This is a genomic window from Kocuria carniphila (genome assembly GCF_004136555.1).
Classification (GTDB): domain Bacteria; phylum Actinomycetota; class Actinomycetes; order Actinomycetales; family Micrococcaceae; genus Kocuria; species Kocuria carniphila.
Genome location: NZ_NOIT01000005.1, coordinates 1 through 115343, shown reverse-complemented (window position 1 = coordinate 115343; position 115343 = coordinate 1). Strand labels below are relative to the sequence as shown.

At 62.9% G+C, this 115343-nt stretch carries 105 protein-coding genes and 2 tRNA genes (1 of these 107 running past the window's edge); 52 read left to right on the top strand and 55 right to left on the bottom strand.

Annotation, left to right across the window (positions count from 1 at the left end; translation table 11 throughout):
- Positions 1–728, top strand: the final stretch of a protein-coding gene (locus tag EWV37_RS05185; protein WP_238663073.1) for an LTA synthase family protein. 826 nt of this gene lie to the left of the window's left edge; 728 of the gene's 1554 nt are visible here — the last part of the coding sequence; its start codon lies off the left edge, out of view; its stop codon occupies positions 726–728.
- 109 nt (positions 729–837) lie between these two features.
- Here the strand turns inward: EWV37_RS05185 and recQ are convergent, their stop codons facing one another.
- The 7 genes from recQ to EWV37_RS05150 form a co-directional block, all read right to left on the bottom strand.
- Entirely contained in the window at positions 838–2703 is a 1866-nt protein-coding gene (gene recQ / locus EWV37_RS05180) for a DNA helicase RecQ (protein ID WP_129700239.1), read from the bottom strand.
- Positions 2704–2737: 34 nt separating this feature from the next.
- Entirely contained in the window at positions 2738–3529 is a 792-nt protein-coding gene (locus EWV37_RS05175) for a hypothetical protein (RefSeq protein WP_129700237.1), read from the bottom strand.
- Between the two features lie 6 nt (positions 3530–3535).
- Positions 3536–4054, bottom strand: coding sequence for a hypothetical protein (locus EWV37_RS05170; RefSeq protein WP_129700235.1), 519 nt, complete (start codon positions 4052–4054; stop codon positions 3536–3538).
- 572 nt (positions 4055–4626) lie between these two features.
- On the bottom strand, positions 4627–6180 hold the full coding sequence (locus EWV37_RS05165) for a sensor histidine kinase (RefSeq protein ID WP_095797165.1): 1554 nt from the start codon (positions 6178–6180) through the stop codon (positions 4627–4629).
- Positions 6177–7622 (bottom strand): glycosyltransferase family 2 protein, encoded by a 1446-nt coding sequence (locus EWV37_RS05160; RefSeq protein WP_129700233.1) that lies wholly within the window; start codon positions 7620–7622, stop codon positions 6177–6179. Before EWV37_RS05160 ends, EWV37_RS05165 begins: the two co-directional genes overlap by 4 nt.
- The gene (locus EWV37_RS05155; RefSeq protein WP_129700231.1) at positions 7609–8706 is read right to left on the bottom strand and encodes a HEAT repeat domain-containing protein; all 1098 of its coding nucleotides are present in this window, start codon (positions 8704–8706) and stop codon (positions 7609–7611) included. The genes EWV37_RS05160 and EWV37_RS05155 overlap by 14 nt, the downstream gene beginning before the upstream one ends.
- Before the next feature lie 7 nt (positions 8707–8713).
- Entirely contained in the window at positions 8714–9097 is a 384-nt protein-coding gene (locus EWV37_RS05150) for a response regulator transcription factor (RefSeq protein ID WP_095797168.1), read from the bottom strand.
- Positions 9098–9335: 238 nt separating this feature from the next.
- Between EWV37_RS05150 and EWV37_RS05145 the strand changes: the two genes are divergently transcribed.
- Complete coding sequence (locus EWV37_RS05145) at positions 9336–9599, top strand: hypothetical protein (protein WP_095797169.1); 264 nt, start codon at positions 9336–9338, stop codon at positions 9597–9599.
- Positions 9600–9724: 125 nt separating this feature from the next.
- Here EWV37_RS05145 and EWV37_RS05140 read toward each other — a convergent pair whose 3' ends face one another.
- Both EWV37_RS05140 and EWV37_RS05135 read right to left on the bottom strand, forming a co-directional pair.
- Entirely contained in the window at positions 9725–11092 is a 1368-nt protein-coding gene (locus EWV37_RS05140) for an acyltransferase family protein (RefSeq protein ID WP_129700229.1), read from the bottom strand.
- A 126-nt stretch (positions 11093–11218) separates the two neighbouring features.
- A complete protein-coding gene (locus tag EWV37_RS05135; protein WP_129700227.1) occupies positions 11219–11920 on the bottom strand; it encodes a response regulator in 702 nt (233 codons plus the stop codon).
- Between the two features lie 100 nt (positions 11921–12020).
- Between EWV37_RS05135 and EWV37_RS05130 the strand changes: the two genes are divergently transcribed.
- The 3 genes from EWV37_RS05130 to EWV37_RS05120 all read left to right on the top strand — a co-directional run bounded on the left by EWV37_RS05130 (position 12021) and on the right by EWV37_RS05120 (position 15900).
- On the top strand, positions 12021–13115 hold the full coding sequence (locus EWV37_RS05130; protein WP_129700225.1) for a DMT family transporter: 1095 nt from the start codon (positions 12021–12023) through the stop codon (positions 13113–13115).
- Positions 13115–15088 (top strand): sensor histidine kinase, encoded by a 1974-nt coding sequence (locus EWV37_RS05125; protein WP_129700223.1) that lies wholly within the window; start codon positions 13115–13117, stop codon positions 15086–15088. The genes EWV37_RS05130 and EWV37_RS05125 overlap by 1 nt, the downstream gene beginning before the upstream one ends.
- 308 nt (positions 15089–15396) lie before the next feature.
- The gene (locus tag EWV37_RS05120) at positions 15397–15900 is read left to right on the top strand and encodes an FBP domain-containing protein (RefSeq protein WP_129700221.1); all 504 of its coding nucleotides are present in this window, start codon (positions 15397–15399) and stop codon (positions 15898–15900) included.
- 24 nt (positions 15901–15924) lie between these two features.
- Here EWV37_RS05120 and EWV37_RS05115 read toward each other — a convergent pair whose 3' ends face one another.
- The gene (locus EWV37_RS05115) at positions 15925–17274 is read right to left on the bottom strand and encodes a threonine/serine exporter family protein (RefSeq protein WP_165189256.1); all 1350 of its coding nucleotides are present in this window, start codon (positions 17272–17274) and stop codon (positions 15925–15927) included.
- A gap of 205 nt (positions 17275–17479) precedes the next feature.
- Here EWV37_RS05115 and EWV37_RS05110 point away from each other — a divergent pair, with 205 nt between their 5' ends.
- Positions 17480–18286 (top strand): hypothetical protein, encoded by an 807-nt coding sequence (locus EWV37_RS05110; protein WP_129700219.1) that lies wholly within the window; start codon positions 17480–17482, stop codon positions 18284–18286.
- Positions 18287–18304: 18 nt separating this feature from the next.
- On the opposite strand, the gene EWV37_RS05105 is transcribed toward EWV37_RS05110, so the two are convergent.
- Positions 18305–19717, bottom strand: a complete 1413-nt coding sequence (locus EWV37_RS05105) for an aminotransferase-like domain-containing protein (protein ID WP_129700217.1) — start codon at positions 19715–19717, stop codon at positions 18305–18307.
- On the opposite strand from EWV37_RS05105, the gene EWV37_RS05100 reads away from it, so the two are divergent.
- The 5 genes from EWV37_RS05100 to EWV37_RS05080 all read left to right on the top strand — a co-directional run bounded on the left by EWV37_RS05100 (position 19716) and on the right by EWV37_RS05080 (position 23595).
- A complete protein-coding gene (locus tag EWV37_RS05100) occupies positions 19716–20654 on the top strand; it encodes a DMT family transporter (protein ID WP_129700215.1) in 939 nt (312 codons plus the stop codon). The two genes, EWV37_RS05105 and EWV37_RS05100, sit on opposite strands and share 2 nt — an antisense overlap.
- 190 nt (positions 20655–20844) lie before the next feature.
- On the top strand, positions 20845–21240 hold the full coding sequence (locus EWV37_RS15560) for an AraC family ligand binding domain-containing protein (RefSeq protein ID WP_202976187.1): 396 nt from the start codon (positions 20845–20847) through the stop codon (positions 21238–21240).
- Positions 21126–22291, top strand: a protein-coding gene (locus EWV37_RS05090) for an IS3 family transposase (protein ID WP_238663072.1) whose coding sequence is annotated in 2 segments (ribosomal slippage) — positions 21126–21410 and positions 21413–22291 — 1164 coding nt in all. Because the reading frame shifts where the segments join, the coding sequence is not laid out codon by codon here. The genes EWV37_RS15560 and EWV37_RS05090 overlap by 115 nt, the downstream gene beginning before the upstream one ends.
- Before the next feature lie 65 nt (positions 22292–22356).
- Positions 22357–22902: a helix-turn-helix transcriptional regulator gene (locus EWV37_RS05085; protein ID WP_129700213.1), complete on the top strand. Its 546-nt coding sequence runs from the start codon at positions 22357–22359 to the stop codon at positions 22900–22902.
- Positions 22903–22977: 75 nt separating this feature from the next.
- On the top strand, positions 22978–23595 hold the full coding sequence (locus EWV37_RS05080; RefSeq protein WP_129700211.1) for a LysE family translocator: 618 nt from the start codon (positions 22978–22980) through the stop codon (positions 23593–23595).
- A gap of 89 nt (positions 23596–23684) precedes the next feature.
- Here EWV37_RS05080 and EWV37_RS05075 read toward each other — a convergent pair whose 3' ends face one another.
- The 4 genes from EWV37_RS05075 to dnaB all read right to left on the bottom strand — a co-directional run bounded on the left by EWV37_RS05075 (position 23685) and on the right by dnaB (position 28626).
- Complete coding sequence (locus tag EWV37_RS05075; protein WP_129700210.1) at positions 23685–24095, bottom strand: VOC family protein; 411 nt, start codon at positions 24093–24095, stop codon at positions 23685–23687.
- Positions 24096–24099: 4 nt separating this feature from the next.
- Positions 24100–24888, bottom strand: coding sequence for a helix-turn-helix domain-containing protein (locus EWV37_RS05070; protein WP_165189253.1), 789 nt, complete (start codon positions 24886–24888; stop codon positions 24100–24102).
- Between the two features lie 50 nt (positions 24889–24938).
- Positions 24939–26081: a Fic family protein gene (locus EWV37_RS05065; RefSeq protein ID WP_129700206.1), complete on the bottom strand. Its 1143-nt coding sequence runs from the start codon at positions 26079–26081 to the stop codon at positions 24939–24941.
- 145 nt (positions 26082–26226) lie between these two features.
- Complete coding sequence (gene dnaB, locus EWV37_RS05060) at positions 26227–28626, bottom strand: replicative DNA helicase (protein WP_095797181.1); 2400 nt, start codon at positions 28624–28626, stop codon at positions 26227–26229.
- Between the two features lie 253 nt (positions 28627–28879).
- Here dnaB and EWV37_RS05055 point away from each other — a divergent pair, with 253 nt between their 5' ends.
- A complete protein-coding gene (locus EWV37_RS05055; RefSeq protein WP_095797299.1) occupies positions 28880–30316 on the top strand; it encodes a hemolysin family protein in 1437 nt (478 codons plus the stop codon).
- Positions 30313–31359 carry a hemolysin family protein gene (locus tag EWV37_RS05050; RefSeq protein WP_129700204.1) on the top strand — a complete coding sequence of 349 codons (1047 nt, stop codon included), beginning with the start codon at positions 30313–30315 and terminating at the stop codon, positions 31357–31359. The genes EWV37_RS05055 and EWV37_RS05050 overlap by 4 nt, the downstream gene beginning before the upstream one ends.
- A gap of 97 nt (positions 31360–31456) precedes the next feature.
- Here the strand turns inward: EWV37_RS05050 and EWV37_RS05045 are convergent, their stop codons facing one another.
- The 9 genes from EWV37_RS05045 to EWV37_RS05005 all read right to left on the bottom strand — a co-directional run bounded on the left by EWV37_RS05045 (position 31457) and on the right by EWV37_RS05005 (position 38536).
- On the bottom strand, positions 31457–31768 hold the full coding sequence (locus EWV37_RS05045; protein WP_238663071.1) for a hypothetical protein: 312 nt from the start codon (positions 31766–31768) through the stop codon (positions 31457–31459).
- A gap of 174 nt (positions 31769–31942) precedes the next feature.
- A complete protein-coding gene (rplI, locus tag EWV37_RS05040; protein ID WP_095797184.1) occupies positions 31943–32392 on the bottom strand; it encodes a 50S ribosomal protein L9 in 450 nt (149 codons plus the stop codon).
- A 20-nt stretch (positions 32393–32412) separates the two neighbouring features.
- A complete protein-coding gene (rpsR, locus tag EWV37_RS05035) occupies positions 32413–32649 on the bottom strand; it encodes a 30S ribosomal protein S18 (protein ID WP_016998183.1) in 237 nt (78 codons plus the stop codon).
- Between the two features lie 65 nt (positions 32650–32714).
- Positions 32715–33392, bottom strand: a complete 678-nt coding sequence (locus EWV37_RS05030) for a single-stranded DNA-binding protein (protein WP_095797185.1) — start codon at positions 33390–33392, stop codon at positions 32715–32717.
- A 128-nt stretch (positions 33393–33520) separates the two neighbouring features.
- A complete protein-coding gene (gene rpsF / locus EWV37_RS05025) occupies positions 33521–33826 on the bottom strand; it encodes a 30S ribosomal protein S6 (protein ID WP_095797186.1) in 306 nt (101 codons plus the stop codon).
- A gap of 127 nt (positions 33827–33953) precedes the next feature.
- Positions 33954–34385, bottom strand: coding sequence for a TM2 domain-containing protein (locus EWV37_RS05020; protein WP_095797187.1), 432 nt, complete (start codon positions 34383–34385; stop codon positions 33954–33956).
- A gap of 28 nt (positions 34386–34413) precedes the next feature.
- The gene (locus EWV37_RS05015; protein ID WP_129700200.1) at positions 34414–35550 is read right to left on the bottom strand and encodes a hypothetical protein; all 1137 of its coding nucleotides are present in this window, start codon (positions 35548–35550) and stop codon (positions 34414–34416) included.
- A gap of 102 nt (positions 35551–35652) precedes the next feature.
- Positions 35653–36912, bottom strand: coding sequence for a glycosyltransferase 87 family protein (locus EWV37_RS05010; protein ID WP_095797189.1), 1260 nt, complete (start codon positions 36910–36912; stop codon positions 35653–35655).
- 199 nt (positions 36913–37111) lie between these two features.
- A complete protein-coding gene (locus tag EWV37_RS05005) occupies positions 37112–38536 on the bottom strand; it encodes a CCA tRNA nucleotidyltransferase (RefSeq protein ID WP_129700198.1) in 1425 nt (474 codons plus the stop codon).
- Between the two features lie 93 nt (positions 38537–38629).
- On the opposite strand from EWV37_RS05005, the gene EWV37_RS05000 reads away from it, so the two are divergent.
- The 6 genes from EWV37_RS05000 to EWV37_RS04975 all read left to right on the top strand — a co-directional run bounded on the left by EWV37_RS05000 (position 38630) and on the right by EWV37_RS04975 (position 45559).
- On the top strand, positions 38630–39130 hold the full coding sequence (locus EWV37_RS05000; RefSeq protein WP_129700196.1) for an NUDIX hydrolase: 501 nt from the start codon (positions 38630–38632) through the stop codon (positions 39128–39130).
- Between the two features lie 64 nt (positions 39131–39194).
- The gene (gene murJ, locus EWV37_RS04995; protein ID WP_095797192.1) at positions 39195–40847 is read left to right on the top strand and encodes a murein biosynthesis integral membrane protein MurJ; all 1653 of its coding nucleotides are present in this window, start codon (positions 39195–39197) and stop codon (positions 40845–40847) included.
- Between the two features lie 66 nt (positions 40848–40913).
- Positions 40914–42752, top strand: a complete 1839-nt coding sequence (locus EWV37_RS15475; RefSeq protein WP_165189250.1) for a hypothetical protein — start codon at positions 40914–40916, stop codon at positions 42750–42752.
- Between the two features lie 87 nt (positions 42753–42839).
- Positions 42840–43874: a thioredoxin-disulfide reductase gene (trxB, locus tag EWV37_RS04985; protein WP_129700194.1), complete on the top strand. Its 1035-nt coding sequence runs from the start codon at positions 42840–42842 to the stop codon at positions 43872–43874.
- A gap of 90 nt (positions 43875–43964) precedes the next feature.
- Positions 43965–44300 (top strand): thioredoxin, encoded by a 336-nt coding sequence (gene trxA / locus EWV37_RS04980; protein WP_095797195.1) that lies wholly within the window; start codon positions 43965–43967, stop codon positions 44298–44300.
- A 95-nt stretch (positions 44301–44395) separates the two neighbouring features.
- Entirely contained in the window at positions 44396–45559 is a 1164-nt protein-coding gene (locus tag EWV37_RS04975; protein ID WP_095797196.1) for an N-acetylmuramoyl-L-alanine amidase, read from the top strand.
- A gap of 104 nt (positions 45560–45663) precedes the next feature.
- Here EWV37_RS04975 and EWV37_RS15635 read toward each other — a convergent pair whose 3' ends face one another.
- The 8 genes from EWV37_RS15635 to rpmH form a co-directional block, all read right to left on the bottom strand.
- On the bottom strand, positions 45664–46941 hold the full coding sequence (locus EWV37_RS15635) for a ParB/RepB/Spo0J family partition protein (RefSeq protein WP_420843749.1): 1278 nt from the start codon (positions 46939–46941) through the stop codon (positions 45664–45666).
- A gap of 922 nt (positions 46942–47863) precedes the next feature.
- Positions 47864–48718, bottom strand: coding sequence for a ParA family protein (locus EWV37_RS04965; protein WP_095797198.1), 855 nt, complete (start codon positions 48716–48718; stop codon positions 47864–47866).
- A 269-nt stretch (positions 48719–48987) separates the two neighbouring features.
- Positions 48988–49611 carry a 16S rRNA (guanine(527)-N(7))-methyltransferase RsmG gene (gene rsmG, locus EWV37_RS04960; RefSeq protein ID WP_129700313.1) on the bottom strand — a complete coding sequence of 208 codons (624 nt, stop codon included), beginning with the start codon at positions 49609–49611 and terminating at the stop codon, positions 48988–48990.
- A 106-nt stretch (positions 49612–49717) separates the two neighbouring features.
- Positions 49718–50260 carry a Jag family protein gene (locus EWV37_RS04955; protein WP_129700184.1) on the bottom strand — a complete coding sequence of 181 codons (543 nt, stop codon included), beginning with the start codon at positions 50258–50260 and terminating at the stop codon, positions 49718–49720.
- Between the two features lie 13 nt (positions 50261–50273).
- Positions 50274–51263, bottom strand: coding sequence for a membrane protein insertase YidC (yidC, locus tag EWV37_RS04950; protein WP_129700177.1), 990 nt, complete (start codon positions 51261–51263; stop codon positions 50274–50276).
- Positions 51260–51697 carry a membrane protein insertion efficiency factor YidD gene (yidD, locus tag EWV37_RS04945; RefSeq protein ID WP_095797202.1) on the bottom strand — a complete coding sequence of 146 codons (438 nt, stop codon included), beginning with the start codon at positions 51695–51697 and terminating at the stop codon, positions 51260–51262. The genes yidC and yidD overlap by 4 nt, the downstream gene beginning before the upstream one ends.
- 71 nt (positions 51698–51768) lie before the next feature.
- Positions 51769–52113 carry a ribonuclease P protein component gene (rnpA, locus tag EWV37_RS04940; protein ID WP_095797203.1) on the bottom strand — a complete coding sequence of 115 codons (345 nt, stop codon included), beginning with the start codon at positions 52111–52113 and terminating at the stop codon, positions 51769–51771.
- Positions 52114–52132: 19 nt separating this feature from the next.
- The gene (gene rpmH / locus EWV37_RS04935; RefSeq protein ID WP_095797204.1) at positions 52133–52270 is read right to left on the bottom strand and encodes a 50S ribosomal protein L34; all 138 of its coding nucleotides are present in this window, start codon (positions 52268–52270) and stop codon (positions 52133–52135) included.
- Between the two features lie 427 nt (positions 52271–52697).
- Here rpmH and dnaA point away from each other — a divergent pair, with 427 nt between their 5' ends.
- The 11 genes from dnaA (at position 52698) to EWV37_RS04885 (ending at position 65643) form a co-directional block, all read left to right on the top strand.
- The gene (gene dnaA, locus EWV37_RS04930; protein ID WP_129700175.1) at positions 52698–54326 is read left to right on the top strand and encodes a chromosomal replication initiator protein DnaA; all 1629 of its coding nucleotides are present in this window, start codon (positions 52698–52700) and stop codon (positions 54324–54326) included.
- A 567-nt stretch (positions 54327–54893) separates the two neighbouring features.
- Positions 54894–56018 carry a DNA polymerase III subunit beta gene (dnaN, locus tag EWV37_RS04925; RefSeq protein ID WP_095797206.1) on the top strand — a complete coding sequence of 375 codons (1125 nt, stop codon included), beginning with the start codon at positions 54894–54896 and terminating at the stop codon, positions 56016–56018.
- A 4-nt stretch (positions 56019–56022) separates the two neighbouring features.
- A complete protein-coding gene (recF, locus tag EWV37_RS04920; RefSeq protein ID WP_238663070.1) occupies positions 56023–57354 on the top strand; it encodes a DNA replication/repair protein RecF in 1332 nt (443 codons plus the stop codon).
- Complete coding sequence (locus EWV37_RS04915; RefSeq protein WP_095797207.1) at positions 57347–57940, top strand: DciA family protein; 594 nt, start codon at positions 57347–57349, stop codon at positions 57938–57940. Before recF ends, EWV37_RS04915 begins: the two co-directional genes overlap by 8 nt.
- Before the next feature lie 247 nt (positions 57941–58187).
- Positions 58188–60263 (top strand): DNA topoisomerase (ATP-hydrolyzing) subunit B, encoded by a 2076-nt coding sequence (gene gyrB, locus EWV37_RS04910; protein WP_095797208.1) that lies wholly within the window; start codon positions 58188–58190, stop codon positions 60261–60263.
- Positions 60264–60341: 78 nt separating this feature from the next.
- Complete coding sequence (gyrA, locus tag EWV37_RS04905; protein WP_129700173.1) at positions 60342–63020, top strand: DNA gyrase subunit A; 2679 nt, start codon at positions 60342–60344, stop codon at positions 63018–63020.
- Entirely contained in the window at positions 63017–63544 is a 528-nt protein-coding gene (locus tag EWV37_RS04900) for a DUF3566 domain-containing protein (RefSeq protein WP_095797210.1), read from the top strand. The genes gyrA and EWV37_RS04900 overlap by 4 nt, the downstream gene beginning before the upstream one ends.
- Before the next feature lie 88 nt (positions 63545–63632).
- Positions 63633–63706 (top strand) — tRNA-Ile (locus EWV37_RS04895).
- Between the two features lie 39 nt (positions 63707–63745).
- Positions 63746–63868 (top strand): hypothetical protein, encoded by a 123-nt coding sequence (locus EWV37_RS15755; protein WP_259914116.1) that lies wholly within the window; start codon positions 63746–63748, stop codon positions 63866–63868.
- 47 nt (positions 63869–63915) lie between these two features.
- A tRNA-Ala gene (locus tag EWV37_RS04890) sits at positions 63916–63988 on the top strand.
- A gap of 359 nt (positions 63989–64347) precedes the next feature.
- A complete protein-coding gene (locus tag EWV37_RS04885; RefSeq protein ID WP_095797211.1) occupies positions 64348–65643 on the top strand; it encodes an Nramp family divalent metal transporter in 1296 nt (431 codons plus the stop codon).
- A gap of 106 nt (positions 65644–65749) precedes the next feature.
- On the opposite strand, the gene EWV37_RS04880 is transcribed toward EWV37_RS04885, so the two are convergent.
- Entirely contained in the window at positions 65750–66613 is an 864-nt protein-coding gene (locus tag EWV37_RS04880) for a hypothetical protein (protein WP_129700171.1), read from the bottom strand.
- Between the two features lie 165 nt (positions 66614–66778).
- Between EWV37_RS04880 and EWV37_RS04875 the strand changes: the two genes are divergently transcribed.
- A complete protein-coding gene (locus EWV37_RS04875; RefSeq protein WP_095797213.1) occupies positions 66779–67321 on the top strand; it encodes a peptidylprolyl isomerase in 543 nt (180 codons plus the stop codon).
- A gap of 87 nt (positions 67322–67408) precedes the next feature.
- Complete coding sequence (locus EWV37_RS04870) at positions 67409–68170, top strand: rhomboid family intramembrane serine protease (protein ID WP_238663069.1); 762 nt, start codon at positions 67409–67411, stop codon at positions 68168–68170.
- A gap of 194 nt (positions 68171–68364) precedes the next feature.
- On the opposite strand, the gene EWV37_RS15845 is transcribed toward EWV37_RS04870, so the two are convergent.
- Complete coding sequence (locus EWV37_RS15845; RefSeq protein WP_369066531.1) at positions 68365–68475, bottom strand: hypothetical protein; 111 nt, start codon at positions 68473–68475, stop codon at positions 68365–68367.
- Positions 68426–69199, bottom strand: coding sequence for an SDR family NAD(P)-dependent oxidoreductase (locus tag EWV37_RS04865; protein WP_202976186.1), 774 nt, complete (start codon positions 69197–69199; stop codon positions 68426–68428). The genes EWV37_RS15845 and EWV37_RS04865 overlap by 50 nt, the downstream gene beginning before the upstream one ends.
- A 245-nt stretch (positions 69200–69444) precedes the next feature.
- Here EWV37_RS04865 and EWV37_RS04860 point away from each other — a divergent pair, with 245 nt between their 5' ends.
- Positions 69445–70722 carry an MFS transporter gene (locus EWV37_RS04860; protein WP_129700169.1) on the top strand — a complete coding sequence of 426 codons (1278 nt, stop codon included), beginning with the start codon at positions 69445–69447 and terminating at the stop codon, positions 70720–70722.
- Here the strand turns inward: EWV37_RS04860 and EWV37_RS04855 are convergent.
- Both EWV37_RS04855 and EWV37_RS04850 read right to left on the bottom strand, forming a co-directional pair.
- A complete protein-coding gene (locus tag EWV37_RS04855; protein WP_095797216.1) occupies positions 70673–71374 on the bottom strand; it encodes a hypothetical protein in 702 nt (233 codons plus the stop codon). The genes EWV37_RS04860 and EWV37_RS04855 overlap by 50 nt on opposite strands.
- A gap of 75 nt (positions 71375–71449) precedes the next feature.
- A complete protein-coding gene (locus EWV37_RS04850; protein WP_129700167.1) occupies positions 71450–73513 on the bottom strand; it encodes an APC family permease in 2064 nt (687 codons plus the stop codon).
- A gap of 178 nt (positions 73514–73691) precedes the next feature.
- On the opposite strand from EWV37_RS04850, the gene EWV37_RS04845 reads away from it, so the two are divergent.
- On the top strand, positions 73692–74669 hold the full coding sequence (locus EWV37_RS04845; RefSeq protein WP_095797218.1) for an alpha/beta hydrolase family protein: 978 nt from the start codon (positions 73692–73694) through the stop codon (positions 74667–74669).
- Here the strand turns inward: EWV37_RS04845 and EWV37_RS04840 are convergent.
- Positions 74664–75782 carry an alpha/beta hydrolase gene (locus EWV37_RS04840; protein WP_238663068.1) on the bottom strand — a complete coding sequence of 373 codons (1119 nt, stop codon included), beginning with the start codon at positions 75780–75782 and terminating at the stop codon, positions 74664–74666. The genes EWV37_RS04845 and EWV37_RS04840 overlap by 6 nt on opposite strands.
- Before the next feature lie 155 nt (positions 75783–75937).
- Between EWV37_RS04840 and lysX the strand changes: the two genes are divergently transcribed.
- From lysX to EWV37_RS04825, 3 genes are all read left to right on the top strand, one after another.
- A complete protein-coding gene (gene lysX / locus EWV37_RS04835) occupies positions 75938–79300 on the top strand; it encodes a bifunctional lysylphosphatidylglycerol synthetase/lysine--tRNA ligase LysX (protein ID WP_129700165.1) in 3363 nt (1120 codons plus the stop codon).
- Between the two features lie 131 nt (positions 79301–79431).
- On the top strand, positions 79432–80115 hold the full coding sequence (locus EWV37_RS04830; protein ID WP_129700163.1) for a response regulator transcription factor: 684 nt from the start codon (positions 79432–79434) through the stop codon (positions 80113–80115).
- Complete coding sequence (locus EWV37_RS04825) at positions 80112–81536, top strand: sensor histidine kinase (protein ID WP_129700161.1); 1425 nt, start codon at positions 80112–80114, stop codon at positions 81534–81536. Before EWV37_RS04830 ends, EWV37_RS04825 begins: the two co-directional genes overlap by 4 nt.
- Here EWV37_RS04825 and EWV37_RS04820 read toward each other — a convergent pair.
- Positions 81499–81807 (bottom strand): hypothetical protein, encoded by a 309-nt coding sequence (locus EWV37_RS04820; RefSeq protein WP_095797223.1) that lies wholly within the window; start codon positions 81805–81807, stop codon positions 81499–81501. The genes EWV37_RS04825 and EWV37_RS04820 overlap by 38 nt on opposite strands.
- A gap of 192 nt (positions 81808–81999) precedes the next feature.
- Complete coding sequence (locus EWV37_RS04815; protein ID WP_095797224.1) at positions 82000–83001, bottom strand: zinc-binding dehydrogenase; 1002 nt, start codon at positions 82999–83001, stop codon at positions 82000–82002.
- A 127-nt stretch (positions 83002–83128) separates the two neighbouring features.
- Here EWV37_RS04815 and EWV37_RS04810 point away from each other — a divergent pair, with 127 nt between their 5' ends.
- Positions 83129–84394: an MFS transporter gene (locus EWV37_RS04810; RefSeq protein ID WP_095797225.1), complete on the top strand. Its 1266-nt coding sequence runs from the start codon at positions 83129–83131 to the stop codon at positions 84392–84394.
- Positions 84395–84494: 100 nt separating this feature from the next.
- On the opposite strand, the gene EWV37_RS04805 is transcribed toward EWV37_RS04810, so the two are convergent.
- The 5 genes from EWV37_RS04805 to EWV37_RS04785 form a co-directional block, all read right to left on the bottom strand.
- Positions 84495–86159, bottom strand: coding sequence for a thiamine pyrophosphate-dependent enzyme (locus tag EWV37_RS04805; protein ID WP_095797226.1), 1665 nt, complete (start codon positions 86157–86159; stop codon positions 84495–84497).
- A gap of 247 nt (positions 86160–86406) precedes the next feature.
- Positions 86407–87837 carry a sugar porter family MFS transporter gene (locus tag EWV37_RS04800; RefSeq protein WP_129700159.1) on the bottom strand — a complete coding sequence of 477 codons (1431 nt, stop codon included), beginning with the start codon at positions 87835–87837 and terminating at the stop codon, positions 86407–86409.
- A gap of 158 nt (positions 87838–87995) precedes the next feature.
- Complete coding sequence (locus EWV37_RS04795; protein ID WP_095797228.1) at positions 87996–89180, bottom strand: ROK family transcriptional regulator; 1185 nt, start codon at positions 89178–89180, stop codon at positions 87996–87998.
- A gap of 245 nt (positions 89181–89425) precedes the next feature.
- Positions 89426–89758, bottom strand: coding sequence for a carboxymuconolactone decarboxylase family protein (locus EWV37_RS04790; protein ID WP_095797229.1), 333 nt, complete (start codon positions 89756–89758; stop codon positions 89426–89428).
- Between the two features lie 39 nt (positions 89759–89797).
- Positions 89798–90124, bottom strand: a complete 327-nt coding sequence (locus EWV37_RS04785; RefSeq protein WP_095797230.1) for a glutaredoxin domain-containing protein — start codon at positions 90122–90124, stop codon at positions 89798–89800.
- A gap of 228 nt (positions 90125–90352) precedes the next feature.
- On the opposite strand from EWV37_RS04785, the gene EWV37_RS04780 reads away from it, so the two are divergent.
- Positions 90353–91228, top strand: coding sequence for a phosphatase PAP2 family protein (locus EWV37_RS04780; RefSeq protein ID WP_095797231.1), 876 nt, complete (start codon positions 90353–90355; stop codon positions 91226–91228).
- Positions 91229–91243: 15 nt separating this feature from the next.
- On the opposite strand, the gene EWV37_RS04775 is transcribed toward EWV37_RS04780, so the two are convergent.
- The 5 genes from EWV37_RS04775 to EWV37_RS04755 all read right to left on the bottom strand — a co-directional run bounded on the left by EWV37_RS04775 (position 91244) and on the right by EWV37_RS04755 (position 97825).
- Positions 91244–91657 carry a universal stress protein gene (locus tag EWV37_RS04775; RefSeq protein WP_095797232.1) on the bottom strand — a complete coding sequence of 138 codons (414 nt, stop codon included), beginning with the start codon at positions 91655–91657 and terminating at the stop codon, positions 91244–91246.
- Positions 91658–91690: 33 nt separating this feature from the next.
- Positions 91691–93175, bottom strand: a complete 1485-nt coding sequence (locus EWV37_RS04770; protein ID WP_095797233.1) for an APC family permease — start codon at positions 93173–93175, stop codon at positions 91691–91693.
- 208 nt (positions 93176–93383) lie between these two features.
- A complete protein-coding gene (locus tag EWV37_RS04765) occupies positions 93384–94892 on the bottom strand; it encodes a peptide MFS transporter (protein WP_129700157.1) in 1509 nt (502 codons plus the stop codon).
- A 262-nt stretch (positions 94893–95154) separates the two neighbouring features.
- On the bottom strand, positions 95155–96663 hold the full coding sequence (locus tag EWV37_RS04760; protein ID WP_095797235.1) for a peptide MFS transporter: 1509 nt from the start codon (positions 96661–96663) through the stop codon (positions 95155–95157).
- Between the two features lie 331 nt (positions 96664–96994).
- A complete protein-coding gene (locus EWV37_RS04755) occupies positions 96995–97825 on the bottom strand; it encodes an aldo/keto reductase (RefSeq protein ID WP_095797236.1) in 831 nt (276 codons plus the stop codon).
- Positions 97826–97951: 126 nt separating this feature from the next.
- Between EWV37_RS04755 and EWV37_RS04750 the strand changes: the two genes are divergently transcribed.
- Positions 97952–98383, top strand: coding sequence for a hypothetical protein (locus tag EWV37_RS04750; protein WP_129700155.1), 432 nt, complete (start codon positions 97952–97954; stop codon positions 98381–98383).
- A gap of 97 nt (positions 98384–98480) precedes the next feature.
- On the opposite strand, the gene EWV37_RS04745 is transcribed toward EWV37_RS04750, so the two are convergent.
- The gene (locus EWV37_RS04745) at positions 98481–99224 is read right to left on the bottom strand and encodes a hypothetical protein (RefSeq protein ID WP_095797301.1); all 744 of its coding nucleotides are present in this window, start codon (positions 99222–99224) and stop codon (positions 98481–98483) included.
- A 45-nt stretch (positions 99225–99269) separates the two neighbouring features.
- On the opposite strand from EWV37_RS04745, the gene EWV37_RS04740 reads away from it, so the two are divergent.
- Positions 99270–100520, top strand: a complete 1251-nt coding sequence (locus EWV37_RS04740) for a CynX/NimT family MFS transporter (RefSeq protein WP_095797238.1) — start codon at positions 99270–99272, stop codon at positions 100518–100520.
- Between the two features lie 33 nt (positions 100521–100553).
- On the opposite strand, the gene EWV37_RS04735 is transcribed toward EWV37_RS04740, so the two are convergent.
- Complete coding sequence (locus EWV37_RS04735) at positions 100554–101411, bottom strand: dioxygenase family protein (protein ID WP_129700153.1); 858 nt, start codon at positions 101409–101411, stop codon at positions 100554–100556.
- A 91-nt stretch (positions 101412–101502) separates the two neighbouring features.
- Between EWV37_RS04735 and EWV37_RS04730 the strand changes: the two genes are divergently transcribed.
- The 3 genes from EWV37_RS04730 to EWV37_RS04720 all read left to right on the top strand — a co-directional run bounded on the left by EWV37_RS04730 (position 101503) and on the right by EWV37_RS04720 (position 104657).
- Positions 101503–101988: a MarR family winged helix-turn-helix transcriptional regulator gene (locus EWV37_RS04730; protein WP_095797240.1), complete on the top strand. Its 486-nt coding sequence runs from the start codon at positions 101503–101505 to the stop codon at positions 101986–101988.
- Positions 101989–102157: 169 nt separating this feature from the next.
- Entirely contained in the window at positions 102158–104020 is a 1863-nt protein-coding gene (locus tag EWV37_RS04725) for an ABC transporter ATP-binding protein (RefSeq protein WP_129700307.1), read from the top strand.
- Positions 104021–104045: 25 nt separating this feature from the next.
- Positions 104046–104657, top strand: coding sequence for a DUF421 domain-containing protein (locus EWV37_RS04720; RefSeq protein WP_095797242.1), 612 nt, complete (start codon positions 104046–104048; stop codon positions 104655–104657).
- Positions 104658–104670: 13 nt separating this feature from the next.
- Here EWV37_RS04720 and ykgO read toward each other — a convergent pair whose 3' ends face one another.
- A complete protein-coding gene (gene ykgO, locus EWV37_RS04715) occupies positions 104671–104793 on the bottom strand; it encodes a type B 50S ribosomal protein L36 (protein WP_095797243.1) in 123 nt (40 codons plus the stop codon).
- On the bottom strand, positions 104790–106040 hold the full coding sequence (locus EWV37_RS04710) for a CobW C-terminal domain-containing protein (RefSeq protein WP_129700151.1): 1251 nt from the start codon (positions 106038–106040) through the stop codon (positions 104790–104792). The genes ykgO and EWV37_RS04710 overlap by 4 nt, the downstream gene beginning before the upstream one ends.
- Before the next feature lie 122 nt (positions 106041–106162).
- Here EWV37_RS04710 and EWV37_RS04705 point away from each other — a divergent pair, with 122 nt between their 5' ends.
- The 7 genes from EWV37_RS04705 to EWV37_RS04675 all read left to right on the top strand — a co-directional run bounded on the left by EWV37_RS04705 (position 106163) and on the right by EWV37_RS04675 (position 113693).
- A complete protein-coding gene (locus EWV37_RS04705) occupies positions 106163–107395 on the top strand; it encodes an ABC transporter ATP-binding protein (RefSeq protein WP_095797302.1) in 1233 nt (410 codons plus the stop codon).
- A complete protein-coding gene (locus EWV37_RS04700) occupies positions 107392–108174 on the top strand; it encodes an ABC transporter permease (protein WP_129700149.1) in 783 nt (260 codons plus the stop codon). Before EWV37_RS04705 ends, EWV37_RS04700 begins: the two co-directional genes overlap by 4 nt.
- On the top strand, positions 108171–108848 hold the full coding sequence (locus EWV37_RS04695) for an ABC transporter permease (RefSeq protein ID WP_129700147.1): 678 nt from the start codon (positions 108171–108173) through the stop codon (positions 108846–108848). Before EWV37_RS04700 ends, EWV37_RS04695 begins: the two co-directional genes overlap by 4 nt.
- Positions 108845–109795, top strand: a complete 951-nt coding sequence (locus EWV37_RS04690) for an ABC transporter substrate-binding protein (RefSeq protein ID WP_095797247.1) — start codon at positions 108845–108847, stop codon at positions 109793–109795. The genes EWV37_RS04695 and EWV37_RS04690 overlap by 4 nt, the downstream gene beginning before the upstream one ends.
- A gap of 334 nt (positions 109796–110129) precedes the next feature.
- Positions 110130–112136 (top strand): amylosucrase, encoded by a 2007-nt coding sequence (locus EWV37_RS04685; protein ID WP_095797248.1) that lies wholly within the window; start codon positions 110130–110132, stop codon positions 112134–112136.
- Positions 112137–112577: 441 nt separating this feature from the next.
- A complete protein-coding gene (locus EWV37_RS04680; protein ID WP_095797249.1) occupies positions 112578–113087 on the top strand; it encodes a hypothetical protein in 510 nt (169 codons plus the stop codon).
- A 93-nt stretch (positions 113088–113180) separates the two neighbouring features.
- On the top strand, positions 113181–113693 hold the full coding sequence (locus tag EWV37_RS04675) for an SRPBCC family protein (protein WP_129700145.1): 513 nt from the start codon (positions 113181–113183) through the stop codon (positions 113691–113693).
- An 18-nt stretch (positions 113694–113711) separates the two neighbouring features.
- Here the strand turns inward: EWV37_RS04675 and EWV37_RS04670 are convergent, their stop codons facing one another.
- Positions 113712–114266: a GNAT family N-acetyltransferase gene (locus EWV37_RS04670; protein ID WP_238663066.1), complete on the bottom strand. Its 555-nt coding sequence runs from the start codon at positions 114264–114266 to the stop codon at positions 113712–113714.
- 145 nt (positions 114267–114411) lie between these two features.
- Between EWV37_RS04670 and EWV37_RS04665 the strand changes: the two genes are divergently transcribed.
- A complete protein-coding gene (locus tag EWV37_RS04665) occupies positions 114412–115032 on the top strand; it encodes a superoxide dismutase (RefSeq protein WP_095797251.1) in 621 nt (206 codons plus the stop codon).
- The last annotated feature ends 311 nt before the right edge of the window (positions 115033–115343 follow it).

Genomic DNA, 115343 nt, shown 5'->3' with positions numbered 1-115343 from the left:
GCGGCGCCAACCCGTCCTTTGCCGCGAAGGGCACGTTCCTGGCAAACCACGGGTACACCAAGGACGTGGGTCTCGACGACTGGCGGGCCGCCGGGGAGCCCGAAGAGAGCTTTCGCAGCGACTGGGGCCTGAGCGACGAACGCCTGATGGCCAACGCCAAGAACGAGATCGACCAGCTCCACGCCACCGCGCAGCAGACCGGTCAGCCGTTCAACCTGTCCATGCTCACGCTGGACACCCACGAGCCGGTCCACATCTACGACTACTGCACCGTGGACACCGAGAGCGAAGTGACCTCCGCGTTCTTCTGCTCCATGACCCAGGTTGCGGACTTCGTGGAATATATGAACCAAATGGGATATCTCGAGGACACCTCCGTGGTCATCATGGGTGACCACCTCAAGCACATGAGTGCCGGCGACGCGTTCCACGAGCAGCTGGGCGGACACACCAACCGCACGATCTTCAACCGGATCTGGGTTCCGGGCGAGACCGGCACTCCCGAGACCCGCTCCGACGCCGATCAGCTCAACATGTTCCCCACCCTGATCGAGGCCGCCGGGCTGACGCTAGAGAATCGCGAGGCCGGCCTGGGCGTCTCCGCTTTCTCCCCGGACATCCCCGGGGATTCCGCGCAGAGTTTCGAACCTGATCCGTACAAGGACCTCTTGGAGTCCCGCTCGGAGCAGTTCTACTCCGAGGCCTGGGCGGCCCGCACCGCGCCGTAACGCGGTCCGTTCGGGATCCGCCGACGACGCCGCTCGCGTCCGACGGCGTTAAGGCGCCGTTGACGCCGGGCACAGTCCCACCCGGTGGCAATGCCGCTCGCGCCCTTGGTCAGGCGTCCGCGCCGAGCGCCTCCAGCACAGCGTCCCCGTACTCCACGAGTTTCTTCGCGCCGACGCCGCTCACGGCACCCAACGCGCGCACAGTCTCCGGCTTCGCTTCCACGATGCCCACCAGGGTGGCATCCGAGAACACCATGTAGGGCGGGATCTGCTTCTCCTTGGCGACTGAGGTGCGCCATGTCCGCAATGACTCGAACGCTACGCGATCCGCGGTCTCCAGACCCTCGGCGGCCGATGCGCGAGCGCCCCCGGCGGAACGAGCGCGACCGCGAGCGGGCGACGTCGGCGCCCTGTCCACCGCCAAGTCCAGGGTGACCTCGCCGCGCAGAACGGGACCGGCGTTCGGGCCGGGCACCAGCACGCCGTAGTCGCCCACGGCCTCCACGATCCCGCGCGCGAGGAGTTGCCGCAGCACCGAACGCCACTCCCGCTCGGTGAGCTCCGTGCCGATCCCCCACACGCTGAGCTCGTGGTGGCGCGATTCGACGGAGCGTTCGTTCTCGCGACCGAGCAGAATGTCGAAGACCTTGCCCGAACCGAACTGCTGGCTGCGCTCGCGCTGCAGCCGGATGAGCGTGGACAGCAGCTTCTGCGCGGGCACCGTGGCGTCCCACATCTTGGGTGGTTTGAGGCATGTATCGCAGTTGCCGCACGGCTCCGACTCCTGCCCGAAATACCGCAGCAGCTGCACGCGCCGGCACGAAACGGTCTCGCACAGGGCGAGCATCGCGTCCAGGTGCGAGCGGGCGTTGCGCATGTGCAGTTCGCTGCCTTCGCCGCGGTCGATCAGGCGGCGCTGATTGACGACGTCGCCCAGGCCGTACGCCATCCACGCGGTCGACGGAAGTCCGTCGCGTCCCGCGCGGCCCGTCTCCTGGTAGTAGCCCTCGATGCTCTTGGGGAGGTCCAGGTGGGCGACGAAGCGCACGTCCGGTTTGTCGATGCCCATGCCGAATGCGATGGTCGCGACGATGACGATGCCCTCTTCACGCAGGAACCGTTCTTGGTGGTCGTGCCGGACGGACGCGTCGAGCCCCGCGTGGTACGGCAGGGCCGCGATCCCGTGCTTCTCCAACCACTCCGCGGTGGTCTCAACGCTTTTGCGGGAGAGGCAGTAGACGATGCCGGCGTCGCCGTCGTGCTCGGAGGTGATGAATTTCAGGAGCTGATCGCGGCCGCGGTCCTTGGGTTCGATCCGGTACTGGATGTTGGGGCGATCGAAGTTGGAGACGAAGTGCTCGGCGTTCTCCATGCGCAGGCGCTCGGTGATCTCGCGGTGCGTGCTGCGGGTGGCCGTGGCCGTCAATGCAATCCGAGGGACGTTCGGGAACGCGTCCGCCAGCACAGACAGACCCAGATAATCGGGGCGGAAATCGTGGCCCCACTGGGCGACGCAGTGTGCCTCATCGATTGCGAAAAGGGCGATCTGAGCCCGGCGCAGCAGGTCGAGGGTGCGCGGCAGGATCAAACGCTCGGGCGCCATGTAGAGCAGGTCGATCTCACCGGCGAGCAGTTGCTGTTCGACCGCCTGCGCTTCCTGGAAATCCAGGGATGAGTTGAGGAACGCCGCGCGGATGCCGACCGCTTCAAGCGCTGCCACCTGGTCGGACATCAGCGCGATCAGTGGTGAGACGACGATGCCGGTGCCTTCACGCAGGATCGAGGGGATCTGATAGCACAGCGACTTACCGCCACCGGTGGGCATGAGGACCACGGCTTCTCCCCCGCTCATCACCTGGTCGATGATGGCGGCCTGCTCACCGCGGAACTCGTCGTAGCCAAAAACATCGGAGAGGACGCTCAGGGGTGTGGGGGCGGCGTCGACGGTCTGCGTAGCGGTGTGGTGGTCCTGCATGGTCTCCACACTATGTCCGGCGGGGAGGTCCTCGTTACGGTGCGCCGATATGCTCTTGGATCAGCGCAGCAAAGCGCACGCGACTGACGTTGTTGGGCAGCTCGATGGGGCTGCGCCGCCGTGTGATCTGCTTCCCCAGCGGTCGAAGAATTCTTGCTGTGTCCAAGCGGCGTCCAATGAGCGGTCGGGAGTCAAGTCGCCAAGAGAGCTCCGGATGCTCTTCTCGGATTTCCAGCAGTGTGTTGAGGTCCGCAAGATCCTTTGTCGAATGCCTGCTACTCCAGCTGTGAGCCTTGAGAATCGCTGCCACCTCCACAGACGGCACACGTGTTTGATATTCAATAATCTCTCCTCCCAGCAGACGTGCCTCAACATCGATGACTACCGCCGGAGAGTTCAACGCAAATGAGAGCTCTGAAAGAGTGTCCACCTGGCCAACACTTTGAACATTGATGGACTTGATACCAGTCTTGTAATCGTCACGCGGGAGAAGAAAGTTAATCTCCACATCCTGGTCAGGGGCCACAGTCTTCTTGAGGACATTGCCTCCTACCTTGATGAAACCATCCTCCTGCAGCTGTCGGGTTACGACGCCTATGACTTCAACATCCCCAAGCGCTGTATCGGCATCCACGGTTGACCGTGGCACAGCCCTCTCGCTGGGATAAACGTGCAGCAGTAGTCTCACCATGTGTCCGCCAATGAGACGATAATCGCTGCGTCCCGATACTGTTTGAGATACTGCCAATTGCCCCCGATAACCCAAGTCATCCGCGACACTCAGAGCGTGCACTCGAATGTGTGACGGATCGGTCTCGTTGTCCACAGTGCTTTACCCCGTAATGTTCCGCGCTAGTTTCTGAGCAGCCTCCAGACTGTCCACGTCTTCTCCATGGAGGACGTCCCAATAGACGATTACCGGGTCGGCAAGAGGTACGTCTGAACTTGTCATTCCGTGTGCGACATCCACCAACTTCCATATCGTTGGATCCTGAGGAACACAGGTGACGAGGGTAGCCTCAACCAGCGGGGCCGGTACGAATCCGTCTCCAGCAAGATCAATCGGGTTCTTCACGTAGATTCTGCCCACACTCGGCAGCTTCCATGGGGCCGTCTTATCGGCGGCCACGTCTCCAGTGATGAGCGGATCAACGTCATACAAGGCAGCGACTTTAACCGCTTGTTCCGTCTGCTCGACCACAGGATTCAAGCTGTACCATCCGAATCCTTGCCCGTTGGGCCCCTCATAGTCGATTAACCATTCTTGAAGCAGCGCCTGCTTGTCGTCGGCAAGGAACCCAGCTTCTGTCTCGTGGACCAAGCCGGCAAGTTGCTTAATCGCGAGGGACACGGCCTGTTGGCTACTACCCAAAACCGCGGCGATCTCGGATTGCCGCAGCGGGCCTGACGCGAGCAGGAGACACCGCATCGTTGCCCATCGAATCCAGGCGCGCCTACCGCGGCGCGGTCTTGGGAGTACATCGAGTGGGCGAGAGGCTACCTCGTGAGCGTCGTCGGAATACACGCGACCGCGAACAATCAGCTGCAGTGGTCGCTCGGTAATGACATCCAACTCACCCCTACTGGCGCGTTCCAGCATGTTCGTAGTGATCGTTCTACCAACGAGTAGTGGACGCACACGCCGGGTTTCAGATGAACCCGTGAAGAAGCGCGCGGCTTCGGATGTGATCCTGTCCATGGCTGGAAGAGGCTTGCACGGGTACCGACCCCCATCTGGTGCCCGTAGTAGCCAAGACCCCATGTCCCACGGGTCTATTTCGAAGTTGAGCTCGCGAAGCAGGTCCACGACATCTACCATCGCTAGTCCTCCAACAAGCTAAACCAGAAAAATTCGATATTACTTGTTGGACATTAGAACACACCTTCGTGTAGAAGCGTGGCCCTAATCCGAGCTACTCCGCCCTATCGAGGGGTTGCGGGTCCCTCCGCCGGAGCCAGGGGCACGTCGATGGTGACCGTGGTGCCTTCTCCCTCGATCGATCGCAGTTCCACGGTCCCGCCGTGTTGCTCCACGATCGTGCGTACGATGACAAGCCCCAATCCCGTACCGGGGATCTGCTGGTCCGCGGCGTTCGAGGCACGGGTGAAGCTCGTGAACAATGAATCGATCTCCTTGGCGGGGATCCCCATTCCTGTGTCTTCGCAGCTCAAGCGGACTCCGTGGCCGTCGGCCGTCCGGGACAGAGAGAGGGTGACCGTGCCACCCGGCGGAGTGAACTTCACCGCATTGCCCACCACATTGGTGATGGCCCGTTCCAACCGGTCCCTGTCCCCCAGCACCGGCCACGCTCCTGCGATCTCGCCCCGGAGGGAAACCTGGCCACTCGTGGCCTGCGGAACAAGATTCGTCATCACCCGGGACAAGCATTCGGCGAGATCCAACACCCGGTCGTGCTTGGAGTGCCCCTCCTGTTCCTGGTCAAGGCGATTGATGAGCAGGAGGTCTTCAATGAGCAGTTGTAGCCGGTTGGTGTTGCGCTGTACTACTCCCAGCACGCGATCCTGCTCCGGGGTGATTTTGCCGTAGTCCCCGTCCTGCAGCATTTCCACATACCCGCTGATGGAGGTGAGCGGGGTGCGCAGCTCGTGGTTCGTGGTGGATACGAAAATGGATTTCTGCCGGTTCAACTCGTGCAGTTGCTCGACCGTCCGCTCGCGTTGAGCCGCCACTTCCCGGGCCTCCCGGGTGAACGAGTTGAAGGACTTCGCGAGGTCCACGACCTCCAAAGCACCCCGTGAGGTATCCGCGACGGCGTCGGGTTCACCGTGCCGCTGTCGGCTCACGATGCGCTGCAAGCTCAGCAGGGGAGCCGCCAAGAGGTGATCCACCCGGCGTAACGCAACCAGAATGACGATCGAGGACAACAGAGCAGCCATGATCAGCGCCACGTTGGCCACCGTCATGGACCGGTTCAGTTCCGCTTGACTCTGCGCTCGAAGATCGGCGACGTCGTCGCTGAGACTCCGCAGCTCGGCCAGGGCCTCGTTCATTGCCGCTGAGGTCTGCCGCAGGTCGAGCTGCGGGCGCGGGGAGGTACTGTTCGGCTGGCGGGTGAGGTCCAGCCATTCGTCCACTACCTCGTTCATGTGTTGGATCTGCGGCAGGCGGCCGGCGGCGAGAGTTTCGAGCCGTTCACGCGCGTCAGACAGGTCCGCCACTGCTTCCACGTAATCCTGGGCGAAGACCGAATCTTGGGTGACCACGTACCCCCGCGCGGCGGTCTGGGCACGCAGCAGCGTCCCCTGCATTTCGTGGGCCGCGTCCACGAGGGGTGTGATGGTGGCCCGGGTGGTCTCCACGTGCTCCCGCACGGTTGCGAGTCCCCACCCGGCCGTGACTCCCGTGATGAGCAGTGCAACGAACCACAGGGCCACCAAGCGCTGCAGGATGACGCGTACCTTACGGTTGCCCGCCTTACCGGCCCCTGTGCGTACGTGGGAAGCTACGGAGCTCATGAGTCGACCTCGGTGAAACCCGAACGCGTCATGGTGCCCCACTTCTGCTCGCGTCGAGTGAGCGCGGCGAACCAGCCCTCCAGCCGCCACCACGCGGTGAGTTGCCGGTATCCCAGGTTCTCGAGCACCGCGGCCACCAGGGTGATCCCCAGATCCCGCCAGCGGGGGTACTTGTGGAAGCTCAGTTCTTCCACGGTCACGGCGGCGAGGGTCACGATGATGGCGTAGGCGTAGGCCACGAGCATGAACAGCAGGAAGTACTGCCAGGGCACCAGCCCCAGCGCGAAGCCGAGGGCGATGAGCACGAGTCCCACGAGTTCCAACAGCGGGGCGATCAGCTCGAAAATCCAGTAGTAGGGCACCGCCACGAGACCCAGTCGACCGTAGCGGGGGTTGAACAGCATGCCCCGGTAGGCCCACAGCGTTTCCCATAGACCCCGATGCCACCGGGTCCGTTGTCTACGGAGCACGGGAACGGTGCTGGGCACCTCGGTCCAGCAGATCGGCTCGGTCAGGAACGTGACCCGGCAGGGCTTGCGCTGTTTCCTCAAGGTCCTGTGCAACCGCATGACCAGCTCGAAATCCTCACCGATGCTATTGGCATCCAAACCGCCCACCGAGGTCAGCGCGTCACGGCGGAAGACGCCGAAAGCCCCGCTGATCAGCAACAGCGCATTGATGCGGGACCACCCGGCTCGCCCCAGGTGGAAAGCGCGAAGGTATTCCAGGACCTGAATGTCTGCCAGAGGGCTTCCGGGCATGCGGACCTCCAGGACGCGCCCGCCCTTCACCCGGCACCCGTTGACGGCGCGAATCACCCCGCCCGCTGCAACCATGGTGACCGGGTCCTCGATGAACGGCCGGGACACCGCAAGCAGTGCCCCAGGATCCAAGATGGAGTCCGAGTCAACGAACAGCACCAGATCCTCGCGGGCGAGGTTCACGCCCACGTTGATCGAATCGGAGCGGCCCGAGTTGGCTTTACCCACCACCGTCAACCGGGTCCGCCCGTCACGGGGCACGTGGATACTCGTGGGCGCTTCCCGCACAGCCACATCCTGGGGCATCCGGCGGGTCACCGGGACCAGGTCGAAGGCCTTACGCAGCACTTCGAAGCCGTTATCGGTGCTGCCGTCGTCCACCACGATGACCTCGTGACGGGGATGTTGCAGGGAGAGAAACGATTCCACGGCCACGCGGATCCCCATCTCCTCGTTGTGCATGGCGGTCACCACGCTGATTCCCGGCATGGTCCGGGACCGCATGAGTTCCTCGCGACCAGCAAACGGGATCCGCCGACGGTGCGATACGAAGTCCACCGTCGCGAGCCCGATCATCACCAGGTAGGACGTGTTGATCACCAGGAAGTAGATGAGCACGGGCCACGCCACGAACGCGAGGACGGCAGCGACCGCAGTGCGCAACAGCTCAATCCAGTCCACGGGTGGCACTCCTCATGGCGGTCAGTTGCAGGGCGTAGGTGGCGGGCAGCTCAGCGGGGCCGGGTGCGTTCGCGAACGCCAGCAGCCGCTCACGACCCTGAGGTCCCAGCTCCGTGAGGGCCACGGCCGCGCGTTCGGACAGCCTCGGACGGGAGTCCGCCACGAGCGGGGCCAACGCTTCCACCGAGGAGTGCAGCCCGATCCCTTCGAGAGCGTCCACGGCGGCGAGCGCCACGGTCTCGTCCGGGTGCTGTGCGAAGCGGGACAGTACCGGTAGATCGGTCGCGCCCCCGATCCTGCCGAGTGCAGCCACGAGCGATGCGAGGGTTCGGGGGTCTTCTTCCACACCGAGCCGTTCCCGGACCATCGGGGCTGCTCGCGGCAACGGGCGGGTGCCGATGACCGTGGCCGCGACGTGGCGTACGGACGGTCGCGGGTGCGCCGTCGCCTCCAGGACCACGGTGGTCACCGACTCGTCGAAGGCGCACAGGCACTCGACGGCCACCCAGCTGGGAAGGCCGCGCGGACGACGTCGCGGAGCCACCGCGCGCACGACGGCCCGGGCCGCTTTACTGTCGCCGATGAGCGTGAGGGCGCGCGCGGCGGCGACCACCACGTCGATGGAACGATCCTGGAGCAGCGGGATGATCTTCGACCCCGATTCGCGCTCCCGCATCAGCCCGAGGGTCCACGCCGCGTAGGCGCGCCGGATCGATCTCTTGGAGTTCAGCCCCCGCAACGCCCAACTCGAGCGGCCGTGCGAGCGCAGCACCTGAGCCAAGGCGCGCGCGGGTTCACCCTTGACCTTGGAAAGCATGGCGGAGACCGCGTGATCCACCACGCGTGCCCGCCGACGGGTCACCGTGGTCAGTTGGCTCAATGCGGCGGAATCCTCGTCCTCCCCGGAGGCCACGGCGAGCATAGCGGGCCTCAGCTCGCCGATGAGCTGGCGATCCCTGCGTTCGCGCCAAAGCCGGCCGGCCCGCGATCCGAGGATCAGGGCAAGCAGGAAGATGGTGGCCCACACCAGGACCCACAACACCACGGACAGCAGTTGCGCGGCTACCACTGTCTGCGTTGCCACGGGTATCTCACCGCCCCCGACCGAGGAGCGTGTTGACCCGGTGCAGCAGTTCCCTCGGGCTGAAGGGCTTGGTCACGTAGTCGTCCGCGCCGGTGGTGTAGCCGTCATCCACGTCCGTATCCCGGGCGCGCGCGGTCAGCAGGAGCACTTTGACCGTCTCGAGACGTTGCTCCGCCCGAATTTGTCGCAGGACGTCCAGTCCGCTGAGCCCCGGCATCATGACGTCCAGCACCACCAGGTCCGGCGTACTGTCCGTGAGCACCTCGAGAGCTGCGTTCCCGTCCGCGACTGAGTGAACGTCGAATCCGGCTTGTTCGAGTTTGAAGACCACGAGCTCTCGGATGTCGGGATCGTCATCCGCCACAAGGATCGAAGGCTGGGCAGGGGTCACGAGGGAACTCCGTGTGCTGGGGGGTGAACACGCTCCGCGGGGGCAGGGGGCGAGGAGCTACCGCTAAGAATATGTGAGTTCATAGGAAAGGCCGGGATTCCCGTGGCTGGCCGTTGCGCGATCGGCGTGCGCCGGGACTCGCACTCGGGGGCGGTTCAGAACACTGGCCGTTTGGCCACTGCGCTCCGTGTGGAGTGTCGGTAGCGTGAGGGGACGGAAGGAATGAGGTGCATCGACAGTGAACAGGATCATCGACTTCTTGGGTTTGAGAAGTGACTCCCCCGAGGACAGCTTTTGGTACGGCTTCGACCGCAAGCTCAAGGCCAAGCTCATTGCCATGTCCCTGATACTGGCGGTCGCAGTATTTGCGGTGGCCCACTTCTTGTTCCGAGGGATCGACATGTTCCCCGTGATTTTGCCGTGGGCTCTGGCGCTACTGGCGTTCACCTGGTCGCTGTCCGTGGCGAAGAACAAGCACAGGGGCTCCAACGGCCAGGTCTGACGTGAGGAAAACGCAGCACCGGAGTCTCATGGGAGGCAACAGCACGGATCCGGCGGCTAAACGGCATCTTCCTCACATGAGACTCGAGCGCTGCAGTTCCTTCACACAGAATTTCCCCGCTGCACTTAACTCACATGAGGCTCACTGAAGGGATGGCTCGGAACTCGGTCCAGCATCCTGCCCACCAGGACGCTGCCGGCCAGGAACCCGACCGACAGGAACGCCGTCGGCACGAGCGGTAGTGCCTGCGTCAGCATCAACGCCACACCAATGATCGCCATGACCACCACGAGCACAGCACCGGAGTCCAGGGCGAACCGGGACGACGTACGCACCCCAACGACTTTCCGCGCAGCCACCACGGAAACGAGCCGCCGCTCAACCCGGTCCAACGTGGGAACTACGACCAACAACACCGCAGCTACCGCCAGGAGCCACGGAAGCCTGGTGGCCCACCACGACCCGGAGTGAGGTTCCGGTAGCGGGAAACCCAGAGTCCACAGCACGAATACGAGACCCAGCACCACTGGCATGTGCCAGAGGTAAATGGTCATCGCACGGGCACTGATGGTCGCGCCAATGGACGCGGCGACCCGGGACGCGTCCAACCTCGGCTTGAGCAGCCGCAGCGCGAAGAACTGCGCGGAACCCAGCAGCACGATCGCGGCGGTGGGCGGATTGAGGTTCACCAGCATGTCAGCCGAGTACGGACCCCAGGTCACCACCGCGAACAGCGTCAGCAGAGACACCGCAAGGCCGACATACAGACGGCCGCGCGGCCAACGAGCGGCGGCGCCGTCGTGGAACAGGAAGCCAAGCTGCTGCATCAGCAACCAAACCAGGGCGAGGTTGAAGAGACCCAGGGCGGGAGTGTCCAGGACGAACCGTGCGGCGTCGACGGCCACGACGCCGAGGCCCAGGGCAGCGACGGTGCCGCCAGGTCGTTTCTCGTGCCAGCGTGCCATGAACGGCACGAGCGCCGTGACGCCCAGGTAGACGGCCAGGAACCACAGGGGCTGCCCGACACGCAGCCGCACTTCCGCCACAAGCCCCGCATCGAGTCCGGAACCGCCCGCCATGACAAGCACCACGCCGACGACGCCGAACAGTACCACCGCGGGCACGGCCAGTCGCTGCGTCCTACTGATCACGTAGTGCTGCCAGGACGCTCCGCGAGCGCGCATCCGCCGCCATTGAGTCAGGGAGGCGAAGCCGCCGGCAATGAAGAACAAGGGCATGACCTGAATGAACCAGCTAACTGGGACGAACCAGTCGGTGCCTGCCAGGGCCACGCTGGTGAGCAGGCCACCGTCCGAGGTTCGTTCGACGCCCGCCATCATGGTGTGCAGTGCGACGACCACCAGGAGACACAGTGCGCGGATGAGATCCACGGTGGAATCCCGGCCGGTCTTCGTCGGAACGCTCGGTTTTCCCGGACGGGATGACAGGCCCAGACAAAGCGGCGGGGATGGGGTGCGCAGTTGGACTGACATCGTGACTCCTCGTATCAATGCGTATCGATTACGAGGAAGCTATGGCGCAGGTTCGCCCCGTTTCATCACTCTGGGGAGCGGTTCCACACCCCTACGCGAGAGGTAGCCACCGCGGTGCCAGAGGCGTCAGCGCTCGGTGCTCACCAGACCCGATTCATAGGCTGCCACCACGATCTGCGTGCGATCACGCAGCCCCAACTTGCTGAGGATCCGCGAGACGTGGGACTTCACGGTCTGTTCAGCCACGAACAGTTCCTCTGCGATCTCCGCATTCGATTTGCCGGTGGCCACGAGCTTCATGACCCCGAGCTCCCGTTCGGTCAGCGGGGACAGCGCCGCCGTATCGCGCCGCGTGCTGGGCCGGCGGGCGTAATCGGCAATGAGTTTGCTGGTGATCGACGGCGCCAGCAGCGACTCCCCCGCGGCCACGATCCGCACCGCGGACACCAGGTCCTCCGCCGTGGCGTCCTTCAGCAAGAAGCCGCTAGCCCCGGCGCGCAACGCGGAGAACACGTACTCATCCGCGTCGAAGGTGGTCAGCATGATGATCCGCGGATGCTCCAGACCGGGCATCGCCTTCACCGCTCGCGCGGCATCCAGGCCGTTGAGCTTGGGCATGCGGATGTCCATCAGGATCACATCAGGGCGAGACCGGCGGACCAGTTCGACCACCTCGCTGCCATCGGCGGCGCTGCCGACCACGATGATGTCACGCTGCGCATCGAGTAACGCCCCGAAGCCCTGACGCACCATCGCCTGGTCATCCACGATGATCACCCGAATCGCGGGATCATCGTGGTGCGCCGGCGGCATCTGGTTCTGGGCCATGCCTTGAGGCTAGCCCCGGTGCACCGCGCCCGCATTATGTCTCGGGCGGGTCGCCACGAATATCCCTCTCAGGTATCAGCACGGATCACTCTGCAGGGTGATGACCGGACCGCGAGCGCAGCCCCACGATCAGGGCATGTTCACCTTCGCCATTGGTATCGCCCTTGTCGCGGCTCTCTGCCTGGCCCTCGGAACGCATCTGCAGCACCGGGTGGTCACGGGTCGCTCTGCCGACGCCGCCGCTCCGGCAAGCCCGACGACGCCGCGTGCCCATGTTGTCCGCCGCATCTTCCGCAGCCCCCTGTGGCTAGTGGGACTGGCACTGCTCGTGCTTGAAACGGTGCTCAACGTGATTGCCCTGGGGCTCGCTCCCGTGGCGCTCATTCAACCGTTGGGAACGCTCTCCCTGGTGGCCGCCGTGATTCTCAGCCTGCGAGCGGCACGTTCCAAAGGAACCGATCAGGTTAAGACCCAGATGTCCAAGGGCGTCATGGCGGGGATCGTGATCACGATCGTGTCCGTGGGTCTGTTCGTGGCTGTTTCAGCGAAATGGTCGATCGACCCCGAGGCCTCACCCGGTCGCCTGCTCACGCTCGGCTGTCTGCTCGTGGTGTTCTCCGCCGTGGGTGCCGCCGTGGCCAACAGCTCAACCGGTCACCTGGCTCGCATTGCGTGCGCCGGTGTCTTGTTCGGGACGGTGGCCGCGAGCACCCATGTCCTTCTGTTCACGCTCCTGCAGGCGTTCGACGGCGCTGTGCTCGGTCCCGATCTCCTGCCCGTCATCTTCGGGGCACTATCAGCGGTGCACTGGTTCTTGATCACAGGATTGATCCTCGGTTCGATCACCGGAATGTGGGTCGTACAGACCGCCTACCTCAGCGGCCCACCGGAAACCGTGCTGGCGGGGCTCACCGTGATCGACCCGCTCACCGCAGTGGGAATCGGGGCGCTGCTGCTCGGTGAGTATGCGCCCATGCCGACCCCCGTCCTGATGACCTTGGCCGTCGTTGCTGTGTTCGCCGTACTCGGCGTCCTTTTGTTGGTGCGAGCGCACCCTTCGGTACTGCGACCCGCGCGGGCACCCCACGAAGCCTCAGTCGGCCGGCCGGCCCGAGCGCCGTCGACCCTCGCCTCGTACAGATCTACTCCGGCGCGCCATGGTGCCGCCGTCACTAATGAGAGAAGCTGGTCCTGATGTCATCATCATCCGCCACACGGGCCCCGTTGTGGGTTCGGCTCCCGCGGCAGCTCGGCCGCGACTACGCCTATGTGCTGCCGGGATTCTTCATCTCGGTGTTCGCTTTCGTACTCCTCATCCCCATGTTGTCCGTGTCGCTGGGCACGTTCATCGTCTGGGTGGGCGCGCTGCTGCTGCCCCTCACCCTGGTGCTTGCCGGGGCCTTCGCTCGACTCTCCCGCTCGCGATTGCGCCACTGGGGAGTCGATCTGCCGCGGGCGCGGTACCGCACCAAACAGCCGGGGATGTTCGGGTGGATGAAAACCATGGCGGATCCGCGGTTGTGGCTCGACTTGGTCTTCGAAACCCTCATTGCTTTTCCGCTGCGCACGTTGACCTTCTCGGTCGCGGTGTCCTGGACGGCCACCGCCCTGGGTGGAGTGACATATTTCTTTTGGGGCATGTTTCTCCCAGAGGACAATAACGGCCTGGTCGAACTCGTTCTCGACGCGACGTCGAACGGCGCGATCCCGTCATCGATCTCCGGCAGCTTTGCGCTAGAGGCCGCATTCAATTTCGTGACGGGCTTTGTCTTCCTCGTCTCGTTGCCAGCCGTCCTGCACGGCCTCGCCAGCCTCGACGCCCTGGTCACCAAGGCTGCGCTGGGAAACGGCGGCGGCCCCGCCTCCCGCGAGGTGCAACCCGGTCAGCCCGACCTTCCGCCCTGGGCCTCTCACCAAGGCCCGCGCACGGACAGCATTGCCAACCGAGCCACACGAGAAACCGAGCACTCCGAACCCCACCTCGCACGTTTCGCCTCTGCGGACGGCTGGGCATGGCTCACCACCGCCTTTGCCGCCGTCGTGTTACTGGCGATCTCCTGGCCCCTGTTCGGAGTCCTCTACGCCGTGCCCGTTGTCCTGGCGATGGTGGTCGCGATCGTTCACAGCGCGTCCTTGGTGGCCGCCGTGAGGTGGCCCGTGGTCGGGATGGTGGGGAACGCCGTCGCCGTCCTTGCTACCGCCGCGGTTACTGCCTCCACGCTGGGCCCACCCTGGCCGTGGCCGGTAACCACGCTGATGGTGCATGGTTTCGTCCTGCTGCTGGTGGCGCTCCGCCGACCCTGGCCCTACGCCGTGGTTGGCTGGCTGGTGGCCAGCACTGCGCCCCTCCCCGCGGTGTTCCTGTTGCGGACGGACGTCTCGGGCGGGGCGCTCTCCAGCTTGATCGTCGCGGCGTCGGTCTCGGCCGGTGTCCTCGCCCTGGGTATTCTCGTGCGGCAGCAGCTGCTGGGCCGTTCGGCGCTTCAGGCGGCGCGGCGAGCAAGTGCGGAGGAGAGCGCTCAACGGCGTGAGCTTCAGGAACGCAACCGGATCGCCCAGGAACTGCATGACGTGGTCGCCCACAGCATGTCAGTGATCAGTGTGCAGGCCACGACTGCGGAGTACCGACTCCCGGGGATGGACGAGCGAACTGCTGGCGAGTTCACCTCGATTGCTCAGTCCTCCCGACGCGCGCTCACGGAGATGCGCGGGCTGCTCACCATTCTGCGAGGCTCCGCGGACGCGCAACTGGTCCCGCAACCCACGCTCGCGGACGTCCCGGCGCTCATTGAATCCACTCGGCAGTCTGGCGCGCGGATCGAATTCGACGTGCGGTCCGGACGCGATTCACTGGACACCGACGTACCCGCGGCGACCGCTCTCACCGCGTACCGGGTGCTGCAGGAGGCGCTCAGTAACGCCGTGCGGCACTCCCCGGGCTCCGCAATCACCGCGGGGGTGGACGTTTCCGACCGCGGGATCGTCATGGACGTGGTCAACGGCCCCGCCGACGACGCCGCCTCGGGTTCAGCCGTTCCCGCTGCCCCGGGTGCCGGGCTGGGTCTTGCGGGAATCCGCGAACGGGTCGAGGCATTGGGTGGTTCGGTGCATGCCGGACCCACTGGCGATGGTGGGTTCAGGGTGCGCGCAGAGCTGCCTGTGGGCTGACTCGCCTCGTGGGGAGTTGACGTCGGGTATACGATTCCCACGTACATCTTCGGCATCCACTTCGGTGGTGAGTGAGCCTTCGGGCGTCAGGGGGTTGTCGGCTTGTCAGATGCCGGCACTAGATAGAGCTGCGTGACTGCGACGCCCGTGTGAATTTCATCCACGGTCGCAATCCTTTATGCCCTTTGAGGCATTCGTTCTGTCATCCCATTTTTCTGCCTGCCTTCCGTGACACCAAGGTCCGGGTCCTTAAACGTGCCTTCTCAGTGGTGAGGCGCGCGGGCAGAGTAAACCGAAAGCTTTCAACCATGCATTCACACACCGAATCCGAGATCCGCAAGAGCTTCATCAATTGCTCCAAGGGCGCTTCACAGCGCATCAACATTCCGCAGGACCTGTTCAGCATCGACTGGGAATCCCAGATCTTCCTCAGCTGGATCGACCCGAAATCCCCACGCACTGGATATGTAGTTGCCGAGACCGAGAATGGTTTGCGCGGGTTGGTCCTGGAGAAAAACCCTCATAAGGGCAAAGGTGGCGCACGCATGTGCCAGATCTGCCTGACCCTGCACCCCGGTAGCGGAGTCTCCCTGGTATCGATCCAGCGCTCGAAATCCGCCAAGGATCGCTACAACACTGTGGGGACCTACCTCTGTTCCGACCTTGCATGCAGCGACTACACGCGCGGAAAAAGGAAGCCCGAGGGCATCCGTCAGATGGAGGAGACCATGTCGCTCGACGATCGCGTGGACAGGACTCTCACCAATATCAGGGGTCTGATCCAGCGCGTGGGCGACGGCATGGGGAAGTAACCCCAGCCGTCGGTGCCGCTGGAGTTACTGGGTGAACGGCTTGGAGAAGATCGGGACCATGATGTCGCTGAAATTCTCCTCGTCGGCCATCTCCTTGCGGAAGGCGCGGTCCGGGTGCTTGTGGGTGAACTGCTTACGGCGGCTCGCCCACAGCGCCTCGGAGGCGAGGTACTGACCCAAGATGCCGCCCATGGACAGGCAGAACGCGGTAATGGTGGCTTCCAACAACGAATCATTAGCGCCGTCCATACCGAAGATCGTGCCCAGCACGCCCTGGTAGACCAACATGCCAGGGAACAACGGTAAGAGGACGACCATCAGTGAAGCGTTGGAGGCCATGTTGAGCGCACGCGTGAGCACCACACACACGGCACCCGCTGCGATTGACGCGACCAAGATTGCTGCGAAGGAACTGATGCCCGCGGTAGAAAGGGAAAGCATAAGGAGCATCACCACCCCGCCGAACAGGCCCAAGGCACCGAGCTTCCACCCGCGACCACCGGAGGCGAGCGCGAAGCCAGCCGATACCAACGTGGCGCCGAGCACTGAGAGGCCCCAGCGGGTGTCATCCATCTCGAGCGTCTCGATGAAGTTCATGTCCTCACCGAAGATCGGCTGCATCAAGTGGATACCCAGAGTCACACCGGCGACCAGGCCGGCGGTACTGGTGAGCACGTCAAGGATCCGGCCCGAGGCCGAGAGGTACCAGCCGGTGATGACATCGTGCACCGCGCCGTAGGCGGCGATGCCCGCCAACCAGGCAGCAAGGGAGGCAACGATGCAGACCGCAGGCTGGGACGTCGAAAAGAAAAGTCCGGAAATGCACGCGCCGATAACCGCGGTGAAACCGCCCGCGGCGAGGCTGAAGATCATGGGTGCCTGAGTGCGTACAACCAAGGCGTAGACGGTGTACACGGCCGCCGCGATGAAGGCGGCGCTGATGGTGGTGACCAGTCCGCCGCCCAGGATCAAGGAGAAGCCGACGCCGAACATCGCGAAGCCCGTGGCAGTCAGCCGGTGCCCGACGACACGCGACTTGGCCGTGACTTCTTCCATCTCGCGGATGGCTTCCTCGATGGTGAGCTGATTGAGCACGAACGCTTCGAGGACCTCACCGGTCTCGGTGCGCAGGCCGATATCCAGCGTGCCCGGTTCGGATTCGAGGATCCGGGTGCTGGGAGCGTCGTCGGGCTCTTCCTGGTGACTGATGGTGACCTGGCCCAAGCTGACGCTGACCGTCACGTTGGGCATCTCGGTTTTCTGGAAGATCGACAAGAGGGACTTGGTGGTACTGGCTGATCCCGAGCCGCTTCGGATCAAAGCGTCGGCTATCAAAAAGGCGAGTTTATAAGCCGCCTGTTCAGTTGAAAGCATCCGCTCACCCTAACCCCGTTACTAGGTGGTACACCAGTGGCGCTAGTCGCGGCGGGGGAGTGTAATCCGCGTCATGGCGGAGTTTTCGGTCTGCCAGAATCTGCTGACGGACAAGTAGGCAAGCGCTATGGGCGGTCTCCAGCGGCACGCAATGTACTGTGAGGCCAGTCACTACCTACAAATTATCAAAGGAGGCGACGGACAAATGACTCAAGATGACTCCGCTCGGAACCATGAGACAATTTTTCCCCTCGAAAATAAGGAGATTTTTGAAGATGGTTTTGCAGGAATATTCAAGGACGCAAAGCGAGGACTTCGTGATGCGCTGGATTTGATCTTAATTCATAATGAACACGAGGTGCGCGGAAAGCAGCCAAGATCAACCCTTAACCCACTGACACTCTTGCTTTCCATAGCAGCCTGGGAAAGATTCATTAGTGACTGTGGGTCGCTATTGGAAAGCTTGACACGGGAAAATTCGAATTCTAAAATCAAGTATTTTGCTGGCCCTGGATTACATAGCACCCCTCAGGGTTCAGCCTACCTCGCGCACGACAGGAAAACTACTGTGCCAAGATCGGTAGATACTTTACGAAATCTGACCGACGGAAGACTACCCGGCGGTTTTCGCATTCGAGGGTTTATGAGTTGGACGGGTAAATACCCTACGAATCCAGTAGTTTACAGGGGCCTCGAGGTCGCTGAGCCCCTCGGGGAGGCGATCAGATATCGCAATGGGGTTGCCCATCGAGCTTTACCCCAACTACCTGCGATTTCCGACGCCGAGAACTCTACAACGATTCAAGCTGGCTACGCACGAGCGGTTTTCGCTCTCACCATGCAGCTAATCAACCAGTCCAGCATTATAATATCTGAGACCAATGGATTTAGAAGCATCCACCGTCTTGATTCGGAGTGGTTCCATGGGCACCCAAGCCTGCTTCGTGGATACGAGAATCCAGGAACTCTTTGGCCCAAGGACTTATTTGAAGAAACATCAAATTTGGCATGATTAACATTGCACGCCCGACTAACCGCGCCTATTGTCGAGTATCTGACCAAGTATTCGCGCACCCTCGGGAAAAGCCGCAGGATTTGGACCCGCGTAGTTCAGTCGAATAAACGGAGCGGTGGGCTCCGCCGGAAACCACTCGGCGCCCGAAGCGACGATGACACCGGCGGTTTCGCAGCGTCTGACAACCCGGTCCAAATCAGTGCCCTCAGGTAGCTGCGCCCATAGGTTCAACCCCCCGGTCGGTACGTGCTCCACATGAGCTTGGGGTGCGTGTTCTCGCAAGCTGGTGAGAAGGAGATCTCGTCGTGACTGGAGTTGCTGCCTCAATCCTCTGAGATGGGTTCGCCAACCCGGTTGGGTAACGACATCCAGTGTGGCCGTTTGCAGTAGGCCGCTGACATACATCGTCTCGGCCGCTCGGTCGGCCAGGATCCGATCTCGGGCCGGCCCCCTCGCGATGACAGCACCAACCCTAAGCGCCGGTGAAACACTCTTAGTCAGCGATCGAAGATATATGACATGTCCGGAGTCATCGCCCGCAGCCAGTGGACGTGGTTCAGTTTCTATCCCGAAGTCATGAGCCCAATCGTCTTCAATTAGGAATGCTCCGTGCCTTCGAACCACGTCTACCACCTCCCTACCTCGTTGACCAGACCACTGAGCACCGGTGGGGTTGGCGTAATTCGGCTGAGAATAGAACACCCTGGAACCGCTTTCCGTAAAGGCACGTTCAAGCTGAGAAGGGTCTGGCCCCTGCACTCCTGTGGGCACCGGGATGATGTGCACGCCACTTTGGTGGGCGGCTAGAATCGCTCCCCAATACGTTGGAGATTCCATGAGAACCGGTTGCCCCGCCCCCGCCAATGCGCGGAACAACGAACTGAGTCCGCTCTGGGTGCCTGGAAGTACGATCACGTCCCGAGCCGACAGGGCATTTTCATTAGCCGGGACGCTAGCAGCGAGTTCCTGCGCGAACCATTGCTGCAGCTCCGGTAGCCCGGCGACGGGCGGTTGTGACAGGACCGTTTCCGTGCGGCCAACCCGGCCGACGGCGCTCCTCACCAATCGTTCGGGCAAAAGTTCTCGACAGGGATAGCCGGAGTGGAATGCAATGACATCGTTAGGCGCGCTTCGGAGGGCCGTGGAGACTGTCTGCGGATTGGTCATAGGTGACCGCAACGCAGCAGTCTGCCAACCATAGTCGGCGGGGCGAGAGGTCCGTACTAGACGCACAAAAGTTCCCACACCTGGTCGGGTTTCAATCAGACCCTGAGTGACCAGAACTCGTAACGCCTTCTGAACGGTCAGCGGGCTTACTCGGTATTGGTCGACCAGCGCCCTGCTGGATGGCAACTGCGCCCCGGGTGCGGCGTCAGCAATCCACCGGCGCAGCTGAGTAACAATCCTGGAGCTGTTATCGTTGTTCATGGAATATAAAGATAGCGTTATCGTTTCCGATCAACCAGTGATATCTGCTGTCCCGCGCAGTGGCTTGCTATGGGGATTCCTTGGTGTCTTGTCATTCTCTTTCACCGTCCCATTTACCCGGGTTGCCGTCGAGACCCTGGACCCGTTATTCGTCGGCGCGGGCCGCGCCGTCGTCGCAGCTGCTTTGGCTGCATCCGCACTGATCGCGACTCGGCAGCACCTCCCGCGAGATGGCCAGTGGTTTCGACTAGCCATAGTTGCTGGGGGTGTCGTTGCCGGGTTCCCTCTTCTCACTTCCTTTGCGATGACCTCCACCGCTGCTAGTCACGGGGCGGTCGTCATCGCTTTGCTGCCTGCCACGACGGCCGTTATGGCAGTGCTACGTGGCCGCGAGCGACCGGTGAAGAGCTTCTGGCTCCTGACGGTCCTGGGTGCCCTGGTTGCCGTTACATTCGCAGCCATTCAAGCTGGCGGTTTCGGCTCGCTAACCAGCACTGACCTGTTGTTATTCGGCGCGGTCATTGCCGCAGCGGTTGGTTATACCGAAGGTGGTCTCATGGCTAGGGAAATCGGTGCATGGCAAACCATTTCCTGGGCGTTGGTTCTAGCATCGCCCGTGATGCTGGCTCTCACCATTTACTCCATGAACCAGCACCCGCTCAACGGAGGACCAGCACAATGGGCGTCTTTCGCCTACCTCGGTATCGTCAGCATGTACTTGGGCTTCTTCGCCTGGTATCGAGGGCTCGGTATCGGCCCTATGGCTCAAGTGAGTCAGATTCAACTAACCCAGCCGGTGATGAGCCTCCTATGGGCGGTCCTTCTGCTAGGTGAACACCTCACCCTTGCCACGTTATTGGGTGGCATCGGAGTCTTTGTGTTCGCTGGTCTGGCTGTGCGGGTCAAACAGCGTTCGCCTATCCGACTGGGCCGGTGATCGGAATACAGGTCGCTGAGCGAAGGCATCTGGAAGATCTACAGAGCCACCTCTAAGCCGTACCAGCGCGTCTGGCGTAGCCCTTGGAACGGACGACGGTATACCCCGAGGCAGAAAGGGAGAGCGACGTAAGCTCGTAAACAGTACGACATTAGTGCCACGTGACGAATTGGACGGAGGATGCAACGGGATGGAGTTCTGTCGAAGCACTGCACTCCCTCACCTCGAGGGTCGACGGTCATGCCAAGAAAACACCTGTTACCGGCCGCACTCTCACGATGTTTTATCGATCGGCGTGATTGATGCGGGAAGCTCCGTCTTGACCACTCCCGCCAGCGACCCGGTCAACCTGGAAACCGGCAACGTGATTGTCATTCCTGCCAATCAGGTTCACGCATGCAAGGGACTGCTGCACGGTGAGGTGACATCTGATCTGGCTTGCCCGTTGGGCGGCCTGGAAGGATGTGCACCATGCCCGCTCCATATCCCCGAGAGTTCCGCGAAGACGTCGTTCGTGTGGCGCGCGCCCGCGAGGATGGCATCACGCTCGCGCAGATCGCTCGTGACTTCGGCGTTCACGAGATGACTCTCCACAAGTGGCTACGCCAAGCCGATATCGAGGACGGCAACCGTGCCGGAAGAACCCGCGAGGAGTCCTCAGAGCTGCGCGACGCGCGCAGGAGGATTCGTCTTCTTGAGCAGGAGAACGAGGTCCTGCGCCGCGCGGCTGCGTACCTGTCCCAGGCGAACCTGCCGTCAAAAGGCTCTACCCGCTCGTGAGAGAGCTCGCCGTCAACGGGATTCCCGTCGCGGTGTCCTTGCGGGTTTTGAAGCTCTCCCGTCAGCCCTACTACCGGTGGCTGAAACACCAGGTCACCGCCTCGGAACTGGTCGAGGCATACCGCGCGAACGCCTTATTCGATGCCCACCGCGATGACCCCGAGTTCGGATCCCGGTTCCTGGTCGCAGAAGCCCACGCGGCCGGGGAGGCGATGTGTGAGCGGACCGCGTGGCGGATCTGCCGAGACAACCAGTGGTGGTCGGTCTTCGGGAAGAAACGAGGGAAGAACGGCAAGCGCCCCGGCCCTCCCGTTCACGAGGACCTCGTGAAGCGAGACTTCACCGCAGATGACCTCAACGAGCTCTGGTTCACCGACATCACGGAGCACTGGACTGATGAGGGAAAGCTCTATCTCTGCGCGATCAAGGACGCGTTCTCCGGGCGGATCGTGGGCTACTCCATGGACTCCCGGATGAAGGCCCGCCTCGCGGTGAACGCACTGGTCAATGCGGCCACGCGGCGCGGTGACGTGGCCGGTTGCATTGTCCATTCCGATCGGGGCTCCCAGTTCCGGGCCAGGTCATTCGTGCACGCACTGAACGAGCACCACCTGCTCGGGTCGATGGGCCAGGTCGGTGCCGCCGGTGACAACGCGGCGATGGAATCCTTCTTCGCGTTGCTGCAGAAGAACGTCCTCGACCGCCATCGCTGGCGGACACGTGACGAGCTGCGGATCGCGATTATCACCTGGATCGAACGGACCTACCACCGGCGCCGTCGACAGGTTCGCCTGGGCCGTTTGACCCCGATGGAGTGCGAGACCATCATGAATCCAGCCGTGGACCTCGCGGCTTGACACTACAACTGTCACCTCACCGTGCAGCAGTCCCCAATCCGCGCGAGGGTCGATGGCTATATCAAATGATCCACATGGATCAAGGGTGGGCCGCTTCACTTGCCCCGAGGCGAGAAGCCAGCCATCTGCTCGCTGAAATCAACGTGTTCAATCACCCCGACTTGCACCGCCGAGTCAACACGTTGAATACAGCTATCCACAAGAATGAAACCAGCGAAAAAATCGAATCCCAGGTCAAGAACCTATTTAAAGTACTCGATGTCGCCTCCTGCACTACCCTCAGATCGAGCGAAGCCGACCCTGAGCTGCGGGCCCTCCTCGCCCCAGTCTTGATCAGGCTAGGGGACGACGAGTCGAACCCGGCATTGGATGATCTAGCAGAATCGGTCGGCATGACGAAGTATCAGCTGGTCCGTGCAGTACGGCGTGCCACCGGACTTCCACCACTGGCATGGCGGCAAAACGCCCGCATAACTCAGGCCCGCCGAAAGCTCCGCGAAGGTTTGCCCATTACGGAAACCGCTCATGATCTGGGGTTCACTGATCAAAGTCACTTCCATCGAGTCTTCCGCGCTCATGTCGCCGCTTCGCCGGGCACCTACCAAGGCTGACTGCAAGAACATACAAGACCCGGCGCGCCCAAACCTCAATGCTTGTCAGGATCACCGTCATGCATGAGGAGAGACATGGAACAGTTCCCCGCTGTGGCAATCGCGCACTTCTTGGCGCTGCTGATTCCTGGGGTCGATTTCTTCCTTATCGTCCGAACCGCGCTGACCAATGGCTGGCGAAACGCCACCGGAGCTTGCCTGGGTATAGCCATCGCGAACGGGGTCTTCATCACGGCCGCATTCGCCGGTATCGCACTGATTTCGAACCCGGTATTACTCGATACCATCCAAGTGGCAGGCGGCGTATTCCTAGTTTTCATCGGCATCGCTTTCCTCAGGTCAAACCCCCAGATCGACGCCGACAGAGGTACTGGTGTGAAATCCAGAACTTGGCTCCGGAACTTTGGTCTCGGCGTCGCCTCCGGACTGTTGAACCCGAAGAATGCACTGTTCTACGTCAGTCTCGCCGCCGCACTTTCAACTGCGGTACCTCTTTCATTGGTGCTTTACGGCACCTGGATGTTCGCTGTCGTCCTTGTCTGGGATATTTTTGTAGCTATCGTCCTCGGCTCTCGGCATGCCCTCGGCTATATGCAACGCATCATCCCCTGGATCAGTAGATTCGCGGGCGTATTCCTCGTCCTATTCGGCAGCAGCATGATCGTCGGCCTCGCCGTTCGATTCTTCGGTTAGCCGGCATGGCCCGGGGACCGGTCTCTACACGAGATAAAAACGTGAAGAGCCCAACTGAGTGAGACGCCGCTAAGCGCAGAGGCCAGCCGTCACTCCCCCGGATACGACCCCACGCTCCATTGGTTACCTTCTGGATCGGCGATGGTTGCCGAACGGCCTCCGTAGTCCTGGTCCGTGGGCTCGGCGATGACGGTGCCGTGTGCGGCGAGCGCACGGTGGAACACGTCATCGACCTCGGAATCGGTGCCCACCACCAAGTAGCACTTGGCTTGTCCGACCATCTCGGCTTGGGCATGTGGGTTGTTTTCGCGCACCGATCCGAACATCACGCCGCCGTTGTCGCGCCATTGGTATTGGGCGTGCTCGACGACGCTCGGATCGTTCTCGTTGGTATCCAAGGAGACCTCCTGGAACCCCAAGGTCCGCAGGAATTCCGCGCCCCGGACGGCGTCGGCGAAAGTCAGTGAATGGAACAGCTGTGGTTTCGTGTTGTGTGTCATGACTTCATGCTGCCGTGCCTGGGTACTGCAGGTCTTGAAGAAATGGGAACTCCACCTCTTTACTGGGTGACTGCCCAGCGAGCGCGTGCCACTCCCGCGACAAATGTGATTGATCGGCGAAACCAGCGGTATAGGCGGCGTCGGCGAGACTGACGCCTTGTCCGACCATCGTGCGAGCCCGCGAGAAACGGGCGAGGCGACTGAGTTGCTTGGGTGAAATGCCGATCTCGTTGTGCAGACGGGTGTTGAGATACCTGCGCGACCACCCGACATCGGCGGCGGTCTGGGCGACTCCACAGCCGTGACACAACAATCGCCAGGCGCGGCGGATGTCCGCGGGCATCGAGAATTCCTCGAGGCGGTCCAGAAGCAGCGATTCAAGAACCGCGAAGCGCTGAGGCCACTCGGTTTGCGCGGCGATCCGGGCGTATTCACTCTCCGTGAGTCCGCGTGGCAACTCGATCAGATCCACGCTGTGGCCAGCCAATTCGGCCAACGGCGCCCCGAACAGGGAGCGGCAACCCAACGGCGTCAGCTGCAGTTGGATCCCGCGCTGCAATCCGTGGGTGCGGATCAGTGCGGGAAATAGGTGCAGCCCGGAGACTGATGCCCACAGCTTCTGCGACTCACGCTCGCCGAACCACCCGACGTCGAGCGGGTCATCCAGGGCAATGATCAGCGTGGCCGTGGCACTGGGTACCCCGAGATGCACCTGATCTGCGTTGAGGGAGATGTCATAGCCGACCATCGGTCCGGCGAGGTAGTCCCGCAAGACCGGATGCGGCTGATGCATCGCCCCAGTCATGCGGCAAAGCTAGCACGGGGGTGGTGCCTCGGGGCCGGTCAGTCCTTTAGAATCGATGGCAGCATTCCCAACTCATCCAAACGGTGCACCACGTAAATGGTCAGCTGGTTTTGCCACAGACTGATGCCGTATCCAGCGGGATCCCGCACTTTCAAGAGAAGATTAGCTTCCACCAGCTTCTTCAACTTGTGGCTGCGGGACGATGGAGATCCGGGAAGGACATCGCTGAGGTCACCAGGTTTGCACTTCCCGCGCCTTGCAACCTCGTAGAGAACGTTCGCATCGCTCTCTCTCACCTCACCCCCAGCCACCGCGGCGTTTAGAGCCGGGGCGAACACTTCATCAGCCACGAACAGACGATCGGATAGCTGAGTCACCGAGAAGAGGTCATCCCGAAGGCCTCGGATCATGTAGCTGCACCACGCGAGTGTGCCATCTTCCGACAAACTGTCCGCCAATGCCAGGTTGTCGTAATAGGCCTGTCGGTCCGCCCCGAAAACCGCTGTGGGGTTCAACGGCCGGGCATCACTGGGTGATGTATAGCCCCGGTTGGTAAGCATGGCGTAGGTCAAGAGCCGGGAGACCCGTCCATTGCCATTAGCGAATGGGTGGATCCAGACGAATCGATGATGAACCAGCGCCACCTGAATCAACTGCTGTTGGGGTAGAACAACTTGATTAGCGAAATCGATCAACTGATCCATATCCGCTTGAACCGTCGCCGGGTCCGGCGGAGTATGCAGTGCCCCTGATATGGCAACCTGAGTCGACCTGTAGCTTCCCGGATGAGGGTCCCCCTCTCGCTGCAATCCGTTCACGGATAGCTGGTGCAAATCTCGGATCAACTTGTGCGAGATCCGGAGAGTTCCCTCCTCGACCAGCTGATCGATGTACTTGGTAGCTTCCTCGAGCTGAAGAATCTCTCGAACGGCATCCTGGGCGTCTTCTCCGGTGCTCTTTGCTCGTCGTGTTTCCGCGATCACATCAGCCACAGTGGTGCGGTTACCTTCAATGCGGGCTGACATGATGCTGGTCAACCCCTGGAACAGTCGCCGGAGCTCTAGAGTCAGCGGATCCGCCAGACGCTCAGTGCGAAAGTCCACCCTGACGCGTTCTAGATCGAAGAGCGCCGACGCCAGGGAACCATCGAACGGGATGTGTGGGAACACGATGGGCTGCATGCCAGAATTTTACCTTGGGGTGGAAGAGAATTTGAACTCCTGTCAGTAACAACCCTGTATTAGTAGGGTATTTGAGGGCACCTCACGAACCTCAAATTTGAACATATGCCCGTTCAGAAGTTGAATTTTCGATCCCTGAGCGGACCTAGAACCCCTCCAACGCCATATTCGCGAACCGCGAGTAGTGGCCCTGGAACGCCACCACGATCGTCTTGGTGGGACCGTTACGGTGCTTCGCCACGATCACGTCCGCCTCACCGGCACGCGGTGACTCCTTGTCGTACACGTCCTCACGGTGCAGCAGAATGACCATGTCCGCGTCCTGCTCGATCGAGTTGTGAACGGTCACGCCATTGGCCACGAAATTGTGCGCGCCAACCACGGTGGCATCGAAGACTTCCTCGACACCGTCCTCCTCGATGGACACGATGCGATCCCAATACAGATCGTTCATCGCCATCATGTCCAGGTCGTGGGTGTCGAGCGCTGATATGACCTCTTCAAGCCGAGATTGCGGCGGTCGAGTCATCGTCACCGTCCCGCCGTTAGCCACAGCGGATAAAGAGGAATCATCGCCCACCGATACGCGGTTTTCCAGAAGACCACGGACTTCATCCCACGCGTTGTACATCCCGCTGGAGCCAGGCGCGGCTTTCTCGGCCTTCGCCGCCCGCAAAGCAGAGCGCAGCTGCGCCGCTGCCACAGCAGACTCGCCATTTACAGGAATCTGCTCGAGGAACATCAGCTGATCCTCGAACTCGTCGATCGACACGGCAGAAGAGGCAGCAGCAGAATCGTTGGAACAGGAAACAGCCCCCACGATCCCGAAACGCAACAACAGGCGAGCCACGGCGTTGGCCGCCGCGCGCGACGTCGTCGTCGTCAATGAAATCTCGCCGCACTCTGCGGAACCCGCCTCCGAAACCGAACCGGAAGAAGACCATGCCGAGCTCAGCAGCAACCGCACCTGATCCTTGGGCAGCCCGAACACGGACGCCGGCACAGTCGACAGCCCAGCCAACCGAGCACCCAGGGCAGACACCTCAGCATCACCCATGGCCATAGAAGAAGTAGGCGCTCCCACATGCCGCGGAATACCCAAGCGATCCCCCACGCCCAGATCGCCGAGAGCCCTCCAGCCCGAATAGGTGAAGAACTTGTGGTTCGCCGTCGCCCGCACCTCGCGACCGGAGGCCAAACGCAAGCGGTAGACAGGCTTCACACCCGTCGAGAACACATGTGTCATGGGCCGCTGCACGTAGCGCAGGTCGTCCGCGAGCGCCCACACCGGAACGTCCTTCTCACCCGACTCGTACAGGTCACGCATGGTCGTCTCCGCGCCAGTGTCCGCGCGCAGAATCCGAGTGTCACCGGTCAGGCAACCGGACTCACGCAGATCACTCACCTGCGGCTTCTTGTCCGTGCGCTGCTCGGAGCCACGGTTCAGCTGGGACAGCGCGATGACCGGAACCTCGAGCTCCTTGGCGAGCAGCTTGAGTGCACGGGAGAACTCGGAGACCTCTTGCTGACGGGACTCGACCTTCTTGCCGGAGCTCATGAGCTGCAGGTAGTCGAGCACCACAAGCTTCAGGTCGTGCTTCTGCTTCAACCGCCGGCACTTCGCGCGGATCTCCATGAGCGACATATTGGGCGAATCGTCAATGAACAGCGGCGCTGAATCCATCTTGCCCATGATCTGCGCGATCTTGGCCCACTGCTCGTCCTGCAAGGTGCCCGCGCGCAAGTCCTGCATCTGCAGTGTGCCCTCTGCGGACAGCAGACGCATCGCGATCTCGTTGCGGCTCATTTCCAACGAGAAGATCACGGACGTCATGTTGTGCTTGATCGAGGCAGAACGCGCGATATCCAGCGCAAACGTCGACTTACCCATTGCAGGTCGCGCCGCGATCACTATCATCTGGCCGCCCTGGAAACCGTGCGTCAGCTCGTCCAGTTCGATGAAGCCGGTGGGCACGCCCTGCATGCCCTCCCGGTTACCGGCCGCCTCGATCTCGTCCACGGCGGATTCCATGACCTCGCTGAGCACCACGTAGTCCTCGGACGTGCGCCGCTCGGCGACCTGATAGATCTCGCCCTGGGCCTCGTTGACGATGTCATCGACTTCGCCGTCCTGCGAGTAGCCCAGCTGCGCGATCTTGGTGCCGGCCTCGACCAGGCGCCGCAGCACCGCACGTTCGCGCACGATCTCCGCATAGAAACCCGCGTTGGCCGCGGTCGGCACAGACGCGATCAGCGAGTGCAGGTACGCCACGCCACCGATGCGCTCGATCTCACCGCGCTTCGTGAGCTCGTCGCCCACGGTGATCGCATCGGCAGGTTCGCCGCGCCCGTAAAGGGAGATCACGGCGTCGTAAACGGATTCGTGCGCCGGCTTGTAGAAATCCACGCCGCGGAGCACTTCCACCACGTCCGCAATGGCGTCCTTGGAGAGCAGCATGCCGCCCAGCACCGACTGCTCCGCCACGTTGTCGTGCGGCAGCGAGCGCCCGTACTCCTCGCGCGATCCGGACGTGTATTCCGACACCCTCACTCACTTCCATTCCTCAAAGACTGCGTTCCATTGTCGCACTGAGCCACGACACGGATAACACGCGTTCGCCCTTGGGGAGTACGACGCCGCTCACCCCCTGGAAACTCACGGGTTCCGCCTGTAGATTTGTTCCGTTTTATACCTCGCGGCACACCGAGCGCCGCTCGCACCAAGATACGGAGACCATGAGCGCCCCTAGCGACGCCCCCTGTAAAAGACCCGGTTTTCTGAGTTGTAGCCAGGGGTGGTGGAGCTAGTGGAAGTCGTCTCCATCATCATCGGACTCGTGCTGATCGCAGCGTGTGGCGCCTTTGTCGCCGCCGAGTTCTCCCTCATCACCGTCAATCGCAATGACGTAGAAGCCGCCGCCAAGACCGGCGACCGCCGCTCCCAAGGCGTGCTGAAGGGCATGAAGACCCTGTCCACGCAGCTCTCCGGAGCGCAGCTGGGCATTACGGTGACCAACCTGGGCATTGGCTTCCTCGCAGAACCCGCCATTGCCGCCCTCATCGTGGGGCCGCTCACCGACGCCGGCCTCTCACCCGTCGCGGCCCGGTCCACCTCCATCACGCTGGCCCTGGTGCTGGCGACCGGCTTGACCATGATCTTCGGCGAGCTGGTTCCCAAGAACCTCGCGATCGCCAAACCGCTGGCCACCGCGAAGGCAGTGGTCGGATTCCAGCGTGGTTTCACCAAGGTGCTGGGTTGGCCCATCCGGTTGTTCAACAACAACGCGAACAAGATCGTACGCGCGTTGGGTGTGGAACCTCAGGAGGAACTGGCTTCGACCCGCTCTCCCGAAGAGCTCGCCGGACTGGTCCGGCACTCCGCCAATCAGGGTGCACTGGCCTCCCAGACCGCGGAACTCGTCGAGCGTTCATTCGCGTTCGGTGACCGCCGCGCGCATGACGCCATGACCCCGCGCGGTCAAATGGTCACCCTGTCCCCGGACAGCACCGTGCGCGATCTGCTGCGCGAATCCAAGGCCACCGGCTTCTCCCGTTTCCCTGTGCTGCACGAGGACAAGGAGCACGTTCTGGGTCAGGTGCACGTGCGTCAGGCACTGGCTGTGCCCTACGCCCAGCGTGAATCCGTCACCGTGGATCAGATCATGGGCGAGGCGCGCTTTGTCCCGGACACCGTGGAACTCGACGACCTCATGGACGTCCTGCGCACCGGTGCCCTGCAGATGACCTTGCTCGTGGACGAGTTCGGCGACATCGCCGGCCTGGTCACCCTGGAGGACCTCGTGGAGGAACTCGTGGGCGAAGTCCGCGACGAGCACGATCCCCAGGACGAACCACACGCCGAACAGCACGACGACCTCTGGACCTTCTCCGCCGCCCTGCGACCGGACGAGGCCAGCGAACACCTGGGTGTCACCGTCCCCGAACACGAGGACTACGAGACCCTGGCCGGCCTCATCACCCTGGATCTGGGCCGCCTGGCCGAGGTCGGTGACACCGTCACGGTCGAGTCCGATCCGGATCCCGGTGAGGATCCCTCGCTCATCACTTTTGAGGTCATTGCCCTGGACGAGCACCGCATCACCGAGCTGACCGCCCGCGTGAGCGAGGTGCCGTCCGAGGATGAAGCCGAGCACGAGAGCCGGGAGCACGAAACAAGGGCCACCGACCACCACGAGGCCCCAAGCGGCGTCGTCGACCAGGAGGAGAACCGATGAGCGACCTCGCCGGACTGCTGCTCACCGTGGTGCTGCTGGCAGGCAACGCATTCTTCGTGGGTGCGGAATTCGCCCTGATTTCCGCACGCCGCACCGTGATCGAACCCAAGGCACTCGAGGGGAAGTGGGCCGCCAAGGTCACCCTCAAGGCCATGGAGAACGTCTCCCTCATGATGGCCGGCGCGCAGCTGGGCATCACCATCTGCACCCTGGCGCTCGGCGCGATCAGTGAACCGGCCATCGCGCACCTGCTCGAGGTTCCTTTCGCCGCGATCGGCGTACCCGAGGCCCTACAGCACCCGATTGCGTTCGCGATCGCGCTGTCCATGGTGACCTATTTGCACGTGGTGATCGGCGAGATGGTTCCCAAGAACATCGCACTGGCGACCCCCGAGCGCAGCGCGCTGGTGCTCGGTCCCATCCTGGTGGGCGTGGTCACCGTGCTGCGCCCGCTGCTGTGGGCCATGAACGGAATCGGCAACCTCATCCTGCGCATGATGCGCGTGCAGCCCAAGAACGAGGTCACCTCGGTCTTCACCCGCGACGAAGTGGCCGCCCTGGTCGCCGAATCGCGCCACGGCGGGCTGCTCGAAGCTAACGACGAGCGTCTGCTCCTGGGCGCCCTGACCTTCGAGGAACGCAGCGTCAACGGCATCTTGATCCCCATGAGCAAGGTGACGTGCCTGCCTTCGGGCGTCACCACCGCCCAGGCCGAGATCATCGCCGCGGACAGCTACTCACGCTTCCCGATGCTCGCCCGCGACGGATCGCTGGCCGGTTACGTCCACATCAAGGACCTGATCGAAGAGGACGACGCCGCTCGCGACCTTCCCATCGAGGCCTCCCAGGTGCGGGCACTGCCCCGCATCAATGCGGACATGCCGCTGCGGCAAGCGCTGACCATCATGCAGAACTCGGGTGCCCACCTGGGCGCCGTGATTTCCGCGGACGGTCACGTGGACGGCATCGTGACGCTGGAGGACATGCTCGAGGAACTCGTGGGACAGATTCGCGACGACAGCCGCATGATCCGTCAGGCTTAACGACACACGCTGTCCACGGATTGTGGAAAACCTGTGGACAGCGTGTGGAACACGCCGTGCGAACTTGTGCACGGATTGTGGACGGATCTGTGGATAACTAGAGCACGGTGGCCATCAACCCAAGCCAAAGCAGGGGCGAGAACACCAGCGACAGTACCAATAGAATGATGAATCTCCCTCTGAGCAGGGGGAAAGCAACCAGCCCGGCGATGCTCAATACCGCGGCAATTATGGACGCGATAATGCTGATGACCAGCCCGATCACCAGCACGAACACGGCCCCCTGAGGGTCCAGGGAATTGCCCATGGCAAAACTCCCGGCAAAGGCGGCCACGGCCAGGCCAAGGCAGCCCAGTCCAACCCAATAGAGCTGGGACCCGGTGAGTCCCCTGTGTGCCTTGATCTCCATACCGAGAATCATCACACGTAACCCCCTGGCTCGTCCGGTCGTGACACTTGGGAAAGTCATAAGTGCTGGTCAGAGCGTGCAAACGCACAGAAAGGAACCCCGCAGGTCAGCGACCTGCGGGGTTCTTCTCAATCACATTCCACGGACATCTCGAAGGATGTCCAGGGGATGAAATCAGGCGGGGACAACCTCGAACTCGACGTTCGCGTTGACCTCTTCGTGCAGACGAACCACGGCCTGGTACACGCCGGTGGTCTTGATGCGCTGGGTGAGCTCGACACGACGCTTGTCGATGGAGCCCAGACCCGAGGCCTCAACAGCCTTGGCAACGTCGTCAGCGCGCACGGTGCCGAACAAGCGGCCCTCAGCACCGGACTTGACCGGAACGGTCAAGGTGGTGGAGGTCAGCTTGGCAGCCAGAGCCTGAGCGTCCTCGAGGGAAGCCAGGTCACGAGCGGCACGTGCGTTCTTGATGGATTCGATCTGCTTTTCAGCGCCACGGCTCCAGGGGGTTGCAAAACCGCGCGGGAAGAGGAAGTTACGGGCGTAGCCGTTCTTCACGTCAACCACGTCACCGGCTGAACCCAGCCCGGAAACTTCGTGGGTCAGAATGATCTTTGCCATAGATTCTCAGTCCTCTCAGATCAGCGGCCGGCGCCGGAGTAGGGCAGCAAAGCAACTTCACGAGCGTTCTTGATCGCCAAAGCGATCTTGCGCTGCTCCTGAACGGACACGCCGGTCACGCGGCGTGCACGGATCTTGCCGCGGTCGGAGATGAACTTGCGAAGCAGAGCGACGTCTTTGTAATCGATCTCGGTGACGCCTGCCGCCTTGAGCGGGTTCTGCTTTGGTTTCGGCTTGCGAATTTCAGCCTTGGCCATCGTGGTGCTCCTTTTCGGATGCGGAGCCCGCAGGCATTCCTGCGGGATGGGTTGGATAAGTGTGTTTAGAAGGGGGGCTCGTCTTCGGAATCGGTACCCCAGTCGTAATTACCACCGGAGGACTGACCCCAAGGATCGTTGCCCTGTTGCGGACGCTGCTGCTGACCACCACCGCGGCTGGCGTTGGGGTTACCCCCGCTGAAACCGCTTTGCTGGTTGCCGCCACCGGCGCCACCAAAGTTGCCGCCCTGGTTTCCACCAAAGCCGCCGCCCTGCTGGCCGCCACCGAATCCGGAGTCGCCTCCGAATCCGCCACCGCCGCCGGAGTTACCGAAGCTCTGGTTGCCGCCGTAGGAGTTGCCTCCCTGGCCGCCACCGCGCGAGTTCCGGTTGACCTTGGCGGTTGCGTACCGCATGGAAGGGCCGATCTCGTCGACTTCCAGTTCTTGGCTGGTGCGACGCTCCCCTTCCTTGGTCTCGTAAGAGCGTGCCTTGAGCCGACCTTGAACGATCACACGAGTGCCCTTGGTCAGGGACTCGGCCACGTTCTCCGCGGCTTCACGCCACACCGAGCAGCGCAGGAACAGGGTTTCCTGATCCTTCCACTCGTTGGACTGCCGATCGAAGGCACGCGGGGTGGACGCAATCGTGAAATTGGCCACCGCGGCTCCGGACGGAGTGAAGCGCAGTTCGGGGTCGGCGGTCAGATTGCCGATCACTGTAATGACGGTATCGCCAGCCATGTGAACCTCCGGTATCTGTGGACGCTGGATGCGAGACGTAGTGGGTTGTTCTGAAGCATCTCACGGGGGTGACCCGTCAGGGCCGTGGTGAGACGCCCTGTGCAGTCCGGGTGGACCGCACAGTCAACTCACTTGGCTTCGATCTTCTGTTCTTCAGGACGGATGATCTTGGTGCGCATCACGGCTTCGTTCAGGCCCAGGACACGGTCCAGTTCCTGAGCGGTGTGCGGCTCAGCGGTGAAGTTCACAACGGCGTAGATGCCTTCGGCCTTCTTCTGGATCTCGTAGGCCAAGCGACGACGGCCCCAGATGTCGACGTTGTCGACGGTGCCGTTCTCCTTGGTGACTACCTCGAGGAACTTCTTGAGGGTCGGCTCAACGGCGCGCTCCTCGACCTCGGGGTTGAGGATCACCATCAATTCGTATTCACGCATGTAAAGAACCCACCTCCTTCGGGCTAAGCGGCTGCGGTCCTTCCGCAGCAGGAGGTTCTGTGCGTTTGTCGGTACCGATCGCGTATCGAACGGCACACAGACTTGCCGAGTTTACTACAACTGCGGCTCAGTAGCCATTGACGCGGCGGGCCAGCCGCGCATTGAGCTGGGCGACCCGCAACGGAATGAGGAACAGGTCGATGATCATGAGCAGTCCCCACAGGCCCAGGATGAACCAGCCGATGATGATCGGGGTGGTGAACCAACCAATCGCCCACAGGAGAACGTAGAAAATTCCCTGGAACGGCTGCTGCAGGTAGAACTTGTGCACGCCCAACCAGCCCAGGAAGAACCACAACACGTAGGACAACAGGGCGGACTTGCCGCCCACCACGTTGACCACGGCCGGGCCCTGGCGGGGTTGACCCCACTGGGACGCTCCGGGGTTCTGTTGGAAACCGCCCTGGCGATATCCGCCGTTGGGTTGGTGCCCACCGGCGCGAGCGCCGTCGCGCGGGGGCAGCGGTTGAGGTTTGTAGTATTCCGGCTCTTGGGCCACGGTGACTCCCTCTTCGACTACCTCAAGTTTACGAGGCGTCGAAGGCCCGTTCGGTGTCGGTCAGCGCTCGGCGCAATTGCACATCGGTGGTGATGTTGTTCCCGGTCGATCGCGTGGTGACATCCAAACCGAACTCCACACGTTCCGTCTTGGTGCGGCCGTCTTCTCGGAAGGTCACCTTGGCCACGGCGGGGCGGTAGCGCTGGGCGTGGAACGTCAGGGGATCGTTGTCCTCCGGTTGCAGCACCAGCGCGGGCCTCCTCTCCAGCTCCCACTTCACGTCGGTCACACCGTCCGGCAGGGCATCCGGCTGCGCGGTTTCCGATCCCGACGCCGCGCCCTTGGCCCATGAGCTCGGCGCAGGGCACTTCTCGAGATCCAGACGACGCCCACTTTCGCAATCACCGAGCACCACGCCGATTTCCCGGTCCACGGTCTCCCACATGCGCGGGGACGGCCCGAAGCTCAGCTCGAGCGCCAGCGCCTGCGGGTCACTGATATTGATGCCCCCCACGGCATGTTTACTGGCCACCAGGTAGGAGTCATCCGGCATAGCCACGTTGTAGCTGCCGGGTAAGCCTTCGAACTGCCACGTGCGGGCGGCGGTGTCATCGGCGGCGCGCAACGCGGCGGCGTCGGGCCGGACGGTCTGACCGTTGACGGACAGCGCGTCCACGGCAGCGGGGAGTTTCACGGCCACCATCACGTCGTCCACGTCATTGAGCTGCCACGTGTCGTTGAGGAATCCTGTGGAGACCAACTGGTCCACCGTGTAGGTCACGCGGTGGGTCTGCCCGTCGCCCATGCGCACGTCCACCTCCACGTCCGCCTGGGTCCCGTGTTCGGACACGGAAACAACCTCGTGGCCCACCGGTCGGTCGTGAGAATTCCGATACACGGAGTTGGGCAGGATCTGCACCGTGGGGTCGCTGGTGGCGATGCTGAGCGGGGCGAGCACCTGCCGGGCACTACCGCGTTCCAACTGACCGAGGTACGCCTCCACGGGGGATTGCGGATCGCGCGAGACCAGGAAGAAGTTGATCACCGTGCTCCATAGCAGCACTACGATCACCACGCCCGCAAGGATCAGCAGCAGCGGCTTGCGCAGTGATCGCCAGGTCGGCGGCTGCCAATTGGCCACCGACTGGATTGAGGGCTTGTTCATAACTCTTTCCGACGGACAGTAATAAACAGGTTTACTTTATAATCCCACGGAACGCGCGGGTCACTTGCGAGCCGCCATCTCGGCAGGGTCACGCGAGTTCGTTCATTTGAGCGCCGAGACCCCGAGGGCCAGCGCCTTGCGTCCGCGGAACATGTCGATCACCACGGCCACCACGAAGTAGATGAGGAACAGGTAGCGGATGACCCCCAGGATGTCCTGGGGTGCCCAGCCGAACTGTTCGACCCACGGCAGGGTGGGCCAGGCGTCGGCCGGCAACACCACGGTCGCCCAGTAGAGGACTTCGACCGCTTGCCACAGGCCGAACTCGATCCAGTTGCGACGGCACAGGATCACCAGCGGCACCAACCACACGACATAGTTGAGCGAGTAGTCCTTGGCGAGCAGCACGTAGAGGGCCAGCAGCAGGAACATCACCTGCACCACGGATGGTTCCCGGCGGCTCAACAGCGAGATGAGCAGCACGAACACGAGACCGAGCACCATGGTCAGCAGCACGTACTGACCCACGTTTCCGCCGTCCAGGGCCACCCCGGTGCGCGGTTCGATGTTGTTGTTCCATACGTTCCAGAACGAGGACTGCTCTGTATCGGAATCCACGATGGTGTTGAACTGCGCCCGCCATTGATCCCACGCGGTGAGCATGTAGGTGCCGTTGATCAGGATCCACGCGATGGCGGCGCAGATGAGCGCGCTGATGAAGTCCTTGATGAACCGGTGACGCGCGGCCATGATCAGGATGGCCAGCAGCACGACCACGGGGAAGAACGCCACGGACGCGCCGAAGCCCACCATGAATCCCGCGAGCGCCGGGTTACCGCGCACGTAGCCGAGCAGGGCGAGCATCATGAAGAGCACGGCCCACAGGTCCCAGGTCTGGAAGCCCACGAGCACCACCACGGGTGCCAGCGCCATGACCAAGGCGTCGGATTTCCGGGAGCCGCTGAGCGAGGACACCACGGCCACGATCGCGAGCCACACGAGCGCCAAGAGAATGAGGGAGAGGTCCAGGTAAATGCCCTGGTCCACGTCGATGCCCAACAGGGAGGAGAGGTTGGAGGCGAACCATCCGATGATGGTGGTGATCATGCCCACCAGAACGGGCTGATCCCCGGTGGGCCCGCCGGTGAAGAAGCCGTTGGCCACGTCCGTGGAACGCACGCCCATGTCGCCGGTGCCGATCACCGTGGCGCACAGTTCGGGAACGTCCTCCGCGAGGTTCCAGTTGGGCACTCGGCACGGCACGCGCAGCAGGTACGCCATCATGACCGTGTAGAGGCCCAGGCCGAGCAACAGCAGGCCGGAATTACCGCCGCCGCGCTTCTTGGCGCCTTCCATGCTCATGCACGCACTCCTCCGGTGGACACAGGGACGGCATTAGTCTTCCACGGCCCCGCCCGGTTCGGCGCTTGTGGCGCGATCCGGCCCCACAATTTACGACGCCGCTCGCGGACCTCTCGCACGCCTCGTCCGGCCCTCGGGACAGACCTGCACAGCTTGGCAACACCGAACCAGTTCAGTGGCTACCCGGCAGGTAGTGCGGTCAGACCGTGCCGATGCCCTTGGACTTGGCCCACTCGATGAGCCGTTCGCGAGCGACGTCCTCACCCACGGCACCTTCATCCAGGCGCATTTCGAGCAGGAACTTGTACGCCCTACCCACCTCGGGGCCCGGGCCGATGCCCAGGATCTCCATGATCTGCTGACCGTCCAGTTCGGGACGCACGGCCTCGAGCTGTTCCTGTTCGCGCAGTTCGGCGATCCGCCGTTCGAGGTCGTCATAGGCATTGGCCAGGCGCGTGGCCTTGCGCTTATTGCGAGTGGTCACGTCCGAACGGGTCAGTCGGTGGAGGCGTTCCAGCTGATCCCCGGCGTCGCGCACGTAGCGACGCACGGCGGAGTCGGTCCAGCCCGCCTCGCCATATCCGTAGAAACGCATATGTAGTTCGACCAGGCGCGTGACCTTCTTAATGGTGTCGTTGTCGAAGCGCAGGGCCTTCATCCGTTTGCGCGTGAGCTTGGCGCCCACCAGTTCGTGGTGGCGGAAGCTCACGGCACCGCTGGGTTCGAACCGGCGCGTGGCCGGCTTGCCCACATCGTGCATGAGCGCGGCGAAGCGCAGGGCGAAGTCCGGACCGGGCACTGGACCGTCCGCATCCGATTCCTTCTCCGCGGCCTGTTCCATTACCGTGAGGGAATGCTGGTAGACGTCCTTGTGGTGGTGCGCCTCGTCCGTCTCGAGCTTGAGCGCGGGAACCTCCGGGAGCACGATCTGTGCCAGACCGGTGTCCGTCATCAGTTCTATGCCACGACGGGGATATGCACCGCACACGAGCTTGACCAGTTCTTCGCGCACCCGCTCCGCAGAGACGATCTCGATCCGCTCCGCCATGTCCGTCATGGCCTCGCGCACAGGTTCGGCCACCTCCAGCCCCAACTGCGAGCTGAAGCGGGCGGCACGCATCATGCGCAGAGGATCGTCCGTGAAGGAGTCCTCGGGTGTGCCCGGGGTGCGCAGCACACCGGCATGCAGATCTTTGATGCCCCCGAACGGATCCACGAGCTCCAGATCCGGCAACCGCAGGGCCATCGCGTTGACGGTGAAGTCGCGGCGTCGTAAATCCTCGGTGAGGTCTTCCCCGAACGCGACCACGGGCTTGCGGGAATCCGGATCGTAGGCCTCGGCACGGTAAGTGGTGACCTCGAGCTGGAGGCCGGCCTTGCGCATGCCGATCGTTCCGAAGTCCCGTCCGATCTCCCAGTGCGCATCCGCCCACTTCTTGATGACCGCGAGTGTCTGGTCCGGGGTCGCGTTGGTGGTGAAGTCCAGGTCCAGGGCGTCCCGGTCCAGGAACAGATCCCGTACGGGCCCGCCCACCAGAGACAACTCGTATCCGGCGTCGGCAAAAAGCCGCCCCAGCTCGAGGGAGACGGGGTGGAGAGAAGAGGTATCGAACAGCTGCGTCATGATGGGCGTAATTGTCTCATTTCTTCCACCGCTCCCTGGCCCAGCGAATCCCGGGTCAGGGAGTGCTCGGGGAATGTGGCTAAGGTAGTAGGCATGGCTTTTCCCGTCCCTAGCGCGCCCAAGAGGCGACCGAACCAACCGGTCTCCGCGCTGCCCACGGTGGAAGAAGTCTCGGCCGGCGGCATTGTGGTGAACCTCGAAGATCCCACGCATCCGGTGGCCATCATCGCTCGAATCAATCGCGGTGGTCGCCTGGAATGGTGCCTCCCCAAGGGTCACCCTGAAGGCAATGAGACCAACCAAGAAGCAGCTGTCCGCGAGATCGAGGAAGAAACCGGCATCATGGGCCGCGTACTCTCTCCGCTGGGCAGTATCGACTACTGGTTCACCGTCTCCGGGCACCGCGTTCACAAGACCGTGCACCATTTCTTATTGGAAGCCATCGGCGGCTTCCTGACCACGGAAAACGACCCGGATCACGAGGCCGTGGATGTCGCGTGGTCCGGCATCGACGATCTTGGCCGTAAGCTGTCCTTCCCCAACGAGCGGCGCATTGCTGACATCGCTCGGGAATACATCATTCATCAGTTGTAATCGCGCCCGCGGATCCGTTCCGCGGTGACTGCCGTTCCATTCCCCGTGCAGGAAGGCCTGTTTCATGCAGAGATCCGGTGCGCGTTCCAGCGCCATCATGGCGTCAGGAACCCTGATCTCCCGGGTTCTCGGTTTCGCCAAGGCGCTGCTGATCACGGTGGCCATCGGCTCCCTGACCACCATGGCGGACGTCTTCGAACTCGCCAACAACCTGCCCAACCTTATCTATGTGCTGATCGCCGGCGGTGTGTTCAACGCCGTGCTGGTTCCGCAGATCATCAAGGCCTCCAAGAACCCCGACGCCGGCGCGGACTACATCTCACGGCTCATCACCCTGGCCGTACTCGCACTGCTCGGGGTGACCGCCGTGGTGGTCGCGTGCGCGATCCCCATCATCCGCATCATGGGCCCGGGCTGGTCCGAAGGCCAGTTGACCATGGCCATCACGTTCGCCCTGATCACGTTCCCGCAGATCTTCTTCTACGGCCTCTACACCGTGGTGGGTCAGGTGCTCAACGCCAAGGGTGCCTTCGGTGCGTACATGTGGGCTCCCGTGCTCAACAACATTATTGCGATTGCAGGCCTGGTGGTGTTCATCTACCAGTTCGGTCCGTTCGCGCGCACGCCCCACACCCTGGAGAACTGGACCTCGGCCCAGACCTTCTGGCTCGTGGGCATGTCCACGGTGGGCGTGATCGCCCAGGCTCTCATCCTCTTCTGGCCGCTCAAGCGCCTGGGCCTGGGGCTGCGCCCCAAGTTCGGTTGGCGCGGCATCGGCCTCTCCACCGCCGCCAAGCTGGGCGGCTGGACGCTGGCCACCGGCGTCATCGCCAACCTCGCGTTCCTTGCCCTCACCCGGACCGCCGCGATCCCCACCGGTGCTCGTAACGTAGACCCCTCCGGCGGGGTGTCCGAGCAGATTGCCGGTGTCACCGCCCTCAACCAGGCCTCTCTCCTCTACTCGCTGCCCCACGGCGTGATCGGCTTGTCCATCGCCACGGTCCTGTTCAACCGGATGGCCGCCGCCGCGGACGCCAAGGACCGCGACAGCCTGGTCTCCTCGCTGTCCTCCAGCATGCGCATCACGAGCGTGGCCACGGTCTTCTGCATGGTCGCACTCATCGTGTACGCGGGCCCGCTGGGCATGATGTTCTCCGGTGGCATCGCCCCGGCCGGCGCCGTAATCGGCCAGGTCATCACGGTCATCGCGATCGGCGCACCGTTCATGTCCACCGCGTTCATGCTCGGCCGCGCCTTCTACGCACAAGAGGACGCCCGCACGCCGTTCATCGTGCAGGTCATCGTCTCAATCTTTACGGTCATCGCGGCCGTGGCCATTGCGCGCGCCCTGCCGCCCGAATACATGGTCTTCGCCGTGGCCGGTTGCTACGCCGCCCAGAACATCCTGGCCACACTCCTCTATCACTTCGCGCTCAAGCGCCGCATCGGGGATTACGACGTCGCTCGCATCCTGGGTGCCCACGCGCGGATCCTGGCGGCCTCGCTGGTAGCCGGCCTGGGCGGCGTCGTCGCCCTGTGGCTCATGGGCGGCTACGACACGGGCGGATTCCCGTGGCAGAACCAGGTCACCGCGTTCCTCTCCGTCATGGTGGGCGGTGTGGCTATGGGCCTGGTGTATCTGCTGGCCATGAAGGTGTTCCGGGTCGAGGAGTTCGGATCGTTGATCGGCCCGTTGAAGGCTCGCCTGGGCCGGTAGACTGCGCAACAGTTTGTCGTCGTGCCCGCCAACCGTGCCGGGCGCCGTAACTCGAGGGAGTTCGCTGTGTCCCAGCCCATTGCGCTCGGAACTGTTCTGGGAGGCCGCTACCAGGTCACCGCGTCGCTGCTGACCAGCGCCGATGATGATCACGTCCTGCAGGGTGAGGACCAGATCCTGCGGCGCCGGGTGTCCATCCTGGTGCCCGGTGACCACCACGAACAGCTCATGGTGGCCAATGCGCGCTCCCTTGCCTCGGGCTCGGGCAGTGACCGCTTCCAGATCCTCGATCTCGGACAGACCCACGACACCACCTATGTGGTGACCTCCTACGCGCCCGCCGCTGATCTACTGGACACCCTGCTCGTGGCGGAGAACGAGCTCGAGGACGAATCCCTGTCGGACGACATCTTCGGCGATTCCCGCACCGCGCCGGCTTCCCCCTACGTTTACGAGGAACCGGACCCCACGCAGCCGCACCAGGCCGTGCCCGCCGCAGGAACCGGTGCGAACGCATCCAACGATGCCACTGGGCCGCGCGACGACGCCCAGGCCGCGCGGAAGCCCGCCGTGACCAAGTGGAGCGACGACGAGTACGAGGCCTACGAGAACGCTCCCGCCGCGCCCTCGGTGCGCAACAAGCTGGGCCGGGCACGCAAGGTGGACCCCGAGTCCACCCGTTCCACTCTCTTCGATCGCGCCGCAGCCGGAGGAAGCGGTGCCGCTGTGGGTGCCTCCGCAGCCGCCGCAGGCAAGATCGACCCCACCTATGACGGCGACAACCGCTACGAAAGCTTCGAAGCCAACGAGGGGAAACCCGAACGACTCACCGGCTACCCGGTGATCGAGGACGAGACCCCCGGTCAGAGCCACTCCGGTGCCGCGACCCCCGCGGGGGTCGCCGCAACGGACGAAGCCATCGAGCGCGGGGAAGAGCCCGTCGATGAGTACTCCGACGACCACAAGGGCCACCGCGATGACCACCGTAAGGACGGATCCGCTCGCTCGGGCGGTGGCTCGGCCGCGGCCGGTGCGGGTGCCGTGGGCGCGGCAGGTGCTGCGGGAGCGGTTGGTGCGGCCGGAGCCACGAATGCCTCTGGAACCGGTACCTCTTCTCGGGGCGACGCCACAGGCGCCGGACACGCAACCTCCGACTCCGCTGACGCCGACTACCCGGAGGCCGCGGCCGGAGCCGCTGGTGGTTCAGGTGCCGGTCACGGTGCCGAGGCCACCGCCGACCCCGAGTCGCCCGGCAAGAAGCGCAACGGCCCCCTGCGGGCCCTGTTGTTGCTCCTGCTGATCCTGGTCCTGTTGGCCGCGGTGGTCTTCGGCTTCCGGGCGCTGGGGTCGTTGACGGGACAGTTCGGCGGCGATGACTCGGACCCGGCTCCGCAGGGCGAGCAAACGACGTCGGCGCCCCAGGAAAGCGAACCGGCCGATGATCAAGTAGAACCCCAGGCCCAGGACGTCACGCGCGTGACCTCGGATCCCAACTTCATGGCAGACACGGACGCGACCCTGAGTCAAGCCATCGACGACAATCCGTCCACCTACTGGCTCAGCTACGGCTTCTCCAACGCCGCCTTCGGCAACCTGATCGACTACGTGGGCCTGGCCGTGGAACTCGAGGAACCCGCGCCGCTGTCCGAGATCACGATCGACCAGTCCAGCGGAACGGGTGGCAACTTCACCGTGTACGTCTCGGACACTCCCTCCATGGACGGCGCGCAGCAGGTGGGCACCGGTTCGTTCACGGGCCCGCAGATCACCGTGCCCCTCGACCAGGCCGCGCAGGACGGCGAGCATCAGTATGTTCTGGTCGTGTGGGATCAGTTGCCGCAGCTCACCAATCCCATTGGTGGCTATCAGTACGGCCTGCGCATCGGCGAAGTAACGGTGCAGTAAGCACCCGGAATATTCACACCGTACCGGCACGTTCTTCCAGTAGTTTCCAGCCGCGCACGCGGCAATCCTCAGAAAGGTCTACTACACGTGAGCAATGATCTCGGCCCCTCCTTCGCGAACGCCGTGAACTTGAACCTGACGCCGGCCGCGGCGCAGGAGACCACCCCGGGCACCTCCGACACCTCCGACGACGCCGTTCACGACGTGGTCATCGTCGGTTCCGGTCCCGCCGGCTACACCGCCGCTATTTATGCGGCTCGCGCGGACCTCAAGCCCATCGTGATCGCGGGCTCCGTGACCGCCGGTGGCGAGCTCATGAACACGACCGACGTGGAGAACTACCCCGGTTTCATCGAGGGCATCATGGGCCCGGACCTCATGACCAACATGCAGCAGCAGGCCGAACGCTTCGGGGCGGACATTCGCTTCGAGGACGTCACCTCCGTGGAACTCGACGGTGAGATCAAGACCGTTACCGTGGAGGACGGTACCGTGCTGCGCACCCGCACCGTGATCATGTCTACGGGTTCCGCTTACCGCAAGCTGGGCTTGCCCAACGAGGAACGGCTGTCCGGCCACGGCGTCTCGTGGTGCGCCACGTGCGACGGCTTCTTCTTCAAGGAACAGAACATTGCCGTGGTGGGTGGCGGTGACTCCGCGATCGAGGAGGCCACCTTCCTGACCAAGTTCGCGTCCAAGGTCACCCTGATCCACCGCCGTGACTCGTTCCGCGCCTCGGAGATCATGCAGCAGCGCGCGTTCGACGATCCAAAGATCGAGATCCTGTGGAACAAGGCCGTCAAAGACATTCACGGAGACACCAAGGTGGAGTCCCTGACCCTGGAGGACACCGTGACCGGTGAAACTTCAGAGCTGGACATCACCGGCTTGTTCGTGGCCATCGGCTCCGACCCCCGCGTGGATCTGGTCAAGGATCAGTTGGATCTGACCGTTGACGGCACTATTGCCGTGGACGGCCGCTCCTCGACCACGTCCCTCCCCGGTGTCTTCGCTGCCGGTGATGTGGTGGATGCCACCTACCGCCAGGCAATCACCGCCGCGGGCTCGGGATGTGTTGCCGCGATCGACGTGGAGCACTACTTGGCCGCCCTGGACAGCTGATCACAGGGGACTTTGTCATAATCGATCTCAACCATTGGTGAACCGGCCGTTGAGGCCGGTCAACCACCCGTTTGAAAGGAACTACTCGACATGAGTGCAGCCAAGGATGTCACCGACGCCAACTTCCAGGCCGAGGTGCTGGAGAACTCCAAGCCCACCATCGTGGACTTCTGGGCCGAATGGTGCGGACCCTGCCGTCAGCTGGGACCCGTGCTGGACGCCATTGCCGCTGAATACGCGGACAACGTGGACGTCGTGAAGGTGAACGTGGACGACAACCCCGCCATCGCCTCCAAGTACGGCATCACTTCCATTCCTGCCGTCTACTTGTTCGCCAATGGTGAGCTGGCCAAGACCTCCATCGGCGCCAAGCCCAAGTCGGCGCTGGAGAAAGAATTCGCGGACTACCTGACCCCGTCGGCCTGAGCGCGCAGCACACCGCTCACGCACGTCACATTTCACAACCGTCAGGGGGAAGACCAGTGACACCCGAGCCAAACACGCCCAACCTTCGCTTGGGAATGACCGATAGGCGTGTGGTGGGGCTTCGTGATCGCCTGATCCGCGCCTGCGAAGGTGCCGCTGGTCTGTCCCCGGACACCGTGACCGATCCGTCCCACTTCGACGAAGCGCTCGACGGCGCTCTGCGGACCTTTCAACAGAACAAGGGTCTGATCGTGGATGGCGTGCTCGGTCCGGAGACCGAAACGGCATTGACGCAGGCTCAGTACACCCTGGGTGACCGACCGTTGTACTTCGACGCCGAGCATCCCCTACGCGGGGAGGACGTAGAGCGGATCCAAGCCAACCTCTCCCGGTTGGGTTTCTACTACGGTCACCTGAATGGTGTGTTCTGCCGCAAGACCCACTACGCAGTAGTGGAATTGCAGGAGAACTTGGGTCTGGAACCGAATGGTGTGGTGGATCTCGACACCATTGCCGCGTTGGCAAGGATCAACAAGAACATCACCTCGTCCAAGGCCTACTCCCTCCGCGACTACGCGCGGCTGGAACAGGCCACGAATGCCCTCAAGCAGCGAGTGATCATTCTGCTTCCGTGGGCTTCATCCGGGCAAGCTGTGTCACCATCCGCACCGGAGCAGTTCACCGGTGATCAGGAGCGCATCACCACCGACGTGGCTCTGCGCACCTACGAGCTACTGAACAACGTGGGTGCCTCACCCATCGTGGTCGGAACCGAGAATTACACGACCAAGGCCGGCGAACCTGTACGCACGGCAGAGACCAAGGCGATTGCTACCGATGGTCACTCGGACGCCCTGGTGCTCACCCTGCATTGCGACTGGAATACCTCTGGCTCTGCCAACGGTGTGGCCACGTACTACTGGGGTAACCAGGACGGTACAGAGACATATTCACCCATTGGTGAGATGGCGGCACGCTATATCCTGAAAGAGCTCGTCTCACGCACGGGTGCCCAAGATCTTGGTTGTCACGCTCGCCAGTGGGAGCTCTTGCGATACTCCGACGCACCCACCGTGTGGGTGGACCTGGGGTACCTGTCGAGTTCCAGCGACAGTGGCCAGCTTGAGGATCCGGAACACCGGGAGCGGCTGGCAGAGTCGATTCTCTGCGCTCTGCAGCGCATGTTCGTTCAGTCCAATGACACCGTGGCCACCGGAACCATGAGCTTGTCCGATATTGAGGCGTACTACAACAAATAGGACTCGCTCGCGTGGGTATGAATGTGGCCCCGATGTTTTACGTGAAACATCGGGGCCACATTTCTGTTCGTCAGGTTGGTACTGGGCGTCGGCTCGCCCCGAGATTAGCCGCGATCGTCCATCTTGGGATCCAGGACGTCGATGATTCTGTTGAGGTCCTCGACCGTCGCGAACTCAATGGTCATCTTGCCCTTACGAGCTCCTAGCTGAATCTTCACGGACGTGTCCAGTCGATCGGAGAACGCGTCGGCGATGTAGTTCAAACGATCGTCGTGGCGGTGAGAAGCAGTCTTCCGTTTGGTCGCGTGCCGCTTGAGCCCATCGGACAGGGCAACGGTCTCTTCGGTAGCGCGCACCGACATTCCCTCCGCAACAATGCGCTGAGCCAGACGTTCCATTTCGGCAGGATCCGTCAGACCGAGCAGCGCACGGGCATGTCCGGAGCTCAGGACACCCGCGGCGACACGGCGCTGCACCAAAGGTGGGAGACGGAGTAAGCGCAGGGTGTTGGAAATCTGAGGCCGTGAACGACCAATACGCTGTGAGAGCTCATCCTGCGTTGCACCGAACTCCTCCAGAAGCTGCTGATAAGCAGCCGCTTCTTCCAAGGGATTCAGCTGAGACCGGTGCAAGTTCTCCAGGAGGGCATCGCGGAGCAGGTCGTCGTCGGATGTCTCACGAATAATCGCGGGAATAGCATCCATGCCAGCCTTCTGTACGGCTCGCCAACGACGTTCACCCATTACGAGTTCGTATTTGGCTCCCTCGCCTTCACGACTGGGACGCACGACAACGGGTTGCAGAACACCCAGTTCCTTGACCGAGAACGCTAGTTCAGCCAGCTCATCCTCGTCAAAAACCTGTCGTGGCTGCTTTCGGTTGGGGTGAATGTCCGCAACGGCAATCTCGGCAAACTGGGCTCCGGGAACCATTGCGAGATCTTGTATATTCTCATCGCTGTTCTGGGTCGGTGATGTTTCACGTGAAACATCCACGGCGCCCGCGTCTGCAACTCCGGACTGTTCCCCAGCGGAACTCGTTTCCGACTCCTTTATCCCGTTCTCGGTCTTGGGGCCGTTCGTTCTCGTAGTCGGGCGACCCGCTGCAGTGGCCTCTTCCTCAGTACTCGTCGACCTCACCTTGTCGTTCGCGCCCTTAGAGGTGGGGCTACTCTTCCTATGGCCGTCTGCCTTGCTCGTGGGAGTGTCGACATCCCCCTCAGGCGTGGCCAATGTTTCACGTGAAACATTGCTCGCCTCGGCAAGCCGACCCTCGCCCGATTCGTCGGTTTGTTCGGGTGTTTCGGATGAAACAGAGGAACTCTCATGCTCCGTTCCGTCCGCTTGGACGGATTCAGTAGTCTCCGATGGCAAGAAGAACATGTCGACTGGCCGTCTCACGGTAGTGGTACTTCGCAGCGCTTGCCCCATATCGCGGCGACCTCTTGCCGATGATTTTCCGCTCTTGGGCTGAACCTGATTCTCGGCAGCTGGAGTCTTGGGCTGACTTGCGTCCCTTTTTTGCTGGGTCGCGGATGTTTCACGTGAAACATCCGCGATCGGACCCTCGGCCGATGTCTTCCCGCTGGCCCTTGCAGTGCGAGGCGACCGCTTAGTCGTTGCTGTCGTCTTCGTTGTGGAGGCCGACTGGTTCTCTGTCTTCTTCTTCCCGTCGGTCGTAACGGACTTCCGTTTCGCTGTCTCCTTACCCGACTCTGTGTCTTTAGGTGCGCTCGACGAGTCCTTGGTAGATGCGTTTCCCGAAGCAGACGTCTTCTGGGGAGCTGGCGTTTTCTTTGTGTCCGGTTGTCCTGCCCGCGCAGGGCTCTTCTTTTCCGAGGGGTCCGGTGAACTCGTTACGGCATCCTTCTTTTCAGCCGTTTCAGACTGCGTCACCGGGCCACTAGGAATGAGGGCACCAAGACCACGGCCGAGGCCGCGACGTTTCTCGCTCACAGGGATCCTTTCGTCGTTTATCCGACGTTCATCTTATCCGTGATTTTTGGTTTCGATTCGGTCCTAGTACACCGCGATACCGTGTTGCGGCCTCCAGAATCCTTGAAGTCGTGTTGATTCCGCTCAAGGGTTACTGGGCCATCTTGTTCTCTTCAAACTTTCACGGGCTGTGTTTACCGCATGGGTCTGTAAATGTTTCACGTGAAACATGCGCAGCGGGTTCATGTGCTCGACCCCCCTCTCAACACGCAAAAGCGGGCCGCGACCCTATCGGTCGCGACCCGCTTCCACGTGTCTGGAGTATGTTTCACGTGAAACGTTGAGCAATGTTTCACGTGAAACATAAGTGCTACCCCTTGGGGGACCGTGCCCCCAGTTCCACTGCTGCCTCAAGATAAGACAGCGCACCCGTGGAGCTGGGGTCATAGGTGATGACACTTTGCTGATAACTCGGCGCCTCGGAAATACGAACCGAGCGCGGGATCATCGTGTTCATCACCTGATCGGGGAAATGCTGCCGAACCTCGTCCGCAACCTGCGACGCGAGGTTGGTACGACCGTCGTACATGGTCAGCAGAATGGAAGACACCGACAGCTCCGGGTTCAGGTGCTTCTGAATCATGTTGATGTTGTTCAGCAGCTGGCTCAGACCCTCCAGAGCGTAGTATTCGCACTGGATCGGGATCAGAACCTCAGTAGCGGCAACGAAGGCATTGATGGTCAACAAACCTAGGCTCGGCGGGCAGTCAATGAACACGTAGTCGAGCCGAGGTTCGCCACGTTCCTCGCGTGCTTTGGCGTACTCCTTGAGTGCACGCTGCAGACGCTGCTCACGGGCCACCACGGAGACCAGTTCAATCTCCGCACCAGCCAGGTCGATGGTGGCGGGCAGTACCCACAGATTGTCCATCTCCGGAGATTCCTGTACGACATCAGCAATCGGAGTCTCATCGATCAAGACGTCGTACACGCTGTCCACATCCGTACCGTGGGGAATCCCCAAGGCAGTGGAGGCGTTGCCCTGGGGATCGTTGTCGACTACCAGGACGTTCTGCCCTTGCTGCGCGAGCGCGACAGCCAGGTTCACCGAGGTGCTGGTCTTACCCACGCCACCCTTCTGGTTACTGATGGTGATGTAGCGGGTTTCAGCAGGGGGGTCGATCTTGGACTGCTTGAGCTTTGCCCGACGTTTGTTCTCTTCCACGAGCTTCCTCCCGAGAGCGGTATCCGCTACTGCTTCTTGCGCTGCCGTACCGTGCTGGGTGTCCGTTTCACGTGAAACATGACGACCTCGGTCGGGAACAACCTTTTCTGATTGTGCTACGGGATCCGGTGGAAGACCGAAGTCATGACCGCGCGCTCGGTTGTCCCGAGTATCGGCGTTCTGCTCCACTCGTACCACTTGTCCTCTCCGACGGTTACAGACTGTTCTGGGGTTAGCTTACCCAGCGAGATCGTTCACACTGACCCGGATCACAATTCGATGCGGACCACCGTGGTGGGTTCCCTCAGCAGATCATCTCCCACGGTGAGCACCTCGGCTGACCGAACACCGAAACGATTGAACTTCTTCTTGGCCTTATCGACCTCGTCCTGTGCAGAGCGCCCCTTGAGTGCCAGGAGCTGACCCCTACCTTTGAGCAAGGGGAGGGTGATGTCGATCAGGCCGATGAGGGCGGACACCGCGCGTGCGGTCACCACATCAACGTTCTTCAATTCCTTCTTCGCCTGCTCTGCTCGAGCCCGCAGCACCGTGACGTTGGTCAGCTCCAGGTCTTCAATGACTTCGTTGAGCCACTGCACACGGCGTTCCAGCGGCTCGATCAAGGTCATGGAGATGTCCGGACGGGCGAGCGCCAAGCACAAACCCGGCAGTCCGGCACCGGACCCCACGTCCACGACCCGTGCCTTCTCGGGGATCAGTTCCTGCACGACCGCGCAGTTGAGCACGTGACGTTCCCAGAGCCGGGGGGCTTCACGCGGGCCGATCAGGCCGCGAACAATCCCGGAGGACGCCAAGTGCTCCGTGTATCGCTTGGCCAGATCGAGCCTGTCCCCGAACAACTGCTGAGCAGCCTCCAGCTCGGCACCCTCCAACGGGGGTGCCGGCTGTGGATCGGGAGCGGGCCTGGACTCAGCGGGAGCCTGTGAAGGCCCGGGAGCGGCGTCGTTCGCCTTGGACGAGCGTGACTGTGCCACAGACCTAGCCCGCTGCCGAGATGACGATGTGGCGACCGGCGCCCTCGCCCTCGGACTCGGATATCAGGCCGGCCTCGGCCACGGCGTCGTGAATAATTTTGCGCTCGTAAGCGGACAGGGGATCCAGGTGCACGCTGTCACCGGTGGACTGAACCTGGGTCACGGCCTGCTCCGCCATCTCGCGTAGCGCCCCGGCACGTTCCTCGCGGTAACCGGCAACGTCCAGAACCAAGCGGCTGCGACGCTCCGTGGCGGACAGTACCGCCAGCCGCACCAGCTCCTGCAGGGAATCCAGAACCTCGCCCTTGGGCCCCACGAGGGCCTCGAGTTCGGCGTCCTGATCGTCCTCGGTCACCACGGACACGTACGTGCGGCCGTCGCGGACCTCGATGTCTATGTCACCGTCGATGTCAGCGGTATCGAGCAGCTCCTCGATGTAGTCGGCCGCGATCTCGCCTTCTTCCTCAAGGGGGCTGAGCTGGGCTTCCAAGACGTCGCCGGACTGTTCCTCGTCCACAGTGTCCTGGTTGTTATCGTTCTCGTTCATTCGACGCTCTCCCTCAGGACCCTTGCTTCTTGCGGATCTGCCGCTGCTTCTGACGCTTCTTGGACACGGGCTGCTTGCGCTGGCCCGCGGCCGCGCGCTGACGCTGCTCTTCCAGCTTCTCCTCGTGCTCTTCCTTGGTCACGCCCACCGGGGGCAGACCTTTGGCGGCACGACGTTCGTTGAGCTCACGCTCGGCCTGGGAACCCGGGGTGGGGTTGTTGCGGATAACCCACCACTGCTGGCCCATGGACCACAGGTTGGACACAGTCCAGTAGATGAGCACACCCAGCGGGAAGTTGATGCCACCGATCGCGAAGACCAAGGGGAACAGGTAGAGCATCATCTGCTGCTGGCGGTACATGGGCGACTGCTTGGCAGCATCGCTCATGTTGCGCACGGTCAGCTGCTTCTGCGTGATGAACTGCGTGGCGGACATCGCCACGATCATCACGATCGCCAGCACCACGGTCGCGGTGTGGTTGCCGGCACCGGGCTGCATCAGGGTGGAGAACAGGGGAGCGCCAAAAATGGTGGACGCGTTGAACTGCTCGACCAGCTGCGGGGTCAGAACGTGGATCGACTCGCCCTTACCGGCGGCCTCGGGGACAGAGCGCAGCACCTGGAACAAGGCGAAGAAGATGGGCATCTGCACCAGGATGGGCAGGCACGCCGAGAACGGGTTGGACCCGTGGTTCTTGTACAGGGCCATCTGCTCTTCGGCCATGGCCTGGCGTGAGAGCTGGTCCTTCTTGCCCTTGTACTTGGCCTGCAGCTTGGCCATTTCCGGCTGCAGTTCCTGCATGCCTCGCATGGACTTGATCTGCTTCAAGAACAAGGGAATGGTGAGCGTACGCATCACCAAGGTCAGACCCACGATCGACAACACCCAGGTGATACCCGAAGTCGGGTCCATGCCAATGGCGGTGAGCAGTTCGTGGAAGACCCACAGCACCGCCGAAACGGCCCAGCTGAAGGGGAAGAGGATGATGTCGAAGAAATTCATCGAACGTTGGCTCCTTGGGTCACGCCGTGGTGGTGACCTGGGCGGTCGCACGTGGTCTCACGTGCGAGGTTCGGGTGGTTGAGCAGCATGATTTTCGGCGTTTCGGACAGCGAGTGGAACTCTCGCCCACCGTCCGGAACTCGGTCGATTCCGCCCGCCGCCCAAGGATGACAGCGCAACAGGCGCTTGACGCTCAACCCCAGTCCGCGAGCCACACCGTGAACGGTGAAAGCTTCGAGTGCGTAGGCCGAGCATGACGGGAAGTAACGGCACACATCCCCGTAGAGCGGGGACACAATGGATCGATACAGTTTGAGCAGTGCAATGCACAGGTTCTGCGGGGCGTACTTGATGGCACCAAGTGCACTGTGCGCCCTGCGGTACTCGTGAGGCGCTCGGTTCAGGAGAGCGTCGGCTTCCACCCGGTCTTCCACGTGTGCGCCTCCTCCAATACCTTGCACATCGAACGGTACGGCATTGCCCTGGGCAATGCCGAAGTCTGTTGCTATCCGGCCTTCCGGACCGCGCTCGAATACGCGCCCCGGTAGTCGTCGCCAAGTTCGCTCCAGGCCGCACCCGCCGAGGCGGGTAGGGCCCGCACGACCACATCGTGGCCGGTGGGACGCGATCGGACCGTGTCAGCGGCAAGCTCTCGCAACCGGCGTTTGACCTTGTTGCGAACCACCGCGTTACCCACGGCCTTGGAGACCACGAATCCCACGCGGGTCGGCTGGTCCTGCTCACTCACGCGTACGGATACGACGACGTTCCGGCGTCCACTACGGGCGCCGGAACGTACGGTTGCAGAAAACTGCGCCGAGGTGCGCATCCGATGCTGGACTGGCAGCACGGTGCGAAGCCTCTACAACTTAGGCCGACAGAGAAGCGCGACCCTTGCCACGGCGGGCATTCAGGATGGCGCGGCCTGCGCGGGTGCGCATACGAGCGCGGAAGCCGTGCTTACGGGCACGACGGCGGTTATTCGGCTGGAAAGTCCGCTTGGTCATTAGTCACTCCACAAGGTTGGGACAACGGTGCTTGAACCGTGCGGTTGCACGGGATGGGCACGCGGTAGGTATTTGGGTGCGTAGGCACGGCAGAAAGGCCCGAGCATAAACGCACAAGACTGATTTACAGTAGTCAATCGCCCGCCCCCGGTCAAATCAGGGGTTCGTCACGATCTTCTCCACAGGTGTGAATTCACAAGCTGTGGATCGTGTGGACAAGCGCCCCGGGAGACGCCCGTGAACGAGGTTATCCCCAGGCGCGAACTACAAGGTTGTAGTTCTCCACAATGGCTGAATGGGGCTATGAAGTGCCGTGATGCATGTTCTAGGCTGTCCGTTACGGGTTCCCCCACTCTGGTTTATCCACTGCTGTGTATAACTCTGTGGAAAACTAGCCTCGACCCGCCGCTACCGTCAGGAGAATTTCATGCACCAGGACAATCAGCCCCTGCTCCAACAGTGGGCCGAATGCGTCCGGTACATGAAGGAACATCCCAGCGTGACGGGCCGGTCCCGGGGCTTCATCTCGTTGTCCGAGCCCCAGGGCCTCATGGGTACCACCCTTCTGGTGGCCGTCCCCAACGAGCGCACCCGCGAGTACTTCCAGCACCGCAGCATGGCGGCCGTTCTGGACGAGGCCGTGGGCCGGGTTTTCGGCCCCGAGACTTTGGTCGCCTTTGTCGTGGACACCGAACTCGGACTGACCCCGCCGGAGAACGAGGCTCCCGCGCCGGCTGTTGATTCACAAGTTCCCTCGATCGAGGAGCTCGAGGCCGAACGTAACCGCAGCACCCCCACCGCACCTCCCACCCCCGGCGTGGATGTGCCGCGTACCGATCACCCGAGTCCGATGCCGAGCGGGCTGACCGACACCATGGCCGCGGAATCGACCACGCGTCATTACGACGATCTGCCCCCGCGTCGAGATCCGCAGGCGGCGCCTCCCGCGCGGCCGCGTGAACCGCTGAGCACCACTAATGGAACGGACACCAGCCCCTCGGATGCCGAATGGGATAGTTCCGCGCGGTTGAACCCCAAGTACGTATTCGACTCGTTCGTGATCGGCCAGTCCAACCGTTTCGCCCACGCCGCGGCCTTTGCCGTGGCAGAAACGCCGGCCAAGGCATATAACCCGCTGTTCATATACGGGGATTCGGGGCTGGGTAAGACCCACTTGCTGCACGCCATCGGGCACTACGCCAAGCGGCTCTACCCCAAGTTGCGCGTGCGCTACGTGAACTCCGAAGAGTTCACCAACGACTTCATCAATTCGATTCGTGATGACGAGGGTTCCTCGTTCAAGGGCATCTACCGCAACGTGGACATGCTGCTGATCGACGACATCCAGTTCCTTGCCGGCAAGGAACATACGCAGGAAGAGTTCTTCCACACGTTCAACGCTCTGCACAATCACGAGAAGCAGATCGTGATCACCTCCGACATGCCGCCCAAACAGCTCACCGGTTTTGCCGAGCGTATGCGGTCCCGGTTCGAGTGGGGTCTGATCACCGATGTGCAGCCGCCCGAGTTGGAGACGCGTATCGCGATCCTCCGCAAGAAGGCCATTAGTGAGGGTATGGACGCCCCCGATGACGTGATGGAGTACATCGCCTCGCACATCTCCACCAACATTCGCGAGCTCGAGGGCGCGCTGATCCGCGTCACCGCCTTCGCATCGCTGAACAAGCAAGCGGTGGACCTGCCGTTGGCCGAGCTGGTTCTGAAGGATCTGATCACCGAGGACGGCGGGCAGGAAATCACGGCCGCTTCGATCCTGGGTCAGACCGCTGCCTTCTTCAACATCACCCTGGACGAGCTCAAGTCCAAGTCCCGCACCCGCACGCTCGTGACCGCGCGACAGATCGCGATGTACCTACTGCGCGAACTCACGGACATGTCCCTGCCCAAGATCGGCCAGGAACTGGGCGGGCGCGATCACACCACGGTGATGCACGCGGACCGCAAGATTCGCACCCTGATGGCCGAGCGTCGTCAGATTTTCGACCAGGTCACCGAGTTGACCAACCGCATCAAGCAGCAGTCCCGCGAGGGCTGAGTTCGCATTTCGACAATTCTTCAGGGTCCCGGCCAGTTGGCCGGGACCTTCTTTTTGTGATTTGTCCACAGCTTCGCACCGCTCAGGACCAGTGACGACGACGCTCCATGCACAGTTCCCGGTGGCCGTGTGGACGGGTTGTGCACAACCTGAAATCAGCCAATGTGGAAAACTTTGTGGACAACGTTCGTGCTTCGGTGGATAAGCATCCGTGTTCGGGGGACGACCCTGTGGATCCCGCGGAATACCGCGGAAGTTGTGCACTGAGCGACCACAGACGGACCCGAAGTTAAGCACAGGACGTCAACAGGCTCGAACCGTTCAAACAGCGGGAAGCAGGCAGTTATCCACAGTTTCCACATGGGTTATTAACACTCTTACCCTTAAAGAGAAATCCACCGAATAACAAAAATCTTGCCCCGCACGGCCCGCCTCGAGCCCGGTCGAGAACCTGTAATTACAAATTTCCGCACTCCACCGCAGTGCTGCGGGCTCGATACTCGCCGCTCAAGGCGGATACGATGCACACGGCGAGTTACACATTTTTTAGACCAAAGGGGCATTGCCGTGAAGTTCTCCGTCGAGCGCGACGTACTGGCTGAAGCAGTCACATGGACGGCACGATCCTTGTCACCACGCCCGCCGGTACCCGTACTCTCCGGACTCCTCATCAAGGCCGACAACGGATCACTGTCGATCGCAAGCTTTGACTACGAGATCTCTGCTCGCCTGACCATCAGTGCCGATGTCCAGGAAGAAGGCACCACCCTGGTCTCCGGTCGGCTTCTTGCGGACATTTGCCGTTCCTTGCCCTCGGCACCCGTCCAGGTCGAAGCCGACGGCGGAAAAGTCACGCTCACGTGTAAGTCGTCCAAGTTCAATCTCGCGGCCATGCCGGTCGATGACTACCCGCAGCTGCCGGCCCTTCCCGAGCTCTCGGGTGTCATCACCGGTGACGAGTTCGCCCATGCCGTAGGCCAGGTCAACATTGCCGCGTCCAAGGACGACACCCTGCCGATCCTGACCGGTGTCCGTATGGAGATCGAGGGCGAGAAGATCACATTGCTCGCGACCGACCGTTACCGATTAGCCATGCGTGAGCTCACGTGGCGCCCCTCGGATCCCACGATCTCCACTGCTGCGTTGATCAAGGCCAAAACGCTGAACGACATCGCTAAGACCCTCGGCGCCTCCGGTGATGTGAACGTGGCACTGGCGGACAACGCGGAACTAGTCGGGTTCGAGTCCGGGGGGCGCCGAACCACCAGTCTCCTGATCGACGGCGAATACCCCAAGATTCGGTCGCTGTTCCCCGAGAACACCCCCATCACGGCCGCGGTGAAGACCGCCGATTTGGTGGAAGCGGTTCGCCGCGTGTCCCTGGTTGCTGAGCGCAACACCCCGGTTCGTCTGGCTTTCACCCAGGGTCAGGTCGCCCTGGACGCCGGCACGGGCGAGGACGCCCAGGCCTCCGAGGTCCTGGACGCTCAGCTGAACGGAGACGACATCACGGTGGCGTTCAATCCCACCTACCTGTCGGAGGGCCTGCACGCGTTCGATTCTCAGTACGTGCGGTTTTCTTTCACTGCTCCACCCAAGCCCGCGGTTCTCTCCGCCCAGGCAGAGCAGGACGGCGAGGACAACGTGGATTACAAGTACCTGCTGATGCCGGTGCGGTTGCCCAACCAGTGATCGTGTGTTCGTAGACCACCTGTCCCTGCTGGATTTCAGGACCTACGCAAGTCTCGATCTGGCCCTGGACCGCGGGCTGACCGTCTTCGTAGGTCCCAATGGTGTGGGCAAAACCAACGTGGTCGAGGCCATCGACTGGGCAGCCAACCTGTCTTCCCATCGAGTGGCCAGCGATACCCCACTGATCAAAACCGGTTCCGAGCGAGCCATCGTGAGAATTCGGGTCCGTCGCGCCAGCCAGCAAACGGTTCTGGAATTCGAGCTCAACGAGGGTCGGGCCAATCGGGTACAGATCAACCGGGCCGCTGCGGTGCGCGCACGGGAAGCCGTGGGCATTCTTCACACCGTGGTGTTCTCCCCGGAGGACCTGACCTTGGTCAAGGGCGATCCGGGGCATCGGCGGAAGTTCCTGGATGATTTGGCAACTTCCATGCGTCCGGTGCTCGCGGCCGCTCGCAGTGATTACGAACGAGCTCTGAGACAGCGCAATGCACTGCTGAAATCGGCTCGTTACTCCCGCCAGAACTCGGAATCCCACCAGGCCACGTTGGCCGTGTGGAATGAACAACTCGCGCGGGCCGGCGCCGCCGTCATGGGCGCCCGGTTACAGCTGCTCAAGGCGCTGGAACCCGAGGTGGACCGGGCTTATCAGCAACTCACGGACGGACCCAAGCACGTAGAGCTGCGCTACGAGTGCTCGTCGTTGGATCCTTCTTCGGACGCCGCAGCGCTGGAACATTTCTCCGTGGAAGACCTCTACGAGCTGATGCTTCAGGCCTTCGAACGGGTCGCGCGACAGGAACAAGAACGCGGGATCACCCTGGTGGGACCGCACCGCGACGACATGGTGATTTCTCTGGGCGACACCCCTGCCAAGGGCTACGCCTCTCACGGCGAGACATGGTCCACGGCCCTCGCCCTCCGGTTGGGGTCCTGGTATGTCCACGTGGCCGACGACCCCAACGAGGGCGCGGCACCAGTGTTGATCCTGGACGACGTATTCGCGGAACTGGATGCGCGGCGCAGACAGAAGCTGGCCCAGCTGGTGCGACAGGCCGAGCAGGTTTTAGTGACAGCCGCGGTGGACGAGGACCTTCCGCCAGCTTTGCGCGAAAACCCCCACCGGGTGGTGCGCGTGAGCCCCGGCGAAGTTCAGGTCACGGTTTCCCCTGCACTTGGCCCGGCCGCAGCTACAGGGCAGCCCACTACCGAGCGGATGCAGGCCGAACAACCCATGGCGGGCGGGGCACCGGTTGATCAAATTCCCACTAGCCAAGGGCTCGGGGAGCAGTCAGGTGTCGCCGAGGCCCCACGCGATCGAGGCGAGCATGGCTGATCCGAGCCGGGACGACGTCGTCGACGCAGCAGCATCCGCTCTCCAGCGTGTGCGCCGAGCGGCCCAGGAACGCGGGGATTCGCGACTGTCCAAGGCGGCCGCGGCCAAGAACATGAAGTTCTTCGGGCAGGCGATGGAGGATGGCACCGGATCCCCGGCGCTCAAGCAGCGGTACAACAGCCCCGTGGATGCCCGGCAGATGGGCGGTTACTCCGGACCCGGAAAGTCGGCGCGGGATCCGCGCAAACTGGGCAACATCGTGGATTCGCTGATCGTGCACCGTGGCTGGAAAACTCCGGTGAATGTCAGCAGCGTGTTGGCAGACTGGGCGTCACTGGTGGGCGCCCGCAACGCCGAGCACACGTGGCCCGAAAGCTTCGAGGACACCGTGGTGCGCGTGCGCTGCGACTCGACCGCGTACGCCACGCAGCTGCGCCTCATGCAGTCCCAGATCCTGCGGACTTTCGCGGATCGCTTGGGTGAGGGCATCGTGACCAAGCTCGATATCCAGGGGCCCGTGGGGCCCAGTTGGAAGAAGGGCCGGTGGACCGTGCAGGGCCGCGGACCCCGCGATACGTACGGATAACAACGTTTCATGTCCCGGATGAGGCTGTAGACGCCGTAAATCTCGGAATCACCCCCGGCTCATGTGGTCCCCCATCAGATCGGCCCCTCGGGGCGTCTGCGGGCCGTTGAGCGCTTTATCCGGTAGAATTGCGGTAACAAGATCTTTTTGTCCCGCCAGCCGATGAGCCGCGCGCTGTCTCATCGGCTGTATTCATGCGGGCCGACCAATCGATCTACGTCGATTACGCAGGAGGACCGGAGACCCCGTGGCTACAGAGGATCCCCTACAGCACGAATACGGTGCCAGCGATATCACCGTTCTGGAAGGCCTGGAGGCCGTCAGGAAACGTCCGGGGATGTACATCGGCTCCACCGGGCCTCGCGGACTGCACCACCTGGTGTACGAAGTGGTCGACAACTCGGTTGACGAGGCACTCGCCGGCTACTGCGATCACATCGAGATCACGCTGCAGGCAGACGGCGGTGTGCGCGTGTCCGACAACGGTCGCGGTATCCCCGTGGACATGCACCCCAGCGAGGGCAAGCCCACCGTTGAAGTGGTCATGACCATCCTGCACGCCGGCGGCAAGTTCGGCGGCGGCGGGTACGCCGTCTCCGGCGGTCTGCACGGTGTGGGTATTTCCGTGGTGAATGCGTTGTCGTCCCGAGTGAACACCGTGGTGCGCCGTCAAGGTTTTGAATGGCGCATGAACTTCGCCAACGGAGGCGTGCCGCAGGGTCAGCTCGAAAAAGGCGAGGCCACCGAGGACACCGGTACCACCCAGACGTTCTACCCGGACGCCGAGATCTTCGAAACCGTTGACTTCGACTTCGAGACGTTGCGCGCTCGCTTCCAGCAGATGGCCTTCCTGAACAAGGGCCTGCGTATCACTCTCACGGACGAGCGCCGCCAGGATGAAACGGGCGAAGAGATCGCGGGGTCCGATAACAAGGTCACCGAAGAGGAACCGGTAGAGGGTCAGGACGGCGGCACCGTCAATGCCGCGTATGGAGAGACCCACACCAACCAGAACGGTGACCTGCAGGTTGTCTACAAGTACGACCGCGGTCTGCTGGACTACGTGACCTTCTTGAACGCTTCCAAGAAAGCGGATCTGATCCACGACGACGTCATTGCGTTGGAAGTGGAAGACGAAGACAAGAAAATGTCGTTGGAACTGGCCATGCAGTGGACCACCGCGTTCACGGAGTCGGTGCACACCTACGCCAACACGATCAACACCCACGAGGGTGGCACGCACGAAGAGGGCTTCCGCTCCGCGCTGACCACGCTGATCAACCGCTACGCGCGTGAGAACAAGCTGCTGCGCGACAAGGATGAGAACCTCACCGGCGACGACGTCCGTGAGGGCCTGACCGCGGTGGTGTCCATCAAGCTGGGCGAACCCCAGTTCGAGGGTCAGACCAAGACCAAGCTGGGCAACTCCGAGGCCAAGACCTTCGTGCAGCGCGAGATGTTCGACCTGTTCGGTGACTGGCTCGAACGCAACCCGTCCTCGGCCAAGGAGATCATCCGCAAGGCGATCTACGCGTCCCAGGCGCGCCTGGCCGCGCGTAAGGCACGTGAGACCACGCGCCGCAAGGGTCTGCTGGAGTCCGGTGGCATGCCGGGCAAGCTCAAGGACTGCTCGTCCAAGGACCCCACCCTGTCCGAGATTTACCTGGTGGAGGGTGACTCCGCGGGTGGTTCGGCCGTGCAGGGTCGCGATCCCGCACACCAGGCCATCCTGCCGTTGCGCGGCAAGATCCTGAACGTGGAGCGGGCGCGCCTGGACCGTGCGCTGTCCAACGCCGAGGTGCAGTCCATGATCACCGCGTTCGGCGCGGGCATCGGCGACGACTTCGACATCGAGAAGGCGCGCTATCACAAGATCGTGCTCATGGCGGATGCGGATGTGGACGGCCAACACATCACCACGCTGCTGCTCACGCTGTTGTTCCGGTTCATGCGCCCGCTCATCGAGCACGGGTACGTGTACCTCGCGCAGCCGCCGCTGTACCGCATCAAGTGGTCCAACGCCGCTCACGAGTACGTGTTCTCGGACGCCGAGCGTGACCAGGCCGTGGCCAATGGCCTGGCCAACAACCGGCGTCTGCCCAAGGACAACGGTATCCAGCGCTACAAGGGTCTGGGCGAGATGGATTACACCGAGCTGTGGGACACCACCATGGACCCGCAGCACCGCACGCTGTTGCAGGTCACCATGGACGACGCCGCTGCGGCTGACCAGGTGTTCTCCGTGCTCATGGGCGAGGACGTGGAGTCCCGCCGAGAATTCATCCAGCAGAACGCCAAAGACATTCGCTTCCTCGACATCTAGTACATGATGTCGACCGCATATTCCGTATGCGGCATGAACGGTGAATTGTGGGATCTGAGAAGAAACGGATAGCAACGCATGAGTGACGAGACTCCGGACGGAAACGTCCCGGTCGACCCCGAGAACTCGGCTGAGTTCGAAACGAACGAGGGCGCCGTCGTCGTGAGCAGCGGCGACCACGTGGAGCAGGTGGACCTGCAGACCGAGATGCAGCGCTCGTACCTGGACTACGCCATGGCCGTGATCGTGGGCCGTGCGCTGCCGGACGTGCGCGACGGTTTGAAGCCCGTGCACCGCCGCGTGATCTACACGATGTTCGACGGCGGTTACCGCCCCGAGCGTTCTTTCAACAAGTGCGCGCGCGTGGTCGGCGACGTGATGGGTAACTATCACCCGCACGGTGACTCCGCGATCTACGACGCCCTGGTGCGTCTGATCCAGGGCTGGATCATGCGCTACCCGCTCGCGCTGGGCCAGGGTAACTTCGGTTCGCCCGGTAATGACGGCGCTGCGGCCCCGCGTTACACCGAGACCAAGATGGCGCCGCTGGCCATGGAGATGGTCCGGGACATCCACGAGGACACCGTGGATTTCCAGGACAACTACGACGGCAAGCAGCAGGAACCCACCGTCCTGCCGGCGCGCTTTCCCAACCTGCTGGTCAACGGTTCCTCCGGCATTGCCGTGGGTATGGCCACCAACATTCCGCCGCACAACCTGCGCGAGGTGGCGGACGGCGTGCAGTGGTACCTCAAGAACCCCACCGTGGATCGCGAGACCCTGCTCGAAGAGCTCATCAAGCGGGTCAAGGGTCCGGACTTCCCCACGGGAGCTCAGATCCTGGGGCACAAGGGCATCGAGGACGCTTACCGCACCGGTCGCGGGTCCATCACCATGCGCGCGGTGGTCAATGTGGAGGAGATCCACGGTCGCACGTGCCTGGTGATCACCGAGTTGCCGTACCAGGTGAACCCGGACAACCTGGCCGTGAAGATCGCTGACCTCGTCAAGGACGGCCGCGTGCAGGGCATCGCGGACATGCGCGACGAGACCTCCGGTCGTACCGGTCAGCGCCTGGTGATCGTGCTCAAGCGCGATGCCGTTCCCAAGGTGGTGCTCAACAACCTCTACAAGCACACCCAGCTGCAGGAGAATTTCTCCGCGAACATGCTGGCGCTCGTGGACGGTGTGCCGCGCACCCTGTCCCTCGATGCGTTCGTGCACCACTGGGTCACGCACCAGATGGAAGTCATTGTGCGTCGCACCCGGTACCGCCTCAGGCAGGCCGAGGAAGAAGCGCACATTCTGCGCGGGCTCCTCAAGGCACTGGACGCCCTGGACGAAGTCATCGCGCTGATCCGCCGTTCTCCCACCGTGGAAGAAGCCCGCAACGGGCTCATGGAGCTGCTCGACATCGACGAGCCCCAGGCCCAGGCGATCCTCAACATGCAGCTGCGCCGCTTGGCCGCCCTTGAACGTCAGAAGATCCAGGATCGCCACGCGGAGCTCGAGCGACTCATCGCGGAGTACCAGGCGATCATCTCGTCCGAGGACCGCCAGCGCGAGATCATCTCCGAGGAGCTCGCCGAGATCGTCAACCACTACGGTGACGATCGCCGCAGCGAGATCCTCTTCGGTTACGACGGCGACATGTCCATGGAAGACCTCATTCCCGAAGAGGAAGTGGTCGTCACCATCACTCGCGACGGGTACGTCAAGCGCACCCGCTCGGACGAGTACCGCTCGCAGCACCGCGGTGGCCGTGGCATCAAGGGCGCACAGTTGCGCGGCGGTGACGTGGTGGAGCACTTCTTCGTCACGACCACGCACAACTGGATCCTGTTCTTCACCACGTTCGGTCGCGTATACCGCGCCAAGGCGTACGAGCTGGTCGAAGCCGGCCGCGACGCCAAGGGCCAGCACGTGGCCAACCTGCTGGAGTTCCAGCCGGACGAGCGCATCGCGCAGGTCATGCAGTTGCGCACCTACCAGGACGCTCCGTACCTGGTGCTCGCCACCCGCCGCGGCCTGGTCAAGAAATCGCGCCTCTCGGACTATGACACCAACCGCACCGCCGGCGTCATCGCCATCAACCTGCGCGACGACGACGAGCTGGTCTTGGCCATGCTTGCCACTCCCGCGAACGACATCATGCTGATTTCGCGCCTGGGCCAATCGTTGCGTTTCACCGCCGACGACGACGCCCTGCGTCCCATGGGTCGCGCGACCTCCGGTGTAACCGGCATGAAATTCCGCGACGGTGACGAGTTGCTGTCCGCTAACGTGGTTACCGACGACGCGTACGTGTTCGTGGTGACCGAGGGTGGCTACGCCAAACGCACCGCGGTCAGCGAGTACCGCGTGCAGGGCCGCGGCGGTCTGGGCATCAAGGTCGCCAAGCTTGCCGATGATCGAGGTGGCCTGGTGGGCGGTCTGATCGTGGGCGAAGCGGACGAGGTCCTCGTGGTCATGTCCGGTGGCAAGGTGGTCCGTTCCAACGTGGCAGAGGTTCCCGCTCGCGGGCGCGACACGATGGGCGTGATCTTCGCCAAACCTGGTCCCTCGGATCACATTGTCGGAGTTGCTCACAACGCCGAACGAGAGATCGAGAAAAAGGTTGATTCCGAGGCGGAGGAGGGCGGCGACGTCGTCCCCGAGGAAGCTCAGGAAGACGCAGCGGACCAGGGCATTGATGTCGAGGCAACCTCGGACGATGCAGTAGCGTTGGAAAACAACGACAACGGAGGTGAAGCATGAGTGCAAGCTCAGCCTCAAAGGGCGCCAAGCCCGCGAAGAACTCTTCGGTGAGTCCCGCCAAGGGCGGCACCACAACCGCGGAGAAGAAGCAGGCCACGCCCGCTGCGAAGAAGCCTCAGAACCAGTCCAACAAGGGACTGGTTCGCCCCGCACCCCGCGCCAAGGTGCGCCGCGCGCGGCTCGTGGTCTCCAAGGTCGACACCTGGTCGGTGCTCAAGCTCGCGTTCCTGCTCTCCGTTGCACTGGGCATCATCACGGTCGTGGCATCGCTGGTGCTGTGGCTCGTGCTGAACCTCACCGGCCTGTTCGACGGCATCAACGAGATGCTGTCGATGCTTGGCGGCAACGCCGGCGGCACGGACATCAAGGAATTCCTCTCCCTGGGCAACGTGGCGCTGTTCGCGACGATCATCTCCGTGGTCAACGTGATTCTGCTGACCGCACTGTCCGTGCTGGGAGCTCTGTTGTACAACATTGCGGCCGCACTGATCGGCGGTATCGGGGTGACCCTGACCGACGACTGATCGGTCCACGATTTGGCGCCGGGGGAAACCTCCGGTAAAGTTTCAGCTCGGTCAACCAAGAAGTTAGCTTGTTGGTCGACCGTGCTACGGGCGTATAGCTCAGACGGTTAGAGCGCTTCGCTGATAACGAAGAGGTCCCAGGTTCAATTCCTGGTACGCCCACTCAACTGAGTTCACGAGTAAAATCGTGTGGAGGTAGCGATGAAGACACGAATTGCAGCACTGGCTGCACTCGCAGGTCTGTCCGTCGCAGCTTTCAAGGCTTGGCGCGAGGCAGAAGCCAAACGCGAAGCATGGGACTCAGCTGTAGATCCCGTCGACTGAACGGTCAAGGGATTTGGCTCACCTGCTGGTGAGCCACAAATGAATACGGGGCCTTAGCTCAGTTGGTAGAGCGCCGCCTTTGCAAGGCGGATGTCAGGAGTTCGAATCTCCTAGGCTCCACAATCAAAACCTCCGGGTTCCTGTTGCGACAGGGGCCCGGAGGTTTTTTGGTGCCGGGTGCAACCTGGTTGGCGTCGCCGCCTTGCTCGGCGCGGTGGGTTCACCCTGGTCGACGGTAGAACCGCTCCCGCCGCCCGGCCTGCAAAGGGATCGACGTTGCGACCCGAAAAACCCGATTTTCTGGTTCTAACGTGCATCAGTTTGCGGGGCGGGCTGCTCGAGCGGCGTTGGCGTAAGAAACATTGCAGAACCTCCTTGCCACAGTGGTGTATCAATCCGCCCGAACAGTTAACGCGTGAAATACTGACGAACAATTGCTGTGACCCCCCTCATGATTGCCAAGTCAGTGGAGTAGCCGAATGCGCGATAAAACACCTTTTCTGCCGGATCCATCGGTGAATCCTCATGAGCAATTGGAACGGATCAAAAAGTGGCGCATCATTGGGCCGGGTCTGGTCGTTGCAGCCACCGGTGTGGGTGCAGCAGACATGGTTGCAACCCTGACCGCCGGTTCCCGCTACGGCTACACGCTGCTGTGGGCGGTGGTCGTGGGCACCATCATGAAGATCGTTCTGGTGGAGGGCGCGGGCCGTTACTCACTGTCCAGCGGCCGCACGATCTTCGAGGGCTGGCGCTCGCTGGGGCGTTGGACGTCCTGGTACTTCGGTCCGTACATCCTCATCTGGGGCTTCGTGTATGGCGCGACCGCCATGTCTTCATCCGCACTTCCCTTGGCTGCGCTGTTCCCGTTCCTGCCGCTGTGGGCTTGGGCCATCATGATGGGCCTGATCGGTTTTGGCATTGTGTGGATGGGGCGTTATGCCGCGGTAGAGAAAATCACCGCCGCCATGGTGGGCATCATGTTCCTGGTCATGGTGGGTCTGGCGATCATCACGCTGCCCAACATCCCCGAGATGCTCAAGGGTCTGATCCCCGTGATCCCCCAGGGCGGCGTGGTTTACACGCTCGCACTCGCCGGTGGCGTGGGTGGCACCATCACTCTCGCGGCGTACGGTTACTGGCTGCGCGAAAAGGGCTGGCACCAGCCCCGCTGGATGCGCGTCATGCAGCTCGACAACGCCGTGGCATATGCCATTACCGGCATCTTTGTGCTCGCCATGCTGGTCGTGGGTGCTGAGGTGCTCTACTCCGCCGGTTACGCCATCAGCGCCGGCGACCGCGGCCTGCTCGACCTCGACGCCGTGCTGCGCGAACGCTACGGCGACGTGATCGGTGTGATCTTCCTGATCGGCTTCTGGGCCGCGTCCTTCTCGTCGGTGGTGGGCGTGTGGTCCGGCGTCTCGCTCATGTTCGCCGATTACTGGGGCAACATTCGCAACCGTCCCAAGGACCACCCGGACACCCGCAACGGCGGCAAGTACTTCAAGTTCTACCTGCTGTGGCTCACATTCCCGCCCATGCTTCTGCTCCTGCTGGACCGGCCTGTGTTCCTGATTCTGCTGTACGGCGTGCTGGGCGCATTGTTCATGCCGTTCCTTGCCGTAACACTGCTGGGACTGCTCAACACCTCGCGCACCCCCAAGAACTGGCGCAACGGCATGTTCACGAACGCCGTGCTCGTCATCTGCGCCGTGCTGTTCGGCATCCTGGGCATTTACCAAGTCTGGGACACCGTCTCGGGCGCCTTTTCCTAGCGACACCGGGTCGTGCCCCACGGCCTTAAACGCCGACGCCGCCGGTGCCCCTTCTCGGGGCCCGGCGGCGTCGCTGTGTTTCTAGCTAGCGCGGAGCTGGCTCAGATCACTTGTTGTTGTCCTCGGGCTTGGAACCCTTGATCTGTTCCTTGACCTCGTTGACGGTCTGCTTGGCATCCTCGGCGACGGACTTGGCGCCGTCAGATGCGCGGTGAGCAGCCTGGGAAGTGGTGCCCTGATCGTTCACCGGAGCGGTCGGATCCTTGATGTCGTCAACCTTGGCACCCTGGCCTGCGGCCACGGTGGTGGAGTTGTTGACCGGGGAAGCGGACACGCGCGGGGACGTGGTGGCCGGGGTCTTCCAGGGATCCTGGACCGGGCGGGAAGCGCGCCATGCGGCAACGCCGGCCACGGCACCGGCAGCGATCAAACCGAGGATCAACAGACCCTTATTGCCGCCCTGAGCCTTCTTCTGCTTCTTGGCGTACTCCTTGGCGGAGTTGCGGGCAGCCTTCTGGATGCGCTTGACGGTCTTCTTGTCACCGGTGAGCTTGGTGACCAGAGCGTCGAACTGATCCGAGGTGTCTGCATCGGCGACCTTGGCGGCCAGAGCCGCCACGGCGCCGTCGTACTTGCCCTGAGCCGCAGCGCGACCCTTGGCGGTGTTCTTTGCGGCCTTTGCGGCCAGCGGTGCGGCGGTGGCTGCACCGGCAGCGGCGGCCTTCTCGCTGCGTGCCTTCACGGTGCCGCCCAGTTCCTGAGCCTTACCCAGGCCCTCCTGAACGTACGGGCCGGAAGACTGAACACCGGTGGCCAGGGCGGATGCGCCCGTCTCGACACCGTGCTGCAGCTTGGTCCCCAAGTGACCGATTTCGTTGGACAGCCATGCGCCGGCGTCCACGACCTTTGCCTCGGCACCCTTCTGCGCCAGCTTGGCCTTCTTCTGGCTCTTGCTCTTGAACAAGCTCATAACGTGTCCCTCCTGAAGTAGTGACATTAAAAAGCTCCACAATCAGCATACGGGCTTATTAGTAGCTCACGAGGGCTCAATCAGCGGATTCATGGGCTTTTCACTGTGCGCTGAACGGCTCCCCGCGCCCCTGACGCGCTCCGGGGAGCGTGCCACAATGACACCATGACTGCTATTGCCACGCACAAGGCGACCATCCACACCAACCACGGCGACATTGTGGTGGACCTCTTCGGTAACCACGCACCCAAGACCGTGAAGAACTTCGTCGGCCTGTCGGACGGAACCCAGGAATGGGCCGATCCCCGCACGGGTGAGAAGCAGAACGGTCCCCTCTACAAGGACGTCGTGTTCCACCGCATCATCAAGGACTTCATGATCCAGGGCGGTGACCCGCTGGGCCAGGGCATCGGCGGCCCCGGTTACAACTTCGATGACGAGATCCACCCGGAACTCAACTTCAACGCTCCGTACATGTTGGCCATGGCCAACGCGGGTCTGCGTAACGGTCGCGGCACCAACGGCTCCCAGTTCTTCATCACCACCGCACCCACCACCTGGCTGCAGGGCAAGCACACCATCTTCGGTGAGGTTGTGGATGAGGATTCCAAGAAGGTCGTTGACGAGCTCAACAACGTTCGTACCGGCGGTCAGGACCGCCCCGTGGAGGATGCCGTGATCACCTCCATCGATATCGAGCAGCTCTGACCTCGATAGTCTTTTCGTAGACAAAGCCCACCCGTTGATCGGGTGGGCTTTGTTGTAGCTATGACCAGTGAATATACGGGAGCAGACATGAACGAGAATCCTCAAGAGGACCCCAACGACCGGCAAGACCCGTGGGGCGATCGGCCCGTTCCTGCCCCGCAGTACGGCCAGTACATCTCGGGTCCTCAAGGTGGTCCCGGTGGGCAGCACCCGTCCGGTCAGCATGACCCGACCCGCGGCCCGCAGCAGCCTGAGCGACGCGGCGGTCCCGGGATTCAACGACGACGCCGCGGGGACGGCATGCCGGTCTCGTGGACCATCATCGGACTGTGCGTGGCCGTGTGGGGCGTCCAATGGCTGGTCTACGCGACCACTCCCTACAACCTGGCGTCCATTCTGGGATACGCCCCGGTGCTCACCACGTCCGAGCCGTGGCGCATGCTCACCTCCGGGTTCGTGCACTCCATGCCATCACCCATTCACTTGCTGTTGAACATGTACACGCTCTACCTGTTCGGTCGGATGCTCGAGCCCCTGCTCGGATCCTGGCGGATGCTGGTCCTGTTCGTGCTGTCCGTGCTCGGAGGGTCTCTGGGTGTCCTGTTCTTGGGTCAGCCAAACATGCTGGTGATCGGGGCCTCCGGTGGAGTCTTCGGCCTGTTCGGTGCGCTGTTCATCTTCATGCGCCACTTCAAACGCAACATCACGCCCATCGTGGTGCTCATCGTGATCAACCTGGCCTTCGGGTTCTTGGTGGGTGGTATCGCGTGGCAGGCACACGTGGGCGGACTGATTGTGGGCGCGCTCGTGTCGCTGACGATGCTCCCGGGGCTGCGAAAGCGTCGCTGAGCGGAGTTCTCCACAGGGGTTGTCCACACCTGTTAACAACTTACAAACATGTAATTCCACAGCTGTGAACAACCCTGTGGATACCGGAAAACCAGGCTCTGGGAGCCCTGTGGAGTACATGTTGTTCGGGATATGCACAATGTTCTCCACACCTGTGGATAACTTTCGTACACGGGCTGGGGAGAATTACACGTTCAGTCCGCAATTGCCCCGCCCGTCAGATTGACGACCGTTCCGGTGATGGCTCCCGCACGATCAGAGGCCAGGAACGCGGCTGTCTCCGCAACGTCGGAGAGCGTGGGCAGCCTTTTCAGCAGCGTAGCTTGCGCCATGCCGTCGTCCAGGAACTGCCGGACGGTTTGCCCACCCGACTCGGCGAACGGTTTGCCCACCCGACTCGGCGAACGGTTTGAAGAGTTCCTGGGTGTAGGAATCGGCCTCCGGCGCATCGGTCACGGCATGAGGCCGGATGTCCACGACCCGGATGTTGCGGGGTGCCAGCTCCGCGGCCAACAGGCGAGAGAAGGCCTCCTTCCCGGCGGCGCTCACGCCGTGGCCCAGGATTCCGCCGACCGTCAGCTTGGCTCCGGGTTCCGACAGAGAAATGATGACACCGGGGCGGTCGCCACCCATGTGGCGTGCCACAGCTTGGCTCGTGATGAAGCTGGCCTTCAGGAAGTCATCGATCGGATGCATGAATTCTTCAACCGAGAGTTCGGCCAGCACTTTTCCTTGATCGTGCATGATGCTCACGGCGTTGACCGCAATGTCGAGGCGCCCGGCCGTAGCCGCAATGGCATCAGCGTGCGCGTTAACGGCTTGTGGATCCAAGACATCCACCTGGGCCGTCTCGACAGCACCGCCTACCGCGGCAATGTCGCTGGCCACAGCGTCAAGTTTGGATTGCGTGCGACCGGCGAGAAAGACTCTCGCTCCTTCCCGGGCGAATACTCGTGCGATGGCACCGCCAATAGCGCCACCACCTCCGTAGATCACAGCATTTTTCTTGTCCAGCATTAGGGCGCTCATGAGACTCCTCCAAGGAGTTCGCCTGGTGACAGGCTTCGAACGGCCTAAGCATTGAACTGGGCCATGACCGCTCTGAATGTGATGATGCCAATAGTAATACTGCTTACTATTTTCGTCTCGGAGAGCGCCTGATTCTTGGTGAATCGCACCACAAGTAGTTCACGGGGCGAACAAAAACCGGCACCCTTGTAGACGCACCTCAATACTCGGTGCTCAAAACCCACCCCTCGAAAGGTTCTGCCCGTATGCCCGAGATGACTCCCGCCCGCCGCAGGTTCGCCCTGTTCGCACTTGCCCTGGGCGGATTTGGTATCGGGTGTACGGAGTTCGTCTCCATGGGTTTGTTGCCTCAGATCGCACAGGACATGTTGGGGGAGACGTACACGGCCTCACCCGAGCAGGGCATTGCCCAAGCGGGCTGGTTGATCAGCGCCTACGCCCTGGGTGTCGTGGTGGGCGCACCACTGATCTCTGTTCTGGTGGCTCGCGCGTCCCGGACCACCATGCTTCTCGTCATGGCGGTGGCCCTGTTGGTGGGCAACGTGGCCTCTGCAGTGGCGCCGGAATTCGAAACCCTCATGGTCATGCGTTTCCTGGCGGGCCTGCCGCACGGTGCGTACTTCGGCCTGGCATCGCTGGTCGCCGCGGACGTCATGGGCCCCGGCAACCAGGCCAAGGGTGTGGCGCTCGCGCTGTCCGGACTCACGGTGGCCAATGTGGTGGGCGTTCCCACCATGACCGCGCTGGGTCAGGCTTATGGCTGGCGCGCGGCGTACGTTGCCGTGGCCGTGGTGTTCCTGGTGACCGTGGCTGCCCTGTGGTTCACGGTCCCCTCTCAGCGGCCCATTGCCGGGTCCAGCCGCAGGGGAGAAATGTCCGCACTGCGCTACGGGCAGGTGTGGATCGTCATGGGTGTTGCCGCGATCGGTTTCGGTGGGTTCTTCGCGATCTTCAGTTACCTCACCCAGATGAGTCGCGAACTCGCATACCTACCCGGCGGGGCTGTGCCGTGGTTACTGGCCACCGTGGGTATCGGCATGACCGTGGGCAATATCGCCGGCGGCATCAGCGCGGACCGCTATCCCAAGCAATCCATGATCATCGGGTTCCCGATGCTCGCCCTGGTGATGCTGGCTGTGTGGGCACTCGTGGGCAACCCTGTGGGAATCTTCGTGGCGGGACTGGCCATGGGTCTGGCCAACTCATTCGTCATGCCGTCCATTCAGAGCTGGCTCATCGACGCCGCCGGGGAAGCACGGTTGCTGGGTGCCTCGTTGAATCACTCGGCCTTCAACGTGGCCAACTCCATTGGCGCGGTCCTGGGTGGCGCGGTAATTTCCGCGGGCTTCGGCTACCGCTCGCCGGCACTCGTCGCGTTCGTCCTGGTGATCGTGGGTGGGCTCCTCGCCCTCTACGGGGCCAAACGGCAGAAGGGCTTGGCGCGCCGTCACCGGACCACGGTCGAAATGGAAATTACGGAACCAGGAACTGGCCGAACACCAGTAGTTTCGTCGAGTCGATGAGCAACAGCAGTGCGGCGAGAGCCAGCGCCACCGTGACGGCCACCGACGCATAGGGCTGGATGACCCGCCACCACCGCGTCATGGTGTCGGCCACGCCGCGCTGCCGACCGACCAACGTCACCACGGCAAGCAACGTCAACGGGAACTGACTGATGAGCGCCCACGCCACCCAGCCCGCTCCAGCGACGGGTGCAGCCTGGGTCGCAGACGCTGCCACGAACAGATCGAACGGCACATCGAAGATCACAATGGCCACGAACACCGCGGCAGTGATGTACAGGCCCCACGCTGAGCGGGGCTTCTCGATGTCACGATCCTCGTCGCGAGCCTCCGCCCGGTCACGCGACGCTCGAAGAACTCTGAGCACGACATAACCGGCAAGGGCCAACCCCAGGGAGAGTTCGATCCACGCTGCCGTGGTGCCCTGTCTGACCAGTTCGTGCCAGTGGATGTCGAGCAATTGCCGCCCCACCCATTGCGTGAGCGCGAAACCCCAGAGCGCCGTGCCGCCCAGCAGCAACGTGGTGGCACCCAAAACATGCCGACGCCGCACACCGGCACCCAACGCGGCGGCCATGATGAGCATGGGTGCGGGATCGAAGCCGCCCGCCGCGGTGGTCAGGGTGGAGACCAAATATTCCTGGATGGTCATATGCGCTCACCACGGACAAGAAGAGGGGTATCAGCGACTGCCGATGACCGAGGGATCGAGACCACGCGCGTCACGTTACATCACGTGGACAACGGGGCGAGCGGCGTCGTCGGGCACGGCGCGACGCAAGATCTCGTGGACCATGGACGCCGTCTGGCCCTGGCCCCAGAGCAGGAACCTGAGATAGTTGCGGATGGGTGAACCTGACGACCACTCGAGGTAGAGATCCGGTGGCACGCCCGTCTCGTCACGGATCCACAACGCCACCCCCGCCAGGCACGTGGGGACCGAGGAACCGTCCACGTGGATGACTCGGTGTGAGCCTACGGTGCGCGAAACCAAGGACACCTTGTCGGAGAAATCGGACGGATCCCGCAGTTTGACCTCCACGAACCACACGTCCGCATCCTCCACCAGGGCGTGGGACAGGCGCTCGGTCATCAGTTTCTCCCGGTAGTCCTCGTCAGCGTCGGAGGGGTCGGGATTGTGCGGGATCAGCTGGATGGCGTGGCCCTGTGCCGTGACCATCGAGGCGCGCAAGGCAGAATCGGCCCGCAGATCCGTGATGCGCAGTTCCGAGGCGCGCCACACGCGGGACGCGAAGGAAATCACCAGAATGCAGACCACGAAGACCGCCGCGATCTTGATGCCGTCCGGGCGCTCCACCACGTTGGCGATGGTTGTGTAGAGGAAAACCGCGGTGACCAGTCCGTACCCCCACGCGAGGCGCGGCCGCCCGTGATGTCTCGCGGACAGTGTCACCGCCAGCGCCGCGGAGGTCATGAGCACCAACACCCCGGTCGCATAGGCGCCGCCCTGGGCATCCACGTCCGCGTCGAAGATCCACGTGATGATGAAGGCCACCAGCGTGAAGACCAGAATCAACGGACGCACGGCGCGAGTCCACTCCGGAGCCATGCCGTAACGGGGCAGGTAGCGGGGTACAAGGTTCAACATTCCGGCCAGTGCGGAGGCCCCGGCGAACCACAGGATCAAGATGGTGGACAGGTCGTAGGCGCTGCCGAAAACCGGTCCCATGTACTCGTGCGCCACGTAGGCCAGCGCGCGCCCGTTTGCCTCGCCACCGGCGGCGAATTCCTGCGGCGGAATCAGCAGCGTGGTGACCATGGATGAGCACAGGAGCATCACGGCCATGATTGCGGCGGCCAGCGTGAGCATCTTGCGGGCACCTCGGATGCGTCCGGCAACGGCACCGTGCTTGCCCGCGACACTGTGATGGTCAGCTTTGCCGGGGTGGTCGCGACCGCGGCCGGCCGACTGTGTCGTGTCGCTGGGGTCGGCGCCGTCGACGACGTCATGCGCGGCCTTGGTAGCGCTGCCGCCGCCGGCGGTGGATCCCGGGTGGATCTGTGTCATGACGGACACCCCGGTCTCGTAGCCGGACATGCCCAGGGCGAGTTTCGGGAAGACCACGATCGTCAGGAGCAGGGCCATCCAGGGATTGGAGTGCTGGGTGGTCAGCGCGGTGGTCCATCCGGCGAGGAACTCCGGGTGGGCCAAAATCTGCTGAAACCCCACGACCATCACCGCCATGTTGAGGGCCAGATAGATCGGGACTAGGAACACGGCCAAGGCAATGGCCTCGCGAAATCCCTTGAGGAACACCGCCGCGAGGAGCGTGATCAGCCCGAACGTGATCCACAGCTTGGCACCGGTGCCGTGCATCGGCATCACGGGGTTGTCCACCAGGTGGGTTGCGGCGTCCGCGGATGACAGGGTGATGGTGATCATGAAGTCCGTGCACGCAAAGCCCAGGAGCACCAGGACGGCAATTTTCCCGTTCCACCGCGGGAGCAGTTTCTCCAGCATGCGGATGGACCCCGCGCCGTGAGGGCTGACCGCAGCCACCCACCGATACACCGGGAGCGCGCCGCACAGGGTCACGAGCACCAGAACCAACGTGGCGATGGGCGCCAGCGAACCCGCCGCGACCGCTGCGATGCCGGGCTGATAGCCCAGCGTGGAGAAGTAGTCGACACCGGACAGACACATCACGGCCCACCACGGACGGGTCCGGGTGCTCTCGCGCGGGCGCTGATGCGGCCCGTGATAGGCGGCCGGATCCGGCTGGTCGTTGAACAACCAGGTCCTGAATCGCCGAAACATCGCAGTGGCCATGATGATCCTCCGAAGCGCGGAGCCTCGCGGCGTTTCTGCAACGGAACGAGCCTCCGTGGGGCACAGGATGCGCCCAAGCGCTGGGTGATACCTCACAGCTTATTCCTCGCACGGGCATCCCACACCGGCGGCATGTAGCGTGATCCGCGGGGGAAGTTTTTGAGATCAAGGGGGCGACATGGCGGATCACTCTGCGCAGGTGAGTCGTCGCGCGGTAATCCGAGGGGCCTTCGGGCTCACCGTGCTGGGCGCGGGCGCGGTGCTCGCCGGGTGCGGAGCCGCGGAGAAGCTCGGCGTGACCACGGAGTTCAAGACCACCGGGTCGTACGGGGTGTCCGAACTACAGCGGATCGCCTACGGATCGGACGAGAGCACGCAGTACGGAATGCTCGCGGTCCCGGTCCAGGACAACGGCGAACCGGTGAGCGAAGCGGTGCCCGTGGTGGTCATGATCCACGGAGGCAGTTGGGAAGACGCCTCGGACATGTCCTACATGACGGACATCGGCACGGACCTGGTTTCCTACGGGGTAGCCGTGTGGTCCATCGCCTATCGGGGCACCATTCACCCTGATCAGAGGGATCGCGGTCCCGCACGCGCGGGCTGGCCTGCGGCCGGGCACGACGTCGCCGCGGGAGTCGATTTCGTCCCTCGCCTCGCGGAGCACTCGCCGGTGGAGCTCGACGGCCAGCGTGTCGTGCTGCTCGGGCACAGTGCCGGTGGGCACCTGGCCACGTGGGCGACGTCGAGATCGCAACTCGAAGAAGGCCAAGTCGGAGCGGATCCCACGGTGAAACCGATCGGCTGCGTGTCCATGGCGGGCGTGTACGACCTGGACAGCGCGTTCCGCGAAGACGCGAACGACCGGGTGGGAAACCTGATGGGCGGCACACCCGATGAGGAACCCGAAAGGTATGAGGAGGCCTCCCCACAGGAGCTTCTACCCATCGGCATCCCCGTGATTGCGTGTCAGGGCGGTGAGGACGAGCTCATACCGGCGCACCAGGCCGAGGACTATGTCACCGCTGCCAAGGACAAGGGCGATCCGGCAGAGCTCACCGTGGTGGAGGATGCGGACCACAACGCGTGGACCGTGCTCGAGCACCCGGCGTGGGCGGAAGCCAGAGGGCACACGCTGCGCTTGGCCGGTCTATGACCGCAGTGCCGCGAAATACGGTGACACCTGGCCGAGCCATTTGAGAGAAGTCTCGATCTGTGCGGTCCACAGGGGAACTCTGTGGCCCCCGGTCTGGGACGTATTAATAGCCAGTCCCGTGGGATCTTTCACCGTTTCCTTGAATTTCTCCACCGCTTTGATAGCCGGGGTATCTTCGCCGCCGGTGAAGAACCAGATATTCACATCGGGGCTATTCTTTTCCACTACTTTGCCCAGGTCGTATCCCGCGGGGTCTGCGGTCACCCATTCTTGACCTTTACTGTAATCCGGGGCGAAATATCCGGCCATGTTAATGCTGTTTCCCCAGATCTCCGGATGGCGCACGGTGAACATGGACGAACACCAGCCGCCCGCGCTGTAACCGAAAGTGGACCACGCCTGCGGATCATCGGAAACTCGCAAGTTCTCGCGAATCCACGAGACCACGTCCTGGCTCACGAATGTCTCGTATTTTCCGTGATTGCCGTCCACGCACTCAGTGTCGTGATTGCCGGGAAAGACATCGGGGATTACCACAATGGGTTCTCGCACGGCAGAGTCGCGCACCGCAGTCTTAATATGTTGATCGAAATTCATGGATTTGCTGTAGGTCTTCACGCTCCCGGGAAATCCTGTGAACGCTGTAATGACGGGGAATGCGCGATCCTTGTCCGTGAAATACGACGGGGGTAACCAAACGGTAACTTGCTGCGTGACCTGCGACTCCTTGCCCGATAATTCGAAAGTCGCCCATTGTCCGCCGGTGGCAGAGGGATCCACCTGCGCACCGATCTGCTGACTGCCCCGCGGATCGAGTTGGGTGTTCGTGAACGGGGCGTGAGGTAGTTCCGCGGCGGTAGCTCGGGTGGGAGCGGTGAGCCCGGCCGTTTGGGTGGCGACCGACCCGCCGTCCCCTCCCGTGGCCAGGTCTCCCCAATTGCCGTACCACTGGTTGTCGTTGTTGAGCTTGAGGAAGATGACCAACAGGGTCAGAATCGTGACCAGCGCTATCGACACGAACTGGATGATGTATCTGGACGCGCCGGGCTTCCGATACCGCGGTACGAGAAACACGGCCACGAAAAGCACAATCGCCGCCAATGTAACGACCATCACGAAAACTGGCCAGCCTGTTAATTCGAAAAAACTCATATCGTCGCTCTTCTCTTGGAGATTTCATACTGTGGTCGGATGTCGCCCGATGCCCACAAGAAATAGAAATAGAGTGTCGCCGATGCACACATAGTAATTCGAAGAGAGTCGAGTGAATGACCAAAGAGTCAAACAGCAGGAAGTTGGCAGGTGACCCCCAGCTAACGGGGGAATCCGGACAGCGTAACTTCCAGCTGCCCACCCCGGCACAAGAACGGGGTGCGCGCATCCTCACGTGGGTGTTCGCCATGGCCACGCTGCTCGGTCTCATCCTGACCGTCATGCAATGGCTGGCCGTCATTTCCCCGGTGCCGTACATGGTGCTGGGGGCGCTGAACCTGCCTGTCTCGCCCTCCCTGGCCTCGGTCGCACTGTTGGCCTTGGTCACGGGGGCGTTGATCCGCCGGAAGCGGATCGCCCTGGTCCTGGTCGCTGTGCTGCAGGTCCTGGGAGTGTTCGGATCGGTGTTGAATCTGTTGGACGCGGCCGAGGTCGGGATCCAGGAAACACTGGCAGACCCACTGACCCGGGGCTTCTTCGTGATGGATGTGACCGCACTGGTGGTGGGCGTGTCCACGTTGGTGTTGGCCTGGTGGATGCGAGCGGCCTTCCCTGGCCGCACCAGGGCCAGGAGCACCGTTGCCGCGATGGTCACGCTCGTGGTGGGTGCCCTATTCACTGTGGCGATGACTCACGTGATCCTGCTGATCTCCACGGAGTCGGCCAGCGATGACGGTCGTGTGCTCGTGGAAGCGATCAATCGGGGTTTGGGGATCTACTCACCCAACCCGCAGTTCAGGCACCAAGTGCCCGATTGGTTGCCCGGCCTGGTGTCGGTGCTGCTCGCGCTCACGTTGGTGGCCGCGGTGTTCATGTTCTTGCGTTCCAGCTCCAAGGAGACCACCTGGACGCCCCGGCAAGAAGTCGCGTTGCGCACCTTGCTCGCGCAGTACGGGGATCAGGATTCGCTGGGCTACTTCGCCACTCGGCGCGACAAGAACGCCGTGTTCTCCCCGGATGGTCGCGCGGCCATCACCTATCGGGTCGTGGGGCAGGTGTGCCTCGCCTCTGGCGACCCCGTGGGTGACCGAGCGAATTGGCCCGCCGCGGTGAAGGCCTGGTTGGGGCATGCCCGTTACTACGGGTGGACTCCGGCAGTCACGTCCGCCTCTGCGGATGGCGCCCGCGCTTTCGCCGCCCAGGGAATGGGCGTTCTGGTCATGGGTGACGAGGCCGTTCTGCATCCGGAGCGCTTCTCACTGGCCAATTCGTCCATGACCAACGTGCGCCGCGCGGTTCGCCATGCTCGGCAGCGCGGGCTGGAAGTCGAGATCAGCAACCACGATGCACTGTCTGCGGAGGCGCTCGCGGAGTTGGGTGCGCTCGCCGATCAGTGGCGCGGGGACGAGCCGGATCGCGGGTTTTCGATGGCCTTGAATCGTTGGGGTGACCCCGCAGACGGGGATTGCACCGTGGTGGTGGCCCGCGACGAACACGGTCAGGTCAAGGGTTTGTTGTCGTTCGTGCCTTGGGGGCGGCGCGGTTTGTCCCTGGATGTCATGCGACGCTCCCCGGACGCCCCCAACGGCACCACGGAACTGATGGTGTCCGAACTCATGAATTTCGGTGCCGCTCGCGGAATTCGTGAGGTGTCCTTGAACTTTGCGATGCTGCGCGGTGTCTTCGCCGATGCCGAAGAGCTGGGTGCCGGCGTGATCACGCGCTTCAACTCGTCGGTGCTGGGATTCCTGGATCGCTTCTTCCAGCTCGAGAGCCTTTACCGCGCCAACGCCAAGTACCTCCCCGAATGGTTCCCGCGTTACGCATGCTTTGACAGCGCGCTTTCGCTGCCTCGCATGGCGTCCACCACCGCGCAGGTCGAGGGATTCCTGCCCTCGCCGTTCGTGCGTTCCGCACCGGATCGCCAGCTCGACGACGCCGCTCTGGCCGCCATTCGCGAGCTCGATCACGAACCGCCTCGCTTGCGTGAACTCGCACCGCGGCGATCGCAGCAGACCCGGCATCGTTTGCGCCACGCGCGAGCGCTCGCGGAAGCTGGCATCGCCCCCTATCCGGTGGGTTTGGCCCCGGCAATCTCCGTGGCGGAACTGATGGCCCGTCGGGAGGCGGGCGAAGCGTCGTCGTCGTCCGTGCGTGTGAGCGGCAGGATCCGCAAGCTCCGTGACCACGGCGGCGTGCTGTTCATGGACCTCACGGACGCGGGGCGCACGGTGCAGGTGGTGCTCGACCGCGAGCGCATGGACGATACCTGGAGCGTGCTGCGCGTCAATCTGGATTCCGGGGACCTGGTGGTCGTGGACGGTGACTGGGGTGTCTCGCGCAATGGCACGGAATCCGTGCTCGCGCGGCACCTGACCATGGCGTCCAAGGCGCTGCAACCGGTGCCGTGGGAGAGCTTCGAGGACCCGGAGGCGCGGTTGCGCAAGCGGTCGACCGATCTGTTGGTGCACCCCGGGAAGCTGGAACTGCTGAAGCAGCGCTCGCTGGCCATGGAAACGGTGCGCGACTACCTCACGGATCAGGGATTCCGCGAGGTCGAAACTCCGGTGCTCAACACGGTGCACGGCGGTGCGTCCGCCAGGCCGTTCAAGACGTTCATCAACGCGTACGGGATGGACCTGTCGCTGCGGATCGCGCCGGAACTGTATTTGAAGCGGCTGTTGGTCGCGGGGGCGGGGCCCATCTTCGAGATTTCGCGTAACTTCCGCAACGAGGGCGCGGATGCCACGCACAACCCGGAGTTCACCTCGCTCGAGGCGTACCTGCCCTACTCGGACTACATGGACATGAAGCGGCTGACGGAGGCGCTCATCAAGCAGGTGGCCGTAGCGCTCCACGGATCCGCGGTGCTGCCACTGCGCGACGTCCGCGATCCGGAGGCGGCTCCCGTGCTGACGGATGTGTCCGGACCGTGGCCGGTCGTGACCGTGACGGATGCCGTGAGTCGAGCCGTGGGGCAGGACGTCAGCATCCACACGGACTTCGAGACACTGCTGACCATCGCCGCAGACCACGGTGTGGAGATCGGGCCCGGCATGGGTCCGGGTGCGGTGCTGGAAGAGCTTTACGGTGAACTGGTGGAACCGCAGACCATCGAGCCCACGTTCTACTGCGATTTCCCCCTGGAAACCTCGCCGCTCACCGCGCCCCACCGGAGCGAGGAGGGGCTCGTGGAACGCTGGGACTTGGTGGCCAACGGCATGGAACTCGGTACCGCGTACTCGGAGATGACCGATCCCGTGGAGCAGCGCCGTCGCCTGACCGAACAGTCGCTGAAAGCGGCCGCCGGTGACGTGGAGGCCATGGAAGTGGACGAGGACTTCCTGTACGCCTTGGAAACCGGTATGCCGCCCGCTGGCGGCCTGGGCATCGGTTTGGACCGGCTGGTCATGCTCATGACGGACACCACCATCCGCGACGTGTTGTCCTTCCCGTTCGTACGGCCGCAGAAGAACTGACGGACCGAGGTGGAGCGGGTGCTCAGAACCCCTTCAGTGAATAGGCGGCATTCTTGAGGGGTGCCCTCGGATGGGCTGTCGAATACCGTGGGAGCTGGGAGACAACCCGCTCCGCTGGAAAGGCTTGATGAATGCGTGTACTGGTCGTCGATGACGAGGCGGACCTCTCGGAGTCGCTGCGCCGTGGACTCACCAACGAGGGGTTCGTGGTGGACGTGGCCAACGACGGCGTCACCGGTGCGTGGCTGGCCCAGGAGAACCCGTACGACGTGATCGTGCTGGACCTCATGCTGCCCGGTAAGAACGGGTACACGATCCTCAAGGAAATTCGTGCCGCCAAGAACTGGACGCCCGTGTTGATGCTCACCGCCAAGGACGGCGAGTACGACGAGGCCGACGCGTTCGACCTGGGCGCCGACGACTACCTGACCAAGCCGTTCAGCTTCATGGTCCTGGTGGCCCGGTTGCGAGCGCTCATCCGGCGCGGCGCCCCGGAGCGACCGGTCAACATCACCGTGGGCAGCTTGGAACTGGACCCGTCCCGGCACAAGGTCACCCGCGGGGACACGGTGATCGAACTGACCGCCAAGGAATACGTGATCCTGCAGTACTTCATGCAGAACGCGGAGACCGTGGTGTCCAAACTGCAGATCATGGACAACGCGTGGGATGCCGCGTTCGAGGGTTCGGAGAACATCGTGGAGGTCTACGTGGGGTATCTGCGCAAGAAGATCGACGTTCCCTTCGGCCTCAACACGCTGCAGACCGTGCGGGGTATGGGGTATCGACTGGTCGCGGATACCTCCGCGGCATGAGCATGTTGGGCGTGCGCCGGCGGTGGGGCGTGCGGCGCAAGACCACGCTCGCTGCGGCACTGCTCATGATCGTGGTGCTGTTGTTGGCGGGTGTGCTCCTGCTGGAAGTGCTCAAGCGCAACATTGTCTCCACCGCCCATGATCAAGCGGTGACCAGTCAGCAGCAGGTGCTCTCGCGTCTGGTGGACGGGCAGGAGACTCCCGAGAATCGCGTGATCTACGTGTGGTCCCAAGCGGACCCCGAGGATCTGCTGCGCGCGGTGGGCCAACCCGGTGTCCTGGTGCAGCTCACCGATCAGGAGGGCTCGGTCGTGGCCTCCTCACCCGCAATGACCGGGGACATTGATTTGAACTCACCGGCGCTCACCCCGGGTGCCACGTTCGAATCGCGCACCGACGACCAAGGCCTCCTGCGCATCCCCAACGATTTTGTATATGTCTCCGAAGGCATAGTGGTCAACGACGAACCCCACACCTTGGTGGTGGCCGTTCCCGTCAACCTGCAGACCAGTTCCCTCACCGTCGTGGCGGTGTTCGTGCTGGTGGTGGGCCCGCTCCTCGTGATCCTGGGCGCGCTGACCATGTGGTGGCTCACGGGCCGTTCCCTGCGGCCGGTCCGGCGCATCACCGACCAGGTGCGCACCATCGGCGGGTCCAATCTGGACGAACGCGTGGATGTGCCGCCCACCCGCGACGAGATTGCTCAGCTGGCCTCCACCATGAACGCGATGCTGGACCGGCTCCAGGCGTCGGATCAGGCACAACGGCGCTTTGTGGCCGATGCGTCCCACGAGCTGCGCTCGCCGCTGGCCACGTTGTCCACCACGCTGGACGTGGCCCGCAGCGATCCCTCCGGCGAGGCCTGGAAAGAGCTGTCCCCGGTGCTCGTCTCCCAGTCCCAGCGCATGGGTCAGCTCGTGCAGGACCTCCTCACCCTCGCCCGCGCGGACGACGCCGGCCTGGACATGCGCGTTGCCGACACCGACATGGACGAGGTGGTGTCGGACGAGATCGCCCGGATCCGACCCGCACTGGACCAGGAACTGACGGTCTACATCGAGCCGGTGCGCCTGCGTGCGGACGCCTCAAAGCTGCAGCACGTGGTGCGGAATCTGCTGTCCAACGCGGGTCGCCATGCTGAGTCGCTGATCGAGGTGCGGTTGAGCGCGACCGAGACGAATGCGGTGCTCACCGTGATCAACAACGGCGATACGATTGCCCCCGCAGATCAGAACAAGGTCTTCGAACGGTTCGTCCGCCTGGACGCTTCACGAGCCCGGGATACCGGTGGATCCGGATTGGGCCTGGCCATCAGCCGCGAGATCGTGCTCGCCCACGGTGGCACCATCGCGGTCGATGAGGACTCACACGGTCGCTGCCGCTTTACGGTGACCCTGCCCCTCCCGAAGGATGCTCCGTAGCCTCCACGGTGTGCGCCAATAGCCGCTCACTCGTCATGAACACGAGAGCAGCGGAAGCCACCGCGATGATGCGCGGAATGACCTCGCCCAGCAGATCCCGGGTGATGACGTCCGGGAGCAGCCACGTGCACAGGGCCGACACCGAGAAATAGGCCACCACGGCCGCAACGAACACCAGGATCCTGGCCGGGGTGGCGACGCCCTCGAAGAATTCGGGGCGGGAGTGATCGCGCTCGCCTCGCACGAGTCCCATGAAGGATTTGATCGGCACAATCCACTCCTTCGGTCCGCTCGGTGACTTATTGATTACCTCTGACGTCCTAATCTACCCCGGGGTAGATCGCTCTGACATGGCCGAATGGCCAGTCTTCCTGGGCTTTTGCCATCGACGCGGACGACGCCGCTCGGGTACCTTGCGCACGCAAGGTACCCGAGCGGCGTCGTCGGGCGGTGAAAAGCGGGGTTACGGGACGATGGTGAACTTGACCTGGCCGTCGCCGCCGCGTTCGGCGATGCGCAGCACCTCTGCCACCTGATCCAAGGTGTGGGTGGGGCCTAGGCAGTAGTCGACCTCGACCTCGCCGTCGTGGATGCGACGGACAGCCTCGTGGAAGGACTTGAGGCCGGGCTCGGACTGGGCGGCCACGGAACCCTGGAGGCGCACGCACTTGCGGAAGACCTCGAAGATCGGCACGAGAGTAGGTTCGAAGCTTTCGTACAGGCCGAACCAGCCCACGATGCCGCGGTTGGCCACGATGTCCACGGCCTGGGTGCGCAACTCATCGGAACCGACGGCCTCGATCACCAGATCCGCGCCGTTGTTGCCGGTGAGCTCGGAGACCACGGTGCCCAGGTCCTCGTCCGGGATCAGCACGGCGCGGGCACCCAGCTTGCGGGCGATCTCGAGGCGGGCAGGTTCCTTGTCCGAAATGATGACCTGGTCGAAACCGCGGCGCAGGGCGTCCTGCAGGAAGAACAAGCCCGCGGAACCGGCGCCCATGATCACGCACGTGCCCGCGGTGCGCGCGGGCACCTCGGTGGGCCAGTAGAGGTCGAACGCGTAAATGCACGTGCCCAGCTGCTGGGCCATCATGTAGCGGCGCATCTGGGTGAGATCGTTACTGTTCACGTCCGAGGGCAGAGCCACGGCGTGGTCGTCGTCGAGCAGCATGTACTCCGCGAACGCTCCACCGAACTCACCCGGGGGAACGCACAGCACTGTGGTGCCCACGGGGAACTTCTCGGAGTTGGACTCCGAAACGACACCCACGCCCTCGTGGCCCGGGTAGCCCGCGCGCTCCGGACCCTTGGGATGCAGCGTGCCGTGCAGGGCCGCGTGCAGATCCGAACCACAGACTGATGCCGCCGTCATCCGCACCACGAACGTGCCCGGCTCAGTGGCCTGCGGTTTGGGCCATTCACGCACGGTGATGACTCCGGTTTCCGGCACGTGGGTTGCGCGCATCTGGGGCTCCTTCGCTGGGGGAACTGCATGAAAATAACCGCTTCAACGGTACTTCATGGAGTAGCTTGGCCCCCTGGAGGGCGACGCTTTATATCACAACGTGATACATAGTTGTAGGCTAATCCCAATGTTACTTCCCCGCGCGTTCAAACCTTTCAGTACCCCGGCCTTCGCGGTGCTGGCCTTTGCCATGTGCATGAGCGTGTTCGGATCAGGACTGTGGGCGGTCGCCTTGGTCGCGAAGGTCATGGCCTTGGGCGGTTCGGCCGTGGATCTGTCCATGGTCACCGCGGCCGGTGCCTTGGGCGCGGTGGTTTTCGTCCTGGTGGGCGGGGTGACGGCAGATCGCGTGCGGCTGAATATCATCTTGCGATGCGTGGAAGCCACCAATTTTCTGACCGCTTCTGTGATCGTGCTCCTGACATGGACCGGCAACCTTGCGATGTGGCACCTGGCGATCGCCGCGTTCGTGTTCGCAGGCTCCTTGGGATTCTTCTACCCCGCCTACTCGGCCGCACTGCCGAGGATCCTGCCGGCCAGTCAGTTGCTTGCCGCCAACGGTGTGGAGGGGACCGCCCGACCGCTCTTGCAGATCGCTGCCGGTCCCGCGGTGGGTGGCTTCCTCGCTGGCCTGGCTTTCCCAGCGCTCGCCGTGGTGGCCATTGCCGTGTGCCACGCCGCAGCGTTCGTCCTGATGATGTTTCTGCGCATCCCAACGAGCGGCAGGTTCGGGGAGGAGGAACCGCAAGGCTCCAACACGGCGCCGTCCACGTCCATCTTGCGTGATCTGGTGGACGGTTTCCTCTACTCGGTGCGCACTCCGTGGTTGCTTTGGACGCTCTTGTGGGCCATGAGCGCTGTGTTCTTGTTCATCGGCCCGCTCGAGGTGCTCGTCCCATTCCTGGTCGTGGACCGGCTGGGCGGCACGGTGGCCAGTTACGGTGCGATGCTCGGTCTGTACGGGGTGTCCATGGCGCTGGGTTCGATCATCACGGCATCCATGCCCCTGCCGCGCAATTACCTCACCACCATGATCTGGCTGTGGGGTTTCGGCACGCTGCCGTTCGGCCTGGTGGGCATGACCGATTCGTGGTGGGTCATGGCGATCGCGTTGTGTGTCTTCGGTGCCACGGGCGGCGCTGGTCAGGTCATTTGGGGCACTCTGCTGCAGCGCCGCGTCCCCGTGCACATGCTTGGGCGCATCTCATCCCTGGACTTCTTCGTGTCCCTGTCGCTCATGCCCGTATCCATGGCGGTGGCGGGACCGGTTTCACAGGTCCTGCCGCCCGAGGCGATCTTCTGGGGCGTGGCCATCGTGACGCCTCTGCTCGGCGTCATTGCGGTCTTCGCCGGTCGGATGCACAAGGACCAGGCAGAGCACCCGCTGCGCTAGTCGCCCACGCTCGAACGCGACGACGCCGCTCCCGGGACTTTCCGTACGAAAGGTTCCAGGAGCGGCGTCGTCAGCTATCTGACCAGTATCTATAACTGGATCAGTATGCTTTGTGGCGCTGCTCCACGATCAGGTGGATGAGCGCGAACGTGCCCTGCTCGTCAATGGCCTTGAAGGCTTCCTCGAGCGCACCCGGGATCTCGGACTCGCGCTCCACGCGCACGCCAAAACCACCGAACGAGGTGGCCATGCCCGCGAAATCCGGGTTCGTCAACTGGGTACCGGACACGCGCTTGGGGTACTGCTTCTCCTGGTGCGTGCGGATGGTGCCGTACTCCTGGTTGTCCATCACGATGACCAACGGCGTGGCGCCGTACTGCGCGGCGGTGGCCAGCTCTTGACCGTTCATGAGGAACTCACCGTCACCGGCGATCGAGATCACTCGGCGGCCCGGGTAGTTCAGGGACGCTGCCACGGCGGAGGGTACCGAGTACCCCATGGAACCGTTGCGCGCCGAAATCATGGACGCGTAGCCATTGGTCGGGAAGTATCGGTGCGCCCAGTTGGTGTGCTCTCCGGCGCCGAAGGTGACCATGGCGTCCTCCGGCAGGTTTTCCACCAAGTTGGCCATCATGGTGTCCATGGTGGCCGGGCCGTCCTCCGGGTGGGTGTCCTTTGGCTCGGCGAAGTCGACCTGCTGCTGCCGCATGCGACCACACCAGTCCTTCCAGCCGTCCTTGACCGGGAGGTCCATGCGCACCAGGTCGCGCACGAATACGTCCGGCTTGGCCACGATCTGATGCGAAACGGCACCGGAACGGCCGCGCATGGACGGGTCCATGGTCACGATGAAGTTCTTCTTGGACCAGTCCTGACGCACCAGGAAACCGTCCGTGATCACGTCACCGGGCACGGTTCCCACGAAGACGAGCAGGTCAGTTTCTTCCAGCAGGTCGTAGGTGGGTCGCGGGCGGCCATAGCCGATGGGGCCCACGTAGGACGGGGAGTTGAACGGCACGGTACCCTCCGTGCGCCACTCGGCTGCGGCGGGGATGTGATGTTCCTCGAGCCACTGGGTGAACTTCTGGGCGCCCTCGTGGGTCCAGTCGTTACCGCCGGTCACGAACAGCGGCTTCTCGGATTCCTTGAGCGCGCTCTCCAGAGCCTTCCAGTCGGTCACGGTCATACCGCCACCAGCAACAGGAATCCGCGGGTGCAGGGTCGCGTCGATCTCGCGCGTGATGACGTCCTCGGGCAAACCGACCACCACGGGACCGGGGCGGCCGGACGCCGCTGCGAACATGGCCTCGGCGACATATTCGGAGGCGCGCTCGGCGTGGTCCAGGACCATCACGCGCTTGGCGCCAGAGCCGAACCACTGGTGCGGATCGAACTCCTGGAACGCCTCCTTCTCGCGATGTTCGAAGGGGATCAGCCCCACGAACAGCACCATGGGAGTGGAATCCTGCCACGCGGTGTGCAGGCCCACGTGAGCGTTGGCGGCACCGGGGCCACGGGTCACCATGGCTACGCCGGGCACGGTGTTCATCTTGCCGTCGGCCTCGGCCATGTACGCGGCGCCGCCCTCGTGGCGGGTGATCACGGTATTGATGGGGGACTTGTACAGGCCGTCCAGCACATCCAGGTAGCTCTCGCCGGGCACGACGTACGCGCGTTCCACGCCGTGGGCGACCAGGGAATCCACGATCACGTGGCCGGCCGATTTACGTCCTGCTGTGGACTGTTCCGAAGAAGATTGGGTCACCGTGAGGTCCTCATTTCGCCATTGAAAAGTCGTGAAGATTGTGGGCGATTCCACGGGGATCGTCCGCGAATATCAGACTCGAAACTACCCGAGAACGCCCGGGGTGGGGGTATCGGAGCGGCATATTTGTTAATCCGACAAACTATGACCCTCCCGCAGCCACGCGCGGAAGGCAGCGGGTACGACGTCGCCCCGGTCCCGTACACGCGTACGGAACCAGGGCGATCGGATCGGGTGGGATAAAGCGTCAGTCGTGCATGTCCTCGAGCTCCACACCCTTGGTCTCGGAGACCATCTTGATGGTGAAGATCAGCGAGACCACCGCGAAGAACGCGTAGATGCCGTAGGCCAGACCCAGCGAGAAGTTGGACAGCGCCGGGAAGGTGACGGTGACGGCCCAGTTGGCGATCCACTGCACGGCACCGGCCACGGCCAGTGCGGCACCGCGGATGCGGTTGGGGAACATCTCGCCCAGCAGGACCCACATGAGCGGACCCCACGAGACACCGAAGAAGATCACGAACAGGTTGGCAGCGATCAGGGCGACCGGACCTGCCACGGGGCCGAGCACCGGCGTGAGCTGACCGTCCACCATGACTTTGCTGGCGGTGGCGAAGACAATGGCCAGGGTTGCGAGCGAAACGGCCATACCGGTGGAGCCAATGAGCAGCAGAGGGCGGCGGCCCACCTTGTCCACCAGGAAGATGGCCACGATGGTTACCAACACGTTGGTCACGGAGGTGGCGACCGAGATCACGAACGAATCGGACTCCGAGAAGCCCACCGACTCCCACAACACGTTGGAGTAGTAGAAGATCACGTTGATGCCCACGAACTGTTGCAGGGCTGCCAGGCCGATACCGACCCACACGATGGGCTTGAGACCACCCAGGGAACCACGCAGATCGCTGAAGCGGGGCTTGTGTTCCTTGTTGATGGTTTCGCGGATGCGGGCCACGCGCTCCTCGGCCACCTGATCGCCGTGGATGCTGGTCAACACGGAGCGAGCCTCGTCATCACGGCCGCGGGACACCAGGTAACGCGGGGACTCGGGAATGGTGAACGCGCCGATGCCGTACATGACAGCCGGGATGGCCATGACCAGGAATATCCAGCGCCAGGCCTCGAGACCCAGCCACAGCTCGTTGGCTGCCCCGCCGGCCCAGTAGGCCAACAGGGCGTCAATGAGCAGCGACAGGAAGATACCGAGCACAATGCCCATCTGCTGCAGCGAGCCCAACCGGCCGCGCAGGTGCGCAGGGGAAACTTCGGCAATGTAGGCGGGGGCGATCACGGAGGCCACACCCACACCCACACCTCCGACCACGCGGAAGATGACCAGCGTGGTGATGTCATTAGCCAGGCCACAACCGATCGCTGAGGCCAGGAACAGGACCGCGGCGATCTTCATGATCAGGATGCGACCGGTGCGGTCCGCAATGCGGGCGCCGAAGAAGGCACCCACCGCGGCACCCAGCAGTGCCGCTGCCACCGCGAAGCCCAGGGGACCCGGACCCACGTCGAAGCGGGATTGGATGGAGGACACCGCGCCGTTGATCACGGCGGAGTCGTAACCGAAGAGCAGGCCACCGAAAGCAGCGACCGTTGTGATTCTGATGACCGCGCCGGTGTTTGCGTCGTGACGCTCGGACGGTACTGCGTGCGCTGCTTGGCTCATCGCGCAGCTCCCTTGCTGTAACGAAGTAAGAATGCAGGCCCCAGGGCATAGGACGCTGTGGGGACGGTAACCGGAAGTACGCTTGCCGGTAGTGGATCAAGATTAGGACCCGGATCACTAAATGTCCATGTCTTGAACACAAAAAACGTGGGTGTGTCTTAAACGGTGAGAGAAACGTTCTCGAGCGCCATGATCAGCGCCCCGGTGAGGTGCGCTTCCGGGCCGAGTTCAGCGGCGGTGATCGCGAGGTCCCGGGTGCAGCCTTGTACACCGTAGCGAGACACGATCTCCCGTAGCGGAGCCAACAGCAGATCACCCGCGCGGGCCAATTCGCCACCCACGACCACGAGCTCCGGATTGATGAGATTGCACAGGTTCGCCACGGTGGTGCCCAGGGTGCGACCGGTGTCCCCGATGACGCGAGCACAGCCGACATCCCCGGCCAGAGCGGCGTCGACAACCTGAGCGACCGTGAGATCGGGGCCGCGGGTGGCGCCCAGGAGGGTGAGGACGGCCTCGGACGAGATGAACGTTTCCAGGCATCCGCGGTTGCCACAGCGGCAGACGTCACCCTGCTCGTCCAGGGTCATGTGCCCGAGCTCCCCGGCGGAACCGGTGGCTCCTCGGAACAGTCGGCCGTTGAGGATCAGGCCGGCACCCACGCCGTGGGAGACCTTGATGTAGGCCATGTTCTGGGCGGTGCGTCCGGCGCCCTGGGAGAACTCACCCACCGCCCCGGCATTCGCATCATTTTCCACGGCCACCGGGAGTCCGAGTCGGCCGGAGGCAGCGGCACGGACATCGGTATCGGCCCAGGCCGGAAGGATGGCCCCGGCGCTCACCACGCGTCCTTCGAGGTCTACGGGGGCCGGCACGGTCAATCCGGCGGCGAGTAGTTTTACCCGAGGAATCTTCAGCTTCCGAACCATGGCGTCCAAGGTGGAATCGGCCGTGTCCAGCGCTTCGGTGACCGAATGGCCTCGGGGCAGATCAAATCGCTGACGAGCCTTGATGTCCTGATTGAGATCCGCCACGGCCACGGTGAGGTGGCGGTGGCCCACATCGAGGCCCACCACGAAGCCGGCGTTGTCGCTGAACCGGACTAGCTGCCCACGGCGGCCCCCGTGTGACGAATCCATAGCCAGCACTCCCGCGGTCACCATCTCGTGCACGATGGAGGACACCGTGGACGGCGCCAGGGCTGTTTCGCGCGCGATGGTCGCCTGCGTGGTGGTACCCAGTGCGCGCATGGCATCGATCACCCGGCGCTGATTGGCCACGCGCAAAGACGTCTGTGAGCCCGGGGCCGCTTCGAAGGGGGCGGACGTGGAGTGCAGGGACATCGTCGTCCTCGATTTCCTGTGAAGATTCTCTTGCACCGGAGTGTAGCCCGTCTTCAACTATCGAAGACAAAGCTCCTGATCGACAGAGGTTCGGACTAATTAGGCGTGGTTGGCTCTCGGACGAGTGCTCATAGCCCCTTGGCCCTACGGCGACTAAGTCACACGAGAAAGGAACCGCGCCGACACGAAGCGCGCGGCGCGGTTCCTCACGGTGCGGTCACGGTGCCGCGTGAAACAGCTTGGGCTCAGGCCTCGTCGAACAGGCGAAGTGCCATGGCCGTGTGGGTCACGGCGGCCCCGGCGCGCAGACCTGCGGCGACCATGCCCGCTTCCACGATCTGCTCGCGTGTGGCACCGGCGGCCTTGGCCTTCTTGGTGTGCACTTCGAGGCAGTAGGGGCACTGGGTGGTCAGGGCGACACCGATGGCGATGAGCTCACGGTTCAAGGGGTCGATGTGACCGCCCTCGCGACCGATGGCCGCGTCGAATGTCGCGAATTTGGTGAACTCCTCGGGTGCAAGCTTCTTCAGCTCACCCAGGAGCTTGAGGTCTTCCGGAGAATGGTAGTGATCAGCCATGAGTCATCCTGCTTTCTGTGATTACCGGTACTGACTCCCTCAGTCTGCGGTCGCGGGGGTGGCGTTGGCCAGCAGTTGACGAACCTGGTCAGGTGCATCCGAATCCGCCGCGATGAAATGGGTGTTCTTGGTGACCACCGTGGGAACCGTGGAATTGCCATCGTTGAGGGAGGCTACGTACTCCTTGGCCGCCGGATCTTCCCAGATATTGATCCACGTGGCCTTCTGGCCGTCCTCACCCAATCCGTATTCAAGGCGCTCACAGAATGGGCACCCGGGACGCCAGTAGATGGCCACGCCGTTGTTGTCGATGTGCTTGAGTGCGTCGTCTTGCGAAACCTGTGGGTACTGGGGATTCTCGGGCACGGTGGCTCCTGGGATCGAGGTGGATTGGGTCAGTTCAGAGTTATAACGGCAGAGTAGATGAGTCGATTCCGGACGACGTCATAATTGTCGCGAACAGCACATTCCGATAAGAGAATACAAACGAAGAGGGGTTCATTACATTTTTTCGTTTCACGTGAAACCTCCAGGCTCACCGGCTCTGGTGCGCGATTTCAGCAATCACTCGGTGATGAGTGACACCATGGATCTATGACCTATCCGGCGCAGAAAACTTCCCCCTCGCCGGGCGGGTCCCCGTGGCGCTTGCCGCAACTGCGACACCGAGTGGCCGTACCTCTGGTCACGGTGTTGTTGGTTGCGACCGTCGGTCGATTGCTGGTGGTCTCACCGGAAATCACGCACGGGGAGACCGCGTTGCTCGAGGGGCTTGTCCAATACCGCAACGCAGTATTCGACGCCATTGCCATGGCGGTCCAGGCTGTGCTCTCCAATGCGGGCATTGTATTGATCATCGCCATGATCACCGGGTGGCTCGCCGTCTTCCGGCGACGACCCCTGGACGCCACCGCGTTCCTCATCACGTCCCTCATGGGTTGGGCCACGATCGGTCTGGTCAAGGTCGCTGCAGAGCGCCCACGCCCGTCTTTGATGACCGGTGATCAACTTCTGGCGCTCGACGGCGCCACGTCCTTCCCGTCGGGACACACTGGTGGCGCACTCGCGATCGTGTTGGCTTTAACACTCGTGAATTTCCGCTCTTCCAAACACAACCGAATTCTATTGTTCGGTCTTGCGTTTGTGGCTCTCGTTGGACTCAGCCGTATATACGCAACCGCGCATTTTCCGCTTGACGTGCTGGTTTCCATCCCGGTGGCGTGGGCTGGTGTGATGATCGGCTGTGCAGTATCGAATGCTTTGGTGCCAGCTCTGGCCTATGGATTCGGCTGGACACAGAAAGATGTCACGGTGCCTGCACCGGGATCCAAGCGTGCGACCAGCACCGTGACTGGCGAACGAAGCGCAACTGGCGCGACCGCGGCGTCGTCGTGGGAAGCGCCCGTGACCGCACAGCAAAGCCGCCCGACCTTCGACCTCAACGAGGCGGAGGAAGACCGGGCGGCCTAGTAGCTGCTGGGCGAATCAGTCGTCCACGGTGTACCCGGCCTTGACGCACAGCACCGGGCAAGTGGCCTCCAGCAGGATGCGCTGAGTGGTGGGCGCCATGATGAGCTTGCCCACCGGCGTGCGCTTACGCGTTCCGATGACCAGCAGCTCGGCAGTGACGCGTTCACACGCGTCCAGGATGGCGTCCGCGGGGTCGCTGTCCGGGTGGACGGACACCAATTCGTGATCGATGCCGCTCTCGGCCAACAGCTCCTGGTCTTCGGCGGACGCCGCCGGTGATTCCTGTTCGGCGGGACGTCCGAAGCGTTGCTTGGGTGCGGGTGCCTGAACGATGACCAGTTTGCTGGAACGTAGTTTTGCTTCGCCGATGCTGGCCCGCAGTGCGGCGCGTCCGGCGGGGGTCGGTAGGTAGCCGACGACAATGCTCATGGGTGTCTCCCTGGTACGTGAGGAACGAATGCTTTAGCGGTCGGTGTCTTCCAGGTGTGCGAGATCTTCCGGGTGGTGGAAGCGGGTGCGGCGGCCGGTGAACAAACGGTCGTAGAGGAAGTTCAGCAGCCAGAGCAGCACGCCCAGCCCAATGAGTATCACGGCAATCTGGTACTCGATGGGGTCCTGCGCCCACGGGCCCAGAAGGTAGGCACAGGTGATGGTGCCCAGGTAGGGCAGGACCTTGGGAGCGTGGAAGTACGCGTGATCCTCCTGTGACTTGTCACGGCGCAAAATGATCGCCGCAATGTTGACCACCGTGAACACGGCCAGCAACAGCAATGCCGTGGTGCCGCCCAGGGCTGAAGCCGTTCCCTTACCCATGAAGTTGTTGACGATCAGGATGAGGGCCATGCCCAGCACGGTGGTGAAGATGATGGAGGTCCACGGCGTACGGCGCTCCGGGAGCACCTTGCCGAGGATCCCGGGAATCACACCCTGGCGCGCCATGCCGTAGAGCAAACGGGATGCCATGAGCATGTTGATCAGCGCGGTGTTGGCCACGGCGATGATGGTCAGGAACGGGTAGATGGAGTCGATCGGAATACCCGGTGCGCCGATACGTACCACGTCCAGCAACGGGGTGGTGGATTCACCCAGCTGACCGATGGGCACGATGGCCACGGTGAAGATCGAGACCAGCACGTAGACCACCAGCGTGATGCTCAGGCCCAGCAGCATGACGCGAGGGAAGTTCCGAGTGGGGTCCTTGGTCTCCTCGACCATGTTGACCGAGTCCTCGAAGCCCACGAACGAGAAGAACGCCAAGGAGGTTACCGCGGTCAGGGCCATGAAGATGCTCTTGTCCTCGGAGGTTTCGAAGACCACGGTCTGGCTGAAGTCCGCATTGCCCTGAGATGCGGCCCAGAAGCCCACCAGGATCACGATCAGCAGGCCCGTGAGTTCGATGCACGTGAGCACCACGTTGAGTTTCACGGATTCGGACACACCGCGCAGGTTGATGAGAGCCAGGATGCCCAGGAACACGATGGCTACCACGGAGATACCGAACGGGCTCAGCTCCAGGTGGAAGCCCTTAGCAAAGTTGGATGCTACTGCGGACGAAGCGGTAGCGGCAGATGTCAGGCCGGAGCACAGCACGGCAAACGTCACCAGGAAGGTGATGAAGTGGATGCCGAAGGCCTTGTGCGTGTAGAGAGCTGCGCCCGAGGCACCCGGGTACTTGGTGACCAGCTCCAGGTAGGAGAACGCGGTGATGGTGGCCACCGCGAAAGCGATCAGGATGGGTGCCCACGCAGCACCGCCGATTTCGCCGGCGATATTGCCGGTCAGAGCGTAGACGCCGGTGCCCAAGATGTCGCCCACAATGAACAACAGCAGTAGTCCAGGTCCCATGACCCGTTTCAGTTCGTGGGATTCACCGGTTTTCGGATCGTTGCCTTTGACTCCCGCCGACGACGCAGTGGCACCTTGGCCGGGGGACGTTTCGTTGCTCATGAGGACCTCTTGCTACAAGGGGGCGCTGTCCACAATCCGAGGTGAGATCAGGGACTGTGAGGCGGTGCCGAACGTAATTGTTACGTGAGGTCAATGTAGGCGATTCACGTCACACTTCATAGGGCAACACGATGTGCAGAACGCCCCGCGCTTCTCGAAGAGGTGCGGGGCGTTCGGAACGGCCGGAGCGGCGTCGTCTGTGAAGGAACTACCGAATGCCACGCATGCGATTGAGGATGGGTTTGGACGCCACCAACATCAGGATGCCGAGACCAACGGTGACCGCACCCAACGTGCCGAAGTAGGCGGTCTCGTTTTCAGCGGAGTAGAACGAGGCCAGCGAACCGGATAGCGCCGTGCCCAGAGCGAGAGCAAGGTTGAAGAGAGCGACCATCTGTACCGGATACTTGCGCGGTGCGAGTTTGGTGGCCAACGACAAGCCAACCGGAGACAGGAACAGCTCACCCATGGTGGCCACGAACAGGATCAGAACGATCCAGCCGATGAATACCGGGTCCGAATTGACCTGCGTAAGGAAGAGCAAGAACGCGGCGCCGATCAGCAACAGTGCGATGCCGAATTTGGTGGGCGTTGCGGGGGCCCGATTGCCCAATTTGGTCCACACTCCCGCGAACACCAAGGAGAAGACGAAGATGAAGAACGGATTGATGGACACCACCAATGACGGAGGTATCTGCCAACCGAAGAAATTCAGGTCGAGACGAGTATCCGCATAGATCGCGATTACCGTGAACTGCTGCTGGAACAGTGCGAAGAATGCCGCTGTGGCAATGAACATCGGCACGAACGCGATGATGCGAGAGTGCTCGTCCGGTGAGAGTTCCTTGTCACGCAGCATCATGGTGAACAACGCGATGGTTGCTAGCACGGTGACCAGCACCACGGCATCGGCCAGATTGGTCGGGTTCAATACGCCCGTCAAGAACAGAACGATAATTAGAGCAATGCCGCCCAACGCAATGCCGACCCATTTGGCGTACTGCGAGTGGGGTAAGGGATTGGCCACCGTGTGCACGGTCTCGGGCAAACCCTTGCGCGTCAGGACGTACTGAGTCAGGCCGAAGGCCATACCAATGGCCGCCAGGGCGAAGCCCCAGTGGAAGCCCCAGGCACCCCACGCGAAGCTGGTCAGGAGTGGACCGAACAGGCCACCGATGTTCACACCCATGTAGTAAATCGAGAAGCCCGCATCGCGGCGCGGATCCTGGCGGCTGTACAAGGTGCCCACAAGGTTCACGCACGTGGTCTTCAGGCCACCCGAACCTACCGCGATACACACCAGCCCGATGGCCAAGCCGGCCACGTGAGGAATCAGCGACAGTGAGAGGTGCCCGATCATGATCAGCACCGCTGACGCGAGCATGGTCCGTTCGGAACCGATCAGACGGTCGGCGATCCAACCGCCCAGGATGGAGCACAAGTACACGGTGCCGCCATAGGCGCCCACGATCCCGGCTGCTACGCCTTCGTCAATGCCTAAACCACCGTCGGTGGTTTGGTAGTACATGTAGTACAGGACGAGCGCCTGCATACCGTAGAAGGAAAACCGTTCCCACAACTCCACGCTGAACAGGTTGGCCAACATGCGTGGCTGGCCCAGGAAGTGCTTGCCCGAGGGGTTGTGGGGATCAAAGTGAAGGTTGGGGGAACCCGGCGCGGTTGTGGCGGCACCATCCCCTGGTGCGGTGTGTCTCATACCACATTATTGTCCACCCGGTGGGTATATTAAGACGAACGTGTCGGAGTCCTGGAGGGTCTTCTATTTCCTCGTTTCCGCTAGTCAAAGGGCGATAAAAATGATTGCGATACGCCTGACGCTTACCTGATGAAACCCTGTTTTTTACAGCCACGACCGGTCTCCCAGCGACGACGGCGCTCGTCGGGTGCAGAACGCCCCGCGCCTCTCGAAGAGGTGCGGGGCGTTCGGAACGGCCGGAGCGACGTCGTCGGTGGAGTATTTACCGAACGCCGCGCATGAGGCGCGTGATGGGCTTGGCCAGCAGGAGCAGGACAACGCCCAGCGCCGCGGTGATCAGGCCCAGGGTGCCGAAGTAGGCGCCCTCGGTGTCCGAGGTGTAGTAGACCGCGAGCACGCCGGACAGGGTGGTACCGAGCGAGACGGCCAGATTGTTCAAAGCGACCATCTGCGCGGGGTACTTGTTCGGTGCGAGCTTGGTCGTCAGGGACAGACCGACCGGGGAGAGCATGAGCTCACCGAGCGTGGCGATCAGCAGGATCAGAGCGATCCACATCAGCGGCACGGACACGTGACCCACCATGGGCAGGAAGGTCAGGAACGCGGCGCCGATCAGCAGCAACGCCAGACCGAACTTGACCGGCGTGGTGGGCTGACGGCGACCCAGCTTGGTCCACATGGCGGCGAACACGGGTGCCAGCAGGATGATGAACACGGGGTTGATCGACTGGACCCAGGACGGCGGCATTTCCCAGCCGAAGAGGTTCAGGTTGAGGCGGGTGTCCGCGTAGATCGCGATGACCGTGAACTGCTGCTGGAACAGTGCGAAGAATGCCGCAGTGGCAATGAACATGGGGATGAACGAGATCACGCGGGAGTGCTCATCCGAGCTGAGGTCCCTGTCGCGCAGCAACATAGTGAAGATGGCGATGGCCGCCAAAATCACGACCACGGTGATGACGTTGGCGAGGTTCGCGGCGTTCAGGACGCCCAGCAGCGCGGCAACGGCAATGATGGCCACGGCGGCCAGAGCGATGGTGATCCACTTGCCGTACTCCGAGCGGGGCAGCGGGTTGGGAACGTGGTGTATCGACTGGGGAAGCTTACGGCGAGCGCGGGTGTAGAGGATCAGGCCGATGGCCATGCCGATGGCTGCCAAACCGAAGCCGAAGTGGAAGCCCCAGGCTTCCCACGCTGCACCGGTCAGCAGCGGGCCGGCCAGACCACCGATGTTGACGCCCATGTAGTAGAGCGAGAAGCCGGCGTCACGGCGCGGATCTTCGCGCTCGTAGAGGTGACCGACCATATCGACGCACGTGGTCTTCAGGCCACCGGAACCGATGGCAATGCAGATCAGGCCGATAGCCAGACCCGCCACACTGGGGAGCAGAGCCAGGGAGATATGGCCCGCCATAATGAGGAGCGCGGAGTAGAACATGGTTCGTTCGGACCCGAGCAGCCGGTCAGCGATCCAGGCACCCAGGATCGAGCTGAGGTAGACGCTACCGCCGTATGCGCCCACGATGCCCACGGCCACGTTCTCGGGAATCCCGAGTCCGCCATCCACCGCGGCGTAGTACATGTAGTAGAGGACCAGGCCCTGCATGCCGTAGAACGAGAAACGCTCCCACATCTCCACGCTGAACAGGTGGGACAGCATGCGCGGTTGGCCGAAGAACGTTTTTCCGCTGGGATCCTGCGGAGCTATGTGCGAATTGGGCGTGACCGGCACGGTCGTGGCGCGCGGCTCCCCCGGGGTGTTGTTTGTCATAACTTCCAATTCTGCACCTGTTAGGGGAGCTAACGCGACATGGCGGGCCTTGTCGTCGGTGCGTGGTCAGGTCTTTTGCCTGGTCGTCGGGCAGAAATGGGCCGTCAGAACGCGCTTAAATTTTCTATGCTCGGGACATGTTCTCGTTACCCCGACGCCAACGCGGCCCTCGGTGACATTTTTGGCGGAGGTTCATAAGGAAAACCGTCATTCGCGTGCGATCCTGCGACACAGATGTCAGGACGCGCTCGGGACGGAGTTCAGCCTCGCTAGTGAGAATGGCCCCGGTTCCCTTGAGGGAACCGAGGCCATGTCGCCGAGGTAACAGCGATCAGTCGTTGAAATCCTCCGGGGCGGAGCCGATGCGGCCGTCGTCGCGGGTGAGACCGTCGATCAGGGCGATCTCCTCGGAGCTGAGCGTGAGGTCCTGTGCGGCCCAGTTCTCCTCGATGCGTTCGGGAGTCACGGACTTGGGGAACACCACGTTGCCGATGGCCAAGTGCCACGCGATGATGACCTGCGCCGGGGTGGCGTCGTGGGCCTTGGCGATCTGGGCGATGGTCTCGTCCTGCAGATCGGCCTTGCCCTGACCCAGCGGGGACCAGGCTTCGGTCACGATGTCGTACTTCGCATCCAGATCGCGCATGGCCTTCTGGTTGAAGTAGGGGTGCAGCTCGATCTGGTGTGCGGCGGGGATGTCACCGGTGTCGATGATCTCCTGGAAGGCTTCCTCACCGAAGTTGGAGATACCAATGGAACGGGCCTTACCGGACTTCTTGATCTCCTGGAATGCCTTCCAGGTCTCCAGGTACTTGCCCTTCTTCGGCTGCGACCAGTGGATGAGGTACAGGTCCACGTAGTCCAGGCCCAGGCGTTCCAGGGATTCGTCGATGGCCTTCAGCGCGGAATCGTAGCCCTGGTCGTCATTCCACAGCTTGGTGGTGATGAACAGTTCCTCACGGGGGATGCCGCTCTTGGCGATCGCGCGACCCACGCCTTCTTCATTGCCGTAGATCTTGGCGGTGTCGATGTGGCGGTAGCCGGTCTCGAGAGCCTTGGTCACCACTTCCTCGGCGACGTCCGGCTCAACCTGCCAGACTCCGTAGCCGAACTGCGGAATCGTGTTGCCGTCGTTGAGGGTCAGGGTTGCATTGCGAGGCATGGAAATCCTTTCGTTGGGAAACTGTTTTCAGTGAACTCCTCCGCCTGCCGCCCTGACAAGCCGTTAAGTTATGAGTGAAGTCACGGCCGTCAGGTGCATGTCAGTGAGTCGTGGTGAAATAGAGGTATGAAGTTCAACTTCCACCGTGTCAAGACCCCCGCGTACATCACCTCCATCGCCCTGGTGGTGATCGGTCTGCTGTTCGAGCTCGGCTCCATGCCCGTTGCCGCGTGGATCTTCGTGATCCTGGGCATCGTGCTCAACCTCATGGCCGTGTCCGTGACCGCGGTCAACGACAATCCTCGCGCCCCTCGCGAGTTCAAGCGCTCCTCGGTGGAGGACGGCACCCGCGTGGTCATCGAACCGGACGTTGACACCGAGCAACAGGAGACCGTTCCTGCCGCACCTTCGACGCCCAAGGCGAAGTCCACCGCCCCCATCAAGGACGAAAAGCCCGCAAAGCGCATGGGCTCCTCCGCGCTCCGCGCGAACCTGGCCGGCAAGTTGGGTTCCCGTCCTGCCGCTGATGGCACCAAGGACCCCCACCAAGTCAAGTAGTTCTTCTGCCGACGACGCCGCTGCGTCGCCACGACAACGGTCTCTCGCCTTTCGGTAAGAGGCCGTTCGTATGTGCGGGTCGCGCTCACGGGCACGATCAGTTCATCGCCGCACCCTGATAGATCTGACGGATCCGCGCATCATCCAAGCGGGTTTCGATGTTCACGGTGTTCTCGGGATCGGAACGCAAGTAGCGCACCGGCCCGTGCGCGCCCACGGCGAGCTTCTCCGAATCCGACGTGTTGTACACGGCGTCGACCGGGGCCTGGAACTTGGGACCCTGTACCGGGTTCACGGACAGCACCAGGTGAGCAGTGACCGTCTCTGAGACGCCGTTCTCGTCGAACGGGGAGTCCACGTCCACTTCGCGGATGATGCCCACGCCGTAACCGATGACACCCGGCAGTCGAGTAGCCAGATGACCCTGCGCGCGGGCGAAGGCCTTCTTCACGCTGGAGATCCACGTGAGTGCGGCCAGAACCAAAATCACGGCAATCGCGCCCAACCACAGGCCGTTGTTAGTGTCCGCGTAGCGCATCCAGCACAGCACGATGGCCAGCGCCGACACCACGGGGATCACCAGGATCATGGAGTTGGCGAGCTTCTCGCGGGTGCCTACCTTGGCCGGTGTGGCAGGCGAGGCGGGACTCGCCGAGCTGGTACCGGACGCTGTGGCGCCTGGATCGGAAGCGCCGTCGGCGGGTGATGCGTTACTCGCGGGCGAAGAACCAGCATTGCCCGAGGTCGCGGACGGGTTGCGCCGCAACTGCTGCATGGCTTTGAGATCGAACCCTCGGTCATCAACGGTAACGGGGGTGGGCCAGGTGTCCATGGAATCCATGGTTCCCATTATGGTGGCATGACGTCCTAGAGAGGTGGTCCGTCCATGCCCGAGCGTCCCGCTCAGCCCCCGGTCAACCGCGGCCACCGTGCCGGTTTGCTGCTGGTGGGGGTGTTGTTGCTGGGCGCCAACCTCCGCGCCGGCATCACCGCGGTAGGTCCCGTGCTCCCGGACATCGAGCAACAGGGCGGCCTGACCGGGTTCGAGGCGTCGCTGCTCGTGAGCCTGCCGTTGATTGCGTTCGCCGTGATTTCGCCGTTCGCGCCACGGCTGGCTGAGAGCCTCGGGTTGGAACGCGTCCTGGGCCTGGCGCTCGCCGTGTTGGCGCTGGGTATCATCATTCGCTCGACGCCCGGGCCCGGCTTCATCTGGATCGGCACGGTGCTGCTGGGTGCCGCGATCGCGGTGATGAACGTGCTGATCCCCGCGTTGATCAAACGCGATTGGCCGCACAAGATCGGCCCCATGACCGGTGTGTACCAGTCGGTCACCGCGCTCACGGCCGCTCTTGCTTCGGGTGTGGTGGTCCCCATTGCCCAGGTAGCCCCGTCCGGTTGGCGCTTCGCCCTGGGGATCTGGGCCGGCACGGCGATCATCGGCTTGGCCATCTTCCTGCCGTGGATCGTGGGTCGCCGGAAACCCACCAAGGACCTTCCCGGCCGTTCCGAGCTGCGTGACGAACACGGCGCTCTAAGGACGACGCCGCCCGCTCGCCGTCACGCCAAACTCCCCTTGGGTTCCGCGCTGGCTTGGCAGGTCACCGCGTACATGGGACTGCAGTCCACTGTCTACTACACGATGGTGACCTGGTTGCCCGCGGTGCAAGTGTTCAACGGTGCGAGCGCGGTGGAAGCCGGTTGGTACCACTTCGCGTTCCAGGCATGTGGACTGGTGGGCACCCTCTTCACGGCATCCATGATCCCCAGGACCCGGAGTCAGTCCGGGCTGGGCATCCTGTTCACCAGTTCGGCCGTGATCGGTGTGATCGGTCTGCTGACCATGCCCGGACTGTCACTGTTGTGGGCGCTGTTCATCGGCTTCTGCACGGGCGGGGCCATCGTGCTGGCCATGGCGCTGTTCGGGCTGCGCACCGTGGACTATCACCAGGCGGCCGGGCTGTCCTCAATGGCGCAAAGCGTCGGCTACCTGCTCGCTGCGTTGGGGCCGGTCATGATCGGTGTGCTGCGGGATGCTACGGGCACCTGGACCATCCCGCTGCTCACGATTCTCGGCGTGATCATCGCGCAGGGTGTGTTCGTGGCTCTGGCCGGACGCAATCGCACGCTGCCCGCGTAGGGCGAGCGAGCGGCGTCGTCGATCGTCGACGAGCTAGGCGAGCTGGAACGAGCGCTTGGACAGGCCGATCTTGTAGCCCTCGATCGTGGTCTTGACCGGGCCCTCGGGATCGTCCGCGGCACCCAACGTGATGAACAGCGGCGTGAAGTGCTCCACGGTGGGGTGCGCATAGGGCATGCCGGGGGCGTCGGTGCGGAAGCGGGACAGTCCGGCAACGTCACCGTCGTCGAGCAACTGGGCGGCCCACGAATCGAAGTCCACGGACCAGGACTCGGGCTCGGCCGTGGTCCCCAACAGCAGCTGGCGAGACGGCATGCCGTGGGTCATGAAGCCGGAACCGACCACCAGGTAGCCCTCGTGGCGCAATTGGCGCAGGTGGCGACCCAGGTCCATGAGTCGCTCGGGGGAGTGCGTGGGCATGGAGACCTGCAGTGCAGGAACGTCCGCGAGCGGGTACATGGCGCGCAGCGGAACCCACGCGCCGTGGTCCAAGCCGCGGTTGTGATCCACGTGCAAGGATTCGGTGTCCGGCATCATCGCGGCGATCCGGGCACCCAGTGTCGAGGCGTCCGGGGTGGGGTAGGTGAGCTCGTAGAAGCGCTGCTCGAACCCGCCGAAGTCGTAGACCAACGGGGTATTGGCGGTGGGCGAGGTGATGGACGTGGGCGCATTCTCCCAGTGCGCCGACACGACGACGACGCCGCGCGGCTTGGGCATGCTCATGGCCCACTCGAAGAGCTCGGAGAGCCAGAGCTCATCGTCGAGGAGCCCCGGATAACCGTGGCTCAAGTAGATGGAGGGCAGCGGTGCGTCACCGTCTTGCCAGCGCGGTTGCGCTGCGGAGCGGGGGAGCGATGACATCTCATGGCGGTCGAGAACGGTCATGCTCATGACGGTTACTTCCTTCCAAAATAGTTTCTGTTGCAAGCAATTCTAGGGAACAATATTTGCTGCGTCAATATATTCCACCTAGAATCGGCGCATGAGCGATACAGAATGGTTGTCCGAAGACGAGCGCGAAGCGTGGCTGGCGCTCGTGTCGATCATGTTCCGCCTGCCCGGCGCCGTGGAAACACAGCTGCGCAGCGAAGAGGACATGTCTCTGGCGGAATACCTGGTTCTGGCGATGCTCTCCGAAGCCTCCGACCACCGGCACCGCATGTCCGAACTCGCGGCCGCCACGAACACGTCTCAGTCACGGCTCTCGCGCATCGTCGCGCGCATGGAGAAGGCCGGACTGGTCACCCGCGAGGGCCGGCTCGACGACCGCCGCGTGGTCATCGCCGAAATCACTGACGCCGGGATCGAACGCATCCAGCAAGCTGCGCCGGCTCATGTGCGCCACGTGCGCGACATCGTCTTCAATCGTCTGAGCCCCGAGCAGGTGGGTCAGCTGGTCGAGATCGGCCACTCCCTCAACCGCGGACCGGCTGAGGACGTGGCGAAGGGTTTGCGCTCGATCGCCTGAGCTCGGTGGCATCACGAGGTGGCTGCCTGCAGTTCGGTTCGCTGAATGCTTGGCCGCTTGAGCGCTCGGCTGGTTGCGCGCTCAAGCGCCCTGCTGTCGCACCGCGTGACCACGGATCCGAAGCACCTCGGCGCCGCTCCCGCCCCGGGTCTAGAGTGGCGGGGTGAGTATGAACGGCAGTCCGCACCGGGTCATGATGGGCGCCGTCAAGGGCCAGGAGTACAAGGGACGCAAGATCAGTGGCGCGACCATCAAGCGCATCCTGACTTTCGCGCGTCCGCACCGTAAGACCATCACCCTGTTCATCGTGGTTTCGGTGGCGCTGGCGGTGCTGGGCGTTGTCACTCCGGTGCTTGCCGGGCGCGTGGTCAATGCCATCACCGGCGGTCAGGACATATCGGCCGTGGTGTGGCTGGCCGTGGGAATCGCGATCGTCGCCCTGCTGGATGCCGGTCTGTCCGTGCTCAACCGACTGTTGTCCTCGCGCGTGGGTGAAGGTCTGATCTACGACCTGCGCACCACTGTGTACGACCACGTGCAGACCATGCCGCTGGCGTTCTTCACCAGAACCCGCACGGGGGCACTGGTCTCCCGACTCAATACTGATGTGATCGGCGCGCAGCGCGCCTTCGCGGGAACCCTGTCCGGCGTGGTGTCCAACGTGGTCTCGCTGGCGCTCACGGTGGGTGTCATGGTGACCATCTCGTGGCAGGTCACCGGCTTGTCTTTGCTGTTGCTCCCCATCTTCTTGATCCCCGCCCGTGCCATGGGCGGCCGACTGGCCGGGCTGCAGCGGCAATCCGCGCAGTACAACGCCCAGATGTCCATCCGCATGACCGAACGCTTCGCCGCCGGCGGAGCCACGCTGGTCAAGCTGTACGGTGACCCTTCGAGTGAGTCCCGGCAGTTCGCCGAACGAGCGGCGAGTGTGCGCAATATCGGTATTCGCACCACCATGCTGCAGACGACGTTCGTCACCGCGCTGACCTTGGTTTCCGCCTTGGCGCTGGCGTTGGTCTACGGCGTGGGCGGCGCCCAGGCGATCCTGGGTCACCTGGATGCCGGTGCCGTCGTGACCCTGGGCATGCTGCTGACCAGGCTATATACCCCGTTGACCATGTTGGCCAACGCCCACATGGACATCATGAGTGCCGTGGTGAGCTTTGAGCGCGTGTTCGAGGTGCTCGACATCAAACCCCTGATCCGCGAGGCTCCCGATGCCCGCGCCATCGACGCGGGCCCGGCGTCGGTGGAGTTCGACGACGTCCACTTCGCCTACCCCTCGGCCGAAAAGGTCTCCTTGGCCTCCTTGGAGGACGTGGCGGTGTTGGATTCGCGCGGTGGAGAAGAAGTGCTGCATGGCATCTCCTTCAGCGCCCAACCGGGTCACACCGTGGCCTTGGTCGGATCCTCGGGCGCGGGAAAGTCCACGATTGCCCAGTTGGTGGCGCGTCTGTACGACGTCGACACCGGTGCCGTCCGCTTGGGCGGCCAAGACGTCCGTGAAACCACGTTCGAATCTCTGCGTGACACCGTGGGCATGGTCATGCAGGACGGTCATCTGTTCCACGACACCATTCGCGCCAACTTGGCTCTGGCCCGCCCGGAGGCCACGGACGAGGACCTGTGGGATGCCCTGGATCGCGCCCGGATGAAACACGTAATTGAATCCCTCCCGGACGGCCTGGACACCGTGGTGGGAGAGCGCGGCTACCGGCTCTCCGGCGGTGAGCGGCAGCGCCTGACCATTGCCCGCCTGTTGCTGGCCCAACCCCCTGTGGTGATTCTGGATGAGGCCACCTCCGCACTGGATTCCACCAATGAGGCGTACGTGCAAGCGGCCTTGGGCGAGGCCATGGTCGGCCGTACCGCCATCGTGATTGCCCACCGCCTGTCGACCATTCGTCAGGCCGATCAGATTCTGGTGATCGAGGCGGGCCGGATCGTGGAGCGCGGCACGCACGACGATTTGCTCGAGGCCGATGGCCGGTACGCGGAACTGTACGAAACGCAGTTCTCCACCACCGAGTGAGCGGGCCTAATCTGTCGACATGCCGATGAACGTCTCGCTCCCCGACCAGTTGTTCGAAGAACTGGGCATTACCTGGCCCCACGCGATCGCGGTCGTGCTGTCCGCGGTCGGGATCTACGTGGCCTTCCTGCTGTTCGTGCGGATATTCGGTCAGCGCGTGCTCATGGCCATGTCCACGTTCGACGTGGTGGTCACGGTCATGCTCGGCTCGGTGGCCGGCCGCGTGATCCTGGGACACCCGCCCACTCTGACCAGCGGCATCCTGGGCCTGGCCACGCTGTTCATCCTGGAGGCGGTCTTCGGTCAGCTGCGCTCGTCGATGCGGGTGCACAAGCTCATGAACAGCCCGGCGCGATTGCTCATGATCGGCCAGGACATTCAAGAGAAGACGCTCAAGCGATCCCACATCACGATCTGGGAGTTGCATGGTGCGTTGCGTCGCGCCGGTATTCGCTCATATCAGGAGATCGCGTGTGTCCTACACGAGCCCGGCGGTGGCATCAGCGTGCTGCGCCGCGGTGTGCCCATCGACCCGCGGTTGCTCACTGACGTCGCCGGTGCAGACCACATCCCGGACGAGTTCCTCGCTGGGGATGACCCTGCCGGTGACCACCTGGGTAGTCACCGGCAGGGTTAGGACACGGCCGGGTTCAGCCCTGCCGGGCCTTCATGCGCGGGTTCTTCTTGTTGATCACGTAGGTGCGGCCGCGGCGGCGCACGATCTGCGAACCGGGAACCTTCTTGAGCGCGCGCAGTGAGTTACGGACCTTCATGGTGTCTCCTTTGTCTGGGTTGGCGGGGTGTCTTGACAGGGGTTGGTCGACGGCGGCTCGTCGACCGGGGCGCCCGTGGCGGCGTGGAGCAGCTCGTGCAGTTGCCCGCCGTCCAGGAATGAGCCGGTGATGGCGATCGTGCATCCGCACAGTCCGTCCGGTAGCAGCGAGACGTGTCGCCTAGCTCGATCGGGAAGCGTGGCCGCAGCCGTACTCGCGTTCAGTACCGACGCGATGTAGTCGAGTGTCGTGGGCTCCTGCTCTTTCGGTTCGAGCCACACGTGCGGCCCCACGCCCTCGATGGCCACCGTGCGGGAAGGATCCGTGTGGAAATGCACGGTTCCGCGCACCCGGCACGCGCCGGCCACCATGGTGCCCAGGGCGCGATGGAACAGTGCCGGGTCCACCGGCTGGGAGGTGCGCAGCACCACGGTCGAGGCCGCGGCGCCGTCGTACTCGGGAATACTCCCCGGACGACGCCGCTGCTTCGCGGCGTGTTCGTCGAAGCTCGCGAACATCCCGGCGTGCGTCGAGGAACTGCGACGTGGTGTGGCGGTGGCGTCCACAATCGTCAGGTGCGGGGCGATCTCCCCGATCAATTCAACGCCGCGGTCCCACTGTTCGGGGTGGTGCGGGGCCAAGGCTGAATCCAAGTTGTTCACAGCGAGCAGGCTGGAGCTGTGTGCGACTTCCGCGGCCAAGAACTCGCCGGAGGTTCGGCAGTATTCCCGTTCGGGCATGAAGCGTGGTTCGCCCTTGGGGGTCTCATGGACTGCGGGAAGCGCGGGGCGGGAATCGAACTCCACGGCAGGGGAGACATCCCAGAGAGTGTCCTCCACGGTTTCGGGATCCACGGCGAACAGCACGGACTGAATGCGGATCTCGGGGGACTCGGAGGTGCGTTCGGGGGCTCTAAGGGCGGCCACCGCATCTTCGGACGGGAACCCCATGGGGAGTAGCAGCACGATGAGTTCGTCATCCGCGGTTGCGGAGGCCTGGTCGACCACGTGGTGCGCAAGATCGTGCCGGGCTGCGGCACCTTGGTCCGCGTGGCCCGGCTCGGCGACATCCAGTGGTGAGGCGTGCAGGAAGCGGAGGTTCCCATTGCGGTGATGCTTGCGCATCAGGGCGCCGTCGGCGGTGATGTCCCATCGGATGAACTCGGCCGAGGGCCAGCGCCGGGCGAGGTACTTCGCGGCAGCCAGACGTGCCAGGGCATCCAGGGAGCTGACGATGACGAAACGCATACCGTCACTCTAATAAGAATGGTTCTCAAAAACAAACGTGTGACAACACCGCGAAATAACGGAGCACACTGATGATTGCGCTGGATAGGATGAACGCACGCCATCGAAGGGACTTCAAGGGCATGACCGAAACGGCCATTCGCTATTCAGGCGTGAGCAAGGTGTATCCCAACGGGACCACCGCCGTGGACCACCTGGATCTGGAGATCCCCACCGGCTCACTCACCGTGTTCGTGGGCCCTTCGGGCTGCGGCAAAACCACCTCGCTCCGCATGCTCAACCGCATGGTGGAACCCACCTCCGGCACCGTGGAGATCAACGGTCGCAACGTGGCGGACGTCCCCGCCGCGCAGCTGCGCCGTTCCATGGGCTATGTGATGCAGCAGTCCGGGCTCATGCCCCACCGCACGGTGGAGGACAACATCGCCACCGTGCCCCGGTTGAACGGGGTGTCCAAATCCAAGGCCCGCGCCAATGCTCGTGAACTCCTCGGTTCCGTGGGGCTCGACGAGTCCCTGGCTACCCGCTACCCGGCGCAACTGTCCGGTGGTCAACAGCAGCGCGTGGGCGTGGCCCGAGCGCTTGCCGCTGATCCGCCCATCCTGCTCATGGACGAACCCTTCTCCGCGGTGGACCCCGTGGTGCGCCAGGACTTGCAGCGTGAACTCCTGGACCTGCAGAAGCGCTTGCACCGCACCATTGTGTTCGTCACCCACGACATCGACGAGGCCATCACCCTGGGTAACCGCGTGGCCGTCTTCGCCCGCGGTGGCAAGCTGGCCCAGTACGCGACCCCGGAAGAACTCCTTCGAGCTCCGGCCGACGACTTCGTGGCGGACTTCATCGGCCGCGACCGCGGCTTCCGCTCCCTGACCTTCGACCGCGCCCCGGTGGCCGTCCACCCCGTCACGGTGCTCAACGCGGAGACAGGCCAGCGCTCGCGGATCGATTCCGGGCACGGCTCGTCCGCGCCCTGGCAGGCCGACGGCGCTGAGGGCGGTTCTCACGACGCCGCCCACGGCGATACGCACGCCGGCGCACGAAACGGTGCGATAGCGGCGTCGTCGGACGGCTGGGTCCTGCTGGTCAACGAACGCAACGCGCCGCTGGGTTGGCTGCCCGTGGACGGTGCCGGCAACCCCGCGCCGCGTGAAGAACTGCGCGTGGGCGGCACGCTGTGGCGCGCCGGCGACTCGCTGCGTACCGCCCTGGACGCCGCGCTCTCCTCGCCGTCGGGACAGGCTGTGGCGGTTCACGAGGACGGCTCGCTGGCCGGAATCCTGCGCGGTGACGAAATCATGCGGGCCATCGAGGAGCAACGCAACGAGCGATCCGACCGGCGGGAGCGGCCATGAACTGGCTGTCGAACAACTGGTCCACGGTCTTCGAACTGACGGGAACCCACCTGCTGCAATCGGTGATTCCCGTGGTGGTGGGACTGCTGATCTCGGTGCCCTTGGCCAGGCTGGCCGCCGGCAGTAAGTGGCTGCGGCCGCTGTTCGTAACCGGATCGTCTTTGCTCTACACAATTCCCTCACTCACGCTGTTCGTGGTGTTGCCACTGATCCTGGGCACCCAAATGACCTCGCTGATCAACGTGATCGTGGCGCTGACCCTGTATGTGATCGCGATTTTGGTGCGCTCGTGCGTGGATGCGTTCGAGGCCGTGGACAAGGACATTCTGCAGGCCGCCACTGCCATGGGTTACAAGCCCGTGCGCCGCTTCTTCGGCGTGGAGCTGCCGCTAGCCGTGCCCGTAATGATTGCGGGGCTGCGCGTGGCCACGGTGTCGAACATTTCCATGGTGTCCGTCGGCGCGGTGATCGGTATTCAGTCCCTGGGCACGCTGTTCACGGACGGGCTGCGGCGCTCCATCATGTCGGAGATCGTGGTGGGCATCATCGCGACCGTGATCCTGGCCGTGGTGCTGGATCAGTTGCTGCGCTTGGTCGGTCACGTGCTCACTAAGTGGCGCCGGGCGGGGCAGGTCAGTAGCGGCAACGGAGGCCGAGAACGGCGTGGTGACGGCACGGGCAAGCGCTCGGCTGCCGGTCCCGAGAGCGAGACTCAGGACGAGGACTCCCAGCGCGCCCGCTCCATCGCCAGCGTGGAATCCGGAGGTGCGAAGGCATGAACCTGATCGACCAGGCCCTCCAATTCCTTATCGACCCGATGAACTGGACCGGTGCCGCCGGCATCCCGCAGCGCATGCTCGAACACCTGGGCTATACGGCCCTGACCATGGCCATCGCTTTGATCATTGCCGTGCCGCTGGGGCTGTGGGTGGGGCACACCGGGCGCGGTAGCGGTGTAGTGGTCGGTATCACCGGCGCCCTGCGTTCGCTGCCCACACTGGGTCTGCTGACGCTGTTCACCCTGCTCATGGGACTCGGCCTGATGCCACCGATCCTGGCGCTCGTGCTGCTGGCCATCCCGCCCATCCTGTCCGGAACGTACTCCGGGATCGCCTCGGTGAATCCCGCGCTCGTGGACGGCGCCCGCGCCATGGGCATGACCGAGCGGCAGACGCTCACGCGCGTGGAAATCCCCGTGGCGCTGCCCGTGATCCTGGGCGGCATTCGCAACGCCGCACTGCAGGTGCTCGCGACCGTGACCATCGTGGCCTACATCAACCTGGGTGGCCTGGGAAGATACTTGATCGACGGGCTGGCCGTGCGCGACTACTCACGCATGCTGGCCTCCGTGGTACTCGTGGCGGTGCTTGCGCTCGCTGCGGACGCAATATTGGCTCTGATTCAACGCCTGGTGACCTCGCCGGGGCTCAGATTGGCAGGAGAACGCTCATGACCATTTCACTTTTCCGGCGCGCGGGCGCGTGGCTGGCCGGGTTCTTCGCCCTGGCGCTGGTGCTCACCGCGTGCGGTGGCGGTTCCGATCCACTCGACGATTCCGGTGACGACGCCGCTTCGGGCGGGTCCTCGGAGACGATCACGGTTGGGTCGGCGGACTTCCCCGAGTCCCAGGTGATCGCGGAACTCTACGCGGGCGTGCTCAAGGATGCGGGTCTCACGGTGGAGACCAATGCGGGCATTGGCGCCCGCGAGGCGTACACGGGCGCGGTCAAGGACGGGTCCGTGGACGTGGTTCCGGACTACTCAGGCAACCTCTTGCTGTTCGCCGACACCGAGGCCACCCAGGCCTCCGCCGAGGACATCATGAGCGCGCTTCCGGGTGCTTTGGAGTCCGAGGGACTCTCCGTGCTGGAGGCCTCCGACGCCGAGAACAAAGACTCCCTGGTGGTCACCCAGGCCACCGCGGACGAGCACTCCCTGAAGTCCATCGAGGACATGGCACCGGTGTGCGGTGAATTCATCATGGCCGGCCCGCCCGAGTTCCAGGAACGCGCCTACGGTGTCAAGGGTCTGGAAGAGAAGTACAACTGCACGTTCAAGTCCTTCGAACCGATCAATGACGGCTCCGGCCCCCTGACCGTGCAGGCCCTCACGAGCGGTGACGTACAGGTGGCCAATATCTTCACGACCACCCCGGCTATCGAGGACGAGAACCTGGTGGTTCTGGAGGATCCCAAGAACAATTTCATTGCGCAGCAGGTGCTCCCGCTGACCGCTCCGGACCGCCTTCCGCAGGAGGCCCAGGACGCGCTGAACGAGTTCTCGGGCAAGCTGACCACCCAGGACCTGATCGATCTGAACCGCAAGGTGAGCGGTGAACAGCAAATGAACCCGGCAGATGCTGCCGCCGAATGGTTGTCGGAGAACGGCTACCAGTCCTAGTTTCCACAGGGGATGTCCACAGCCGGTGGGCATTGTGGGAAATCGAGGTTGACCTGCTCGAACACAACGTTTGAGCAGGTCAATTCTCATTCGACACGCCGTAGTTTCCACACCTGTGGATAACTCTGTGCACAACCTGTGCAGTAAACGTAGGGTTACAAAATGCGACACGTACGCGTCACCTTGTTAGCGCACTAACAAAGATGTCTATGCTGGGGAAGCCACGATTCATCGGATGGTGGCACTGTCCGAAAGGGCTCGGCGTCAAGGGGGATCTCGAGCTCGGAACCACCTCACAGATCCGTGTTCGTGAGGAGACCGAGGAGACCGCACCATGTTTCAACAAGAAATGATCCTCCCGACCGTCACGAGCCGTGACGAACTCATCGGTGCCATGAAACGACGCCTGAGCCAGGATGACCGTGTTGGCTCCGCAGACCGCGAAGTCTTCCTGCGCAGGCTCAGCAAGTACGTCGGTCAACTCGTCACGGGACTGCGCGCCGTCTACGGCCAGCGCCCCGACTTCTGGGATCTGGCCGCGGCCAGCGTACTCACCGCATGGGACTCCTTCTCCGAGCGCCCGGAAGGCCTCAAAGAGCTTGATGTGGAGCGCGAGTCCGAGCCGTCGTGGTTCATGTCCCGTCAGGCCGTGGGCGGTGTCTGCTACGTGGATCGCTATGCGGGTTCTATTGCCGGACTGCGTGAGCGCATCCTGTACTTCAAGGAACTTGGTCTCAACTACCTGCACCTGATGCCGTTGTACGAGTGCCCCGAGGGCAACTCCGACGGTGGTTACGCCGTGTCCTCTTATCGGCGTGTGGATCCCGCATTGGGCACCATGGACGACCTGGCGGAACTCGCGGAGGAACTGCGAGCCGAGGGCATTGCCCTGGTGCTGGACTTCGTCTTCAACCACACCTCCAACGAACACGAATGGGCAAAGGCAGCGGCTGCCGGGGATCCGTTCTACGAGCAGTTCTACTGGATTTATCCGGACCGCACCGTGCCGGCCCAGTTCGAGGAAACCGCTCGCGAGATCTTTCCGGACGATCACCCCGGTGTGTTCACCCGCGTGGACGCCACCCCTGCCGGTCGCGCGGCCAGTGGTTTGGAAGAGGATCCCCGCTGGGTGTGGACCACGTTTCACCGTTTCCAGTGGGATTTGAACTACTCCAATCCCGCGGTCTTTCGGGCCATGGCAACGGAAATGCTGTTCCTCGCCAATCAGGGCGCACAGGTGTTGCGGCTGGATGCGGTGGCGTTCATCTGGAAACAGTTGGGAACCACGTGTGAGTCTCAGCCGCAGGTCCACGATCTGCTGCGCGCGTTCAACGCGATGGTCAAGCTGGCTGCCCCTGCCGTGGAGTTCAAGTCCGAGGCGATCGTCCACCCGGACGAGGTCATCCGGTACATCGACACGGACCAGTGCACCCTGTCCTACAACCCGCTCCAGATGGCCCTGGGTTGGGAAGCGAGCGCGACGCGCAAGGTCGCGCTGTTGCAGCAGGCGATCAACGAGCGCCACACGACCCCCGAGGGCACCGCGTGGGTCAACTACGTGCGCAGCCACGACGACATCGGGTGGACCTTCTCCGACGACGACGCCGCACGGGTGGGGGTCGACGGTTACGATCACCGTCGCTTCCTGAACGCCTTTTATACCGGACGATTTCAGGGCAGTTTCGCCCATGGCGTGGCGTTCCAGGACAATCCCCGGACCGGCGACTGTCGAATCTGCGGGACGACAGCCTCGCTCATGGGACTCGAAACCGAACCCGGCCCGGCGGCGGACCGCATTCTATTGGCGTACTCACTGGCCATGAGCACCGGCGGTGTCCCTCTGATCTATCTCGGGGACGAAGTGGGCCAGCTCAACGACCCCGCTTGGGCTGAGAACCCGGACAACTCTCACGACGCCCGGTGGGTGCACCGGCCCGAGTATTCACGGGCCGACTACGAGCGTCGCCACGATCTCTTCTCCGTGCAGGGTCGAATTTTCGGTGGGATCCAGCGGATGATTTCGGTGCGTCAGCAGACGGAGGAGTTCGACGGCACCCGGTTGATTCCGTTCGACACCCACAACCCCCATGTTCTGGGCTATCAGCGCCCCGGTGAGCACAGTGTGGTGCTGTGCCTGGCCAACTTCAGCGACTGGTCGCAGTACGTGACTGGGGAGACGCTGTCCGGGTTCCTGCCCACGGGTGTGGAACTACACGGTAACGGGACTGTGGATCTGCGCGGCGGCATCCTGTTGGACGCGCACAGTTTCTGGTGGATCCGTGTGATCCCGGTTCAGCAGAACGCGGTCCGCTCGCGCGAAGGTGCAGAAAAAACTGTCTGACGGACGCTGAGGTGTCCGAAAAATCCCGCCTGGTGGACCCGGGCGGGATTTTCTTTGGTTTCTTTTCCGCACACCTGTGTGGGTTATCCACAGAGGTTGTCCACACAGTGGAAAACTCACACGGTTGTGATTCCACCGCTGTGACGCACGAGTGTTCGACTGGTGAGCGGCCCCAGCCCTTGAAAACACGGCACAGCGGACCGGAACGAATGTTCGCTCTCGAGCGCAATCAGACAGATCTTCGAATTATTCACAACTGTGTCCACACCTGTGGATAACTTTCTCCACCCCTGTGCACAGAGCGCCCACACTTGTGCGGAGTGGACTTCCAAGAAATGTGGGCCAAGATAATAGGCATTGACGCGGCAGCACGGACCTACCGGATGGGCTGGTGGGTATGTGGGAGATGTTGCGTCTGGGGATCTACTTGAGGGATAAACCATGCACGAAACGGATACACCGCACGGTTTTTTGATCAGCACCCAGGAATTCGTCCCGGCCACTGCTGATGAGTTCGAACGTGTGCTCAGGGCCCCAGGATCCATTGCCGCTTGGAACGAGCTGGAACTGTCTGGCCCCGCGGGATCCGGGGTTCCTCTGGACGTGGGCGACGCCATGGAATTCACGGTCAATGTGGGGCCGTTGTCGTTCGACTATGTGATGATCGTGGCCGCGCGAACTTCCGGTGTGTCGTTCATTCAGCGCACTACCAAGGGGTTCGTGGATGTCACCATCGAGTACTCCTGGAAGACGCAGGGGGTGGGCACGTTGGTCACGGTGGATGCGATGTACCGCCTCACGGGGCCCCTGTGGTGGAAGAAACCGGCGACGCGAGCAGTGGCGCGGAAATTCGTCCGCACCGCCTCACGGAACATGCGCGACATGTTTTCCCCTCGGCGCAGCGGCGGGCGGGGGAACTCGACGTTTCCTGACACCCATGGTTGTCGGTAGGGTTCACCCTCTAAGCTGAAGGGGAAGAGCGAGCGTCAACAGGGCAAGGGAGGCGCACGCTCGTGGGGTCTACGAACGTGAGGGGAAACTGGATTGGCTGAGTCCAGCATTGTTGAGTTCGAGGAACGTCTGATTATTCATGCGCCGGCCAACGTGGTGGAGCGCATGCTCGTTGACGCACCGGCGCTGCCGCAGTGGCGCACGTGCATGCGCGAGAACGTGGAAACGTCTGATCCGATCATGAGGCCCGGAACCACCGTCACCTTCGTGACCACGCAGTACGGACTGCACTTCGACTACATCCAGATCGTGTCCCAGTACATTCCGGGACAGACGCTGGCGTACCGGACCACCAAGGGTTTGTTCTTCATCGACACCACGTACGAGTGGGTCGAGGATCACGGGAGCACCCGGCTGACCTGCCACTACCGGTTGTACGTGCCCAAGAACAAGCAGTTCATCAAACGCCTGGTGGAACGTAGTTTTCAGAACCAGTCACGCGATGACAACAAGAATCTGAAGCACCTGCTGGAGACGGGCGCGCAACGTTACCGAGCGGCGTCGGACCTCACCCCGGACGAGCCGCGTCTCGAATCGCTCACGTAACCCGCCCCGCCTAGCGCATCAATTCAGCCGAAGTTCGTGGCGCAGCACCGTCACGTGGAAATCCTGGTGTGCCACGTAGAAATCCTGCGTTCCGCACGGTAGGTATCCCAGGCCCTGGTAGAACTCGGCCAACCGAGGACTGTTCACGTCGCAATCCAGACGCACCACTGAACGCCCCGAATCCCGCGTGACCTTCTCGGCGTGCCGGATCAGCGCCGGGCCCGTGCCGGTGCTGCGCAGTGATCGGTCCACGGCCACGCCGTGCACGTAGCCGGCGGGTTCCTCCTGTTTGCCCCAGATCCGTAGGTCTTCCCACAGCACCTGGACGCTGGCGAGCACCACGGTCGGATCCTCGGGGGATTCGATCACCGACCACTCGCCACGGCCGATTTCCTCGGAAACGTCGCGCGGATCGAATTCCCCCTCCCGCCACTGGTCGATCCCGCGGCCCTGGAGCCAGCGGGCGATCCGGTTGCGCAGGTCGACGATGCCCTGCGCGTGTTCCTCACGGGCAGGGATGATGGGGCCGGGGGTGGGTTGGAGTTCTTCGAATGAATCAGGTGAATCAGGCACGCACACGAGAATAAGACATCCACATGACAACTTATGACGAGGAAAGTACCTTTCCTACGCTAGTGGCTGAACCTTCTTGACCCTGTCGAGGGCCCTGGCGTTAGGTGGAAATATCAACGCCAAGCGCTAGGAAGGATGATTCACTGTGGCTGAAAAGTTCACTCTGCCCGATCTCCCGTATGACTATGCCGCTCTTGAGCCCCACATCTCGGCTCAGATCATGCAGTTGCACCACGACAAGCACCACAACACCTACGTGACCGGTGCAAACACTGCCCTGGAGAAGATGGAGGAGGCTCGCGCCAACGGTGACGCTGCCGGTGCAGCCAAGCTCTCCAAGGATCTCCAGTTCAACCTGGGTGGCCACATCAACCACTCCATCTTCTGGAAGAACCTCTCCCCGGAGGGTGGCGACAAGCCCGAGGGCGAGCTCGCCGCGGCTATCGACAACTTCTTTGGCTCCTTCGACAACTTCCGTGACCAGTTCACCGCGGTTGCCACCACCATTCAGGGTTCCGGCTGGGCCATCCTGGCTTACGAGCCCATTGCCGGCAACCTGGTCATCGAGCAGATGTACGACCAGCAGAACGGCGTTCCCGTTGCCACCATCCCGCTGCTGCAGCTGGACATGTGGGAGCACGCCTTCTACCTGGACTACCAGAACGTCAAGGCTGACTACGTCAAGGCCTTCTGGAACATCGTCAACTGGGCAGACGTCGCAGAGCGCTTCGAGAAGGCTCGTACCGGCGCCAAGTCCCTCATCTGATTGAGACTTCCAGCTTGTACCTCGCTTTTGTGAGGTGAATCGAAACCCCGCCCGGCAGCCTTCGCTGTCGCGCGGGGTTTCGTTCTCCCCGAGCAGGAACCTTTCGATCGCACTGATCGCCGACGGCGCTCGCGGCCACGCCCGCTTTGCCCCACCGAGCCGTTTCCACCCCAGAGTTATCTGGCCCTTCACAGATGAGCATGGGTAGGGGTCTTGCGCCACGGCCGGTGTCCACCGGCGGCGAGCAGGGCGCGTAGGCGGTAGTTGTCGAAGTTCCGGAAGCCGCGGGCGACTCGGCGCATCGTCTCGAT

Coding starts and splice junctions, on each gene's coding strand:
- EWV37_RS04745 (WP_095797301.1), bottom strand. CDS start 99,224: ATGGATTCCATGGACACCTGGCCCACCCCCGTTACCGTTGATGACCGA.
- EWV37_RS04860 (WP_129700169.1), top strand. CDS start 69,445: ATGCCCGAGATGACTCCCGCCCGCCGCAGGTTCGCCCTGTTCGCACTT.
- EWV37_RS15755 (WP_259914116.1), top strand. CDS start 63,746: ATGAAGACACGAATTGCAGCACTGGCTGCACTCGCAGGTCTGTCCGTC.
- rpmH (WP_095797204.1), bottom strand. CDS start 52,270: ATGACCAAGCGGACTTTCCAGCCGAATAACCGCCGTCGTGCCCGTAAG.
- EWV37_RS15560 (WP_202976187.1), top strand. CDS start 20,845: ATGGAGTTCTGTCGAAGCACTGCACTCCCTCACCTCGAGGGTCGACGG.
- dnaA (WP_129700175.1), top strand. CDS start 52,698: ATGCACCAGGACAATCAGCCCCTGCTCCAACAGTGGGCCGAATGCGTC.
- yidC (WP_129700177.1), bottom strand. CDS start 51,263: ATGAATTTCTTCGACATCATCCTCTTCCCCTTCAGCTGGGCCGTTTCG.
- EWV37_RS04850 (WP_129700167.1), bottom strand. CDS start 73,513: ATGGCCACTGCGATGTTTCGGCGATTCAGGACCTGGTTGTTCAACGAC.
- EWV37_RS05065 (WP_129700206.1), bottom strand. CDS start 26,081: ATGCAGCCCATCGTGTTCCCACACATCCCGTTCGATGGTTCCCTGGCG.
- EWV37_RS04875 (WP_095797213.1), top strand. CDS start 66,779: ATGACTGCTATTGCCACGCACAAGGCGACCATCCACACCAACCACGGC.
- EWV37_RS04815 (WP_095797224.1), bottom strand. CDS start 83,001: ATGCGCGCAACCCACGTGCCGGAAACCGGAGTCATCACCGTGCGTGAA.
- EWV37_RS04880 (WP_129700171.1), bottom strand. CDS start 66,613: ATGAGCTTGTTCAAGAGCAAGAGCCAGAAGAAGGCCAAGCTGGCGCAG.
- EWV37_RS04825 (WP_129700161.1), top strand. CDS start 80,112: ATGAGCATGTTGGGCGTGCGCCGGCGGTGGGGCGTGCGGCGCAAGACC.
- EWV37_RS04755 (WP_095797236.1), bottom strand. CDS start 97,825: ATGCCTCGCAATGCAACCCTGACCCTCAACGACGGCAACACGATTCCG.
- EWV37_RS05085 (WP_129700213.1), top strand. CDS start 22,357: ATGATCCACATGGATCAAGGGTGGGCCGCTTCACTTGCCCCGAGGCGA.
- EWV37_RS04865 (WP_202976186.1), bottom strand. CDS start 69,199: ATGAGCGCCCTAATGCTGGACAAGAAAAATGCTGTGATCTACGGAGGT.
- ykgO (WP_095797243.1), bottom strand. CDS start 104,793: ATGAAGGTCCGTAACTCACTGCGCGCGCTCAAGAAGGTTCCCGGTTCG.
- EWV37_RS05140 (WP_129700229.1), bottom strand. CDS start 11,092: ATGTCAGTCCAACTGCGCACCCCATCCCCGCCGCTTTGTCTGGGCCTG.
- EWV37_RS05080 (WP_129700211.1), top strand. CDS start 22,978: ATGGAACAGTTCCCCGCTGTGGCAATCGCGCACTTCTTGGCGCTGCTG.
- EWV37_RS05130 (WP_129700225.1), top strand. CDS start 12,021: ATGACCGGACCGCGAGCGCAGCCCCACGATCAGGGCATGTTCACCTTC.
- murJ (WP_095797192.1), top strand. CDS start 39,195: ATGCAGAGATCCGGTGCGCGTTCCAGCGCCATCATGGCGTCAGGAACC.
- EWV37_RS04725 (WP_129700307.1), top strand. CDS start 102,158: ATGAACGGCAGTCCGCACCGGGTCATGATGGGCGCCGTCAAGGGCCAG.
- EWV37_RS04855 (WP_095797216.1), bottom strand. CDS start 71,374: ATGACCATCCAGGAATATTTGGTCTCCACCCTGACCACCGCGGCGGGC.
- EWV37_RS04750 (WP_129700155.1), top strand. CDS start 97,952: ATGAAGTTCAACTTCCACCGTGTCAAGACCCCCGCGTACATCACCTCC.
- EWV37_RS04780 (WP_095797231.1), top strand. CDS start 90,353: ATGACCTATCCGGCGCAGAAAACTTCCCCCTCGCCGGGCGGGTCCCCG.
- rplI (WP_095797184.1), bottom strand. CDS start 32,392: ATGGCAAAGATCATTCTGACCCACGAAGTTTCCGGGCTGGGTTCAGCC.
- EWV37_RS05165 (WP_095797165.1), bottom strand. CDS start 6,180: ATGAGCTCCGTAGCTTCCCACGTACGCACAGGGGCCGGTAAGGCGGGC.
- EWV37_RS04770 (WP_095797233.1), bottom strand. CDS start 93,175: ATGAGCAACGAAACGTCCCCCGGCCAAGGTGCCACTGCGTCGTCGGCG.
- EWV37_RS04680 (WP_095797249.1), top strand. CDS start 112,578: ATGCACGAAACGGATACACCGCACGGTTTTTTGATCAGCACCCAGGAA.
- EWV37_RS04870 (WP_238663069.1), top strand. CDS start 67,409: ATGAACGAGAATCCTCAAGAGGACCCCAACGACCGGCAAGACCCGTGG.
- EWV37_RS04955 (WP_129700184.1), bottom strand. CDS start 50,260: ATGAACGAGAACGATAACAACCAGGACACTGTGGACGAGGAACAGTCC.
- EWV37_RS04800 (WP_129700159.1), bottom strand. CDS start 87,837: ATGAGCCAAGCAGCGCACGCAGTACCGTCCGAGCGTCACGACGCAAAC.
- EWV37_RS05120 (WP_129700221.1), top strand. CDS start 15,397: ATGCATTCACACACCGAATCCGAGATCCGCAAGAGCTTCATCAATTGC.
- EWV37_RS05070 (WP_165189253.1), bottom strand. CDS start 24,888: ATGCATCAGCCGCATCCGGTCTTGCGGGACTACCTCGCCGGACCGATG.
- EWV37_RS04790 (WP_095797229.1), bottom strand. CDS start 89,758: ATGGCTGATCACTACCATTCTCCGGAAGACCTCAAGCTCCTGGGTGAG.
- EWV37_RS05135 (WP_129700227.1), bottom strand. CDS start 11,920: ATGGCCCAGAACCAGATGCCGCCGGCGCACCACGATGATCCCGCGATT.
- EWV37_RS04690 (WP_095797247.1), top strand. CDS start 108,845: ATGACCATTTCACTTTTCCGGCGCGCGGGCGCGTGGCTGGCCGGGTTC.
- EWV37_RS05050 (WP_129700204.1), top strand. CDS start 30,313: ATGAGCGACCTCGCCGGACTGCTGCTCACCGTGGTGCTGCTGGCAGGC.
- EWV37_RS15635 (WP_420843749.1), bottom strand. CDS start 46,941: ATGTTCTTCTTGCCATCGGAGACTACTGAATCCGTCCAAGCGGACGGA.
- EWV37_RS04845 (WP_095797218.1), top strand. CDS start 73,692: ATGGCGGATCACTCTGCGCAGGTGAGTCGTCGCGCGGTAATCCGAGGG.
- rpsF (WP_095797186.1), bottom strand. CDS start 33,826: ATGCGTGAATACGAATTGATGGTGATCCTCAACCCCGAGGTCGAGGAG.
- EWV37_RS05030 (WP_095797185.1), bottom strand. CDS start 33,392: ATGGCTGGCGATACCGTCATTACAGTGATCGGCAATCTGACCGCCGAC.
- gyrA (WP_129700173.1), top strand. CDS start 60,342: ATGAGTGACGAGACTCCGGACGGAAACGTCCCGGTCGACCCCGAGAAC.
- EWV37_RS04730 (WP_095797240.1), top strand. CDS start 101,503: ATGAGCGATACAGAATGGTTGTCCGAAGACGAGCGCGAAGCGTGGCTG.
- EWV37_RS04830 (WP_129700163.1), top strand. CDS start 79,432: ATGCGTGTACTGGTCGTCGATGACGAGGCGGACCTCTCGGAGTCGCTG.
- EWV37_RS04720 (WP_095797242.1), top strand. CDS start 104,046: ATGAACGTCTCGCTCCCCGACCAGTTGTTCGAAGAACTGGGCATTACC.
- EWV37_RS04695 (WP_129700147.1), top strand. CDS start 108,171: ATGAACCTGATCGACCAGGCCCTCCAATTCCTTATCGACCCGATGAAC.
- EWV37_RS05005 (WP_129700198.1), bottom strand. CDS start 38,536: ATGACGCAGCTGTTCGATACCTCTTCTCTCCACCCCGTCTCCCTCGAG.
- EWV37_RS04915 (WP_095797207.1), top strand. CDS start 57,347: ATGGCTGATCCGAGCCGGGACGACGTCGTCGACGCAGCAGCATCCGCT.
- EWV37_RS04885 (WP_095797211.1), top strand. CDS start 64,348: ATGCGCGATAAAACACCTTTTCTGCCGGATCCATCGGTGAATCCTCAT.
- recQ (WP_129700239.1), bottom strand. CDS start 2,703: ATGCAGGACCACCACACCGCTACGCAGACCGTCGACGCCGCCCCCACA.
- EWV37_RS05125 (WP_129700223.1), top strand. CDS start 13,115: ATGTCATCATCATCCGCCACACGGGCCCCGTTGTGGGTTCGGCTCCCG.
- EWV37_RS04775 (WP_095797232.1), bottom strand. CDS start 91,657: ATGAGCATTGTCGTCGGCTACCTACCGACCCCCGCCGGACGCGCCGCA.
- EWV37_RS04765 (WP_129700157.1), bottom strand. CDS start 94,892: ATGAGACACACCGCACCAGGGGATGGTGCCGCCACAACCGCGCCGGGT.
- EWV37_RS04810 (WP_095797225.1), top strand. CDS start 83,129: ATGTTACTTCCCCGCGCGTTCAAACCTTTCAGTACCCCGGCCTTCGCG.
- EWV37_RS05010 (WP_095797189.1), bottom strand. CDS start 36,912: ATGAGCATGGAAGGCGCCAAGAAGCGCGGCGGCGGTAATTCCGGCCTG.
- EWV37_RS04760 (WP_095797235.1), bottom strand. CDS start 96,663: ATGACAAACAACACCCCGGGGGAGCCGCGCGCCACGACCGTGCCGGTC.
- EWV37_RS04740 (WP_095797238.1), top strand. CDS start 99,270: ATGCCCGAGCGTCCCGCTCAGCCCCCGGTCAACCGCGGCCACCGTGCC.
- EWV37_RS04710 (WP_129700151.1), bottom strand. CDS start 106,040: ATGCGTTTCGTCATCGTCAGCTCCCTGGATGCCCTGGCACGTCTGGCT.
- EWV37_RS04840 (WP_238663068.1), bottom strand. CDS start 75,782: ATGGTCGTTACATTGGCGGCGATTGTGCTTTTCGTGGCCGTGTTTCTC.
- EWV37_RS04975 (WP_095797196.1), top strand. CDS start 44,396: ATGACCGATAGGCGTGTGGTGGGGCTTCGTGATCGCCTGATCCGCGCC.
- rpsR (WP_016998183.1), bottom strand. CDS start 32,649: ATGGCCAAGGCTGAAATTCGCAAGCCGAAACCAAAGCAGAACCCGCTC.
- EWV37_RS04685 (WP_095797248.1), top strand. CDS start 110,130: ATGTTTCAACAAGAAATGATCCTCCCGACCGTCACGAGCCGTGACGAA.
- EWV37_RS04900 (WP_095797210.1), top strand. CDS start 63,017: ATGAGTGCAAGCTCAGCCTCAAAGGGCGCCAAGCCCGCGAAGAACTCT.
- EWV37_RS05110 (WP_129700219.1), top strand. CDS start 17,480: ATGACTCAAGATGACTCCGCTCGGAACCATGAGACAATTTTTCCCCTC.
- EWV37_RS04700 (WP_129700149.1), top strand. CDS start 107,392: ATGAACTGGCTGTCGAACAACTGGTCCACGGTCTTCGAACTGACGGGA.
- EWV37_RS05100 (WP_129700215.1), top strand. CDS start 19,716: ATGGAATATAAAGATAGCGTTATCGTTTCCGATCAACCAGTGATATCT.
- lysX (WP_129700165.1), top strand. CDS start 75,938: ATGACCAAAGAGTCAAACAGCAGGAAGTTGGCAGGTGACCCCCAGCTA.
- EWV37_RS05045 (WP_238663071.1), bottom strand. CDS start 31,768: ATGGAGATCAAGGCACACAGGGGACTCACCGGGTCCCAGCTCTATTGG.
- EWV37_RS04705 (WP_095797302.1), top strand. CDS start 106,163: ATGACCGAAACGGCCATTCGCTATTCAGGCGTGAGCAAGGTGTATCCC.
- EWV37_RS05015 (WP_129700200.1), bottom strand. CDS start 35,550: ATGAACAAGCCCTCAATCCAGTCGGTGGCCAATTGGCAGCCGCCGACC.
- EWV37_RS05000 (WP_129700196.1), top strand. CDS start 38,630: ATGGCTTTTCCCGTCCCTAGCGCGCCCAAGAGGCGACCGAACCAACCG.
- EWV37_RS05105 (WP_129700217.1), bottom strand. CDS start 19,717: ATGAACAACGATAACAGCTCCAGGATTGTTACTCAGCTGCGCCGGTGG.
- EWV37_RS05115 (WP_165189256.1), bottom strand. CDS start 17,274: ATGCTTTCAACTGAACAGGCGGCTTATAAACTCGCCTTTTTGATAGCC.
- EWV37_RS04735 (WP_129700153.1), bottom strand. CDS start 101,411: ATGAGCATGACCGTTCTCGACCGCCATGAGATGTCATCGCTCCCCCGC.
- EWV37_RS05075 (WP_129700210.1), bottom strand. CDS start 24,095: ATGACACACAACACGAAACCACAGCTGTTCCATTCACTGACTTTCGCC.
- EWV37_RS04795 (WP_095797228.1), bottom strand. CDS start 89,180: ATGTCCCTGCACTCCACGTCCGCCCCCTTCGAAGCGGCCCCGGGCTCA.
- trxA (WP_095797195.1), top strand. CDS start 43,965: ATGAGTGCAGCCAAGGATGTCACCGACGCCAACTTCCAGGCCGAGGTG.